Below are 115343 nucleotides of genomic sequence, written 5' to 3' on the forward strand. Positions count from 1 at the left end.
CTGCGTAAGATGGTATCTCAGATCGGCGATCTGCTCCTTAAGGGCCTTATTCTCTTCCCTTATGGCGATACCGTCAGTGATGGCTGACCAGAAATCGGACAACGTGTCACCTGCCGACTTTACAATGGACTGGGCAGGACTCGTCACAAGCTGGACCGGCTGGAGCAACTTTTTAACAGGGCTCCCCGGAACCAGACTCAGCACGGCAAAAGCCGTCAGCACGAGGATGACGAGAAGTGCTATGAACCATTTATTCTTAAACAGTTTTTTCAAGAGTATTCTCCTGATGCGTTAGTACGGGGCTTATTATCAACCCTTTTTGCCGCAGCAGTTCTTGTATTTCTTGCCGGAACCGCAGGGGCACGGATCGTTACGTCCGATCTTATCGGAATGTGCGATGTTTGCATCGCGGTATTCCTTCGTGATCTCCTGTCTCTTCTCGTCAGTAAGGATAGACTTCCATGCGGTGATGTTATAGAGCCAGTCAGCCTTTGCATCACGCATGTTGTAGTAGAGCTTCTCGTAATCGATCACGAGCTTGATCTCATAATCGTCATCGATAGCTTCGAGGTCGATGTCATCACCGTTAACAAGGCTGGACTTGATGCCGTCGATGAATCCTACGAATACATCCATTGCATCCTTGGGGAAGTCCAGTTTCTTAGCCAGCTCGGAAGCCTTGCCGCTGAGATATTCCTCATTGTCGGGATAAGCTCCCAGGATCTTCTCGTAAGCTGCCTTCTCGAGTGCATAGTAACGGTTGATATATTCAACATATTCCTGTCTGTTGGATGCATCCTCGGATCTGTCCATCCAGGTCTTGTAATAACTCATTTTCATAATCCTCCGAAATATTCTTTATTAAAGCTTGATTAAAGCTTGGCAGCTACAGCCCTGAGGAACTCCTCGGTAGTAACCGTCTTCTTGTTGTCGTTGTCAAGGAGATTATTGAGATCTCCGGTGATCGTGCCTTCCTCAATGGTCTCGATGGAAGCCTTCTCGATCCTGTCTGCGAAATCCTCAAGATCCTTAAGACCGTCGAGCTGAGCTCTCTTTCTGAGCGCACCGGACCAGGCGAAAAGTGTAGCCATAGGGTTAGTAGATGTCTGCTCACCCTTGAGGTGTCTGTAGTAGTGTCTTGTAACAGTACCGTGAGCTGCCTCATACTCGTAAACGCCCTTGGGTGAAACGAGAACGGATGTCATCATTGCAAGTGAACCGCATGCGGAAGCGAGCATGTCGCTCATGACGTCGCCGTCATAGTTCTTGAGCGCCCAGACAAATCCGCCTGAAGAGCGCATGACTCTTGCGACAGCATCATCAATGAGCGTATAGAAATATGTGATGCCGGCTGCTTCGAACTTTTCCTTGTACTGTGTGTCATAGATATTCTGGAAGATCTCCTTGAATCGTCCGTCGTACTTCTTGGAGATGGTATCCTTTGTTGCGAACCAGAGATCCTGCTTTGTATCCAATGCATACTCGAAGCAGGAAGTCGCAAATGCGGAAATGGACTTGTCAGTGTTGTACAGACCCTGGACAACACCTGCATCCTTATATTCAAAGATCGTCTGGCTCTCCTGTCTTCCGTCGGGATAAGTGAGAACAAGATCAGCTCTGCAAGGTCCGTCTACAAGGAACTCGGTGTCTCTGTATACATCGCCGTATGCGTGTCTTGCGATCGTGATAGGCTTTTCCCAGCATGATACGAAAGGTCTTATTCCCTTTACGAGGATCGGTGCCCTGAATACCGTTCCGTCAAGGATGGCCCTGATCGTGCCGTTAGGGCTCTTCCACATAGTGTGGAGATTATACTCTGTCATTCTCTGGGCATTGGGCGTGATCGTCGCGCACTTTACCGCAACGCCGAGCTCGTTTGTCCTGTTGGCGGCATCGATGGTTACCTGGTCTGCCGTCTCGTCCCTGTGCTTTAATCCGAGATCGAAATATTCGGTCTTCAGGTCAACATTGGGCTCGATAATGATCTCCTTTATCTGTTTCCAGATAATCCTTGTCATCTCATCCCCGTCCATCTCAACAAGCGGGGTCTTCATCTGAATCTTAGCCATAAGATCTCCCTCATATAAATAATACTAGAAGATTTTAAGGCATTAACCCTTTAACGTCAAATCAAAAAATGGGGAAAAACCTCATGAAAACGAGCCTGGATTACCGTCGGTCTTTGCAGCTGCCTTTACAAGGACTATCTCCAGGGAATATCTCTCATCGATAAGGCCGTGCCTGAAGTCGCTGTCCAGGTCTGCCGCAGTCAGATAGAGCTTTATGAGCGAATTCATGCTGAAATTATTTGCCTGCTGGCAGATCTTCTTTGCCCTGAACTCCTTCATGCCGGTCCTTTTTATCAGAACGTTCGGATTTCCGGCTTCCTTGGCCATTATCAGGGCCTTGATGTGGCTCATGATGGACGCCCTTATCATTACCATAGGCTCTTTATTGATTATCAGTTTATCAAGAGTCCCAAGCGCGGAAGCCGCATTTCCGCTTCCGCAGGAATCCATGATATCGAAGATCCTTCCGCTCAGGTCAGCCGGACAGCACAGTTCGACTATCTCGGGTGTTACCACAGTATAATTCTTGCTCTGACAGTAAAGAGCCACCTTATTGACCTCATTTACGAGCTCCATCATGTTGCCCGAACACCTTGAAGCCATTGAAGTTGCGGCATCATAGTTAACCTTCAGGCCTTCCTTGCCGAATCTGTTGCCGATCCAGTTCAGGAGTTCATCCTCTTCAAAGCCGGCCATGGAAGCAACCGTGCCGTACTGCACGAAAGCCTTAAACGCTTTCTTGCGGCTGTCTACGTTTTCCTCAAAGAAGACGACCACGGTAGACGACGGGATGTTTTTCAGCACATTCAGGTCCTTATCTGACAGTTCCCTTCCCGGAAGTCCGGACTGTCTGACAACAATAAGCCTTTTCGGCGACATCCACGGGGGCATGGAGATCAGTTCCTCGAGCTTGCCCATGTCGAACTTCTCGCCCGTCCTCGTGTCGATCGAAGCAAAATCCATATCTTCGGCTCCGGGACCCAGGCATACCTTCTTGAGCATGTTTACCGCTCCGTCGATCATGTATGTCTCTGTGCCATACAAAAGCACAAGACCCAAAGAATCGGATTCTTTGTTGATCTTGTTCAGCATCTGCTTGGAATTCAGAACTCCCTGAGGAAGAGCCTTCGGCTTTGCCATCTGTTACTGACCTCCGAACACTTCGGGATATCTGCTCTTAAAGAGAATATCCGTATCAACGTCTTCCGAACAGCCGTCGATCCTGCCTATGGATCCGGTCTGCCACATGGTGTAATCACCCTCATATGTTGTCTGTTTTACATAATGTGCAAGCCATACATCATAACCGGCAGGCTCCCAGATGATCTCGAGATAATACTTGCTCGCATAAAGGATCGTGCCGTAACCGTTGGCTTCCATCAAGCCTGCAAATTCATAGAACAGGTTATTGATATCGACAATGCTCATCTTATACTTCTGGAAATGTGACCAGCTCTCCCAGTCGAATGCGACGGGAAGATCGAGTTCCTTGTCCGCAAGAACGTTCAGGAGCTCTGCGGTGTGCTCCCTGAGCATCTCAATGGTGCTGTCGGTCGAATAGTAGTAAACGCCTATCTTGAGGCCCGCAGCCTTGGCGTCACGGTAATACTCCTCAAACTTGCGGTCTTCGCCCAGCTCGCCGTTGTTGTAGATCATGGCTCTGAGCATGACGAATTCGCATCCTGCCGCCTTTACTTTCTCGAAATCGATGTCTCCCTGATATCTGGAAACATCAATACCGTACGCTATGTCACTGTCAGGATACCTGGCCATGAAATCGCTGAACGCAAGAGTCGTATGCTCGTCGGAGCCGCCTCCTCCGCCACCGCCGCCCGAAGAGCTCGGCACATAGACCCTGATGGTCATCTCGCCGGACTTTGTATTACCCGCATCGTCGACCAACGTTACCGTAATGGGATATCTGCCCTCCTGGGATGTGTCGACCTCGCCGTCAATCCTTACTTCGACATCGCTGTCGCAATTATCTATAAAACCTATATGTCTGTTGATGTCAAACTCTGAACCCAGCTCAACACTTGCGCTCTCAGGCAGGTTGAGGAACATCGGGGCCTTTGTATCCTCTTCCGGCTGTTCCATGTGCGGTATGGCCGGTGTCGGCGAAGGCGTGGGTGTCGGAGTATTGCTCGGTGTGGGCGTAGGCGTATCTGTCGGCGTGGGGCTCGGCTGTATGTCATCGCCGTCTCTCATGCCTTCAGTATCGCGCGGATGCACATCCGCACCGCACCCTGCAAGCGGGGTGATCATCATGGCAGCCGCAAGAAGCACGGCAGCAGCCATCTTTATCTTTCTTAAACGTTTATTCAGCATATATCTCCATTCTTCAGCATCTGCTGATTCCTTTCCTAAGATCCCATATCATTTTTCGATTATAACAAACTTGGCTCCTTTTCTATCGCACTTTATGGGACAAAATAAGGCAAAGACCGACACAAGCCCGACTGATCCCGTGTTTTCGGCTGTTTTTATATGCTCATTTGAGGCTGCCTGCAAATGCCTGTACACGACAATTATTCAAGCAGATAATGCTTTATAACACTGTCCATGAGAAGCACATCCAGAGGCGTCTTGCTGGTCTCCCATGTCAATATGAGCTTTTCTCCCTTGAACAACCCGTTTTTCTCGTAAATGTTTATTCTGTTTACATTTTTATTTGCATAATCCTCATCATCCATCTTGCCCAGATGCTCCCAATAAAGAATTTTCCTTCGTCTAACGTTTAGCGCGGTAAAATCCGGATGTATGACGCCCAGTCCTTCCAAATATAGCGGACACTCGTATTTATATGGAACACCATGTTTTTTCAGAGCATTGGCGATCAGTATCTCTGACTTTGATCTGACACGTTCGTTCTTTTCCGTATAGTATTCAGCATCACCAACACCGAAACTACCGCCTTCGTACGGTTCTGACAGCCATTCTTCAACATATTGTTCATCCGTCTGCCTAATCGGTATGATCAGGTTCTGTCGGCCTTTGCAGAGCGTCCCATAATAGTCTTCGGCTGAAGTCTTGCCTAGCGTTTTTGATATTCTTTCGATATTCTCGATTTCCTTATCTATCAGTTTGACCATTTTGTTAAGATATTCGTAATTTGCAACCTGCTCAACAATTCTGAGTTCGCTTCCTCTTGCATATTTACCCTTTGCACTGAAATTGTCTTTTTTCAGATAGCATTGTCCTTTATTCGAATCAACGCAGATATGGTACTTTGGCGTTCCTTTGTACTTCAGTTTTTCCAGACGCTTAACGACAATCAATTTATATTTATCGAGTTCGTTTTTTCGCATTTGAAGCAAATCTCTTATGCTTTCCATCTTTGGTCCTCCTTTTATATATCAATTGCTGTTTACTGCTAATACAAGTTTCTATTTTTCTTGAATTGACCGCCATTATGGTCGATATAAGAAATCTGACGGTCACATCCAAACACATGCTCATTGCAAATACCGCCAAACCACTTAAATCAATACAATTGACGGTCTCTGCTGTTTCATAGAAATCCTTCCTTACCGCCACTTCACTTATTTCAATGCAAATGGCGGTTTCTATCGCTCCATGGAAATCATTCCTTACCGCCAATTCACTTATTTCAATGCATATGGCGGTTTCTATCGCTCCATGGAAATCATTCCTTACCGCCAATTCACTTATTTCAATGCATATGGCGGTTTCTATCGCTCCATGGAAATCATTCCTTACCGCCAATTCACTTGTTTCAATGCAGATGGCGGTTTATATTGCTCCATGGAAATTATTCTTTACCGCCAATTCACTTATTTCAATGCGAATGGCGGTTATATTCGAATTAAACTGTCGTAACTGCTGATAAACAATGCAGAATCAAATCCTCATTTATCAAAACGCCATCACTACCGCCCCCTCCCTGTCTGTCCTGAACACCTCACACCCGTAAGTTTCCAGCCGTTCGAGCGTTTCAGGCGCGGGATGCCCGTAGAAGTTGTGCTCACCGACGGATATGACGGCAACCGCGGGAGAACATGCTTCGATAAACTCACAGGAAGTCGAATATTTGGATCCGTGATGCGCAACCTTAAGTATGTCGCAGTCTATATCGGCATCCGAACCGATGAGAAGAGATTCACTCCTTGTTCCTATATCGCCTGTAAACAGGATCTTTGTCTCCTCCTTCCCTTCTATATCAAGCATTACGACAAGGCTTTCCTCATTTCCCCCGCCGATACCGGAAGAAGGATAAAGCACGTCTATATATACCGAATCAGACAGTCTGATTCGTTCTCCGGCCGTTATTTCAGCCAAACATGAAAGATAAGCTTCTTTTACCGGACTGATCTCAGCAGATCTGAAGAACTCATTCACGTCTTTATCGCTTTCACCGGCACACGGAACATATGACGTGAGGATCAGTCCTGTCCTGCCCTGAGAGCATAATGCGGCAAGCCCTCCTGCGTGATCGGTGTCCCAATGGCTCATTATGCAGACATCCGCCTTGCCGATACCGTAATAGTCGAGCAGATCACGGACTGTCCTGCCGCCTTCTTCATATGTTCCCCCATCTATAAGGCAGTTCAGTTCATGAGTCATTATCAGGCAACAGTCACCCTGTCCGACATCTGCAAACACCACGGTGCACAAGGGTTTATTAACGACTGAAACAGCTTCAAAGCCGACCAGGCACGCAAGGACAGCAGCAGAAATCTTCAGAAACAGCCTTCTGATAAGACAGGGCGGCATAAAAAGCAGAAAAACGGTAATCCCGGCCATAAACAGGAGCATGTTGCTAAGATGAACCGGTGCACCGCCGTTTCCGCTCATGACGCTTCCCGCGCTGACCAGTTTTTTCAGGCATTTCAGGCATAAAAAAAGCGGAGAAGACAGATATCCTGACCAGAAAGGAAGCAGTATGCACAGCAAAACGCACGGGATAAAGAATGTGCAGCAGGCTCCGGCCGCAAAAGAGCCGCCGATCTGGATCAGAAGGTGTTCCAGATCGGGTCTCATAGAGATATCAGACCAGAAAGGCATCATTCCGAGGGATGCAGATACGGTGACACTCAAAACAGACGATATCTTCTCGCCCAGCTGAAAGCGCATAAGAAGTTCTGTGATCTTTCCGCTGCAGGTCTTTATGGCCAGAACGGCGCAGAAACTCATCTGAAAACCGGAAGACATTGGACAGAAAGGGTCGGCAGTGACCATTACGACAGAAGCCAGACTTAAAGCTGACAGCCAGTCACGCGCAGCAAAAGCGCAGATGCTCATTACAGCGGCGCGCGTAACGGAACTGCCCCACCCCGTAAGACAACCCACGGTCACGCAGAACAGGACATAGGCAACCATCGCTTTTCTGCGTTTGATGCCCAACAGATCGAGCACAGAAGGAAGGCAAGCCAGAAAACCCGCAAAATGAGTGCCCGAGACAGCCAGAAGATGCGAACAGCAGGACATCTTGAAATCCCTTTGAACACTTTCTTCCAGAAGTGATCTGTCACCCGTGCACACGGCTGCAGTCAATGCTTTAAAAGAGTCATCAAAAGTATCTGAGACAGCACTGACTGCTTCCCTTCTGAATTCAAAGAAAAACTGCTGAAGATAACCCGCAATTCTGTATAAAACAAATGCATTCCCGTTTTTCACAAAACGGTCGCAGGAAAAGATGTACAGTATGCCTTTAGACCTCAGATATTCCCTGTAATCGAATTCGCCCGGATTGCCAGCTTTTTCAGGCTCTTTAAGGGTTCCGAAAAGTGTCAGGCAGTCACCGGGAAAAAGGCTTTCAAGATCGGACAGATCACCCCGGTACCTGATCTTTGCAAGAGCTCCGCCATCCAAGCATGCGGTAATGTCCGTATCACCCGAAAGTTTATATGTAACAGACGTTATCACGCACGGATATCCGCCGTTTTCGGACTGATAACAGGATGCATTGAGTCTTGAAACGATCTTATATCCGAGCAGTGTCACAACAACGGCCAGGATCAGGCCGCAGGACATCACCGCAAACCTGTTAGCGTATTCTAACCGATGCTGAAATGCTTGTTTCCTGAAGGTCTTTTCCTTACTGTTAGAACAGCAAAACACCGCATAAAAAAATACTATAAAAACACTCAGAAAAACGGGCGGTATCATGGATCCTGAACGGTAACTGATAAGGCAGTCAGCGGCCAAAACAACAGCAGGAAGAAGGCACGGACGCTTCGCGAAAGCATAAGACATCTGATCAAGCCAGCAAGGCAGCATCCTCAGACGCTGAAAGATACGTTCGGGCAGCGCCAAAAGCTCTTTATTTCCGTATGTTTTGCCATAGTAGTTCTTCATGTTAAAATTCTAGTGCGGCCGTTTGTCGGTTTCTGTCTCAATTTTGGCCCCAAAAACCGACAAAACCCGACAAAAACGACAAGTTGAACAGTTTGGACAGAGTTATCTACATGGCGATTAATTACGGAAAGATCAGATATCTAAAGACCTGCGCATCCGTCAGGGACCTTCCTGACGAGAAACTTCCCGAGGTTGTTTTGGCCGGAAGATCCAATGTCGGCAAGTCTTCCCTCGTAAATGCACTCGGCGGATCGAAGAAACTTGCCAGAGTTTCGCAGACGCCTGGCAAAACGCAGCAGATCATATACTTTGACATGGATTCACAGGCAATATTAGCAGATCTTCCGGGATACGGTTTCTCAAAGGCCTCAAAGCAGAAATCTGCAGGATTTTCGGAGCTTTGCGACAATTATTTCAAGGTCAGAAAAGGCATCGATCTGGTCCTTCTCCTTATCGACATAAGACATGAGCCGTCAAACGACGACATCGGCATGCTTAATTTCCTGAACAGCACCGGACTTCCCTATTTTCTGGTGTTTACCAAGTGCGACAAGATGTCAGCCCAGCAGGTCAGAAAACAACTGCAGATGATGTCAAACTGTCTTGATTTTGCTGAAGATGCAAGGGTTTTCGCGATCTCAAACAATGAGACAAACCCGCAAAAATCAGGAATACCTGATCTCAAGCAGGCAATCTCTGATGAGCTATTCAAATAATCAACAACAATTCACCAACTTTTCGTGCAAATTTTATGACGATAGCGCTTTGATTTGTTTTGCTACTCCGATATTATTTAATTAGTTCTTTTATGGGGGATCAGTGCAGCCATGAGCGACTTATATGTCAATGCGGGCTATCAGGACGGTAATCTGACACCTTTCGGTCCGATCGGCATCATTGCACATACATCCAACAGAGATTTCGTAAAAAGGGTTTCCGACGTCCTTTCGTCCAAAAGAAAGATACGCGCTGCAAGCCCTGACAATAAATTCGAGGAAAATCCCGGCTACGCACGCGAAGATTATCTTATCGACACTTCCCTTACCAGATTCCAGACAGGAGAAGGCAAGTTCTCGCTGGGTGAGAGTGTCAGAGGACACGATATCTTCATCATCACGGACGTTCTTTCGCGCAATATCGAATATGACCTCATCGTAGGCAGGCACGTCATCTCCCCCGATGACCAGTACAGAGACCTTTTGAGGATCATTTCGACAATTAAGGGTAAGGCAAAGAGGATCAACGTCATTATGCCCTTTGTCTATGAAGGCCGCCGCGAAAAGCTCGATTCACACCGTGAATCCTACGACTGCGCCGACATGCTCAAAAAACTCTATTCCCTGGGAGTAGCCAATCTCATCGTTTTCGATCCGCACGACGAGAGAATCGCGAATGCGGTACCGCTCATGTCAATTGAGATGCCGCGTTGCCAGTTCAAGATGACATCCACCCTGCTCAACCGTTTCGGCTCGATAAAGCTCGATGCGGAGAGCACGCTCGTAATAAGCCCTGACATCAACGGAGTCTCTCGTGCCAATTTCTACAGCACGAACCTGAGCCTCCCTCTGGGCTTCTGCTACCGATATAAGTCAACGATGCCGGGCAACGGCGGAAGATCCTATCACTACTTGGGCGACAGCGTTGAAGGCAAAGATATCCTGCTGATAGATGACATGATCAATTCCGGATCCACCGTCATCAATACGGCACGTCTCCTCAAGGAGGACCGCGGAGCAAAGGATGTTTACTGTCTCGTTCCCTTCGGCCTTTTCACCGACGGGCTCGAAGAACTGGACAAAGCATACGAGAGGGGCATCTTCAAGTGCATCTGCACCACCAATCTGATCTATGCACCTGAGGAACTCAGATCACGCGAATGGTACCTGGCCGCTGACATGGTGCCTTACGTCGCAAAGATCATAGACTCTTTAAACCTTGATGAATCTATCTACGACCTTATCAATTCGACTTCGAGATTAAGAGATCTCAAGAGTCAGATAAGGATCGGAGAGATCATAGATGAATTTGAAGAATAAGAAATCAAAAAAGGCATGAAAGGCAGGCTGCAATTATGACATCAGCATCTGACGAAAGAGCTTATTCCCGCTACGACCAATACGGCGACAACCCCATGGCGCCCGTAGGACCCATCGGTCTCATCGCTCTCAGGGGAAGTGAGGATTTCACCGAAAAGGTAAACTTCTACCTCAACAAGAGACGTTCCGAGTATCAGCAGGAACAGATCGTTAATACCTATCCGGGCTTCTTCAGAGAGGATTATACGATCCCCGTTGAGAACGCAAGGTTCTCATCAGGCGAAGGCAAAGCGGTAGTCAAGAATACGGTCAGAGGCCATGACCTGTATCTCATCAGCGACATCATGAACTGCTCCTGCACCTACAAGATGTTCGGCACGGACAACAGGATGAGCCCTGACGACCACTATCAGGACCTCAAGCGTGTCATCCTCGCCTGCTCCGGCAAATCAAGAAGGATCAACGTCATCATGCCTTTCCTTTACGAGAGCCGTCAGCACAAGAGAAACGCCAGAGAATCCCTCGATTGCGCTTTCGCACTCGAAGAGCTCTACGAATTGGGCGTTGCAAACATCATCACTTTCGACGCACACGACGAGAGAGTCGCAAATGCGATCCCTCTTGCAGGCTTTGAGAGCCTTCCCACCACATATCAGATCATCAAGGAGATGTACCGTCAGGTCCCCGACCTCTGCTTCTCCAACGGCAAGTTCATGATCATATCACCTGATGAAGGCGGTATCGGCAGAGCTATGTACTACGCCTCCATCCTCGGTGTCCCTCTCGGAACATTCTATAAGAGAAGAGATTACACAAGAGTCGTAGACGGCAAGAACCCCATCGTAGCTCACGAGTTCCTCGGCGAATCCGTTGAAGGCATGGACATCCTCATCGTTGACGACATGATCTCCTCCGGCGATTCCATGATCGATATCGCCCGCGAGATGAAAGAACGCGGAGCAAGAAAAGTATTCTGCGCCGTTACTTTCGGTCTCTTCACGGAAGGTATCGACAACTTCAACAAGGCATACGAAGAAGGCATTATCAACAAGGTATTTGCAACAAACCTCATCTACAGAAGACCTGAGCTCCTCGAAGCTCCCTGGTATGCGGATGTTAACCTCTGCAAGTTCGTTGCTCTCCTCATCGATGCCATCAACCACGACGCTTCACTGTCCAATCTCATCAATCCTACCGAGAAGATCAAGAATCTCCTCGCAACGAAAGAGAAGATCGGCCTTAATCCTGAAGAGCTGAAACCCTGATAATGGCAAATACAGGCAGATCACGTTCGGCTGGCACTTCTTCAAGGAGCACGAAAAGCAGCTCCTCGGGCAGGTCTGCCCGCACGACGGGCCAGCGCAGTTCCTCACAGCGCACTTCTTCCAGGAGCAGCTCAGCACAGCGTTCCACTTCAAGGAGGACGTCTGCCCCTGCCCCGCAGGAATCGGGCGCAGAATCCCTCTTTAAGAAGTTCGCTTCATCAAGGGCTGCCATGCCGCTTATCTTCATAGGAGCGGTTCTTCTTATCGTCGGCATTGACCTTCTCGTCAGCTGGAACAAATATGAGGTCTTCTTTAAGATCCTCGGCGTGGAAATACTCATCGCTGTCGTTGTTTGGGGTGTTTTGACGCTAGTATTCTCAAGCAGGAAGAAGAACGGCACGGACGGAATGTCTGAAGACGAGGTATAGTGCCTTGACTTTGGACGGCATAACCTGTCAGCTTCTCGCAAACGAGCTGAATACCGAACTTGAAGGCAAGCGTGTAGACAAGATCTACATGCCCGACAGGCATACGGTAATACTTCACATAAGATTCACGGGCGGATACAGAAAACTCCTGATCTCGATAGATCCGGGGTCTCCTCGCATCTGCTTTTCCGAGAACACCATGGAAAACCCGTCCATACCGCCCTCATTCTGCATGCTGCTCCGCAAGTACCTGGCAGGATCAAGGATCGAAAAGGTCACCAATCCCGGATACGAGCGCATCATAGAGATCACGGTAAGCAACAACGACGAGTTAAGGGACAGAAAATTCTACACACTGACGGTCGAGCTCATGGGACGTTTTTCAAATCTCGTCCTCATAAACGAGAACGGCAGGATACTGGATTCGGCTATACATGTCGATTTCTCCGTTTCGCGCGTAAGGGAAGTCATGCCTGCCAGAGTCTATGTTTATCCGCCGGCACAGGAAAAGCTCGATGCCGCAACGGCTCTTGAGATGGCCGGGAACAAGGATCTGCCGATCCTCGAAACGGAACTCTCCCGCCCCATAGAAAAAGCACTCGTAGGCTCGATCAAGGGCCTTTCCCCTATTCTCGCGGCTTATATCGCAGACATGGCCGGGATCGACGGCAGAAAGACTCTTGCGATGCTGAAGGACGCTGACAGGAGCGCGCTGAATGATTCCGTCAAGGATTTTCTGAAGACCATCGTAAACGGCACATATTCCGCTCACGTCTTCTACGGAGATGACGGTGAGCCTGCTGACGCTTCCATCGCGGAACTAAAAGGCTATGCGAAGACCGTGAGCGCAAATTCGATATCCGAAGCCATAGACCTGTGCTATCAGGCAAGGGATTCAAGACTCGTACTCGATAAAGGCCGCGACAGATTAAACCAGATCATAGGCAGTGCACTCGCAAGAGTCATAAGAAAGCGCGAGATACACGAACAGGATCTCGAGGAAGGCCGAAAAGCAGATAAGCTCAAGCATTCCGGAGATCTCATACTCACATATAAGTACATGATCACCCAGGGCGCTTCGAGCGTTACGCTCACCGATTATGCTTCTGAGACACAGGCCGAGATCACCATTCCCTTAAATCCAACGCTCGACGCCTCAGGAAATGCCCAGGAATACTACAAGCGCTTCCACAAGGCCAAGAGAAAGATGGAGCTCGCAGAGCAGTATCTCAAAGAAGACGAACTTGCGGTCGAATATCTGAGGTCACTGAGCGCAGCCGTTAACGCCGCATCTTCTGCCGAAGACATTGATGCGATAAACGAGGAGATAAGACTTGAGATAAGCGGAGATACAGGTTTCCGCAAATGTCCTTCCGCCCCAAAAAACACCAACGAGAACAAGGGCGACCCCAACAAGATGGTCGGTGTCGCCAAATCCGGCAAAGCATCTTCCAGAGCCCTCAGGGAAGCCGCAAAAAGAGCCAACATGGGCAAAGGCAATAAAGACAAGCACAAGGATAAGGCTCTCCCCTGCCGCAGATACATGACATCCGACGGCTACGAGCTTCTCGCCGGAAGGAACAATATCCAGAACGACCAGCTCACGTTCCACACAGCTTCAAGACGCGACTGGTGGTTCCATGTCAAAGGCCTTCCCGGAACACACGTCATCCTGAAGACCAAGCCGAACGAGGAAATGCCTTCTGATAACGCTGTCCTCGAGGCCGCCAGCCTCGCGGCATTCTTTTCGAAAGCGATAATACTGGAAGAGCATATGACTTCCGGCGATTCAAAGCCGGGAATGCTCAAGGCCGAAGTCGACTACTGCCCCGTCTCACATGTAAAAAAGATACCGGGAGCAAAGCCCGGCATGGTCATTTACGAAGGTTATTATTCGGTATTGGTCGAGGCTAAAGAACCTCACTCAAAGGACTTGTAGATCTTGTCCCTGAATTTGGATTCCTCCAAAGAGAATATGCAGCCGCAGTATTTCTGCCTGTAAAGACCTATCTCCCTGGCCATGTCCTGACCCTGTCTGAAGCCGGGACGGAAATCCATGTAATCGAACTTTACCCCATATTTCGATGCCTTGGCGCCGCTTATCTCAGCGATCTTGTCGTGCTGCTGATAAGGACTTACCAAAAGCGTCGTGCAAAAAGACTCATAACCGTTCTCTGACGCAAACTTCGCGACATGATCCATCCTTATGTCGTAGCACATCTCGCATCTGGAGGCGAATTCATTAAGGTATTCCTTTGAAAGCCAGTAGTCCTGCATGCATTCCGAACCTTCGGAGATAAGCCTGACATTATAGTGATCACAGGCTTTCTGAAGGTTTTCGTGACGGCGGTCGAACTCAAACTGCGGCTGGATGTTGGGGTTGTACCAGAAGCAGTCGATATCCCTTCCCTCTGTCAGGAGCAGGTCAACGGGATACATCGCGCACGGACCGCAGCAGCAATGAAGAAGCATCTTCCCCATCAGTTGTCCTCACCGTCCTTATTCGCTTTCTGCCAGTCCTCTATCGTTATGTTCTCGAATTTTGCGGGTATGGTATCGTTATTCTTCATGCCTGCGATGAATGAAGGCGGAGGAGTCATGCCGAGATGCTCGAAAGCCCTTAAAGTCAGGACTCTTCCTCTGGGGGTCTTCGCAAGGAAACCGTTCTGCAGCAGGAAAGGCTCGTAAACGTCTTCTATCGTCACGGGATCTTCACCCGTGCAGGCTGCAAGGGTCTCGAGTCCCACAGGACCGCCCTTGAATATATCTGCGATAGCAGTAAGAACCCTTCTGTCAACGTTATCAAGACCGAGTTCATCTATCTCGAGAGCCTTGAGTCCGAAATCGGATACCTCCTTGTCGATCGTATCCTTTTCCATGTAAGAAGCGTAATCTCTCATACGCTTAAGAAGCCTTATGGCAATTCTCGGAGTGCCTCTCGACCTTGAAGCGATATTGCGTAGTCCCTCGTCGTTAATGGCGATGCCCAAAAGGCCTGCGTCACGCTTTAATATCTGCATGAGGTCTTCGGTCTCATAGAGTTCAAGACGGTTTATCATGCCGAAACGGTCTCTCAAAGGCGCAGAGAGCATGCCTGCCCTGGTCGTGGCACCAACAAGCGTGAAATGCGGAAGATCGAGCCTGACGGATCTCGCGGCGGGACCTTTACCGATCATGAGATCGAGGCAGTAATCCTCCATTGCGGGATAAAGTACTTCCTCAACGCTCTTATTGAGCCTGTGGATCTCGTCGATAAAAAGGACCTCATTCTCATTGAGGTTGGTAAGGAGCGCTGCCAGATCGCCTGCCTTCTCGATGGAAGGACCTGTGGTGATGTGCATCGCAACACCCATCTCTGACGCTATTATGCCCGCCAAAGTGGTCTTTCCAAGACCCGGAGGGCCGTATAAGAGAACATGGTCCAAAGCTTCACCGCGCTTTTTGGCGGCGTCGATGAAGATCTTTAAATTGGTCTTTACCTTGGTCTGACCTGAATACTCATCAAAGGTCACCGGCCTTAAGGCCTTCTCCTCTGCATCACCGGGCTGTCTGAGCCTGCCCAGGACGCGCTCTTCCTCATTATCCTGTTCGTTAAAATTCATCATCTGTATATCCTGTCCCTTATGAGAACTTCTTTCCCGCTGCAAGCTTTAAAGCCTTGCGGATAAGATCTTCGAGACCTATGCCTTCTTCATAAGCAGCGCTGACGGCTTCAGCAGCTTCCTGATCTTTATATCCTAACACAACGAGAGCTCCGACAGCATCCTGCATGACGACCGTATCGCCCTTGCCCGAAGCCGCTGCGGCAACAGGAGTAACGCTTACGCTTGCTGCTGTCCCTAACTGCGTCTTGAGCTTATCCTTGAGTTCCACGATGATCTTCTCCGCGCTCTTCTTGCCAAGACCCTTTACGCTCGTAAGAAGCGCTATATTGCCGCTCATTACGGCTGCAGCGATCTGCTCGGCGGAAAGCGTCGCACAGATCGAATGGGCAACCTTGGGACCGATGCCGCTTACCGTGATGAGCTTTAAGAACATCTCCTTCTGGTCTCTTGAGATAAAGCCGTAGAGCGATATGTCGTCTTCCTTGACGCTCTGATAGAGATATACCGTAACGTTATCGCCTATCCCCCCGATCTCTGCAGATATCCCCAGCGGGCAGTTTATGAGATATCCGATGCCGCTGTTCTCGACAACTATCTGCTGATCGTTTCTTTCTGTCATCATTCCCTTGATATATGCGTACATTAAATCTCTCCTGTAATTGTTTATCCGTTTATTCTAACAAAGATCAGACGAATCCTTCGTTGCGTTTCGAATATCCGTATCTTCCGTACTGATAACCCGATACCGCCTTTCCGGAGAACGCGGTGCCGGTGTTTGCCAGTGTGATCGCGAGAGCCAGCGCGTCGGCCGCATCGTCAGGCTTCGGGATCTCCTTGAGACCCAAGATGTTCTTGGTCATGAGCTGCACCTGCTTCTTCTCGGCTTTGCCGTATCCCGTAATGGCAAGCTTTACCTGACCCGGAGTGAATTCGTAACACTCCACACCCGCTCTTGCGGCTTCGACAAGGACAGCGCCTCTTGCCTGCGCCGTACCGATAACCGTCGTGTGGTTATGCCCCATGAAGAGCTCCTCGATGGACATAAAGTCGGGTTTATGCTGCTCTAAAAGGAATCTGATCTTGTCGTTTATGGCAAGGAGCCTTAACGGGAAATCGACTCCGGCCTTCGTCTCTATAACGCCGTAATCAATAACCTCAAACTTGTTTCCGACCTTGTCGATGATGCCGTATCCCGTGATGGCATAACCCGGGTCGATACCGATGATCCTCTTCTTAACGGGCTCTTTGACCATAGTACTCCTCTGCATGTATAAACATTTGTTCTGATTATACAATAAGAAAAGAACAAATCAAGATATCACGTCCAATATGGCAGGCTTCGTCTCAGGCTTTTCAGGTCCTATCTCATAGGCTTCAAGTATCAGGTCCATGGCGTCGAAAAGCCTTTCTTCAGGCAACGTGCTGTTCTCTCCCTGATAGAGCGCGCAAAGTGAATCGCCGCGTTCGACCTTATCGCCGATCTTTGCGAAGAACCCTATTCCCGCACCGTAGTCGATGCTGTCCGTTTTCGCAAGGCGGCCTGCTCCTAACAGAACCGAAGCCTGTCCTATCAGATCAGCGCGCATACCCGTGACGTATCCTGCTTCAGGAGAGTTAACATGCATGCAGTCGAAAGGCTTATCCACATAAACGGGACCGGTCATATCATTCCATTCGCCGCCCTGTGACTTGATGAGTTCTTTGTATTTCTCATAACACGTTCCGTCAGAAAGTCTTGCGCGGATCTCATTTCTTAATACCTCATCACTCATGCCTGCATCTTTTCCAGCCAGTTTGATGAGCTGGAACGCAAGCTCGGTAACGACTGCGATGACATCCTCTTCGCCCTTGCCCGTTACCGTGTTGTAGACTTCCTGCATCTCAAGGATGTTTCCGCAGAACCTTCCCAAAGGCTGGTCCATATCCGTAATGACCGCCACCGTCTTCCTCTCTGCGAGCTTTCCGATCCTGATCATGGCCTCGGCAAGCTCTTTGGCCATACCGTAATCCTTCATGAATGCTCCAGAACCGCATGTGACATCAAGAGCAATTGCCGAAGCGCCTCCTGCTATCTTCTTGCTCATTATGCTCGATGCAATGAGCGGAATGGAATCGACTGTTCCCGTCACATCCCTTAATGCATAAAGGATCTTGTCTGCGGGAGCAAGATCCGGCGTCTGTCCGGAGATGACCATTCCTGTCTGGATGACATACATATGGAAATCCTTGGGACTGACCTCTATGTTAAAACCCTTTATTGATTCGAACTTATCAACAGTACCGCCCGTAAACCCGAGTCCCCTTCCGCTTAGCTTTACAGTCTCCACGCCGAACGTGGCGATAAGAGGAATGAGGATGGGAGTGATCTTATCTCCTACTCCGCCCGTGCTGTGCTTATCAACGGGTACGCCTTCAAGATACGGGAACTTCATCTGGTTTCCCGATGCAGCCATCTCCAGTGTCAGCGTGGTCATCTCACGGTCATCCATGCCGTTTAAGACGATCGCCATAAGGAGCGCCGATGTCTGATAGTCAGGAATGGTACCGTCCGTAACACCCTTTACGAAGAACTTTATCTGTTCGTCTGTAAGGCTGTGCTTATCTCTCTTGGCGATGATTATGTCACGCATGTTCATGGAAGATAACCTCCGGAAAATGTATTCATCTATTGATTAATTATAGCCTAAACAAAGCTTTATGTGGCTCTGCCGAAAACACTGTCATCCTCTTGTCAGATACAGTAAGACGCCGCCTTTGCGATCTGAGGGTCTATATAAATGATTTTGTGCTAAACTATTCAAATAAAATCTTACTGGAGGCTATAAATGGCCGGGAATACAACAGCATCCGCTTCTGCTCCGTTATCCGTGATAATCATCGGATGCGGGAGAGTCGCCGAGAAACACTTAAAAGCTATCTCAAAGCTGAAGAACCTTGAACTTAAAGCCGTAGTCGACGTCAATCCGGACTCCGCAAAAAGACTCTTAGGTTCCGTCAAAGGTTTTGCCGGCACAAAGTTCTATAACGACTACAAGACCGCGATCGACGAGGTAAAACCATCCATCGTATCCGTTACGGTCCCTTCAGGCCTTCATTTCCAGATAGCTAAATATGCCATGGAACACGGATGCAATCTCCTTCTCGAGAAACCCATGACCATGTCAGTCTCAGAAGCCCGTGAGATCTTTGAGCTTTCACAAAAGACAGGACTAAAGCTCGCCATGGGTCACATCTACCGGTATCTCCCCATCGTGGGACTGGTAAGAGAGGACATCGCAGCAGGCAAATACGGCAAGGTCACACACGGCACCATCTATGTCCGCTGGGGACACGGCGAGGATTACTACAAGAGCGCGGCATGGCGCGGAACATGGAAGAGCGATGGCGGAGCATTGATGAACCAGACGATCCACGCCATAGACCTTCTCGTTTGGCTCATGGGTTCCGAACCTGAAGAAGCTTCCGCCATGATCGCACAGCGCGTAAGGAACATCGAAGCCGAAGATCTCGGTATGGCAGTACTCCGCCTCGAGAACGGTGCCCTTGCCCAGATCGAAGGCACAACAGCCACGGTTCCTTCCAAACACACTGCAGAGTTCTCGGTCTTCTGCGAGAACGGTCAGCTCTCGATGGGACTCGACTCAGGAAAACCCCATCTCAACATCTTCTCCGTCAAACCTGACGGAAAGCTCAAAAAACTCAACGGTTATTACATCCGAAGGCAGTTTAAGGAAGGCGGACTTTTCTCTTACAAATGCGCTCTGAATCCACACCTCGGTATATACAAAGACCTGAGCGATTCCATCATCGAAAACAAGGCACCCATAGCAGACGCATACTCAGGTTTCTCATCCGTCGACACGCTCCTCGGCATCTACAGATCTGCCAAGGAAGGCCGCCCTGTCCAGCTTCCTCTGACAGACGATTTCAACTCGGTCGACATGACAGGTTTCTTTGATTAATAGAAAATACGAAAATCGCGAAAAATAACTGTTGACTTGTAAATACCTAATAGCTATAATAACTGACGTTGCTTGACGCACCTCTAGCTCAGATGGTAGAGCAACTGACTCTTAATCAGTGGGCCCAGGGTTCGAGTCCCTGGAGGTGCACCAACATGAAGGCTGTCTCAGATGAGACAGCCTTTATTTGCTTATGCCTGCTTTTCTTCTAATTATTTGAGGCGTCCCGATCATCATCGAAACGCCTCATTATAGTTATCATTATTGCCGCAATAATGCACTTACTGGTCTTCGTCGTCGAGGAATTCCTTGAAGTCGGCAAATGTCTCTTCGGCGGAAACGATCTTCGCGCGCTTTGATGGCTGCTCTTCTTCCTTCCTCTCCCATATAGGTTTAACGGGTTCGGGTCTCTCGGGTCTTCTGCCCTGAGGTGCAGGCTTTGCTTCGGAAGCAGCAGCTTCAGGTGCCTTAGGCTGAACACCGGCATCAGCAGCATTCTTCGCCTCGGCAGCTTCTGCAGGCTTGTTCTCCGCAACAGGAGTCTCAGTCTTGGCAGCCTCAACCTTAGTCTCAGCAGGGGCCTCTGTCTTGGCAGCTTCAGCTTTCTTAACGTCTTCAACCTTTGCTTTGGTAAATGTAACGCCGGAATGAACGGGGCCGGTGAACTCAAATCTCGGTGCCGGTGCCTTCTCTTCTTCCGGTTTCTTCTCAACAGGCTTCTCGACAGGCTTTTCCACAGGAGCAGCGAGTTTTTCCGCCATTTCCATGGCTGCTCTTCTCATCTCTTCGTCCTCCCGCTCGGCTGCTTCCTTTTCGGAGAGCTCCTGCGCGGCCTTCTCCTGAGCAGCACGTTCTTCGGCTGCCGCCTTTTCCTGTGCTGCACGTGCTCTTGATTCTTCGATCATCTTCTGCTGGAGCTGACGGCGTTCTTCGCGTGCCTTGTTCTTGGCATCTTCCTCCGCCTTCTGCTTCTGCTCTTCGCGCATTTGTTCTTCGACCTGCTTGCGCTTCTCGTCGTTAAGCTGAGCTATATGAGAAGCCTTAAGATCACCGATGGATTCAGGAGCCTGTACGGCCTTTGTCATTATCTTATCCATCTTTGCACGGCTCTCAGCCTTGGAACGTTCCTCGTCCTCAGCGACCTTGACACCGAGCTGCTGGAGTCTCGCGAGCTCTTCCGGAGATACCGCAGGAGTCGTTGCTGCTTCAACAGGTTTTACGGTTATTGTCTTGATCTCAACATCTCCTACTTCGGAAACGCTGAAATCTGACGCAGCTTCCTGGATCTTCTTGATATCGGGGATCTCTACGCCGGGCAAAACCTGATATTTCTTCTCATCTCTCATATAACATCATCCTTTAACGGAAAGTACTAATTCTATTGCGCCTACTATACAGAGGATAGCACCGATGATAAGCAATACAATAGAGATCTTGCTTATCCTCGAAGGACTCTTCTCTTCCTGCTTTTCCGGTTCTGCAGAAGTTTCTGCTGCAACCTGAGAGGCGGCCTCCGGCACATTCTCCGGCTCCGCTGCGGCAACATGTGTTTCAGTTTCCTCGCCTGCACACTTCTTTATGATCTCATGCGCGTTTATAAGCTCCGGCTTTATTGCCATGGACAGATCCTTGAATGTCTCGGCAGAAGAAGCGAATTTCTCAGCTGAACTCTCAAGAGTATCAGGATCCGGAGCTTTTGTACCCTCGAAGAGCATTACTCCGAAGCTTGCGTCATCACTGACATTGCTGGAACCGACGATAAACTTCTGTACTGTCTCCAAAACAGACTTCTCGCCTTCTTCCCTGCCTTCTGCAAATGTCTCGGCCATCTTGGCAACCACGGGCTTAACGAGACCTGCTTCCTCATTGTAGACACTGTCCTGGACACCGTCGGTCATAAGGGCGATGGCATGAACATCGTCTACAGTGGTCTTTATGAAACGCAGATAGTTGTCTGCATGGGCGGCGGTGACAAAATATGTCTTGCCGTCTTTATCGTTCTGGGGCATCGAGATGGGGCTGACACCGGAAGGTGAGATCCTTACGATGAGACCGTCTCCGATATGACCGATCATCATACGTCTGTCCTTTACGGCAACAAAGAGGAGCGTGCATGACAGCCTGTCGATGACATCTATTGTGCGCTCTTCCATAATGCCTGCAAAAGCGACGCGGAGCTTGGCCATAAGATAACCTCTTACTGCCGCTTCCCTGTTCTCAGCATAAAGCGCATCGAAATGATCGCAGAGCGTGTCAGTGATGACATGTACTGCGCAGTCAGAACCGAATCTTGCATCGGTATACTGCTTGCCGCCGGCTCCGTCAGCTATACAGACCACTGAAACGCCGTTCTTTGTGGTCGCATAGGAAGCGTCCTCACAGGGAGTTCCGCGGTTTACATGCTTATTGCCGATGGTCGTAATCGCTCCGACCGTAATTCCCTTATACATTACTCGTCCTCGTTAATGAATTTCATAAAGTCATCAAGCTCGACAGCTTTGCCCTGCGGCGTGGTGTCGATATTATAAAGAGCATCATCGCTCATACCGGAAGATACGATCGAAGATGAAGAGGATCCGAGGAATTCAAAAAGCTTTCCGAAGTCTGCGGAGTTTACCGAGATGGGCTCTGCGCGCTTGAGGGAAAGTCTCTTCAATATATCGAAATCAACACCGGAACCTACGCCGATGTTAAAGACAACAAGCTTATCCTGACTCTCGAGTTCATTGCAGGCCTTGATTGCAAGCTCCATGTTCTGCATAGCGTTGGGTCCCTGCGGAGCGCCGTCCGTAATGACTACGAGCCATGGCTGGAAATACTTGATACCCATTTCCTTGTAGCCTTCTTTTCGAGCATTGAGAAGCTCTAAGGCAGTAAGAACGCCCTCACCGATAGGTGTAAGTGTCGTCGATGCCTTAATCTCGGGAAGTCCCTTCTCTTTGGAGATCTTACCGAAAGGCATTACGATATCGACCTTGGAACCGAATGTAATGATCGCTATATCCGTTGAAGACCTTGTGTCGTCATTGGCCTTGATCGAAGCTACGAAGTTCTGAAGACCCATGTTAAGCTGCTTAATGGGGTTTCCCATCATTGAACCCGATGTATCAAGTGCAAAACAAATTGGAAGTCTTCGTCTGGTGCTCGTACCGAAATCGGAACTCGAAAAACTGTTCGCCATAATAATCCTCCGACTCATCGTGAGTTAAAAATATACTCTTATGAGATTATAACAAAAATAGTGTCAGAACAGACCGAAGAATTTCTTCTTCTTTGCAGGTTCTGCAGGGGCTGCAGGAGCAGCATTACCCGTCGTACCGGCGGGAACAAACGGAGAGTTGCTCTTCTGCGGCGTGTCGGCAGGCTTGTCATCATCAAATCTGACAGGTCTGAAACTGCTGCTCGTACCGACGCTCGAAGATACGAATCTGCCCGTAGGCGCATTCGCGAAACTCTTCTTCTCTGCTGCAGGCTTAGGCTCGACAGCCTTATTGCCCTTTGCTTTCCTGGCTTCAAGCTGTGCTCTGACATCGTTTACGTCGATGCTTGCCTGATTATAGTCCTCACAAGGGAAAAGCTTGTAAGCTTCAGGATCGTCATAGACACAATTCTCAAGTTCATTCATATAGACCTGAACGGCATCTCTCCAGCAGACTGCCTCATAGGATTTGCCTTCGCGGAATGTCTTGTAGAGCATGACGCGGAGTCTTTCCGGGAGATATTCCCAGATGTGATCATAACCTCCAACGGGAATATGTTCCGTATCAGAGTTATCGAGAGTATACGGGAAGTTCTTGTTGATTATCTCTTCCCTCAATGTCTCGGCACCGTTCCTGGTCGCATAAGGATGCAGGCCGCAGAACAGGATCGAGAATACGAGCATAGCGATCGAATAATCCTCATCCTCAAGGCTTCTTACAAAACCGGAGAAATCCTTTCCCCAGAGTTTCGGATCGGTAAACTCCTCAGTACCTACAGGACAGGGAAGATTGCTTATCTGAACACTGTCCATGTCGATAAGATACTGAACAGCCGAAGTATAGATAAGTGCATTCTTGAGCTGAATGTCGCCTGCGACAACATCATGCATATGAAGATAAAGATATTTGCTGATAAGCGACAGGAGCGTCTCGCACACATCGAGTCTCGTCCAGTAAGGGAACTGCTCGATCATTGCATCAGGTCCGTCGAAGACATTGCTGAGAGTCGTACCCTTGCCCAAAGGCATCGTATAACCGACGGGCATACCACGGAAATAAAGAAGATGTCTCGGAACACAGAATTCGGGTGACGTGATACCCAATGCCTGAAGCTTCTTGAGCTTGGCCCATCTTAAAGGCGTGATGACGCCGCTGTGATAGATCTTGGCAACGTATCTGGAATTGTCGGTCGTAAAGACCATTCCCTCAGCACCGCCGCTCAATCTCTTGACGAGCGTAAACTTGTCGCCTTCAGTGGATAAGACAACATCATCGATGTTTGCCCTGGCATCGGAATCAAGGAATGTATCATTCTGAGCCAGTCCGCTGACTGAAGGGAGCGGATTATCCTCTATCGCCTCCGCAAGTGTCGGATAGATCCTGAAACCTTTAGGCGAAAGGATAGCGACATCCTTGTTATATTCGATCTTCTTCTCGCAAAGTCTCTTAAAGAAGATGCTTCTGCTGGTGGTAAGCAGACAGGACTCGTTAAGTTCATTAACCTGCTCGATGAAATGCTCAGTGTTGCAGGTGTTGACTAAATGGAGCCTGTTCGTGGTAAGAAGAGTCTGCATGAGATTGCGCATGGATGTTTGGACATATTTGTCCTTGGGATCCTGCTGTGCGACAACACACTTATGAAGGATCTTAAAGGTATCATTGACATAACATTCAATGCCGTAATCATTGAACAGATTTATGAGTTCATCAAAACATACTCCGTTGGAATACTCCAAGACAACAGAGTAATCAAGTACGATCGACAGATACTTACTCAGTCCTTCGAACATAACCTTACTTATAACCTTCTCTCTCCCCCGATTATGATTTTATACAATGGATATTTATAAATCAAGAAACGCTAACAATAATTTTGATATTTTTACCATGAATCAAACACAAAGAAAAAAATATGTCGATACACACAAAGTATCAGCCGATGCCGACCAGTTTCATTAGATATTTAGCATTAGATTGCCTGCTGATACCCGAAGTGAGCTTATAATCAAATGTTATACCGGTATCCGTGTAGTTCTCCGAGAAGTGATAATACCTGATATTGTCGAAGCCTTCAGTCGTTTTATCGATCATGGCATAGTCATGTGTCGTCATCATGCCGCATATATAAGGCTTCGAAAGTTTCTTTAATACCGTAAGCGCGCCTTCGGTCCTGTCGTCGGAATTGGTGCCGCGGAATATCTCGTCTATCAGGAACAGAAGAGCTTTCTCCTCTCCTGCCGCCTTAACGATACCGGATATCCTTATGAGTTCTGCCTTGAAAGTACTCATATTCTCCTCAAGGCTGTCGACAATCCTCATCGAACTCATTACCCTCATCCTTCCGAGCGTAAGCCTGGATGCAGGTACAAGACCGCCTGTCATGGCAAGGATCGTGCAGACGCCGACCGTTCTGATCATCGTGGTCTTACCGGACATGTTGGATCCGGTGATTATCGCTATATCATTCTTTACGGTAACGGAATTGCTTACCGCAGTATCGTGTGCAAGAAGCGGATGCGTAAGGTTCTCCCCTTCGAAATAAGCATTCGCGGAAGCTTCATCCGACTCAACGAATTCCGGGAAAGCGCTCTCTTTAAAGACAAGTCCTGTCTGTGCCGCACACATCATGGCCTCGAGTTCAGAAAGGCTGTCGATGTATGCCGGCAGGCTCTTTCCGTGCTTTACGGCCCAGTTACCCAAAAGATAAGCGATAAGATAATCAAGCGGTGCGATCAGGTTAAGTATAAGAGCGAAAAGCGGCTGGCTCCTTAAGCCTGCCACACGCAGCGCGCGGTCCAGTTCCTTAAGTGAATCAAATGCGCTCTCAGACTTGTCATCACCTTTAATCAGCGACTTGATGAGAGCATTATCAAAACCGGCTCTCTCGAGAATGGAATAGAGTTTCAATATCGTTCTGACCTGCGTAGGCATTCCTTCGCAGGCCTTGATGTATGTGTCGTTAAATCTGTGTCCCGCAACCCATATGATCAGGTTGATGATAAAACATGCAGGGATCGAAGAAGCAGCATACTCTGGGAAAAGGATATAAGCAGCAGGAACAAAGAGCCAGACAACACAGCCAAAGATGCCAAGAACATTTGCCGCGGTCTTTGTTTTCGTGCCTGTGCCAGCAAAGTCCATAAGGACCTTGGGATCTTTTGTCATCTTTCCGCATCTGGCAGTAGCCTGGTATTCGAGAAGTATCTCAGGCTTGGAGCAAAGCTCGCTGACGGCAGCCTGCCTGGCCTTGAGTTCATCCCTTGTAATACCTGATTCGTGTTCGTAAAGGAGCGTATCGGCAAATCTTCTTCTTCCGAAAGAAGTCTCGGATACGTTCAGGAGCGAAAACAGTGATTTCTTGCCGAACAGATCAAGATCAGCGCAGTAATCATGATCAGGCACGTCAAAATCCTTGCCGTAAAGCCTGCTCTTCGCAGAGCCGATGTCTTCCGCCCTCTTGAGTCCTTTTACGGCAATGTTCCGGAGTTCATTGAAGTCACCGTTGATCCTGGCTATATAAGACAAATTGACCTTACTTAGCTCGGTGAGATATTCCACCTTTTCGGTAATGCCGCTGTGTATGAAACAAAGAACTACGAACAGGGCAAGAAAAAACGCGCCTGCAAAAAAGAGTACGGGAACCTGGCTTACGATACCCCAAACGATCAGTGAAGCCGCGCCCAGAAAAGATATTAGTCTAAAAAAAGATAAAAAGCCGCTCTGCCTTCCGTATCGGGCAAGATCGGCATTTATAACCTTTTGTTTGTCTTCGTAGAAATTAAGATCAGCTTTCATCCTTCTTCGCCTTTGAAGATGAGGCTTTCTTTGAAGCGGTCGTACCGGAAGCCTTCTTTGCAGGTGCTTTCTTCGCTGTCTCAGCCTTCGGCTCCTTCTTAGCATCTGCCTTTGAAGCAGACTTTGAAGCAGACTTTGAAGCTGTCTTGGAAGCAGCGGACTTGGCTGTGGTCTTCGCAGAAGTCTTCTTAGCCGTTGTCTTCTTTGCAGTTGTCTTGGAAGCGGTATTCTTTCTGGATACTCTCTTTGGAACGACCTTGTCTAAGACTTCGCCTACGTTATCGTGGATTGTAAGCAGTGCCTTAAGATCCATATATGTGGAACTCTTGTTGATGATGACTATCCTGTCATGCTTTAAGAACTGGGCGAAAGTTGCTGCGGGATAAACCGTAAGCGATGTTCCCGCAATGATCATGAGATCGCATTTCTTTACTGCCTTGATGGCATTGTCAACATTCTCATGCTCGAGATTTTCCTCATAGAGAACGATGTCAGGTCTTACTATGCCGCCGCACTTGTCACAGTGGGGAACGCCTTCCTGTGCAGCTATGTATTCGATATTGAACTTCTTTCCGCAGTTCATGCAGTAATTCCTGAATACGGAACCGTGAAGTTCGATAACGCACTTGGAACCTGCCTCCTGATGGAGATTGTCGATGTTCTGAGTGATTATTGCCTTGAGCTTGCCCTGTCTCTCGAGCCTTACAAGGGCCTTGTGGGCCTTATTCGGTCTTGCGTCAGGATATATGAGCTTACGTTTATAGAAATCATAGAAATCTTCAGGATGCTCGATAAAGAAATCATGGGCGATAATGTCGATCGGTCTGTACTTGGTACCGCTCTCAGTGTTATAGATACCGGCTCCGCTTCTGAAGTCGGGAATGCCGCTCTCAGTCGAGACACCTGCACCGCCAAGGAAAACGATGTACTTGGACTCTTCGATCAACTCCTTGAGCTGCTTTATCTTGTCATCACGGACGCTTCCGAATCTGTCAATCCTCGTCTCCACAAACAATAACCTCTATCAATGAATATCGATTATGCCGTCACCGTCGAGATCCACGCCTTCAAGATCACCATGATCGTGGAACATTCCGGCAGCACCGAACATCTCTTTACCTGTAACACGCTTCTCATCGCGTCTCTGTTCAACCAGTGTGCTCAAAGCCTTCCTGACTCTGTCAGGTGTCTTGATATTCTTGATCTCAAGGACAGGAGCCGTCTTATCGGCCGTGGTAAGGATTACCGAACCGACGCCGAAGATCTTCTGCCAGATCGACTGCTTGAACGTAAGATCCAGGACTCTGTATAAAAGGATCTCCTCAGAGCTTATGTTGAAGATACCCTTTTTGAGGTAGAACTTGTTCTTGCTGAAACTGTAGATGGTAAATGACAGCGGCAGACCCAGATATCTCTTCCTGTCCTGCCAGAGGATCTCTTCCTTCTCTGTCAGATTTGTAAGTTTGTCTATTCTACCCATAAGTAAAGCTCCCTTCGGGAAAGCAACATAAAGCTCTTCACAACTTACATTATATAAAAAAACTGATTTTTTGTGCAAACAAATCGAAAATGAAACGTAATATTAATATTAGCCTTCACCGTTCTCACTGTTCTGTTCCCTCGCAGGGTCGATTATCTCGGTATAGTCAAACAGTTCCGTATATGCCTTTCTGGACAGCGTGTTATAGCTCATCATGGCACGGTCAAGATAGAGATAATTGTCTCCGTAGGTATAATACGGCTTTGCTCCGCCGCCGAAAAAGATCCTGAATCCGTTGTTCTTGAGATAGACGGCTCTCTCGTCCGTACCGTAGATATAATTGCCGTTCGGATAAACGAGCATGTGAACATCTCCGAAAAGACTCCCTATCTGGTCGAGCCACTTGATCGTGTCAAGTTCGATATCAGCCTTTTCCGTATTCCTGCAGTCGGCAATATAAGAATAAGTGCAGGAAGCGAATTTCCATCCGTTGTCCAAGAGGACACTTGCGATATCCATTACCCTGTTCCTGCTGAAATCAATATCATCATTGGTGGGATTTATCTGCGGAAGATTGGCAGCCGAGAGAGCGCTGTTGCGGTCGTCGATCTCGTCGGCAGCAACAACATATCCGAAGCATGCTTCATAGCCGCTTACGGAGATGATGCCCTTCGCGCCATCATATGTGAAATCAGGATGCTTCTCAACAAAAACATCGAGCATTCCGATGGCCTCGGCAGTCCTGCTCACTATGGTCTCGCCCGCAGAATTCACATATTCCCCGCATACCTGGTTCTCATCGTTAAGGACCAGTCTCCTGCAGGTGCCGCAGCTGTATGCGGAACAGTTGTACTGCAGATTCTCGATGACAACGACAAGCGGTTTCTTTCCCTTCGGCACAACGAGATTTCTTTCGAGAAGGAATGTAGGATCGCTCGCCTCAATGAGGTTCTCGGGATCAACGAGCACATAGTCTCTGGCGTAAAGATTTTCGAGGATCTTCTCAAATTCGTATGTCGTCAGATAAAGTCCCGTATCTCCGGAACGAAAACGTCCGGCAAACGCAGTATCCGTATCCACAATAAGTGACCTGACGCAAATTACTTCGATGGCACCCCTGTATTCCTTTACCTCGCTCGTGTGTGATGTTGCCGTCAGCAGATTGCTCTTTATCATCTCGTCTTCCGGGAAGATAACCGCAAGATCCGAGAACAGTTGCTCGGCGGAATAGAACTTGAAGGTCTGGAGCATATGCTCGCCTTCCTCCATCATGGGAACATACATCGTCTGCTTTATGGCCGCGATACGCTTGTCGCAGTAATCGCCCACAAAGCCGTCATAACCGTCATTGACCTGTGTGTATTTCTGAACCGCAGCAACATAATCGCCGTTGCTGAGCGATTCCTCCGCCGTCTGCACGTCACCTGTGGCAGTCTCGATGAAATCAAGTTCCCTGAGCAGAGGATTGGCAGTCGCGGAAAAGTTTCCTATAGGCTGGAGCTGCTCGAAAAAATACATTACGACAGGCTTTTCGGTCTTGCCCAGAAGGAACTCCTCACAGATGCCGTACATTCTCTCGGAGACAACGGAACTCGTGAGCTCTCTCATGGAATCAAGGAAATTGATGTCGCTGTAAGTGAGAACATATCTGCTCGCGATTATGTGGTCGCAAAGCGAGTCTACACGGACCCTTACGATACTCTCCATCTCATCGAGCATCTGCACTCTTACAGCATTCGATGCCTGGTTCTCCGGAGAAGCTTTGAGCACTTCATCCTGGATGCCTCTGTAGATATCAAGCGCATCGGTATAGCGTCCTTCGTCGATCGCCTTCTCGAAATTAGGAACGGTGTCCATCTCATAAGCAGTCTTTCTTCCGATAAACAGCGTCACGATGCCCAGAGCTATCAGGGCAACGGCGCAGAGGACTGCAGCGACGGTATATCCGATGCCGCCCTTGCGCTCGTCTTCTCCGACGCGATACTCGGAAGAAAATACCGTCACTTCAGATCATCAAAGCTAACCTGCTTTGCCTCCAGAGAATTTTCTTTAATGTAGTAGCCGATAGCCGGCACCTTGCGGATCCTGTAGTATTCGGGATCCTGTACCTCGATCTCAGCAAGACGCGCCAGCGTCTTCAGCACTGAACCCTTCTTCGATACGAGAAGCTGAACACCCTGTGTAGTTCTCGTGGTCTTGAGAGGAATCAGAGATGCTTTGAATACGGCTGCCTTGTCGAGGCTGTTGGTAACGATGAGATCGGGATCCTCCGTCTCGTCAAGGAGGATAAATCCTATCGCTTTGCTGCCGTCGAAATATGCGTTTACGAGTTTCTTTCTGTTCTGCTTTGTCTCATATGCCGCGATCGGGAATCTGGCAGCCTTGCCGTTCTCGAAAGCGATAAAGAGTATTCCCTTATAGTCTGTCGTCGATATCATGAACATCGGCTTCTCGCCGTCTTCCATCTCGAGTTCACTGTTAAGGAAATGTCCGAGCTCACCAGGTTTGGTATCAGTAAAGTCGTATACGTGAGTCTTATAGAGATTGCACTTGTCGGTGAAGATCAAAAGGTCCGATCTGTTCTCACACTCAAAACCCATGAAGATCTCATCGTCGTCTTTTGTCTTGAGTTCGCCGGCACTCTGAAGCGATTTCATCGTATGCTTCTTGAGGTAACCGTGACGCGTGAGCATGAGATGCAGCCTGTAATCGGGAATGACCGCCGACTCAACGAAAGTCTCGGTCTCTTCCATGCCGACCAGTTCAGATCTCCTGGGCTGTCCGTACTTCTCTGCGACTTCCCTTAAAGTCTTGACGATAAGTCCGTTGATCCTTCTGGGGCTGTTCAACAAGTCTTCGGTATCGGCAATGTCAGCCTTGAGCTTATCCCTGTCGGCGATCCTGTTAAGGATATACTGCTTGTTGATGTTGCGGAGCTTGATCTCAGCGACATATTCAGCCTGTTCCTCGTCAATAGAGAAGCCCTTCATGAGGTTTGGAACAACGTCTGCCTCGAGTTCCGTTTCCCTTATGATCTTGATCGCCTTGTCGATGTCGAGAAGGATCTCCGCAAGACCGTTGAGGAGATGGAGTTTCTTCTTCATCTTGCCAAGGTTGAAAGCCAGTTCTCTGCATACGCAGACTCTTCTCCACTTGAGCCATTCGTCGAGTATCTTCGCAACGCCCATGACCTTCGGCGAACCGTCGATCAGGATGTTAAAATTGCACGAGAATGTATCTTCGAGCTTTGTGAACCTGAAGAGCTTCGTCATGAGCTGCTCATGGTCGGTGCCTCTCTTGCAGTCGATCGTGATCTTGAGACCGTCAAGGTCTGTCTCGTCACGGATATCTGCGATCTCTCTTGCCTTTCCGCTCTTTACGAGATCGGCGATGTTGTCGATTATAGCCTCAACGCTTGTGGAATAAGGGATCTCCGTGATCTCTATGAGGTTATTCGACTTATCCACCCTGTATTTGGCTCTTACGGAGAAAGTACCCTTTCCCGTATCGTAGATGGACTTCATCTGTTCACGGCTGTATAAGATCTTTCCGCCGCCCGAGAAATCAGGCGCAGGCATAACTTCGAGCAGATCGCAGTTCGGATCCTTCATGTAAGCTTCCGTGGCAGCGCACACTTCAGCAAGATTGAACGAACAGATATTGGATGCCATACCAACGGCGATACCCTGGTTTGCATTAACGAGCACAGCCGGGAAAGTAGTCGGAAGGAGCGTGGGTTCCTTAAGAGTACCGTCGTAGTTGTCGACCATGTCGACCGCATCTTTGTCGATACCCTTGAAGATCTCTTCACAAATCTTTTCGAGCCTTACCTCCGTATATCTCGGCGCCGCGCACTGCATGTCGCGCGAATACTGCTTACCGAAGTTACCCTTCGAATCAACAAAAGGATGCAAGAGCGAACCGTTGCCCCTGGTAAGTCTTACCATCGTGTCGTAGATGGCCTGGTCGCCGTGCGGATTGAGCTTCATGGTCTGTCCGACAACGTTCGCGGACTTGGTCCTGTTGCCGCCCAAAAGGCCCATCTTGTACATCGTGTAAAGGAGCTTTCTGTGTGAAGGCTTAAAACCGTCTATCTCGGGGATCGCACGCGATACGATGACGCTCATCGCATACGGCATGTAGTTGATCTCGAGCATGTCCGTTATCGGCTGATCTATAGCCGGCATATCCTTGGCATTACTGTCGGTAAGCCTTGCCTTCAGGGAATCGGAATTATTATCGTCTTTTTTCTTACGTGCCATTTAAATCACCCCAGATCAAGCATATCGAGATACTTTTTGCCGTCCAGCTCGATATGAGTTTTTCTTCCTGCAAGGTTATCTCCGAGGAGAAGATCAAATACTTCAGCTGTCTTCTGAGCATCTTCGGGACAAGCCTTGATAAGACGTCTGGACTTAGGATTCATCGTCGTCTGCCACATCATCTCAGGCTCGTTCTCACCCAAACCTTTGGATCTCTGGATCGTGCAGAGCTTGGGATCGACCTTTGCCAGGATCTCGGCCTTCTCCTTCTCGTTGAATGCGAAATAAGTCTCTTCCTTCGCATTCTTGCCCTTAGGCCTGTATGTGATCTCGAAAAGAGGCGACTCCGCAATGTATACGTAGCCCTTCTCGATAAGCGTCGGAGTAAGCCTGTAGAGCATCGCAAGTATCAGCGTTCTGATCTGGAATCCGTCGACGTCGGCATCGGTACAGATTATGATCTTGTTCCATCTTAAATCATCAAGATTAAAAGCGCTCATATCCTTGGTGTGCTTGTTCTTGATCTCAACACCGCAGCCGAGCACCTTGAGAAGATCCGTGATGATCTCACTCTTGAAGATCGTCGCGTAATCAGCCTTGAGACAGTTCAATATCTTACCTCTGACAGGCATGACAGCCTGGAATTCGGCGTCTCTTCCGAGCTTAACGGAACCCAAAGCTGAATCACCCTCTACGATATAGAGCTCACGCTTTGCAACATCCTTGGATCTGCAGTCAACGAACTTCTTGATCCTGTTATTGATGTCGACCTTGCCCATGAGAGTCTTCTTGATATTGACCTTTGCCTTCTCGGCATTCTCTCTGGCACGCTTGTTTATGAGGATCTGATCTATGGTCTTTGCAGCAAAATCCTTATTCTCTATGAACCAGATCTCAAGGTTATCTCTGATGAGCTGGGTAAGGAAATCCTGAACAAACTTATTGTTTATGGCCTTCTTGGTCTGGTTCTCATAAGAAGTCTGTGTTGAGAACGTGTTGGTCACGAGGATCAGCGAATCGGCAACATCCTGGAAAGTGATCTTTGACTCATTTGCCTTGTACTTGTCACGCTGCTTGATCTGCTTGTCGATCTCGGCAACAAATGCATTCCTTACGGCCTTATCAGGTGAACCGCCGTGTTCGAGGAAGCTTGAGTTATGGAAGTATTCGAGGACATTGACCTCGTTATTGAAGCAGAAGGCTACCTCTGCCCTGACTTTATACTCGTCACGGTCTTCCTTGTCCCTGCCCTTGCCTTCACCTGAGAAGGAGTATGTATCGGTAAAGCCCTTCATGGCATTGAGCTCATCAACATATCCCTTGATACCTTCGGGATAGATGAACGAGAATTCTTCTCCGGACTCTGCATCTTTAAGAATAAACTCGATACCGCTGTTGATAACCGACTGACGCTTGATGATCTCCTTGAATGTATCAAGAGGGATCAGTATCTCGGTGAAGACTCCCGTATCGGGCTTCCAGCGCTGGATCGTACCTGTTCTGTTAAATCTGTAAGGAGACTGGATGAGCTCGGTTACAGGCTCACCCTTCTTAAAGGACATCTCGAACTTAGTGTGATCCCTGAAAACGGTTACTTCGAAAAACTCGGAAGCATACTGTGTGGCGCACGCACCGAGACCGTTGAGTCCCAAAGAGAACTCATAATCACCTGATGAGTTATTGTTGTACTTACCGCCGGCATAAAGCTCGCAGTAGACCAGTTCCCAGTTGAACCTTCCCTCTTTGGCATTGTAATCCATGGGGATACCGCGGCCGAAGTCTTCAACTTCGATGGCACCGTCGGCAAATCTCGTTATTATGATCTTATTGCCGTGGCCTTCCCTGGCCTCGTCGATAGAATTGGACAGGATCTCGAAAAAGGAATGAATGCATCCCTCGAGATTGTCTGAACCGAAAATAACAGCCGGACGGAGTCTTACTCTGTCCGCGCCCTTGAGCATCGAGATACTCTCATTGCCGTAATCTTTCTTACCCGGCATAACTTACCCAACTCCTTAAAATAAATAATATATATGCGTTTGACTTTTCGATTATAACACAAAGATTTCGATATCCTTCAAGCCTAAAGGGGTGCAAAAACAAGGTTGTCCCAAAAACGGACAACCTTGTCACAATATACTAAAATACATTTGATTAAATGTTAGGAATCTCCTCCGGGTTGCACTGTTTCAGCTCAACCCCGTTCGAAGCCCTGTATCTGTATATGATATTCATTTTGAATGCCAGACTGTTGCTCTGAGGTCCGACAACTATCTGGAACTGATTGCTGGTGACGGAAGAATACGGCCAATTCGGCTTGGTTACCGCGCCGATGATATGTGTTCCGTTACTGAGCAGGATCCTGACGGATTCGGTATTGGTGATCTCCCCGTATACAACACCGTCTATCGTAATATCAACATGAAGGAGGCCGCAGCTGGGCATTCCCATTCCGCATCTGTAGAGCAGGACCTGACCGCCATATGCATAAGCCTTTCCGCATGAACGGCATGGGAAACCCGGAGTCTGATCACGCTTGAGGTCTTCACTGACCGAATGGCAATCGGGACAAACGATCCTGTATTTTCTCCCAAACGGAATAATTATGTTGCCGTCCTGCATGGCCGGAGGCGCATAAGGAAGCGTTTGCGAAGCCGCAAGTGGTGCCTGCTGCTGAACAGGTGCGGGTGCCGGTGCAGTGCCTGCCACAGGCGCAGAAGCCTGAGGCTGTACCTGTGCTCCGACAGGTGTTCCGCAGATCATGCAGAAATTGTTTCCATCTGCTATTAAAGAGCCGCACTTAACACAATTCATAGTAATCTACCCCCTGAATTCAGATCAAACCGATTATATCATTGATCAAGATTATTTAATTTGCCGTGACAGAGCATGACTGCTTCATAAAGATCCTTTGCCTCGCCGTTTTCGATACAGGCTCTCAGCATCTTCACATGGAAAGAACTCCTCATAGCTGGCGGAATACAACTGTTATACTGATCGAGCTCACGTTCCAGTACATTCCGCTTACGCATCAGTTCGCCGAGGCGTCTTTCGATCTTACGCTTCTTTTCCACAACATCGTTTTCGGCATTGATCAGCACAAGATTCTTCGCGTATCTTTTTTTTGTGGCATAGACACCGCCGGTGATCAGTGTGGCGCCCGCTGCCAGGAAAGCAAATAAATACAGGTAAAACCTGATGGTATCTAATTCCACATCTGCAAAGCCGTTGGAAAAAGCAATGATGAGAAAAATAATACCGACAAAGACCTCAGCTACCTGAGCATAAATAAGAAACGGCCAGAAGAACCTGAAAGCGGAATACCTGGGCCGCTTATCCGGAACCTGATAAAGCGGAAGTTCTCCTTCGAGCTGCTCGATCTCGTTATTAAGGTTAACCCACTCATCGTATTTGTTCCCGATATTATTAAGCAGCGATATGCTCTCATCTGCAGAAATTCTTTCAAAAGCTTCGACCTTAGTTCCGCATTTCCGGCAGAAATCATCATCATCAGCTAACGGGGCAAAACAATTAATACAATATTTCATGATCCTATTCTCCTTTATCCTGATAAAGTTTACCAAACACTGTAACGGCGGACAATGAGAAACTGATATCGTCAAAGTAAAACACGAATGGAGCTTTTTATGCAAAATACTCAAATAAACCAAAAGCGCTCCGATCACTCGAAGCGCTTTTTGATGGTGAGCCATGGGGGACTCGAACCTCCGGCCCACAGCTTAGAAGGCTGTTGCTCTATCCAGCTGAGCTAATGACCCTGGAGCGAGTGATGGGAATCGAACCCACGTGGTCAGCTTGGAAGGCTGAAGTTCTACCATTGAACTACACTCGCGTGTCGGCACTTTTGTTAAGTGCCTATGTATATTACACTAAGGTTTAAAATTTTTCAACAGAAAAAAATCAGTTCGGCGGAGTTGCTACAAGATAGTTCTCTGATACATAGAATCCGTCAACTGTCTTATACCAGCCTCCGGACGTTGCAACAACCTTAATGGCCTGTCCTCTCGTAAGAGTGCCGACCTTCTCATAAGTCGTAGCGGGACCTTTCCTTACATTAAGGAACTCACCCTTGGTAACATTGGCATATAAAGTCTTTTCCTCGATGGGGGTTTCAGTCCAGGAGACCTCAACATCATTGGTAAGAGGGCCTGTATACTCGGTAAGTGTCGTTGTCGGGACGGTGGTTGTTGTGGTGGTTGTTAGTTCAGAAGTCTCAATCGAAGTCTCTGTGGGCTCCGTCTTTTTGCAGGCAACTGCTCCGAGTCCTATCGCACTGACCATCATCATTGCAATAAGCGCAGTTGTAAATCTCTTTCTGTTCACAATTATCACCTCCGCATAATCGTATACCATATTATTACATACTTTGCCTGTAAAATTATGGAAATTTTGTTACAAGTTAAGGCAAATTGAGTTTTCTGACCTGAAACTTCACGCTGCACAGGTGTCACATGTCATCTTCGAGCAGATAAAAAGCCTCGTGGTCCTTATATTTCCCGTTGATGTGCATATAGGATTTCCTCTGCCCTTCGTAATGAAACCCCACATTCCTGATGAGCTTTAACGACGGTTCGTTTTCGGGAAGGATGAAAGCTTCGATGCGGTGCATCTTGTATTCGTCGAAGACAAAAGCGAGCGAACCTTTGAGAGCCTCGGTCATGTAACCATGCCCCGTGTGATCCTTATCGAGATGATAGCCGCATGCGCAAGACATCATGCCGCCGTACGCGAAATTAAAATACGACACCCTTCCGATCAGTCTGCCGCCTTCCTTCAGTGATATCCACAAAGGCACGAGACTTCCGTCCAGAAAGGATTCACAGTCATAAACCAGATACTTCTTCTGCGTGGACAGCGTGAAATAATCGTCGGTATGCGTCTGCGAAAACCTCTTATGAAACTCCCTGTTGCGCGAAAAATATTCCAGAGCCCTGGGCGCTTCGCTCTTTCTCAGGACCGAAAGCCTTAACCTTTCAGTCTCCAGAGCAAGCATCTCACACCTGTATCTGGATCTTGATACGCTGTAACCGGGACGCGACATAAGCACTTATGAAAACCTACTCTTCAGTGGTCTCGGAAGTCTCTTCCGTCACGGGTTCCACATAGAGGAACTGGTCTCTTGCAAAGTGTCCGGAATCGGAAATGAGACCGTCCGGCCAGTGACCTGAATACTTCTGCTCGTCAGTATAGTTTTCGGCATCAAGAAGCAGCGCATTTGCTGATTCTTCGGCATTGCTTCCGATGGCGTAATTGCACCAGGAGATCTCATACTCGTTCATGAACTTCATCCATGTCGTGCTCATCAGCTCGTTGATGCCGTCTGTGCTGTTCTCTGTACCGAGTCCGAACTGCGTTGCGATAACGCACGCACCGTTATCCATCGCAGTCTTCGCCTTCTCCCTGAGAAGATATCCCTGCGATCCGGAATAAAAACGGAATGCGTATGCGATGTTATCGTAATCGAGCATATCTTCAGAAGCGACATCGATATCGATTCCCTTGTTGGGAGCGCCTACTATGATTATGCTGTCGGGACTGTTCTCTCTTGTAACTTCGATGATATCTGATACGAAGGGCACGATTATGTCATTCCATTCATCGGCATCTTCATCTTCCTCATCGTCCAACAGCGGATCATTTGCAACTTCATATATAACGTTCGGAGAATCAGCATATATAGTTGAAAGCCTCGTAAAGAAATCAACTGCGGCTTCTTTGGTCTCATCCTCCTCTTCGACAAAACAGACATTCCAGTCGACTATGACGTATATGCCCTGCACTATACACATGTCGCACATCTTGCAGACCAGATCGAAATACTTCTCGGGATCTTTCAGATATCCTTCGCTGTTCTCATCACCGGTAACAGCGATCCTCAGAACATCCACACCCCAGTCTTCCGCAAGTGTCTTAACGATCTCAGGCGTGAAAAAGTTCTCGCAGTCCTGAATACCGTATGAGCTTATTCCCTTGAGTATGACAGACTCTCCTTCACTGTCCGTTATCTTCGTTCCGTCGATCTGAAGGCGTCCGTATTTTTCAACGATGCTTTCAGTAACGACAGCGGTGCTTGAAGGTTCCGTTTCTTCCGGTAAATGGGTCTCTTCCGTCTCGGTGGGTTCCGTTTCGGTAGGCTCTGTTGCAGGAGTTGTTGAAGGTAATGTCTCAGGTCCCAGATTAGCTGAACAGGAACTGAATAAAACAGCTAAAGATATGACCGAAGCGGCAATGCCGCAAGTAGTTTTTTTCATCCAAATTATCCTCTCGTTACTTTCGATCAAAACAACCGTAAAGTGCAAAAAATCATTTCATTTTTTTTGACTTTGATTGTATAATCAAAGGTATTATAGAGCAAAGTATACCAAAAACTATTAATATTTCAGGATATTTTGGTGAACCTAATGTTTTTTTCACGATTTTACTCTATAATAATCTTGAGTAATTAGATTTATCGGGAGCCTTAATATGGGACGTACTGACGCTTTGAAAGATAAAATCCAGAAACTCGGATCGAAGCAGAAGCTTGGTGCACTTCTTAAATATGCCGATAATTCCGAAGATGACGTCCGCATGGCAGTTGCAATGGCCATGGGCATGATCCCCACTTATGAATCCGGCATGGCTCTCATTCCTCTTCTCCGTGACTCTTCACCGATGGTAAGAGCAGCAGCAGCTACGGCAGCAGCAGACATTCACGCAAAGCATTGCGAAGAATACGTAAAGAAGCTCGCTTTCGCCGATTCCGATCCTAACGTCAGACAGGTCGCAAAGGCCGCATTCGACAAACTCAAGGACAGCGTAGTCTGATCCGGTTAACAACTTAAACGATCTGGGGCTGCTTCACTATTGGAGCAGTCCTTTTGTTTTAATGTAATACGACAAATAAAACTGCCTCAAAAGCGATTACCGCATCCTGAGGCAGCCTGTTTTAAAGTCTTTACTGTGATTTATTCCTCGATTGGAACGATCTCGTCCTTATCCTTGAAGATATGCTTTTCGGGGATTACGCCTCTTACTCTTGAGAGAGGATATACACGGCATCCTCTGCCGATAACTGTACCCGGATTAAGAACGCTCTGGCATCCTACTTCAACGTTGTCTCCGACGATGGCAGCAAACTTCTTAAGACCTGTCTCGATTACCTCATCACCGTTCTTAACGCAAACGAGAGTCTTGTCGGACTTAACGTTTGATGTGATCGCTCCGGCGCCGAGATGGGACTTGTATCCGAGAATGGAATCTCCGACGTAGTTATAGTGGGGAACCTGAACGTTATCGCTGATGATGACATTCTTGAGCTCTGTGGAGTTTCCGATAACGCACTTGCTTCCGATGAGTGCACTTCCTCTTATAAATGCGCACTGACGGACCTCAGTCTCGGGTCCGATGATGCAGGGGCCGGCGATGTACGCGGAATCAAATACCTTCGCACTCTTTGCGATCCAGATGCCCTCGCCTTTTTCCTCGTATACTTCGGGATCGAGCGTGGGACCGAGCTTAAGGATGAACTCCTTGATGAGCGGCAAAGCCTCCCAGGGATACTTCTTGTCTTCCAGGATGGGAGCCGCAAGAGTATGTGTCAAATCGATAAGGTCTTTTGTCTCTAACATGTTTTATATCCTTTCTTCCTGCACCTTGTAAATGCGGGCAATAAAATACTCAGTTGGCCGAATAAACGGTTACGGATACCTTTTCCGGGAGCTTGCTGTCGACACGGAAATATACTCCGTCATCGTGCATGATCTCAACAGGGAGCTCCACTACTCCGGTATATCCCGGTTCAAGGCTCTGATAGTCTACCGCGGCGATGATGTCATCTGCCGTCAGCGTATTCAGCGTGCCTGCACGTCCGACTACGACAAGATCAACACTCTTGATGGAATAGGAAACTTCCGCATTCTCAGGGACATTGATATCCTGTGTGATCGGAACCGTTATCGACTTCGTGACTACAGGGTTCGTGATTATCTGGATATACATCCAGAGGAACAGCGACAGGAAGAGGGATACGATAAAGAATATGATCCTTGTGGCAGTTCCCACGCGCTTGGAATTCGGGAGCTGGTCTGCCGCTCTGGTGCTGATGGAAATGGGAACGGCTGTCTCTCCGGCGATCTCGACCTGCGTGGTTGCAGTAACGGGATTGGAAACACCGCTGTTCTTGCTCTTCCCTGCTTTTGCGACTTCCTCCTGGCTCAATACATCCTGGTCGTCGGCTTTTTTGCCGCGGAGTTTGTCAAAGAACCTTCCGATGACCGTCTTCTGCTCTCCGCCGTATTCCTTAAGACCGAGAAGATAGGACAGATTTGCTTCGAGTTCTTTTGTCGATCTCATCTCGAAAAGTCTGCCGTTAACGGCGATGGAGGTCTTTCCTCTCTCTTCGGAAACGACTACTGCAACCGTATCGCCCATCTCACTCGCGCCGACTGCGGCTCTGTGCCTTGTTCCGGAGCGCTCGAGAGAATGCATCGTGACCGAGAGAGGGACGTGGCATCTTGCCGCGATGATCCTGCCGTCCCTGATAAGCAGGCCGCCGTCATGCATCGGAGATCCCTTATAGAAGATGCTCTGGAGTACCGAGCTGGTAACTTCAGAATCGAAAGTGACTACGTTTTCCTGTGAAAGGAGCTCATCGAGCCTCGTATGTCTCTCTATGAGGATAAGAGCACCCGTATATGTCCTGGACATTTCTTTGCACGCGGAGCTTATCTCCTTGATGAACGATGTAAGTTCTTCCTTCGTCATTACGGACTCGCTGTGCCTGAAAGGGTTTGCGGCATTCGAAGTCCTGAGTCCGACCGTCTCGAGAGCTCTTCTGAGCTCGGGCTGGAACAATACGACGAAGAGAATCGCGATGATATAGAGAAGGCGGTTAAACAGGAACCCGACCATGTCGAGTCCGATAAGACCGCAGAAAGCTACAAATACAAGGATCAGAACGATACCTTTGATAAGCTGCCATGCCCTTGTCTGCCTGATGAACATCAGGAGCGTGTAGAAAAGGAATGTTACGAGGATGATGTCTATCGCATATCTGACAAAGTCCCACGGAGAGCCAAAGAAGAGCTTGCCTTCGTCAAGGCTTTTAAAAAGCTCCAATAAGAACTCGTATATCTGGCTGATGATAGATGTATCGGACATCAACGGGACCTTCTTCCCTATGCTTATCTTATTTAGTATAACATAAGGACGCGAAAATCAATTTGGTAAATATGTGTGAAGGAGCCGCTCTTTTGCGGCCTGTTTTATGTGGTCTCGGACGAACCGTAAGTCTGTCTGGTGGACTCGATCATGTAGGCTTCATACTGAGCCGGCGTCATGCCCTTGTCCGAACCCTTAAGGAGCGATTCGATCACGATGAATGCAACGCAGTTTATCCTTATCTGGAGCCTGTCGCCCGTGCAGTCGATCTCTCCGTCGCCGTTACGGTCGTAATCTTCCTCAACGAGGACCGAATCCAGGAAGAACGAACAGTCCGCAGGGGTTCCCCTTATGATTCCGCCGTAATCCTGAAGGCTAAGGTTCTTTGTCTCCTTCATCTGGTCCATGGAAGTGAAATTGTATTCATAACTCTCGAAATAAACTATCGGGATCATCCTGTCGTCGAAGACCTTATAGTCCGATATCGTTTTCGGCAATTCATTGAAGATATCCCTGATGCCGTCGTCATTTACATCGGACTTAACGCCGGATTCATTGTAGTAGAGATCGAATCCGTAATTCGTATAAAGAGTATTCGAAAAGCATACGTCATAAGCCTGATACAGCTTTCTTCTCATCTCGTATTTCCTGCTGGAGATAAGGGATTTGAAGCCAGAAGATGCATACACCTTGTCGCCGGCATAAAGGCTGTCGACATCGTACATTACGTCGATCGAGTTCTTCTCGTCGTAACTGAGCGACTGATAAAAGGCTTCCGCGCCCGTGAAGTTGTCGGTACCGGCGCCGAAGAAGACAAAGCATACGTCGTATGCGATGTTCTTATAATCCTTGAAAGCCCTGAGGGCCGTAAGGATGCAGGCAGTTCCCGATGCATTGTCGGAGATGCCGTCAAAGACGAACTTTGCAGGCTCGGTAGACTCTGTCTCCTCGCCCTCTTCTTCATCCTCGTCTTCTTCCTCTTCCTCATCTTCCTCTCCGGGTTCATCAAGATAATCAGGAAGGAGTGATGCATCGTAGTGAGTGCCGATTATGGCAGTTCTGTGCTCGAGTTCAAAAGAGCCGTCGTCCTGTGCGACATAGAAGCCCGTTCCCTCGACCTTTACTATGTAGTTATTCGATATCCCGCCGTCAGCGCCCTGAAATGTCTGCACTTCAGGCGTATACCCCAGTTCCTTTATCTTCTCTTCGATATATTCGCCGGTCTTTTTCTCATCGGAAGAATATGCTTTTCTTCCGGGGAAATTCGTTGCAATCTCACGCGCTATATCGGCACCGTAAGTACCGTAATCAGCGGGCTTATTCGAGGATTTATCCTTTTTCTTGCATGCTGTTAAAGCCATCGGCTCTGCAAGGACCAATAAGCATGTGACGGCAGCTATAATCTTTTTCCCAAGATCTCTTTTCATAACCCGCTAATTATACCTTAAGACTCGCCGTTTTTTGAGGCAATCGCAGAAGAGCTTGAAGCAATGTGTCCGAGCCTTTCCTCCAGGATCGCAAGAGCCTCTTCCCTGGAAGGATCTTTTATCGCCCAGGAACCCTTGCCGCCCACTTCCTCATAACAAACGAGGGGTTTTCCGGCGGAATGGCCTTTGCCGTATGTATCCTTAAGGGAATTCATTATCGAATTGAAGCTTACGTCCTTCAGTTCGGTGGGAAGATTAAGCTTCGTGTAGATTGCGGTAAGCGCGGTCCTGGCCTTGTCGGGGACCGTGGCGAAAAGGCTTAAGGCAAGGGCCTCGCCTTCCGAATAGTTCATAAACCTGAAGTATCCCTCTATAGCCTCCGACAGTTCGTTGCCGAGCGTCAGGAGAACGGGATTCTTCCTGTCGATAGCGGCTCTCGCGGCATAGACCCTGTTAAGGAAAACCCTGATATCGGAAGGGCTCGAACCCGCTATGTTGAGCAGATCCGTAAGCAGACCGAAATCAGCGAGCAGCGCATATCTGATTATCTGGGCATATCCGTTGGGGATATACTTTTTCGGTATCGTCGAAAGGAAGACCGGATCGATGAACACAGCGCTCTGGGAAACCTTAACGGAAGCCGTATTCTTGCGGCTTCCTGAATTTGTATAAACCTTATCGGCGCAGCATGTCTCCGCCATTGACGAGAGTGTCGTAGGGACAGCGATAAAACGGGAACCTCCCGAATAGAGCGCAGAAGCAAATCCAGCGATGTCTATTACGGAACCGCCGCCGAACGCGATCACCCAGTCGTTGCTGCCGAGACCGAACTCCGTGAACTCCTTGATAACATTATAGACCTGTGAGAGATTTTTGTTCTGCTCACCCTCTTCAACAGTGATAAGGCATGTCTTGACATTTCTTATGACGAACTGTTTCTCAAAAGCGTTATAATAGTAGCCGCTGACCTGTCTGTCGGATATTATCGCAGCCTTGATCTCCTGGTCTCCGAGATCTTTGTTGCCATATTGCTCGAGAATAAAACCTGCCACGAATTCGTCTGCGATACCGCTTCCGGTAAAGCAGTCGTAGCTCCGGTTGCAATCAAGTCTGTCCAAAGGTTTTAAGGCTCCTTTCGCTGCAAAAGTCAATTTGTATATTACCACAAAAGTGATAAAATAAACGCTCAGGAAATTTATTAATAGAGGTTACGTATGAAAATAAGAACGAGATTCGCACCCAGTCCAACGGGTTTTATGCATGTCGGAAATCTCCGCACCGCGCTTTATGAATACCTTACCGCAAAGCACGAAGGCGGCACTTTTGTATTGAGGATCGAAGATACCGACCGTGAACGTTATGTGGAGGGCGCAACTCAGGTAATATACGACACGATGAAGCTCGCCGGCCTTGAGCACGACGAAGGTCCGGATATCGGCGGAGAGTTCGGACCATATGTCCAGAGCGAGCGACTTTCTATGTATAAGCCTTACGCCGAGCAGCTCGTGGAACAGGGCAAGGCTTACAGATGCTTCTGCACCAAGGAGCGCCTTGAGGCTCTTAAGGAGAATGCACCTGAGGGTACAGGTTACGACCGTCACTGCAGAGACTTATCTCCTGAAGAGATCCAGAAGAACCTGGACGCAGGCATGCCCTATGTCATCCGTCAGAAAATGCCCCTTACAGGCTCTACTTCTTACCATGACCTGGTTTACGGAGACATCACATTCCCCAACGAGGATCTTGACGATCAGGTATTGATCAAGACTGACGGCTTCCCTACTTATAACTTCGCCAACGTTATCGATGACCACACAATGGGAATTACACACGTTGTAAGAGGATCCGAGTACTTATCTTCAACACCTAAGTACAACCTCCTCTATGAGGCATTCGGCTGGGAGATCCCCACATACATCCACCTGCCGCTCATCATGGGCAAGTCGGTTGACGAGGAAGGCAACGAAGTGATCTCCAAGCTTTCAAAGCGTCACGGCTCCACAGGTTTCATGGATCTCGTTAACGAAGGTTACCTCCCTGAGGCGATCATCAACTATATCGCACTCTTAGGCTGGGCACCCAAGGATACAAGGGAGATCTTCTCCCTGCCCGAGCTCATCGAAGCATTTGATATCAACGGCATTTCCAAGTCACCTGCCGTATTCGACTACGACAAGCTCTCATGGGTAAACCAGGAACACATCAAGGCCATGTCCGACGAGGAGTTCTTGGAGCACGCAAAGCCCTTCTACGATGAGGCAGGCGTTGATCCTTCATGCTACGCTCTGCTCGCAGAGCTCCTGAAGCCCAGGATCGCAAAGTTCACTGAGATCACCGAGAAGCTTTCCTTCATCAAGGAATACGGCGATTTCGAGCTCGGGCTTTTCGAGCACAAGAAGAGCAAGTCAACACTGGAGTCTTCAAAGCAGATGCTCGAAAAGGCTATCCCCGTTTTAGAAGATCTGGACTGGGACAGAGATGCCATCACAGAAGCTATGAAGACGCTGGCAGAGAGCCTTGAAGTCAAGAACTCTGTCGTTATGTGGCCTGTAAGGATCGCTGCCGCAGGAGTTGCGGTCACCCCCGGCGGATGCGCTGAGGTCATGCTCCTTCTGGGCAAGGAAGAATCTCTTAAGAGAATTAAATACGCTTATTCAAGACTTTGATCGGGAGAATACTAGAAATGGCTGACAGCAAGAATTTTATCGAGCAAATCATTGACGAGGAACTTAAAGAAGGCGGAAGAGTCTACGGCAAGAAGATCCATACGAGATTCCCGCCCGAACCGAACGGCTACCTTCACATAGGTCACGCAAAGGCATTGGAGATCGACTTCGGTACAGCTGAAGCATACAACGGCCTGTGCAACCTCAGAATGGACGACACGAACCCCACCAAAGAGGATGAGGAATACGTTGAGGCCATCAAGGAGGATATCCACTGGTTAGGTCACGACTGGGATGACCGGTTCTTCTATGCTTCCGAGTATTTCGAGAAGATGTATGAATTCGCCATCGAACTCATCAACAAGGGCCTGGCTTACGTTTGCGAACTTACGCCCGACCAGATGAGAGACATGAGAGGCGACACAAAGACTCCCGCTGTCTCCCCTTATCGTGACAGACCCATCGAGGAGAGCCTTGACCTTTTTAAGAGAATGAGAGCCGGCGAATTCGAAGACGGAAAGATGACTCTCCGTGCCAAGATCGACCTCGCTTCCGGCAACTTCAACATGAGAGATCCCGTTATCTACAGGATCAATCATCTCCCACATCACAGAACAGGCACAGAGTGGTGCATCTACCCCATGTACGACTTCGCTCATCCTATCGAAGACGCTTTGGAAGGCATCACACACTCCCTCTGCTCATTGGAGTTCGAAGCTCACAGACCTCTTTATGACTGGGTGGTAAACAACATTTCCGTTGAGTGCAAGCCCCGTCAGATCGAGTTCGCAAGACTCGGCATCACACACACGGTCCTTTCCAAGAGAAAGCTCCGTGCCATGATCGAAGCAGGCATCGTATCAGGATGGGATGACCCCAGAATGCCTACACTCTGCGGTCTCAGAAGAAGGGGTTATACTCCCGCTTCCATCCATAACTTCAGCGCTAGAAACGGCGTCGCAAAGGTCAACTCCGTTGTCGACTTCGCTTTCCTCGAATACTGCCTCCGCGAAGATCTTAACGATCACGCTCAGAGAGCAATGGCTGTTTTAAAGCCCATCAAGCTCATAATCGACAACTATCCTGAGGGACAGACCGAAGAGTTCGATGTCGAGAATAATCCCAAGGACGAGAACGCAGGCACACGTAAGGTATCCTTCTCCAGAGAGCTCTGGATCGAAGAAGAAGACTTCATGGAAGTTCCCGCTCCCAAGTATTTCAGATTATTCCCCGGCAACGAGGTACGCCTTAAGTCCGCTTATGTCGTTAAATGCGTATCCTGCGATCACGATGCAGAAGGCAATGTAACCGCAGTCCACTGCACATACGATCCGGATTCAAGAGGCGGCAACACTTTGGACGGCAGAAAGATCAAGTCCACCATTCACTGGGTTGACGCAAAGACAGCCGTTGACGGCGAGATCAGACTCTACGACAGGCTCTTTACGACAGAGCAGCCCGACCTTGCTGACTGCAACTATCTCGATTTCATCAATCCCAATTCCCTGGAGATCATCAAGGGCGCCAAATTAGAAGCTTTCCTTGCTGACACGAAGCCCTCTGACAGATTCCAGTTCTTAAGGACCGGTTACTTCTGTGCCGACTCCAAGGATTCAACACATGATCATCTGGTATTCAACAGAGCAGTATCTTTGAAGGATTCTTATAAGCCGGAGTAATTCTCTAAAAATATTGCAGATTAAAAAGCCCCTGTCATCTGACAGGGGTTTATTTATCACTTGGAGTTTTTCTCGTAGGTCGGCTGCTCGTGCAATGTCTTTCCCAGAAGCGTCATAGCCTGCTTCGGACAATGATCTATGCATCTGTAGCACATCGTGCATTTTGAAGAAGCAATCGCTTTGCCGTCTTCTATCCTGATGTTTTGCGTAGGGCAGTTCTTCGCGCAGATTCCGCACCCGATACACTTTGACGGATCGATCTTAACCTTATCGGTATAGCCTGTCGTCTTATTGTAGAACCAGAGTCTCTGTCCGAATAATCCGGCAAGGTGCGCTGCAAATGACAGCCCCTCTTTGGGATAGCTGCCTTCCCTCATCTGTTTGGCTGCTTCGGCAACGCGTTTGTCGGCCTTTTCTATTATCGATTTGTTCTGTTCTTTGGACTTCTTAAGAGCCTTGCAGTCACCGATGGAATCAGGCATCACTATCTGAAGGCCGCCCGTGATCTCCGCACCGTACTTTTTGAGAAGCCTGGCAGCACACCCGGTTCCGTCACCAGAAAACAGTCCCATGGTCGTTATCAGGAATATCTTCTTCCCTTTCCATAATGCTTCATGAGTGTTTATGAAGTCTCTTACAAGATACGGAATGTTCGAAAACATCGTCGGATAAGCCAGGATGATCTCATCGCCTTCCAAAGCTTTCATTGCATCTTCTGACTCGATAGGCACCGCAATCCCGTTTCCGCCAAGCTCATCCAGAAGCAGAGTCACTATATGCTTTGTATTGCCGGAACCGCTTAAGTAGACCGCATTCATAAAGCACCGTCCAAAAGCATCTTGAATGCTTTCTTCAGATACTCTTCCTTAGTCATTTTGAATCTGAGCTTAATGTACTCTTCCTTGTCGTTTGCCATCGAGATTATCCCCGATATCGACGACCACATCATTATGACCGCAGGATATATGTCGATCTCTTTTCTGACAATGCCCTCTTCTATGCCGCTTCTGATAAACTTTGCAATCTCCTCATTGGTCTGTTCGCCGATATCGTAGATCTTCTTATAAAGCTCTTTATCTGTGTCTACAGAGATCTTTCCCAATGTACCCTTGCAGAACAACGGGTGCTTTTCGAACTTATCTGCAATGTCAAAACAGAGCTTGTAGTACCTTTCCTCAAAACTGCCGTCGCTTTCTGCAGCTTTCTTCGCATCGTCCAGGATCTGCTCCATATACCTGCATACGATGGAATCCCAGATCGTCTGCTTGCTATCGAAATAAACATAGAGTGTGGATCTGCTGATCCCCGTGCATCTTGCTATGTCATCTATCGAAGTCGACTCATATCCATTTGCTTCGAAAAGCTTTTCCGATGCATTCAAAACGGCTTCATTATAGATCTCGACCGCCAAGTCTTTACGCATATCTTCCTCCCCAAATACATATACTTGATCCCCTATTTTCGTACTGCTAATTCGATTTTCGAACTATCAGTACGATTATCGTACTACCAGTTCGATTTCATGTCAAGAATACCCTGCCGGGTAAAACACGAAAGTTTAAACCCGGCGAAAATAAGTATTTGTAAGAGCTGAAAAAGTATCAGTAACCGGCCAGGAAAGCTTTGGTTCTTTCCTGCTGGGGATTTGTAACGAGATCGTACGCGTTGCCTTCCTCAACGATCACTCCGCCGCTCATGAATATGATGCGGTCGGCAACGTCTCTGGCAAAGCTCATCTCGTGGGTTACGATAACCATCGTCATCTTTTCTTTTGCGAGTTCTTTGATAACGGTCAGAACGCCTTTGGTGAGCTCGGGATCCAAAGCGGATGTGGGCTCATCGAAGAAGATGATCTCAGGATTTGTGGCCAGGGCCCTCGCGATGGAAACTCTCTGTTGCTGGCCGCCCGAGAGATTGCAGGGATAAGCGTCAGCCTTTTCGACGAGGTCCATCTTCTTTAAGAGTCCGTCGCAGATCACGTCGGCTTCTCCCCTGCTCATCTTGTGTACATGTATGAGGGCTTCCGTTATGTTCCTGCGGACGGAAAAATGCGGGAAGAGATTGAAGTTCTGGAATACGAGACCGAATTTGGAACGGATCTCTTTTTCGAGCTTTTTGTCGCAGTATTTTCCTTCATCACACAAAACGTCGCCGCCTATCACGATCCTGCCGGAATCGACGGTCTCGAGTGTCGTGGCGCATCTGAGCAATGTGGATTTGCCGCCGCCTGAAGGACCGATAACGGCCACTACCTCACCGCGCTTTACTTCCATCGAAATGCCTTTTAAGACCTCAAGGTCACCGAAGGATTTCTTTATGTTCTTCATCTCCAGAACGATGTCGTTTTTTACGTCTGCCATCGGGATAACCTCATTAAGAATAGTAGGACATGGATTTTTCCACGCGGTTCAGTATCGTCTCGACGATCAGGTTCATAGCGTAATAGAAAGCGCCCGCAACTATGAACGGCATTACCGATACCTGTGCGGATGCGGCAGCTGATGCCTTGGTGAACATCTCGGTAACCGAGAGGACCTGGGCAAGCGAAGTATCCTTTACGAGCGTGATTACCTCATTCGAAACAGAAGGCAGCACTCGCTTGATGACCTGCGGAAGTATTATCTTGAAATACGTCTGCATCTTCGTAAATCCGAGGACCGTCGCAGCTTCGTACTGGCCCTTGGACATAGACTGAATGCCGCCTCTGAATATCTCGGCGAAATATGCCGCATAGTTCAGCGAGAATGCGATTATCGTTGCGATAAATCTGTAGTTGAAAGGACCGATCTGTATGCTTCCGAGGTTTACTCCGAAGATATAGTAAGGTCCGAAATACACCAGCAGGAGCTGGAGCATGAGAGGCGTGCCTCTTAATATCGAGATGTAGAGCTGGAAAACAAGAGAAACGATCTTGATCTTGGACATCCTGCCCTTTGAAACGAGGAGTCCCAACGGGATCGAAAATATCAGCGTAAAGAAGAAGATCCCGAATGTAAATCCTAAGCCCTGCCACAGCTGGATCAATGTCGACTGAAGATTACCCATATCAATACCCCGGCATGGTCCATAAAGATTCTATCTCGGAATCGCCCTTGATGTGCCAGGTCACCTCATGCGCGGAGGAATCAACGCTGAACTTGTCGATAAAGCCTCCATCAACACCGCCGTAACTGTATGTCTTCAGGACTCCTCCTAAACCGTTCAGAGCATCTATGCGCTCTTTATCGGTCATGTTCTTATAGTAATCACTCTTTCCGAACTGCTCGAAAACCGTCACCGTGAATTTCATGGCGAATTCGTCTCTGCTCATGTTCCCGTACTTGCTTGCCGGCATTAAGATCCTGCATTCGTCGACAAAATCGGGGGCGGAAAAAGCCTTGTTCTCATCCTTCTCTGCAGGAGAACAACCGGCAAAAAGAACAAGAGACATAACGGTTATCAGAATGTATGAAATTACTCTTTTGAACATAGCACCTATTTTAGCATAAACAAAATATCATCGAGGTCATTTTCGCAAGACTACTTAAAACAAAACTAAAAAAGACTGCCGCAAAGCGCGGCAGTCTTTCCGAATAAGCTTATCCGATCTTAAGCTTTATTTGCCGAGGATGGTAACATCGGCACCGAACCACTTATTGGAGATCTGTGCCATCGTTCCGTCAGCAGCCATGTCATCCATGGCTTTCTGAACTTCATCACGGAGAGCGGTATTTCCCTTGAGGAAACCTACGCCGTACTCTTCGGATGCGACTGCCTCGTCAAGGACCTTGAAAGCCTTGCCTGATGTCTGGATCTCATAACGCGCAACGATCTCGTCCATTACGATGGCATCAACGCTGCCCATCTCAAGTTCCATCATGGCATTGAGATAGGAATCCATCTCGATGAGGTCACCGAATGAATCCTTGAGAGCCGCATTGTCTTCGAGAGCTGCAAGACCTGAAGAATCCTTCTGTACAGCTACAGTCTTGCCTGCAAGATCTGCCAGTGAAGCGATAGCAGAATCGTTCTTTACTACAACTACCTGGTCATTGCTCATGTAAGCCTTTGTCCATGTGTATCCGTCTTCTCTGCCGCTGATGGTAAAACCGTTCCAGATGCAGTCGATGTTGCCTGTAGCGAGTTCCTGATCCTTGGAATCCCATGCGATGGGCTGTGCCACGAACTCACGTCCCATACGCTTTGCTGCTTCCTTTGCGAGATCAAGATCGAATCCTACATATGAACCGTCGTCTGCGACGAAGCCCATAGGCGGGAATTCCTGGTCGAAACCTACGACAAACTTCTTGTCATCCTTCTTTCCGCAGCCTGCAAAAGCAAGTGCCAGTGTGGCAACCGCCATAACAGATGCCACGATCTTCTTCATAACCATAAACACTTTTCCTCCGTTTGTTTTGGCTTAATTATTTGGTGCCGAAAATACGGTCACCCGCATCTCCCAGACCGGGGAGAATATACGCGTTTTCATTGAGTTCCCTGTCTACGTTTCCGACATAGATATCGATATCGGGATGAGCCTTTGCAAGTCTCTCGATACCGACGGGAGCAGCGATGATGCACATGAACTTGATGTGCTTTCCGCCGTGCGCCTTGATGGAATTGATGGCGTCGACTGCAGAACCGCCCGTAGCGAGCATAGGGTCGACGACAACGATGAGACGCTGATCGATGGGATCAGGGAGCTTGCAGTAATAATCGTGAGGCTCGTGTGTCTCAGGATCCCTGTAAAGACCGATGTGACCGACTTTTGCAAGAGGAGCCAGAGCCTGAACGCCGGGTACCATACCGAGTCCTGCACGCAGGATCGGAACGATGGCGAGCTTCTTGCCGTCGATCATGGGAGTCATGCACTTCTCAAGAGGAGTCTGGATCTCCACATCCTTTAACGGAAGGTCTCTCAATGCCTCATAGCCTTCAAGCGTGGCGATTTCCTCAACGAGCTGTCTGAACTCATAAGTGCCGGTGTTAACGTTTCTTAAGAGTGAGATCTTATGCTTGATGAGAGGGTGATCCATTACCTGAACATTCGTAAAATCTTTGTACTGCATAGCAATCTCCTTTTCGCATCAAAAATGCCTGAAAGAATAATCTCCTGATTATTTTAGTTGAATGATTTTTTAAGTCAATAAAGCTCACGCGCTACTTGTAAATATTACAGACAAATGTCATTTTGATTGCTTGAATTTTACGCATTAGTGCTATGATAGATTAAATTCCATAACAACGGAGGGCTTGTCTATGAGTAAATCCAACCTTCAGGATGGAGCGGTCTACGACGCGAAAACTCTGGGTGCCGGTCGTATCGTCGTACTCGGTTTCCAACACATGTTCGCCATGTTCGGATCAACTATCCTGGTTCCTGCTCTCACCGGACTGTCGGTGTCAGCCACACTTCTTTTCGCAGGTCTCGGAACACTTCTCTTCCACCTTATCTCAAAGAGAAAAGTACCTGCATTCCTCGGTTCATCTTTTGCATTCCTTGCCGGTTACTTCGCCATTGCACCGAACGGCGAACGTGAACTGCTTCCCTACGCCTGCTTCGGCGTTGCGTGCGCAGGTCTCATGTACCTCATCCTGGCAGGACTCATCAAGGGATTCGGCGTAAACCGTGTACTTAAGTTCTTCCCGCCTATCGTAACAGGCCCTATCATCATCGCGATCGGTCTCTGCCTTTCAGGCACCGCCATCAACAGCTGCTCCACCAACTGGATCGTCGCTGTCGTAGCAATCATCATCATCGTCATCTGCAACATCTGGGGAAAGGGAATGGTCAAGATCACCCCTATCCTCCTCGGTGTCATCGGCTCATGCGTACTCTGCATCATTCTCATGCTTGCCACAGGCCGTCCTGACGGAAACGGCTACTATGCAATCATGGGTAATCCCGACTTCCAGTTATTCTCGGAAGCCAGCATAGAGAACATCAAGAACGCCGCATGGCTCGGACTTCCTTTCAAGTATCAGGATACAGTTCCCGCCATCTTCACCGGCGGTAATCTCGACAAAGGTCTCCTTGTAACCGCAATCGCAACCATCGTTCCGATCTCCCTCGCGACCATCGTTGAGCACATCGGCGACATCTCCGCCATCTCCTCGACAGTCGGACGCAACTTCATTCAGGATCCCGGACTTCACAGAACACTCATCGGTGACGGTCTTGCAACAACAGTCGCTTCCATCTTCGGCGCTCCCGCCAACACAACATACGGTGAGAACACGGGCGTTCTTACTCTCTCCAAGGTATTCGATCCTATGGTAGTAAGACTTGCGGCTCTCTTTGCGATCCTCTTCTCTTTCTCACCCAAGCTCGCTGCATGCATCTCCGCTATCCCGACTCCTGTTATCGGCGGTATCTCGCTCGTACTCTACGGCATGATCTCCGCTGTCGGTGTAAGAAACGTAGTTGAGAACAAGATCGACTTCTCCAAGACGAGAAACGTCATCATCGCAGCTCTCATCCTCGTTCTTTCCATCGGCGTCACATACAGTTCCGCCGGTGCGATAAACATCCCCTGCGGTGCTTTCGTGATCTCCCTTTCCGGTCTCGCAGTAGGTTCTCTCGTAGGCATCATCTTCAACGCCGCACTTCCCGGCAAGGACTATGTTTTCGAGGACAACCGCGAAGCTTCCGAAGCCAAGTTCTCCAACATCAAGCCTGAGCCTGCCGGCAAGTTCCTTGTACTGGACAAAGACAAGGAAAAGGATAAGAGCAAGGGAAAAAACAAGAAGTAATTCCTTAAACAGTTCAGATAATTTTCGGGGCTGACTCATAAACGGATGAGTCAGCCTCTTTCTTTTGATCTGCAAAGATCAGCTTTGCGTCGGATTGCATGATCCTGATATTACGAAAGCAAAGTACTGGCCAGATTCAGAGTAATGCCAAGAGAGCGATCCCCGCTGTCTCAAGCACTATGACGATTGCTAAAAGAAGCACGTACATCTTGAGCTTTGCGACATCCGTGACTGAAACGGAAGCTGTCTGCCGGGGAGCTGCGGAATCAGTCTCGACGCCGCTGAACGCGTCAGCTATGTAATCAGATGAAGCCGCCTTATCCTCTTCGGCGATAAAAAACGGCTGTTCGGGTTCCTTAACAGGCTGCTTTATCTTTGCCCTGACTTCCTCAGTATCTATCTCAGGAACGAATATCCTGCTCTCCACCTTTGCAGCGCCCGTCTTGATACCTGTCGCCCTGGGCTTTATTTCACCCTTAAGGAGAGCCGTATCCTCAAACGGATTCATGGCATTGGCGGACTGCTCGGTAAACTCGGGAGTGTCCGAATCTCTTACGAAAGCCATCTGCTCGGCATCGTAATGGATATTAACATCCACCCTGTCGAGCCTGGTAATGGGAACATGACGGTCGGGATCAAGTCTCCCCGGCCGTTCGTAAAGCGGTGTCTGTTCCGCATTTCTATTGATAAAACCGTTGCTTTCGTTTTCCATGTCGGTGATTATACCACAATTCCGCAAAGGACATTTTCCCTGGTCCTTCTTATCAGTTTTCCAAAAACCTGATACCCGTCATTCGCCCTTCACGAACAGATCGTCATCCATTACCAGCAGTTCCTGACGGATGCAGTAATCGACAGCCCTCTTGCCGAGCATGTAGTTATCGGAATCCTCCGGAGCTCTCGAAAAGCCTAAAGCCTTGCAGGTCTCGACAATAAGGCTCGCATAAGGCATGCCGTACTGTGACCTCGCCAGATAGTTGGCTGCGCACGCAGCTTCCTGAACAGGGATATCAGCGGCTTTACGGGGCTTCGTTCCTTCGGCAGGCGTCCTGTAGAAGTCCATGACCTTACCGATCTCGGTACCATCCTTCCAAAGGAAGATGACTTCCGAATCATCATCTTCAGATGCCAGGTCGAGCTTCTGCGTCGTGTAATGTAGCTTCACGTTCTTCTCTATGCTCTTTACGAGATAGGAACAGCGGTCGCGCAGCTTCTGCGTCATCTTTGCAATGCCTGCAAGAGTGATGAGTTCTTTTGCAAGGACATCGGCACTGACAGGAGATTCCTGCTCCACGATAGCCATTACGCATTCCTGCAGATACTTGGTGTTAAGAGCATCGCAGAACTCCGCCGAAGTCATGGACCTCGGCTTAAGATCTGCAGGCTTATATGTTATTGAAGGACATCCGTTTGAGGTTATGTCTGCGTCAGCCGTTTTTTTTTTGCGTCTGATCTTCAGCGCTGTCTGTTGAGGCCTGTTCTCCAGCTCCGTCTTCAGGCTCATCCTGACCGTATATCACTACTGTCGGACCGTTGCCGTCCTCTTCGGGAGATACAGCATCAGCGCTGTCTGAAGGTGCATCAGCAGAAGCATCCGCATCTGCTGCCAGAGTTTCTTCATCAGACTTGCTTTCCGCCTCACAGGCTTTCTTCGCGTCTTCTATCAGAGCCACCAGTTTTTCAAATACGCTGTCGGGATTCTCCCACCACTCGAGAGACCATATCCTTACAACGTTCCAGCCGAAGCCCTTGAGCATCGACATCTGGGACACCTCTCTGGATGTGGTGGTACCGGATGCCGCATAAACGGGGCCGTCCAGAAGTATACCGAGACAATATGAACCGTTCTTATCGGGTGATACGACACCGATGTCGATCTTGAAACCAGACTTTCCGACACCCTTATCAGTGTCATAGCCGATGGCTTTGAACCTCGCGCATATATCATCTGCTATGCCTGTGAAGGCAGCGCTGCGGTCGATAAGAGGCGTATTCGAATTATCAGACGAATTGCCAGTAGCGGCGATATCCTGATCCCAGACAGTGCTGCCTGCAGCATACTGCAGGAATCTCTTAAACGCTTTAACGCCTTCAGAAGATGTATCGTTGATGCGGATCTCTTCGGGCGAGATCGACGAGAACACTTTCATCTCGATCCTTGATCTGGTTACGGCAACATTAAGTCTTCTCCATCCGCCGTCCCTGTTCAGAGGACCGAAGTTCATTATCAGTCTTCCGGTCTCGTCCTTGCCGTAGCCTACCGAGAACAAAATGACGTCGCGCTCGTCACCCTGTACGTTTTCGAGATTCTTGATAAAGACGGGTTCCTCGCTGCCGAATGCCCACTTCTCGAGAACGGGATCCTTGCTCGCAGCCTCATCAAGAAGGTCTTCAATGAGCGACTGCTGCTGGATGTTGAACGTAACTACACCGACGCTGTATCTTGAGAGCACGGGATCGTGAGCACGGTTTACGAGCTCATCGATAACGGCCTGCGCTTCAGTCCGGTTGGTCCTGGTCTTTCCGGAATCGAACGATCCTCCGCAGTCGACCATGGTAACCTTTGATTCCCTGTCGTCAGGCGACGGGAACGTAAAGAGCCTTCCTTCGTAGAAAGACTTATTAGAGAAAGTAATGAGGCTTTCATGACGGCTCCTGTAGTGCCATGCCAGGAACATCTGCGGCATGCTTATCGCAAGGCAGTCGTCCAGGATGCTCTCAAGGTCGTCAGTCTCAAAATCCTCTTCCTCACTGACCTGTTCCGTAAAGAATGACGTAGGCGGCATCTGCTTCGGGTCGCCGACGATAACGGCTTCCTTGCCTCTTGCTATAACGCCTATGGCTTTGCATGTCGGCAGCTGGCTCGCTTCGTCGAATACAACGATATCGAACATTCCGCTCTTATCCGGATCGAGATACTGTGCGCATGAAAGAGGGCTCATGAGGACACAGGGACAGAGCTTTAGGATAAGGTCGCCGATCTGCGAGAAAAGGGTTCTTATCGACACGCCCCTGCCGCCTGACTTGATCGCATGCTGCAGGATGCCGAGTGCCGACGATACGTTCGCGTCCTTGCTGAGGTCAGGCAGATTCTTTGCTATCCTCAGGTAGATCTCCTGTCTCGTAAGCTTTTCGAACTCATCGTTGACCTTTGAAAGCTCATCTATCTTCTTCTCGAAAACAAGGCCCGAGAATGATCTTAAGACTTCACTGTTATCGATTATCCCGGATATGAGCAGGCTGCTGTACGCCTTGCGAAACGAGCTTATCATGCCGTCTCCGGCAACAGCACCGCTGTCGTAGCCGTTTACGAGATTTGTGACCTTATATTCTCCGCATCTGGATGCCATGAGATTAAACTGCATCCTGTCTCTTAAGTATTCGCTGTCGCTGATGAGAGTCTGAGCCATCTGCTTCTTACTCTCGAAAAGCTCATCGCCGGGCTCAAAGCTTCCGTATGCAAAACCGCATACGGCATTGAGTTTTTCGTATGCATCCTTATAAGCTGCTGCCTTGCGGTTAAAATCGTTGACTGCGGTCACAGCCGTGACATCGCCGCTGCCAATTAACTTTCTTAAAGTACCGGTAGGATCGACCGGGGCAAACTCAGCAAATGCAGCATGAGCACTCTCATTGAGCGCTTCAATTGCAGCAACATCAAAGCCCGGGAAACCAGCACCAGGATTATAGAGTTCTCCAAGATATCCTCTTGCGGATGTTATGAACGCCATCGCATTCTGGACTGAATTCCTGTAGTCGGAGAGCGCTTTGAAATCCTGCTCAAGTACATCCTTCCTGTTGCCCTTAAGGTCGTATGCCTTAACTTTCTTGTATACGTTGCCCTCTGCCATTCCGCGCATAAGAGCGTTCTTTGCTTTGGCAGTCATGAGCTCGCTGAGCAGCGCAGCTCCGTCGAGATCAAGGAACCCGGGCTGCCATACCGCGAGGAGTGCATCTCTTCTGGCAAGAGCGTCCTTGCAGCTTACGATCATGTCTCTTAATGCAAGATAAGCACTCTCGGTATCGTCGGCACAAATGAGTCCCTTCGGTATGTTAAGGTTCTTGAGTTTCAGGATAGAGATTCCGCAATAGCTAAGGCCCGAGATCCTCTTAATAGTTCCGACATCACCTGCTGCCCTGCAGTTATATCCTGCCAGGAGCTTTTCGAATTCGCCGATACTTAAAGCAAACTCATCGTAAGCGGTGATCAAAGCCTCTGCAAGCGGCACGAGCTGATTCTTTGCTTCCTGTGAATAATCGCATGATCTTACAAACGGGAGCTTTCCTTCAAGCTTTCCTGAAGATGCGACGAGTTCGCCTAATGCAGTCTCCGTCTCTTTCAATCTGTCGGGAGAAAGCTGATCTATAAAGCCGTCGTCAAAAGCTCCGCAGTCTGCAGCGTTCTGGTTAGCCGCATAAACATTAATTAGCTCATACAGAGAAAGTCCGCATCCGGGATCGACCTGATGGAGCTCGTTTACGTATTTATCGAGTTCCCTTCTCTTGTTTGCGATATCTTCAAGTGACTTCTCATAATCGCCGTCGACCTTTATGTTGGATCTGACTTCACTTGCGACTTTCAGCTGATCGAGCACATAACTCTTTCTGACTTTGTTGGAATGAAGTTCGAGGCAGAAAGGCGCTATGCCAATCTTTTCGAGCCTCTTGTAAACTACGTCGAGCGCAGCCTTCTTTTCGGCAGCGAACAAGACCTTCTTACCGCTTGCAAGACAGTTGGCGATTATCGAAGTGATGGTCTGTGACTTGCCCGTTCCCGGAGGACCGTGGAGCACGAAGCTGCATCCTTCACCGGCGCGCTTTATCGCAGCAAGCTGGGAAGCATCTGCAACGATCGGCAGGAATACATCTTCCTCGTTTACCTTGCCGCCGGCTTCATTCTCCTCTTCTCTCCACTTTATCTGCTGTTCGATAAAGCTCTGATCAAGATCTCCGTTGATAAGACTGCTTACGATCTTGTTTTTCGAAATGGAGTCCCTGTGGCTGTGCATGTCATTCCACATGACGAACTGGGAGAATGAGAACAATCCCAGAACGCATGCTTCGATAACGTCCCATCCCTTGAGAGAGCTTACGACAGACTTTACCTGCTCAAAGACTTTCTTTACATCAACGCCGTTTCCGTCAGCCGGAAGCGCCTTGCTGAACTCATCGAATTCGATCTTGAAATCCTGTCTTAACTTCTCTGATACGGTGATGTTGAACTGGACATCCTCGTCCCTTCTTCTCATCGTGTACTTGATGCCGAACTTCTTGACGAGCTCAACCGGGATCAGGAGCAAAGGAGCATAACAGGGCTCTTTCCTGTCCTTTTCGTACCACTTTAAGAAACCGCAAGCGAGGAACAGCGTATTGGCGCCGTTCTCTTCCATTGAAGTCCTCGCGCCTCTGTAGAGCGTCTTGATATTCTTATCGAGAACGGCATCAGTGACCGATGAAACGAGCACGCCCTTCTCATATTTCTTTTCGATGAATTCCCTGAATTCTTCAATATTAACCAGATCTTCTATGGAGTAATCCTTTGCAGGAACACCTTTAATCTTCTTTGCCTTCTTTGCAGGAGCGGAAGCTGATACTTCAGGTATAGCTTCCTTTACGGGAGCATCATTTGCTTCGGCTGATGCATCTGCTGCTGACACTTCTGTTGCCGGCAATGTTTCAGCTGCTGGCTCAGCAACCGCTGTTGCCTCAGCTGCAGCGTCTGATGTTTCTGTTGCTTCTGCAGTTTCCGATGCTGCTTCAGGTTCTTTGGTCTCTTGGGCAGCGCCGTCAGCTGCTTTTCCTGCTTCTGTCTCTTCGGCAGTCTCTGCAGTTTCAACTTCCTCCTTTGTTCCGGACTCTTCTTCAGTTTCTTCCTCAGGCTCTTCTTCAGCGCCGCGGGAAATTATCGAGAAACTCTTATCCTGGGCTATCAGGTCTTCGATATTTGCGCATTCAGGCACAAAGAGAGGCACCGAAGATCCCTTTATCCTAAGGTTAAGAAGTGAATTGCGTGTACTTAGATCAAGAAGTTTGCGTTCCCAAAGATCGAACTTTATTACGCTTCTGCTTTTTTCTTCCGGAACGTTCTGCTGCCCGTCCATGGTGTTTTCAAGATTGACTTCACTCATTAGTGACCCCTCCTGATCAAGCTTTATCAAATAATTATAACTTATTTACGGACAAGTTGCTTGAAGTATTTCAGACGGGTAAAAACCTGAAGACAGAGTTATTTAAGCGTTTTGGGGACGCCGGATCACCTGCAGGTCACTTGTTGTTCAGTTTCTTCCTCAAAGCCTTGTAGTCAGGCACATATTCGCCGACAATGGCCCAGAACCGGCTGGAATGATTAGGCTCTATGAAATGCGCAAACTCATGGATGACAACGTATCTTATGATCTCCCTGTCCTTCTCAAAGAGCCTGTAGCTGAACTTGAGCTCTCCCCTTTTTGAGAAACACTCGCCCCAGAATGACTTGTATTCACCCAGAGTTATCTTTTTCGGCGGCGCCACGCCCTTTTGGGCAAACAGCGGATACACCTCGCCGCACAGATCGACGATCACGCTCCTGATGCAGTTCCTTCTCCATTTCTCGAAGGTCATGTATTTCGAGCGGTAATCTGACACATCCTTAACGGTCAGCGTGATGATGCCGTTCTCCGCGCCGCACGTGTTTTTCGCGCCGCTTTCGACCTTGAGGATAAAGGGCTTTCCGAAAACATCGAAGATCTCGCCATCAACAAACTGCCTTGCCCTGACCCTGGTACGGTCTTCGTGCACGGTGTCATCGATCGCCTTGAGGAGATAGTCCTGCTTTGAGATTATGAATCTCATGGCTTCATTGATGTCGACGCCGTACGGGATCGAGCAGTATAAGGTGCCGTCGCGCCTTACGCGTACGTTGATGTTTCTTATGCGTTTGCGTTCAAACTCGACACCGATAACACGACTGCCGAGGGTTAGTTTTCTGATTTCCGACATAGGACCTGTCAGCGGTTCGCTTTGATGAGCTTATCGAAGTTCTTGCCGTTTACGTCATACATGGTGTGACCCAGCTCGGCAAGGCGTGATTCGATGTGTTCCTGCTCCTTGGGACGCTTGATCTTAAGCGTCGTCGTCTTGATCATCTCTTCTTCGGAGAATACGTAGTTGCGTACGATCTTGTACTGGGGCATCGTGTGGTTTGCGTCGTGTACCTTATCGTTCAGATATGCCTCGACCTGACCGTCATCAGCTTCGGTGGCAAGACCAAGCTCGGCGCCGATAACCTTACGGTTGATAAGAAGCTTGGCGCAGATGTCGATGGCCTCACGGTCGTTCTTGTTGCCCCAGACGAAAGCCTCGGTAACACCCTTGATCTCTGTAAGGACTGCCTCGATCTCCTCGGGGAAAGCCTTCTTGCCGTTTGTAAGAACGATCATGGACTTAACACGGCCGGTGATGTGGATGGAACCTGTCTTATCGATGTATCCCATGTCGCCCGTATGGAACCACCCGTTCTCATCGATGGCTTCCTTTGTGGCTTCCTCATTCTCATAGTAACCGAGCATGACGCACTCGGACTTGGTAAGGATCTCGCCTACTGCCTTTGGGCCAGTGCCCTCGGCGTCTATCGCGACAGTGATGCCTGCCATAGGACGTCCGACGGAGCCGTGAACGTCGCAGACTTCAGTATTGACCGAGATAACGGGCGAAGTCTCGGTAAGACCGTAACCCATATAGAACTGGAGACCGAAATCCGTAAAAGCGTCAACATACTTCTTGTCGATGCCGGCGCCGCCGATAACGACCATACGGAAATTGCCTCCGAGCTTATCAAGGATGTCCTTAAAGACATTGCGTCTTATGTCGATGCCGCACATTTTAAGGAACCTTGTAACGGGTCTTGCGACCGCAATTATCCTCTCTTTGCCCGAAGCCTTGATGCCGTCTTCGATTTTCTCGTAGATGTTCTCGAAAAGCAGAGGCACGGAGATACAGACATCCGGCTTCCACTCTTCCATGTTCTTTACGATATATCTCAGGCCGTCGCACATGCAGACGCACGCACCGCATGAGAGGATGAAGAAATCGCACGTGTTCTCGAAAGTGTGATGCAGAGGCAGGATCGAAAAAGCCCTGTCGCCTCTTCTTACGTCGAGAGTCTGTGCTATGGCATAAACATTTGAGACTATGTTGTTGTGAGAGAGCAGAACGCCCTTGCTCATCGAAGTCGTGCCCGAAGTAAAGAGGATTATCTTTGCCGCATTGGGATCGATCGGCGTATCCATGAACTTGTTGTCGCCGGCCTCAATGAAGACATTGCCTTCCTTTATGAGATCGTAGATGTCGGCAAAGCGGCTGTCGTCTTCAGGCCATGTATCGTCCTTGTTCTTTCCCGAAAGACCGTCCTTATAGAAGATAACGAACTTGTCGAGCGGGATATCGAGCTCGCCGGACTTGATCTTTGCGGCGATCGAAAGCATCATCTTGTGGTGCTTGTGATGGTAAAAGATAACGCGGCTCCTCGACCTGATCAGAAGCTGGATCAGCTCGTCTTCGGGAAGCGCCCTGTCCAAAGGGACTCCGACAGAACCAGATGAAAGGATTGCATTATAAGAAACGAACCACTCGTAAGCATTCTCGCCTACGACGGCAAATCTCTCTCCTGCATACTGACTGTTAAGAATATAGGTCGCAAGACCTTTGATATCGTTGCCGTACTCGTAAAAACTCCTGTGGACCTCGGAAAGCTTCGGCGAACGTCTGAAGATAAACGCATCAAGTTCAGAATACTTGGAACAGGTACGGACAACGAGATCCCTTAAGTCCGTAAATCTCTCAGCTGTAAATACAGGCGTACCCTGAACAGGATTCATACATTACCTCCATCGGCCCCGCCTCCCCTTTTACGGGGAAACAGCGCAACTAAAAAAATATATCATATTTGAGAATGAAATGGCAATAAGTCGCTAAATTCACATTTTGTGTTATATTAGTTGCGGATTATAGTCAGAAACCTTTCAGGAGCATATATGTCTGAAGAAGAAAAAGCAATAAATAAAGAAGAAAGTACATCCAAAGACACAGAGTCCAAGATGTCCCGTGCGGATCACCATAAGCATCTGGACGAGAAATACCCCACGAAACGCGGTTTCTGGGACGTTGTAGCTAAGGACGGCTTCCTGCTCCTGACTCACATCCTCTGCGACATGAAATGCATAGGCAAAGAGAACTTCCCTAAGAGCAATCCATACGTCGTCGCTTCCAACCATCAGAGTTATCCTGACGGCGTTCTTATAATCGATTATCTGCCCAAGGGCCACTTCAAGTGGATGTGCTGCCTCGCAGCTTCCGACCTTGAGACCAATCACGGCAAACTCGGCCGTCTCATAATGAGAGTAGGCAGAGGCATCGCGGTTGACCGTTACGGCAACCCCGTCAGAGGTCTCATCAAGGCCAAAAAGGAAGTCGAGAAAGGCAATATCTGCTTCGTCTTCCCCGAAGGCACGAGATCCCACACGGGCAAGCTCGCCGAGATGAAGGACGGAGCCGCTTACCTTGCGATCAAGGCCGGCGTTCCCATGGTCCCCGTCTATATCGCCGGCGCATACCAGATCTGGCCCAGAACATCCAAGAAGCCCCACCCGCTCAACGGCTTTCACCGCCGTAAGATAAGGATCTACGTCGGCGAGCCCATGCATGGCGAGGATTATGACAATGATGCGCACAAGATGACCGAAGCTTTGTCAGCCTGGATGCACAAACACGAAGATCTCTACTGGGATCCCGAGACAAATTTCGAAGCAAAGTAAGATCGAACAGGGATTGTATCAAGCTGATCGCTAACAAAAGATTGTATTCCGAAGAAACTTTCATTCTTTCTGAAGCTTCGTTTTTTAGCTTTCCTGTTCCCTCTAAAGGTCTGAATCCTGCAATCAACAACAACTGCTGCAATTGCAAAAACAGTTAGGGGCTATCTCTTTTCACTTTGAGACAACCCCTTACAATTTATTAAGTTATTAGATAGAACAGTTACTTATAGAGCCCTCCGAGGAACTCGGTCGCAAACTGTATCTTGGTCGGACTGAACACTTCCCTGCTCTCCTCGGTCGGATAGATGAAGAACGTGTCATCATAGGTAGACAGCGTGACACACGGTCCGAACTTTCCCCTGTAATCGTATTCGGTGTGGAGTGACACCATGGACTTCGCCGGGAACTTCAGTGTCTCATACTTTTCGGTCCTGTAGTTATTGAACGACAATGCAAATCCGTCTTTATCATGAACGAGCCTTCCCTCACCGCAGTCTATGAAGTTTACGGCATTGGGCAGAGCCTCGACCCTTACGGGTATGTCGAGCTTATAAGTGCCGTTTCTGATCTCGTCATGGACAAAACCTCTCTGCCACTCGTACCAGTCGGGAATGTGGATCTTTTCACCCGCAGGAGAATGAAGGACGCCAAGCTCATCCATCTCGTATGAATCGCCGCAGCATGAACAGAATATCCTGCTGCCTTCAGACCTCATCGCGAAATCAGTTCCGCACTTCCTGCATCTGTACAGCGGATAGTGCAGACCTTCGGCTCTCCATTCGTCATCGATGACGATCTTGTTTTCGAGCTGATACTTATACTCATCGTAAGTGAGTTCTTTGGAAATGCGGGACAGGATCTCGTCCACGGAAAGCTTACCGATCTCATCCTGAGTAACGACGCATTTTAGCTCGGCGTGGAGACGCGCACCCTTTCTCTCCTTGAGATTCCATATCGGCTGCTGGAGATAGTTGCCCTGCATGTTCAATGTGACGACGGGAACCTTCAGCATCTTGGCGAGCTTTGCTATGGACGGCGTAAGGTGTGAATTCGTACCGACATTCGCATAGCGGGCCTCAGGATAGATGACCATGATGTCGCCGCGTTTTATGACGCGCGCTATGTTCCTTATGAGCGACTGGTCGTTAATGAACTTGCGCGTTCCGAGGCATCCTGCCTGACGGTATATCCACTCGCCGAAATTCTCGAATCCTTCGAGCTCTGAGATGTAGTTCGCGCGGTAAGGCTTAAGCGCCAGCGGAGTTACGTAGAAATCCATGAAGGAATTGTGAGAGCCGTATACCAGGAACGGAGGCTTGATGCCTTCCATGTTCTTCTTCTCGATCTTGAGCTTATAAGGAGATACGGCAAGCTTGCAGAGCAGCCACATCATCGGCAGGAAGATAATGTTCTGCCTCGGCGGAACCTTCGCTCTGTCAAAAGGCTTCTTATCCGGGCTTGCATAAGTGTCTCTTCTTACATAGCGGCGGATACCCGGGATCTTGCAGAGAAGATAGTACAGTATCGCCGTAAAGAACAGTGACGCGCCCGTGGGAGTCAGCATGAAGAGTATCTTGTTGTGAACGACGCTCTTGATCGGGTCGTAGATGATAAGCGAGAACGCGAAGCCCAGCGCGAGGCAGACTGCGCCTACGATATTGAATCCCTTGGAATATACATATGCGTTGTGGCCTTCCTCTTCATAAGCGCTCTTAAGGTCGATCTTCTGTTTTCTTACGAAAAAGAAGTCAACGAAGAGCAGCGCGGCAAGAGGAGCATAAACGCATGCACTTATCGTAAGGAAGCTTCCGAAATATTCTTCGATCTTCCCCCATACGCAAAGGATGCCTACATAAAGACCAAGTACGAGTACGAGCACTTTATAGGAAGATTTCTTGAATGTTGATTTGAGCATTACGCCATAGATATATGAACCTACAGCCTGTGTACCGATGTTCGCGAAAGCTACCAGAAGAAGCGACGCAAGCGCAAGGATCGGAGTTGATAAAGTAGCCAGCATGAGCGTAGGGTCCTCAACCATCTGCCCTGTTACATACTGCATCGCGATAGCCATAACTGCACCGACAACCACGAAGAAGGATCCTGCGGCGCCCTGTCCGAGAACGCCCGCGTAATAACCTGATCTCTCTGACTTGCAGAGTCTCGGAACCTCGGCCATGCCTCCGACAAGCGTTATAACGAAAGCGAAATTCGCTTCGATATTGAGCACATAATTAACCGTCTTGTCAGCGTCTCCGGCGAGCTCCGGCTGGTAATTCCAGATGACATCCATGGGCACGGAAGTAAAGCCGACAACAACGACTGCAACACCTACGAGAAGGAGGAGCGGCACAAGGATCCTCGTGGTCCATGTGATCGTTCCAACACCCCTTAACGCGATGACCGTTCCGATTATCACGCAGGACAGACTGAGCACTAAATGCGCTCCGTTAAAAAGATGCACGCCGAACAGCGCAAGCAGGTTTTCCATCGAGCTCGCGAAAAGTTCACAGCACACCGCATACCAAGGGAAATTAACGATAATGATAATGACCGTTACGATCTTAACACCCTTTGTTCCGAACACGCTTCGAAGCCATATCCATATGTCTATTCCATATCTGACTGACATGATTACCGGAAGCTGGTAGATCATGAGCATGAATATCGCTGCGAGGAATGCACCGATCAAAAGCTGCTTAAATCCGACGAGTGTAGCAAGGTAGGAACCCTGCGTGTAACTCCATGTTGCGATGCAGTATCCCGAAAGCACCAGGAGAGCATCGATAAATCCGTATTTGCGTTCTTTCGGAAGAACCGGCAAGGTCCCGCAATAGACCTCATTCTCAATTTCTTTGTTTACGTCATGCTTACGGCTCACAGGAAGAAACCTCCTATTATCCCCAACAGGGAGATGAGCGTAATGACCGCCGCGATTATGTAATCTTTTTTGGTCATGCGGGGAATGATGTTTTCCTTCTCCGCCTTAAGGACCGCCTCTATTCTTGAATCGAGTTCTTTATCCCCGTCCATACAATACTCCTCTTATCCTTAGTAAACTTTGTCACCGTTTGCCTCGATCGACGGAAAATAGACCTTCATCTCATCCCAGAAATCGCAATTGGTAACTTCTATGAATTTATCTCTGATACTGTTTTCGCTGTCATGGGGTTCATCGATAGGCGCTTTGTTGTGCTCTAACTGTGTTCCGTCATATCTCAGATATGTTCCGTCCTCAAGCTCCATCTCGATGCCGAAATGATCAGCCCACCAGTAGTTCTTGAATTCGAGCGTCTGAAGCTCCATCGAATCGAGCTTGTCCAGGAATCCGTCAAGTTCATCCGGATCAAGTTCCTCGAAATGATATACCGGCTCATCCTCGTCTCTCGAGCCCTCATAATAATCACTGTAATACCTTACTGACACTACGGGACTGTCTGTCAGATAAGTCGTAAGTTTCTTTTTTGTCTTCTGTGGCTCGAAAAGGAAACAGCCGCTCAATGCAACCGCCATGACCAGTGTCAGGCTCAAGGAAATCAAACGTTTAAACATAAAAGATACCCCCGGACAAAAAGCATAATTTTTTGATATCTAAACGATAACACAAAGGACCGTTATCTCAATGCACTTACCCGGTAATATCAGGGGCTGCCTTTTTTGAATCAAGGCAGCCCCTCCTCTATCCCGATATCCCTTAAACGATCAATCTCCTAAATCCTGAACCTGTTCGGTCATCTGACTGAAAGCACCCTTCCAGTCGTATTCGACGGCCTTGCCGCCCAGTTTTATTCCATAAAGCGCGAGCGTGATTATTCCCAGAAAACAAGCCAGGAAAAGAGCTACTGCACCGGTAATCAAGAGTTTAATATCACCTTTACTCATATCAGTCCTCCCCCAAGCCGTAGTTCCATACGTGCTTGTTCCATCTTATGTATGACTTCAGACCCTTTGCGTAGTACTTGACGCCGAGGATGACCAGCGCGACAAGGAATATTGCGACACATACAAGTGTAAGTACGAGGAAGATGCAGGGAACCAAAAACTCCGTGATCTTGCCCATGATCATTGATGCGACCAATACTCCGATAATACCAAGATCTGCCGCAAGGAACATGAATGCCGCAATGACTGCCGCCAGAAGGACGAGCCAGCATTCGATACCAACAAATGCGTTAAATACGATAACAAAGATCCTGCCTCTTCCGTCAGGCCCCTTGAATGAATCAGCCATTCTCTTGCGCTTCTTCATTATCTGATTGAACTTGGCGCCGTCCTTGAATTCGTTCGCAAGTTCCTTGGGATCGCCAAGGCTTGCCGCGATCTCTTCTTCGCTTCTGCCTTCTCCCAAACCTTCGTCAAAATGCTCTTCTATCGATTGGATGATATCCTTGACATCACCGTAAGGCATGTGCCCCAATTCATCGCTGAGCCTTTTAAGATATTCAGTCTTATTCATCGGCTTTTCCTCCAGTCTCCTCGCTGATAATTCCATTTACTTCCCCGCAGAACTTTATCCACTCTTCACGTTCCGCATTCAACTTTTTACGTCCTGCATCAGTGAGATGATAGTATTTGCGCGGCGGCCCGTTTTGTGATTCTTGCAGGTACGTCGAAACGATACCTTCAGAAGCGAGCTTACGCAGTATCGGATAAACAGTACCGTCTGCTACTTCGACTTTACGTGCCAGGCTACCTGCGAGGTCGTAGCCGTAACTGTCGCCCTTCTCCAATAAGGCCAGCACGCACAGATCGAGAATGCCCTTCTTGATTTGGCTGTTCATTGGCAAATCCCCTTTCATTCCGATTTGACGGGCCGGAAGCGCCCTTATTCCCAAGCGCCCCGCCGTCAGTATCAGTTATAGCACACTACTGTTTATTGTTCAATACTAAATCTTGAGCAATTCCGAAATCGATATGCACGGCGTACCGTGTGCCGGATCCTCACACGGATCGGCCTCTCAATGTGAGAGATTTTGGCACAGGAGATTTGTTATGAAACAGTTTCTTTGTCCAAAATACAAAGAATGATATTATCAGTATCGGAGGTCACCATGCCAGAAGACAATCTCGCACAATTTAAGCAGATAATAGCGAAGCTCCCCGAAGATAAAAGGAAGCTTTTATATAAGCGTCTTCACGACATGCCGACTTCAGAGAGAGAAGCCTTCATCGGAGAATTCGTAAAGAAATACAACACAACTGCAAAGAAACCCGCTCCTCAGGGCGGTTCATCCGCAGTCAAGTCCGGTAAAAAGCCTTCTTCTCAAGGTTCATCATCCGCAGCCACTTCAGGCAGGAAACCTTCTGCGCAGGGTTCTGCAGCGCCGGTCTCCAAAAAGACCCAACAGCAGTCAAAGAACGTTCCATCAAAATCAGAACATTCATCCGAACACAGACAGGAAAAGGCTCAGGAACACAAACCGGAGCAAAAGCAGGAAAGCAAAAAGCACCCGGCTGAACACATACCTGAGCACCGACCCGAGCCTGAGCAGGCACCGGAGTCCGAACCCAAAAAGGCATCGTCTTCTCAGAGCATCATACTCGGCATCATCGTCGCGGTATTCCTGGTAGGGGCTTTATATTTCGTATATCTTTTCAACAAACAGAATATCGACAACAAGTTCAACGAGGCATTCGGAATGCCGGCTTCCGAGACAACGGAAACAACCGAAGAGTCAGACGGCATAATGGGACCCGAACCCCGCCACTTCCCTACCAACACACCGACTCCCATACCGGCCACGCCCACACCCGCACCTGTCGTTCTCAAGGATGACCATCCCGATCTGTCAGGTCTCGTAATAGTCTTGGATCCCGGTCATCAGGCCGAATACGATCACGAACTCGAGGAATCCATCCCCGGCACCACCGCCGAGAAAGAACGTGCCACAACAGGAGCAACCGGCATCGACAGCGGCGCAAAGGAATATGAGATCACTCTGAGATATGCTCTGATAATGAAGGAATACCTTGAAGGATGCGGTGCCGAAGTCATTCTCACAAGAGAAGAAAATGATGTAAACATCTCCAACATCGAGAGAGCAAACATCGCGGTGGAAAACAACGCTGATTACTTCATAAGGATCCACGCGGACAGCGCACCCGACAGTGAAATAAGCGGTGTAAAAGTATATGTTCCTTCCACAGGAAAGTATTCTTCCAGTGCAGTTTCAGACGGTAAGGATCTTGCGGAAAAAGTTGCCGAAGCCATCGGTTCGACTTCACTCGGTGTTGTACAGTCGAACATGTATACCGGACTTAATCATGCGGATTCCATAAAGTCTTATCAGCTGGTCGTAGGTTATCTGTCGAACAGCGACGACGATGCGCTTCTCGGAAAGGAAGAAACCGCCTATAACACCGCAGTTGCAGTTTCCGAGTTTTTGGCTGAATAACAGTCTCAATTATTTCGCAATGAAAATTGCGAAATGTTTGTTATAGTAAATGCATGGATACAAATAAAGAATTTGGAGGTAGATAATTATGGCGGACATCGATCCTATGACACTCAAGAGTATGGCTAAGCTCAAGAATGCAAATGAAGCTGACGAGCTTATACGCGGCATGAAGGAACCCGGAAACGAGAGCGATATCAAGGGCGAATACCAGGCGCTCAAGGAAGTTGAAGAATTGACGAAGCTCGTCGAAAAGCAGACTTATCTGCTCCACGCTTTCTGGATCATGCTCAAAGAAAAGGGCGCTACGAACGAAGAGCTCGACAAGGCTCTCAATGAGGCAATCCTCTTCTCAAAAAGGAAGGATTACAAGACAGCAAGCGTCTGCCCCAGCTGCAACAAGCCGCTTCAGACTATGGAGAACAAACCCTTCACATCGAAGTGCTACTATTGCGGAACTGAGATCCTCGAGAATCCTTACAGGAAATTCGATGGGATCGATCCTTATCAGACAGGCTATCCCCAGAATGAATCTACTGCACCGGAAGGACCTTATGTTTCGGATTCGGAAGCAGACGAGCAGGAGTTCAAATCAGCTCAGGACGTTATCAGCCAGAGTTTTGAACCTTACGATGTAACGAAGGATCTTCATTTCGACGACGAGGAGACTTGAATTTCTCCCGATTGATTGTATAATCACGCATAAGCTTTATTGCTTCGGTCACATGTTGTCGTGACCGGAGCAATATTTTTCAGATCTGGGGATGTACCGGTTTCGACGGGGCTTCTGAGGTCGGGAAAGCGGGTGGAGGATCCTCGTTGTGCCTCCTTAAAAAACGGGGAATTGCAAGTAATTGCAGACAACACAGAGCTCGTAGCAGCCTAAGGCTACCGTCCTTCCGCCTATCTTCTCGCGGGAGTGTACGCACACCGAAGACCTCGCCTGAGAGAGGTTAAGCAGGCAGTCCTACCGGTTAAGCTTTGCACCGGCCAGCGACTTTAATCTTATGAAGCTACTGGAACCGCAATCTGTCAGCAGATGACGCGGGAATAGGAATAATTCAAATACTGACTGCACCCGGAGATTGTCCCGGAGGAAGAGGTTTCGGACAGGAGTTCGATTCTCCTCATCTCCACCATGAAGAGGGTGTCTCAAAAGTGACAGGGGTTGCTTTTGAGATACCCTTTTCTTTTGTTATGCGCACCCGGACCCGGCAGCAGCACTGCTTTGCCTAAGGTAACTTTATTTTTTGCGGGAAAAGTTATAGTAAAACCTCAACTATTTCGAGAAAAACTATGAATCCTTCAGGTATAAAAAGGCGGGTGGTGCTTTTCGCCTACTAAATATTGTCTGCACATATGGCACCTTAATCTATCCGGAGATCGAAAGCAAAAAAAATAAAAACGATTTGATAAAGTGTTCGGCAGGAATAAGGCACTAGCCGCATTATTGCCGAATAAAAAAGGCATAATTGACTAATAATCCGGCAAAAGATTCGGCACTACCGCATTATTGCCGAATCTTTTTTGAGACAACTCCTTTTATTATGAAGAGAACCCCTGAAGTTTGACTTGCTTCGGGGGTTCTCTTCTTTTCAAGCCTTTTGTTTTTTACCGGCTCAGTTACCTGTTTTGGTAACGAAATCAGGCGCCTGCTCACCTGCACCGAGCAAGATAACCACATCTCCGTCATCCGCAGTAATAACTGTACCGGGAGCAGGATCAATACGGGTGATCTTGGCATTCATTTCAGGATCATAGTTGTATTGATCCCAATAGTAAGTGACATGTACATTTTTCAGACCGGATGCATCAATTTCAGCTTGGACACAGTCTACGGCCGTACTGAAATACAAGCCTCTTACATCAGGCACAGTAAAAGTTCCCGGGTTGGAAACCACTTCCGATGTTTCCTCAGTAGTTCCGTTACCGTGTAACGGCGGAAGGAACTGAGAGCACCTTGCCAACGTTAATGTTGACAGCATTGAGATTGCAATTAAAACAGCTGCGACTTTCATATATTATCCCCCCTTGATAAAAATATAAATATATTTTACACCTTATGGGCATTAAATAAACCTTCTCATTCTCCCCTTACATGCAGCCGGGTGTTAATGACCAATGTATAGTTTGTGAATTTACTTTGACTATCAAACTATTGCCTCATGTTTGCCTAAATCACTTCTACTGCAAAATAAATAAAGACGATATTATGACGGCAGATGAACCGGTATCACAAGTCAGACGTAAACGCCGGCAACATCTGCTCATAAAACGAGGTGCATACTATGAATTACAAGATATATAACAACAATTCGAAGGAATGGGTCTTACTGATCCACGGATTGGGCGGAAGCATAAACACATGGAAATACCAGATCGAGGACCTGAACGAATATAACGTACTGGCAGTAGATCTTGAGGGACACGGCGGTTCCGCTTTCGAGAAGCGCAGACGTCTTCTTACAAGATCTGCTTCAGAGATCAACGAGATACTCGAGAGCGAGCACATCGAAAAAGTCCATGTCATCGCACTTTCGCTCGGCACACTGGTCGCAATGGAATTCGCTTATCTCTATAAAGAAAAGGTAAAGTCCATATTACTCGCTGGATTCGTACTCAACATGGGCATAGGATACAAGTCTCTTCTGGCAATCCTCGAAGGCATCAAGTACTTCGTTCCCAAGAAGGTCTTCTACCCCGTATTTGCCAACCTCATGATGCCGCGCAAGAACCACAAGAAGTCAAGGGACATCTTCATCAGGGAATCCGTAAAGATGAAGTCAGTCGCTTTCAGGATGTGGCTCAGCGAATTGTTCAGGACTCAGTTCAAGCTGAACGAATACCTGATATCCATCGAAGAGAGCAAACTTCCGGTCATGTTCATTTCGGGCAAGCAGGATTATTTCTTCGTCAACAGTGTAAAGAGAACCCAGAAGAAGATAAACGACGCTTCACTGTACTTCATCGAAAAATGCGGACACGTCTGCAGCATCGAAAAGCACAACGAGTTCAATTGCCTCATGATCGATTTCCTGCATGAAATAAGCAAGCGCGAATACTATCCTTCAGCAGCCTGAAGACTAAAGACATAAGAAGCCTTATCAGGATTCAGAGGAAGTCTTCCCTTTAGAAAGTTTATAGAGCTCTTCGGCGGCAAGTCTCGTCTTGGCAACGATGTCCCCTTCCTTCGGGAAGCAGAAATACAGGCAGTCGTTGGTACCGATGGAGACTATGTCGCCGATCTCATACCAGTAGTAATCCGAATTGACGCTGTAGGATGCGCCCGGAGACTGCTCGTAATGAAGCTTCCCGTCACAGCCGTCGAGAACAAAGCCGTTTACATCATGATGGAGTTTTCCGCTCCCCACCATGTACAGAGCTTTGGAGTCCTTTAATATCGCTATGTCGCAGTTTACATCGAGCTTGTAAGTTCCGTCCTCTATCTCTTTCTTGATCTGTTCCCTTTCCCAGGCGAACCAGTCAGGAATATGCGTGAACTTAGGCTCAACATTGATGCCATTGAGCCTGCCTAATGTATCGAGTTCATACTCGGCCCCACATTCCTCACACTTAAGGAGGATCCCCTTGCCTATGGTCTTCCCTTCCGTCATGCAGTGAGGACATTTATAGAGGATCCTGTTAAGGCCGTCAGCCCTGAAAGGCTCGTCTATCTCTATCTTGTTGTCCTGCTGCCACTTGAAATAATCGAGCGTGAATTCCCTGTCAAGGATCTCGTCTATCTGCCTTACTTTGGTATTTGCAAGTTCTTCCGGAGTAAACAGACACTTCATCACACAGGATACCTTCACGTCGCGCTTTTGCAGATTGTTATAGAGCGGATCTCTCGAAAAGGCACCGTAAGTGGTGATCATGACTACAGGGTGCTTGAGTTTTTTCAGGAGAACACCGAGTCTTCTCGGGATCCTGGTCCCCGTTCCGTCAAGCGAATAGCCGGCTTCAGGATACATAAGGACACTTGCTTTATTGACGTTTAAGGCATGGTCCATATCCGAAATAAGAGTCATGTCCGAAACGAATTTTCTCGTCGGAATGCATCCTAAGGATCTCATCAGTCCCTCTTTTCCGACAAGCGCGTCGGATGTGCAGACGATGCTGAACGGACGTCCCTTAAGGACTTCAAATGCAATTGAAAGATCGGTAAAGCTGCAGTGGTTCATGAGGATCATCCACGGACCGTCACCCGCTCTTTCCATATCCTTTTTCTCGCACGTGAAACCAGTTTTCTTAAGTTCGCCTCCGAGCGCGATCCTTGCGATCCCCGCAAGAAGTCCGGAAGGCTTTTTCGGCTTCTTATGTTCCCACGAAGGAAGCTTCATGACTTCTTCGTAATCCATTGTCTTTGTCTTTATCTTCATTATGATTCCCCTGGATGATTTCTTTTCAGAGATTATGCGTTTTGCATTTCTTCATTGAGTCCCAGACGCTCCTGATATGCCTGATAGATAAAACCCAGTAATTCCTTTGTCTCTCCCTTTATCATCGGCTCCATCTTCTTAAGAGCCTCTAAAGCTTCCTGACGCTTTCCCAGATGAAGATCGAATTCGGCTTCGATGTAATATCTTGCGTAATAACTCTTTGCAGCCTCTGAATCAAATGACAGGACTTTATTCAGATATTCCTGAGCCAGCTCATAGTTTCCCAGCAGCATGTAGTAAGTGTAATAGATCGTATAAGCAGAGAGTGTAAGGACCTCATTTTTCAATTTGGAATCGAGCAGAGGCTTGGCACGTTCAATGAGCTTTATGGCATTCTCCCTGTCGTTCAGTCCCCTGTACGTTTCAATATAACAGCCGTAGTACATGAGAGCCGAAAAACCGTAGTCGGCAAAGCGCATGGTCTTGCTCATAAAATCACTTTCATTAAGGAGCACAAGGAGCGAAAGAGCCTTGTCATATTCTCCTTTCATGTTGTGATAATCGGCGGTAAAAAGGACAAAATCCTTAAGATAAACAACGTCGATCTTCTCTCCGTTCCTGTATGCGTCTATGGCCTTTCCCGCAAGCTCGAAATACTTATCCGTATAGCCGTGCGTAAATACCTCTTTTCTGAATTCACTGTAGACCTTGCCGAAGGGTTTATTCTTCTCCCTCACGAGCAATATCTTTAATGTTACGGCCGCGACAGGAACCGCTGCTGCCAGTATGATCAGCAGAACGATAAGAAGATTAAACTCTGCATACCTGTGCACCGTCAGCGCAAGACCGCCTGCGATCACGACAATGAGAATATACAGAAGTCCGCCGGTCTTTAGATATATTTTTTTATCCATCAGGAATCTGTCCTTTCAATCTTCGATGCGATGACCAGAAAGTGAGGGCTGATGCCCATCATGGTCTCCTCATGCTCTGTAGACCTGATGATCTCGAGAAGGCGGCTGCGCCTTCCTTCATCTTCCCACTTTGAAGCAATATCGGGCGTGATCCAGGAACAGCCTTCCACGGCAACGCTTTCCGTGACTTCAAATCCGGCTTCCGTTACCTCATTCCTCAATCCGTCTATCGTGTGAAAATATGCATCAGAGATGATATACGGATATTCCTTCGGTTTGATATGCTCTCCCGTCGACATCTCACGCTTCAGCATGTTCATGTAGATGTCATCATCAATGAATTCATTGCCGTTACCGTATACGGACAGCGCCCATGTAGCAGAACTGAACTTCGATATTCCCGCAGCGACCAGAATGCCGCCTTCTTTAAGGACTCGGTTCGCTTCAGATAAAGTCTTCATCCGGTCTTCTCTTGTCAGCAGATGATACAGAGGTCCCATGAGAAGCACCATGTCGGCGCTGTTGTCCGGAAGCTCCAAAGAACGTGCGTCGCCTGTTTCAGCCTTATAGGGAACGGTCATATGCTCTTTCGCGTAATCCACGGCAACGGGCGCAAGCTCCACCAGAGTTACATCATGTCCCTTTTCTGCAAGCCATCCGGCATACTTGCCTATACCTCCGCCTATATCATAGATGTTAAGTTTTCCGTGAAGATATCTTTCTATTATCTCTTTTGATCTGTAGAACTCAACTACTCCGAGTCCGCGCTCAAGCCGTCCTATTTCGGCACCGCCGTTATAAAATTCATATACGTTATCAATGCTTTCCATGGTCATCCCCCTTTCGGACAATTATACCATTAAGGTACGGCCGTTCTCGATCTCATCAGACACGGCAAAAGAATAGGCACAACACCGCCGGTCCATGCCCTGTCGTATTGTTTGTTTTTCTTGCCGTTTCAGGACCAAAAACAGTCAATGCCTTTATTTTAGGGAATGATTTGACTAAAATACGCACATGCAAACAGGAAATGACACATCTTTCAGAAAGAAGCTCCTCTCACTGATACTCCCGATGACGCTGCAGAACTTCGTGTTCGCGCTCGTTCCGGTATCAGATGCCATCATGCTTCTTTTTCTGTCCCAGGAATCGATGGCAGCAGTATCTTTGGCAACCCAGGTTGTCCTCGTACTGACGCTATTTGTCATGTCCATAACCGCTGGCGGTTCAATGCTCGCTGCACAGTACTGGGGCAAGGGCGATACAGGCTCCATCGAGAAGGTCTTCGGCTACATGTTCACCCTGTCTCTGCCTGTAATGATCGTCTTCTTCGGATGCGCCATGTTCATGCCCGAAGGCGTAATGAGAGTATTCACCGATGTTCCGGAACTGATAGAGAACGGCGTGCCATACATCAGGATTGCTTCTTTCTCATATGTTTTCATGACTCTGGCATCCGTATTCGAGACACTCCTCAAGAACGTCGGTTTCGTCAAGCAGTGCACCATCGCGAGCGTGGTCATAGTCTTCCTTAACATAGTGCTCAACGCGGTATTTATCTTCGGTCTTCTCGGCGCTCCCGAGATGGGCATCGCCGGAGCCGCGCTCGCCACTGCTATAGCAAACGGAACGGGCTTTATCCTTTGTCTTATCTTCAACCTCAAGCTGACAAAGTTCAGGCTGAGAATAAAGAACATCTTTCACGTAGACAAGGACCTCCGCCAGAGGTTCTCCAAATACACCCTCCCCTACCTCCTGAACCAGCTCCTCTGGGGCTTCGGCTTCACCATGATCACGGTCATCATGGGACACCTCGGAACTGATGCGGCTACGGCAAACGGCATAGCTGCCATAGTAAAAGATCTCGTATCCTGTCTCTGCTTTGCCATAGCCGGCGGAAGCGTCATCGTCATAGGAAACGAACTCGGCGCAGGAAGGCTCGACACGGCAAAAGAATACGGAGACAAGCTCCTAAAGATAACAATAATCTCAGGAATAATACTGGGGGTCGTCGCGGCAGCTTCGGCTCCTGTGATACTGTATTTCGTGCATCTTACCGAGACAGCGGAACACTATCTGCTGATAATGCTCCTCATGTGCAGTTATTACATTCTGGGAAGATCCATCAACTCCACTCTGATAGGCGGCATCTTCTCCGCGGGCGGAGATACAAGATTCGGATTTATCTGCGACACACTGACGATGTGGGCATTCATCGTACCTTTCGGGTACCTCTCGGCATTCGTATTCAACTGGCCGGTAATGGTGGTCTACTTTATCCTGAACCTTGATGAGATCGTAAAGATCCCGGTAGTCATGCTTCACTACCGCAAATACAAATGGGTAAAGAACATCATCAACGAAGAGATGAAATAAACTCCGCGGATTACTTTACGGGAACGCTGAAATCGGAACGTTCCTTATTGCGGCCGTACTCCGTCTTCTCAAATGACTCGTAGAGCTGGATAATCTGGGGCTTGAGCGAGATAAAGATGCGTCCGAGGTGCGGATCGAAATGGTGACCCAGTTCCTGTCTGATTATCTCGAAAGCCTCATCGTAGGACATCGGTTCCTTGTAGTATCTGCGGCTGGCAAGAGCATCGAAAACGTCTGCCAAAGCCATTATCCTTGCCTCGAACGGGATGTTCTCGCCTCTTAACTTATCGGGATAACCCGTGCCGTTATACTTCTCGTGGTGATAGTGTGCGACATTTGCAGCTACCTTGACGAATTCCTTGTCATCAACATCGGCGAGGACCTTATTCATGATCTGGGCGCCGTATTCGGCATGTGTCTTCATCTTCTCATATTCATCATCGGTAAGTCCTGTCGGCTTCCTCAGGATGGCATCATCAACGGAGATCTTTCCGAGATCGTGGAGAGGTGCCGCGTAGATCACTGAATCCCAGTAATTCTCGCTCATGTTGTAATCGTCCAGCGTTCTCAGGTGTTCAACGAAAAGAGCCACACACTCTGATGTCCTGTTGATGTGACCGCCGGTGGAATTGTCGCGGGATTCGATCATGGCCGCCATTCCGAGGATGGTCGACATCTGCATCGACTTGGCCCTCTTTGTCTGTCTCTCGACCTCACGCTTTAAGGACTCGCCCCTGAAACTCATGGACTCGATCATGTTATGCTGGTCCGTATCGTCGATGATCTCAACGAGGTAGCCTGATACGTGATTCTCAAGACCGAAATGGATAAAGCTCATCTCACACTCGAGGAAACGCCTGTCGCTCGGGCTCCTGTCGTTGATGGTGATAGACTTCTTATAATTTCCCGTCGTCTTCTTTGCTTCAGAAGCTTCGGTAGCATTCTTTGTAACCCACTTCAGGAGATCCTTAAGCGCATAGTCCTTGGCGATGATCTTCGAATCGATCCTGGCTTCCTTTATCTCCGGGAAGAACTTCTCTGCCATGGGGTTGCTTCCGACATATCTGAACTTTCTGTCAAAAACAAGATAACCGTATGAGCTGAGCTCATCTATCTTTTCCTGAACACTCAGATTGACGTTATAGATCGTCGTTCTGGTAACGACATAATCGAGGACCAGGGAGTATACGAGGAACAGGAAAGGTATCATATCGTATTTGAGTTCGAAGAAACTCTTGCAGATGTAGATAACAACCGCACCGATCATAGAACCGGCATAAATCATCATCACTCTGAACGAAGCATTACGCTTGCCGAGATATGTAAGAATGGTGAAGAACCCTACCAGGCCCAGCTCGACCGCCAGTACGATAAACCTGATGTAGTAGATCGGACCGGGTTCCATTACGATCTCGGCCGGAGGGCCGCTGACCAAACGGGCCGTGGCATAATACATGGGAACCCTGTCTGTAACGATGACCGACAGGAATATGAATATATTCAGCGCCAGGATTATCGAAGAAAACCAGAAAGGAACCTTTGAACCCGAATAGTCAACAAGTATGTAAACAACCAGAAGAGGAAGAAATATGCCGCCTACATAGGCCAGTGCATTTGCAAGAAGCGCTTCATGGATATTGCGCGAACATGAAAGGACATAATATCCCACATTGCTCATCATTATGCAGACCGAGACGAGAATCTCAAGCGTGTTAGCGCCTCGCCTCGATAAGAGTACGAGCGCAAATGTAGAGATCATACTTGCCAGCATAACAACAGCCAGCACTATAGAATATGTACTCATGGTCACCCTGATCCAAGATATAATAAAGCACTTTACCATCAATATTTTACCGCATTTCGGTGCAAAGTGATATTATTTTTGTTAACTATAAAAAATAAACGGTTAACCGCAGGTAAAGAAACTGGAAAGGACCTAAATGCTTAAAGACGACGTTCTGAAGCTTATCTCAAGGGAGAGGAATTACATCTCCGGCGAGTCCATAAGCCGTACTCTCGGCGTATCACGCGCCGCAGTAAACACAGCCGTTAAATCACTGAGAGAAGACGGCTTCGATATTGTCTCATCCACCAACAAAGGTTATCTCCTCAAGAACAGACCGGACATCCTCGCCTGGGGAACCGTGGCAGCCGTCCTTCCCGACAGCCGGAGCACTGACATCCATGTTTTCGATTCTGTCGATTCGACAAACAATGTATTGAAAGACCTGGCTTCAAAGGGAGCCCCGTCAGGTACGGTTGTTATCGCCGACCAACAGACCGGAGGCAAAGGAAGGCGCGGAAGGAGCTTTGCATCTCCTTCAGGAGCAGGCATATACTTCTCCTACCTGCTTAGACCCGAAGCGGGTTTCGAAAAGATATCGGATCTTACGAGCTGGACGGCGGTCGCCGTTGCGGACGCGATCCGGAACACATACAGGATGGACGTAAGGATCAAGTGGGTAAACGATCTGATAATGAACAAAAAGAAGATCTGCGGGATCCTGACCGAGGTTTCCGGAGAGGGCGAGAGCGGCCTTATCGACACCTGCATTATCGGTATCGGCATCAACGTTAACGATGAACCGTCGGACTTTCCGCCCGAGATAGCGGACATAGCTACTTCGATCTCGATGGAGAACGGCGGTAAAAAGTTCCTGCGCCATGTTCTCGCAGCAGAACTTATCTATTCCATGGACAAACTCGCAGCAGAGTGGCCGTCATCCCCCTACTATCTCGAACGTTACCGCGAGCTCAATATCACCGCCGGAAGCAGGATCACGGCTTTCCCCCGCATGCTCGAAGACGGCGAAGGCCGCACCGGTAATGCCGTTGCCATAAACGATGACTTCTCACTGAAGGTGGAATTTGACGACGGTTCGGTTCAGGACTTAAGGAGCGGTGAAGTCAGCGTCAGGGGCCTTTACGGCTATACGTAACCTATACGCAGATATAGTCTTTTATCCTGTTGTATTTTGAGTCGCCTATCCCCGACACGTTCCTGATATCCTCTATCGTTTTGAACGGATTATTCTTCCGGTAATCCACGATCGCCTGCGCCGTCACGTCGCCTATACCCGGCAGGCTCTTCAGTTCTTCTGCTGTCGCCGTATTGATGTTGACCATCAGGGTATTCCCTTCTGATCCTGAAGAACCCTGACCGCCATCAGCACCCTGCGACGTCCCCCAGACATAAACTCCGTCCTGCCTTATGATGTCACCGCCTGTAAATCCATCCCTGATCTCATCCGCGGACGGGATATAGATCGACATGTTGCATTCGATCTGATAGACGAGATTGATGTAATCGGCTGACGCATTATCCGTAAGTCCTCCTGCATCCTCTATTATGCTGTTGAGCATGACTCCTTTAGGAGCTTCGTATATTCCGGGTCGGTTTATCTCGCCGCAGATATATACGCTTACTTTCTGTATGGTTACCGCAGTTTCATCAGCCGTCTCCAAAGCGCTCTCATACGCTGTCTCAGAGCCGACCGCTATCTCTGAAGCATATTTCTCATCCGTGCTTTCAGAAGCGAGCATGGCTGTTTTACCGCTCTTAAAGGCCGTAACGGGGACATCAGCGTTTCCTTTGAACACAAGCTTATATACGGCACTCAGGATAACTATCAGGATGAATGCCGCAGGATATATCATCTTTTTTATCTTGGCTGTAGTGCTCTTCTTCAACATAGTGAAAGCATAGCACCCCTGTTTGTCGGTTTTTACCGACAAAATACGACAAAACCGACAAGGATCAACCCTGCCGGTTTCGAACATTACTTTTAAATAAATTACTAGAACCCGCTCATCCGCGGATCAGTGATCATTCTTCCTTTTTCTTGGTCTCCCAGAACTTTTCGATGTTATAGTTCTCTCTTTCTTCCCTGCCCATGACATGTACTACGACATCCTTGTAGTCGAGAAGGATCCACTTGTCGCCGGAACGGCCCTCAATGTGATCGGGAACTATATCGAAGTCCTTTTTGAGCACAAACTCGACCTCGTCTGCAAGAGACTTGATCTGAGTCGTGGAATTACCGCTTGCGAGAACAAAATAATCTGCAAGAACGGTCTTTCCCGTCAGATCTATTGTCTCAATATCGATACCCTTCTTCGAATCGAGTATCTCGGTGATCTTAGCGGCTAATTCTTTGCTGTCCATGTATTTCTCCTTTTGTTTAGTGATATTTCAAGTATAGCATAATAAATGGCAACAGCGCTTGAGTTCACACTTATTTAGCATTCACGGCACTGTGCATTCTCTTCAGGTTACTTACATTCCCAGATCTTTCATCATCAGCTGAGTCAGAGGATGGATATCCCGGCCCTGCGAAACAAACTTGTCCCTTACTGCCGCTGCGGTCATGCGCATGGCACTGTCGAGGTCCTTTTCGGCGGCTGCCCTTATCGGTGAGAGATCGGTATAATTGCGTGCCGGCTCGATCTTATCGGCAAGATATACGATCTTCTCGAGCGTAGACATTCCGCCCTTTCCCGTTGTGTGGTAACAGATCGCGTCAAGTATCTCTTTATCCTTTATGCCAAACTGTTCGGAAGCGAACGTGGCGCCCGCGGGTGAATGAAGGAGCTTCTTCTCGGTGAAAAGGTCACCTGAATATTTCCTTGCAAGCGCAGACTGTTCTTCCAAAGGCAGTTCCTTTGCACAGTCGTGAAGTGCTCCGGCTATAAGTGCTTTATTCTTGTCACAACCGAACACGTCAGCCAGATGTGCCGAAAGATAACCGACATTGAGTGTATGCAGTAGGCGCTTTGCTCCGAGATAGTGATACATCCAGACGGCACTCTCATAGAACTGTTTCAAAGCATCTTCGGACACGCCTTCGAGTTTTGTGTTTTCAGTATATAGTGCGTGGAGCTTTATAAAGTCACGGGCTGGTTCCGGAACCATCGAAAAATCGCCTGAAGCCGTTATTCCTGAAGATGAGCAGTCAACACCGTCGAGCCTGAATATCTCAACCCTTCCTCCGAGATTCTTCCTGATGGAATCAGCGGCCTTATCGACATCGGTATCGTCACCGGGCCTTACCGCGGCAAGGAGCGAAGCGTAATTCAGGATCTCACCCGGCTTATACCATGTCTCGAAAGTCCCGAGCGTGTCAGAACCCATTATCCAAAAGAATTCATGATGCTCTTCGGCCTTCTTGCGCTTTACGCCGTTGGCTGTAAGGAAGCCCTGAATGTATTCATCGGAAGTGAGCTTTGCCAGGACGACTGCGGTGTAGCTTACGCCTTCGATGCCGTATTCCACATCACTTACGAAAACATTCTTGAGTTCCAGACCTTCCACGGTCTCCTTCATCATGTAGAGACGGTACGGGGGCGGAAGCTTGTTGGCATAGAGCTTAAAGGAATTGCGGACCGAAGGTATAACTATCACGCAATCGATAAATCCGCTCTTTAAAGCGGATTTGATCATTGCTATGTGGCCGTTATGCACTGGGTCGAAAGACCCGCCGTAAACGCCGATCCTCATTTATTATCCGAGTGTCCTTCCTATGTCGTGACGGAAGTGCATATCTTTGAAGCTGATCTTTGCAACGCCTTCGTATGCGCCGTCGATGGCCTCATCAAGCGTATCTGCTTCATCGTAAACACAGAGAACGCGTCCGCCGCTCGTAACAAGCTTGCCGTCCTTAAGAGCGGTGCCTGCCTGGAATACGATCTTGCCGCAGGTATCGATGCCTGTGATCTCGTAACCCTTTGCATAGCTCTGCGGATATCCGCCCGAAGCCATGACAACAACGCAGGAACACTTATTCTTCCACTTGAATTCGACCTGATCGAGAGTTCCGTCGATGCATGCATCAACTATATCGAGAAGACTGTTCTCGAGGAGCGGCAAAACAGCCTGTGCCTCAGGATCACCGAAACGTGCATTATACTCAACAACCTTCGGTCCTTCAGGTGTAAGCATAAGGCCGAAGTAGATAACACCCTTGAACGGTCTTCCCTCTTTTTTGAGTGCTTCGACAGTAGGTGTGATGATCTCATTCTGAATGCGTGCCTTAAGCTCATCAGTCATGTCAGCACCGGGAGTAACCGCGCCCATACCTCCTGTGTTAAGGCCTTCGTCGTGATCGTATGCTCTCTTATGGTCTCTTGAAGATACCATGGGAATGCAGGTGTTGCCGTCAGAGAAAGCAAGTACAGTAAGCTCGGGACCTGTCATGCATTCCTCGATGACGATCGTGGAGCCTGCATTGCCGAACTTCTTATCTTCCATCATGTCCTTAACGGCCTGCTTAGCCTCATCGAGGTTCTGTGCAATGATAACGCCCTTACCTAATGCAAGGCCGTCGCACTTGATAACGATAGGCATAGGCTGTGTCTCAAGGTAATCGAGAGCTTTCTGCTCATCTTCAAAGATCTCATACTTCGCAGTAGGGATCGAATACTTCTTCATGAGCTGCTTGGAGAAAGCCTTTGAGCCTTCGATTATCGCAGCGTTTGCCTTGGGGCCGAAGGCTCTGAGACCTGCTTCTTCCATCCTGTCGACCATACCGAGTGCGAGCGGATCGTCGGGAGCAACGAATACAAGATCAAACTGCTCTTTCTTCGCATACTCGACCATGGAATCCAGATCTGTAGCCTTTATATCAACGCATGTGGCGATAGAAGCAATGCCGCCGTTACCCGGAGCGCAGTAAAGATCAGTTACTCTGGGATCCTGCTTGAGCTTCCAGCAGATAACATGCTCTCTTCCACCGCCGCCAACTACTAAAACCTTCATATGTTATCCTCCGAATCTTTTCGACCTGATCACTTAAGATAGTGCATCCAGGAAGACGCCTCACTTGCACTTACGAGTGCGGCGATATCCTTGTGCTTTATTCCCTTGACGAGGATAGCCTCATCGGAAAGGACTTCACACTCATAACCTTCTGCCGCGCCGAGCACTTTGGCAGGAACATCAGCCCTGACAACGATGTCGGCAGAGATCTCGTCATAAGGTGTGATCTCAGCACGTTCTTCAGTCCATACGCGGTTCTCTGCGGGATTGCCGAGAGCTGCCTCGATGATATCTCCGCAGACTGCGGATGCCGTAGGCATCGTGCCTGCGCCCTGACCGTAGAACATAGCCTGTCCAAGGCTGTTGCCGTCTACCATTACAGCGTTGAACACGCCGTTGACGTTATAGAGCAGATTGCTCTTATCGACCAATGCCGGTGCAACATAAACGACAGGCTTGTCCTCTCCGCACTCATAAAGAGCGATGAGCTTGATATCACAGCCGATGGAAGAAGCAAACTTCATGTCGTCCACGGTGATCTTTGAGATGCCCTCAGCATTGATCGAATCAGGTGCGATATATTCACCGTCAGAAGCGATCGTTGAGAGTATGGATATCTTTCTCTGAGCGTCGATACCGTCGATGTCAGCTGAAGGATTTGCTTCCGCAAAGCCGTTGTCCTTAGCCTGCTGCAGTGCCGTATCGAAATCAATGCCCTCATCCTTCATCTGTGAGAGGATGTAGTTTGTGGTACCGTTTACGATGCCTGCGATCCTCGTAATCTTGTTTGCCGCAAGACACTTGTACAAAGGTCTGATTATCGGTATACCGCCGCCGACAGCTGCTTCGAACAGATAGCAGCAGTTATTCTCCTGAGCGATCTTAATAAGCTCGGGACCATGAGTCGATACGAGTTCCTTGTTTGAAGTAACAACGCTGATGCCCAGTGACAGAGCGCGCTTCGTGTATTCATAAGCTATCCTTGCGCCGCCTATTGTCTCTACCGCGATAAGAATGTCGCTTTCGAAAACCTCGTCAGCGTTATGTGTTACGAGAGAAGCGAACCTGCTCTCGGGGAAATCCCTGATATCAAGGATATACTTGACGTTGATCTCTTCGCCAACGCGCTTCGTGATCGCATCCTTATTGATGTCCAGCGTCTCGGCCACGCCTGATCCGACAGTACCGAAACCCATGATCGCAACATTGATTGCCATTTTACCTGTCCTAACCTTTCTTATTCCCTGCTCAGTATCATGCACTTGCGCACACCTGCGAGCTTAGAGATGTCGTTTATTATATCGTCAACGGTTCCGTACATTGACACTGTCTCAATGGAGATCGAGATGTCTGCAAGGCCGTTGATCGGGATATTCTGATTGATGGTCAGAATATTCGCGCGTGATTCCGCGATAGTTCGTATGATCTCTGACAGGATACCCTGGAAGTTCTCTACGGACAGAAGGAGCGTAACCTTCTTGCCGCTTGCTGCCTCATAGAACGGCAGGACGGAATCCTTGTACTTATAGTAAGCACTCCTTGAAAGCCCGGTCTTTCTGACCGCCTCGTTTACCGAAGTGGACTCTCCCGTGTTAAGACGCTGCTTTACCTCCATGACCTTGATGAAGACTTCAGGCAGTACTCTCTTGTCGACGAGGAAATATTCGGGGTTATCCTGGGGCATAAAGTCAAGACCTTTCATACAAGTTTAGCGCTGTCACTATACTTCCTGTGACGGACATTTGTACGCGCCTGACAATATTATCACGATTAAGAGGGCATTTCAACGAAAAAGGGGCTTAAATAAAGCATCGCACAGAAACCTTCGCGAAAACCGCGCAATAACGGCATGAACAAAGCAAAAAGCACTTGCACTTTTCCGTCACAAAACACACCGATTCCGTGACATCTTCATGCAATGCACAGTAAAGAGGCCGCCTCACATGAGTGAGACAGCCCCGTATGATACGATCAATTGATCCGCCGTAAACTTATGGATTCAGGCAGACACCGTTCGAATCGAAGATATAGATCTTGCTGCCTATCGTCTTCGTGCCGGTTACCATTGCGCCGGAGGAAGGATCAAGGTAATACCAACTGCTGCCAATTTGCAGCCACCCGGTGTGCATGATACCGTTATTTTTGAAATAATACCATTTACCACTGATCTTCTGCCATCCCGTTACCATTTTTCCGTCAGGAGCAAAGTAGTACCAGATGCCACCCATATCTTTCCAACCGGTAGTCATTACGCCTGAAGAGTCCATGAAATACTTCGCTCCGTTATACATGATCCAACCGACCTGCATAACGCCTTTATAATTGAAGCAATACCATTTGCCATTTTCTTCAAGCCAGCCGGTAAGCATGATTCCGTTATTTTGGAAATAATACCAATCACCATTGATCTTCTGCCATCCCGTTACCATCTTTCCGGAAGGATCGAAGTAGTACCAGATGCCACCCATATCTTTCCAACCGGTAGTCATTACGCCTGAGGAGTCCATGAAATACTTCGCTCCGTTATACATGATCCAACCGACCTGCATAACGCCTTTATAATTGAAGCAATACCATTTGCCATTTTCTTCAAGCCAACCGGTAAGCATGATGCCGTTTTTTTGGAAATAATACCAATCACCATTGATCTTCTGCCATCCCGTTACCATTTTTCCGTTAGTACCGAAGTAGTACCAGATGCCGCCCATATCTTTCCAACCGGTAACCATCTGACCTGAAGAGTTCAGGAAATACTTCGCGCCATTATCCATGATCCAACCGACAAGCATTTCACCTTTATCATTGAAGCAATACCATTTGCCATTTACATTAAGCCAACCGGTAACCAGATCATTGTTTAAGACATAGTACCAATTTCCCTGAATCATATTCCAACCTTCAGAAACGACAAGCAGAGAGCGGTCAATAGCCAACTGGTTCGAATTCGCATCCCGATAGTAAGCAGCAGTAGCAGGCAGCGCTGCCCATCCGGAATTTTCCCCTGATTCATAAGCAGATACCAGACTGGGACTATTATAGATATTTATCAACTTAAGGGGATTGGAATAACAAAGCAAACCATTTAGTTTTGTATTCTTACTGATATCCAAAGTGTCAAGCGAATTATTATTACAAACCAGGAATTTAAGATCTGCACACGCACTGATCAAAAGATTATCAATCTTGTTATCAGAGCAATTGATCTCGTATATATCCGTACAGTTACTGAAATCCAGGCTTGATAAGAGATTACTATTGCAGTAAAGATTGTACAGCGACTTTAACTTACTGATATCAAGATCTTTTATCTGATTATTGCTGCAGTCAAGGTATGTCAGATCAGTACACATACTGACATCGATTTCTGTCAGCTGGTTGCCGGCGCACCTGAGAGAATTCAGTGAAAGATTTTTGCTCACGTCGATGCTCGTAAGCTGGTTGTTGCTGACACGTAATTCTTTAAGAGCATCATTAGCTTTAATGTCGATGCTTGTAAAAAGATTGTTTTCGCACCATAAATATTGAAGCTCAGAATTTTTGCTTACATCGATATCATTAAGCTGGTTTCCGTTGAAACTGAGTTCAAACAGATCTTTACAATTGCCGACATCAAGACTTGTAAGCTGGTTGCTGTCACACATAATTATTGTCAATGCAGTATTATTGCTGACATTAAGGCTGGTCAGTTTGTTCTTACTGCAAGAAAGCTCTGTCAGGGCAGTACAGTCACCGATATCAAGACTTGTCAGCTGATTACCTTGGCATGAAAGCTTTGTCAGGGCAGTACAGTTGCTGACATTAAGGCTTGTCAGTTTGTTGTTGTAGCAAGCCAGGGATTGCAACGAAGTATTCTTGCTCACATCAAGACTTGTTAACTGATTGTTGTGACATTCCAGATAAACAAGAGATGGAAAATACTCAATACCCGTTAAGTCTGATATCACTTTGTCCGGTTTTGAAAAATAATTTGAAACATCAAGGCGTTTTACGCCGCTTACTTCCTTCTGAGCCAGAAAACCGTCTTTATCTTTGTCATAACCTTGAACAATGGTTCTGAAATTGTCATCAGGGAAATTGGTATCATCGATCTCTACGACAAAATCGGCATTAACAGCCTTTACTGCCCAAGGCAGATTGGATAATACCGAAAAGCCTACTGCAGCAGCAAACGCGCCCAGCATTATCTTGCCTGCGATCTGTTTAATTCTTCCGTTCGCCATTCTTTTACCTCTTTTTCCTTTCTTAAATTGCATATTTATGAATCCGTACTATGATAACATTTTCCGATCATCTGTCTTAACGTTTTTCTGAAGCCTGAATATCTTATCAAATTTCAGATCTCAGTATCTCTGCCATTGCTCTTGAAGCCTTGCCTCTGTGGCTGATGGAATTCTTCTGTTCCTTTGTCATCTGTGCGGTGGTCATGCCGAATTCGGGAACATAGAAGATAGGATCGTAACCAAAGCCGCCGTCACCTGCAGGTTTCTCATGGAGAACGCCGCAGACCTCTCCCCTGACCGTGAATTCGGATCCGTCGGGACGTACTACTGCGATGCTGCAAACGAACTTTGCGGTGCGCTCTTCTTCGGGAACGTCTTTAAGCATCTCGAAGATCTTTTTGAACTTCTCGGGATATGTGGAATCCTCGCCGCAGAATCTGGCGGAATAGATGCCGGGAGCGCCGTCAAGCGCATCGATGCAGAGGCCTGAATCGTCTGCCATGACATATGCGCCTTCGGTAAGTGCATGCACCGCTCTGGCCTTGATGAGAGCGTTTTCTTCAAACGTCTTGCCGTCTTCAACGATGTCCGGATCAAGACCTTCCTCGCGCATGGATACAACCTTGAAAGGCGTACCGTCCAATATCTCGCCGATCTCTCTTACCTTGTCCTTGTTAGAAGTGGCGAGGATAAGTTTCATTTCTTTGCTCATATAAGCCTCCATGCTTTTGGATACATATTTTTTGCTGTTGTTCCGTTGATCTTTGCAAAACCGAGCGGATAACTGCCAATTCCGGCAATTATCAGACCCGAATTCTTGATGCCGTCTTCCTGCGAAACAGATATCGTCTCGCCTCTTAAGTACTTAAGGAGCCTGTCATCGTCTCTTGAAAGAGCAAGATAAGAATCATCTCTTATGTCGTCTCTGCATAATGAGAGCGCGATGCTGTTTGACGGTTCGAAGACCGTCTTTCCCGACTTGAGCGGCTTGATGTCGCCTACGTAAAGGCCTGTCTTTACGACCTTAAGGCCTTTGAATATCCTCTCGTCAAATGTCATCTGGAATATGCCCGTTCCGTGTGTCACGAACCTGCCCTTTAAGAGTGATTCCTTTCCTTTGGCGGATAAGACTTCATCGAGAACGTTCATCGCAGCTTCGATGTTTCTGTCCCTGCGCTTTTCGTCACCGTCAGTAATAATATCTTTTGCAGATTTCAATTCCTGTTCCGCACCTTTGACGAGATGCACGCAGAAGTGTCCGTCACCTTTTGAGAGATGAGGCCATATCCTCATGGAACCGGGAAGCACGGAACCTTCCCCGCCGTGTGTAACCCCCTGTATCTCAGGATGCGGCTTCACATGGTATTCGGGATGTCTTTCGATGAAGCGTGCTATCTGATTCTCGTCTTCTTCCACGCAGAAAGTGCATGTGGAATAAACGATCGAGCCGCCGTCTTTTAAGCATTTGTGAGCAGCTTCCAGAATGGATTCCTGCAAAGGAACGCATACCTTGGGACCGTAGTTCATGTAGCTTTTGACCGCACCGCTGTCCCTTCTGAACATGCCTTCACCGGAGCACGGCGCATCGATGAGGATCTTGTCAAAGAAAAGCGGAAGTCTTTCAGCGATGTTTTCGGGCGTCTCGTTAAGGATGACAAGGCCCTTTATTCCTGAACGCTCGATGTTGCGGAGCAATGCCTTGGAGCGCTCGAAACTTATCTCGTTTGCGACCAGGAGGCCTTCACCTTTCATGTCTTCGCCCAGTCTGCATGCCTTGCCGCCTGGAGCCGCGCAGAGATCAAGTACGATCTCGCCTGGCTTTGCGGACATAACCTGTGCCGGGAGCATGGCGGAAGGCTCCTGCGGATAGTAGACTCCCGCATGATAAAGGGCTTCCCTGCCGCCCGATTCGTTCTTTGTATAGTAACCGCCGCTGCACCACGAAACGGGATCTGCGGTTTCTCCCAATTCTTCTAAAAGTATTCTTTCCTCTTCAACAGAAGATATCTTCGATCTCGAGAACCTGATACCTTTTAACGGCTCCTTGTCAAAGCTCTCATAGAAACCTTCCTCAGGCACAGAAGTCTGCTGAGAGAAGAATGAATCCATCTCGTTGATAAAGTCTTCGGGAAGATTCATCTTATCCTCACAGATTAAGGAATTCAGAGCACCTGTATGCCAGGGTCTTCATTACGTCGACTTTGAACGGGGATTCAAGTCCGGAGCGCTTGATGAGATTTAAGAAGGTGTCACTTCCGCCAAGCTGGCAGAGCGTGTTGTACTTCTCAAGTGCGACCTTGAGGTCAGTTCTGGATTCATCCCAGAGTTCCAGTGCGCAGATCTGGGAAAGACAATAATCGATGTAATAGAAAGGTGTCGTGAAGATGTGATCCTTCTTCATCCAGGCACCGCCCATCGCGTGGAAAGGCGTGTCTTCCTCATCGTATTTGATGAAGGGCTGATATGTCTCTTCAAGTTTCTTCCAGGCCTGATGGCGCTCTTCGGGCGTCATGTCAGGATTGTCGTAAACGATATGCTGGAACTCGTCGACCATACAGCCGTAAGGCAGGAACAAAAGCCCGTCTGTCATGTGAAGCTCGCAGTACTGCTCAGCGCGCTTGCCGTAGAAGATATCCATGAAAGGATATGACATGTATTCCATCGATGTGGAGTGGATCTCGCACGTCTCGAGCGTTGGAGACAGGCACTCAACGAAGGGTGAGGACTCTGCGCCGGCAAGCGCGGCATAAGCGTGTCCGCCCTCATGTATGACAGTCGCTACATCGTCAAAAGTGCCGTTGCCGTTCATGAAGATGAACGGTATGCAGTAATCCTCAAGATACATGCAGTAACCGCCCGTGGACTTGTTCTGGCGTGACAGGAGATCCGTATATCCGTGGTCGGTCAGGACATCGAAGAAGCTCGGCGTCGCACCGAACATAGTCCTGAAGAACTTGCCTGCCGCATCCTTATATGTTTCCTTGCTTACGACGGGGGCAGGATTGCCGTCGGCAAAAAGGCACGGAAGGTCGTGGAACATGAGTTCGTCGACCTTTAATCTTTCCTGCTGCAGTTTTCTTATCTGCGTTGTGAGCGGAACGATATATCTTTTGATGTTCTCTCTGAAGGAAGCAACGTCTTCCCTGTTGTAGTCGTAGCGCTCCATGCGCTTATAGCCGAGCTCGGTAAAACTGCTGTATCCGAGCTTCTTTGCAGCCGTCGTCCTGACCTTTACGAGGTCGTCGTAGATCTTGTCGTAAGTTTCTTTTCGCGACATGTAGTAGGAATCGAGAGCCGCATGAGCGCTGCGTCTGACGTTCCTGTCCGTCGATTCGAGATAAGGCTGGATGAGACTTAAGTTCAGAGTCTTCTTTCCGAGCGTGATCTCTGCTTCCGACTGCTTTTGAGCGTATTCGTTTTCGAGCCTGGATTCCTCTGTAAGGTCGTCTATAACCTCGCTCGAGATGATCTCACGCTGGTTCTTTGCCTTGCGGAAGATCATGGAGCCGTACTTGACCTTCAGTGAATCCGCACAGGGACACGTGAGAAGGCCCGAGAGGACAGCGGATGAGAGTTCCTGGACTCTGGCTCCCGCCTCGTCGAAGAACTCCATCTCCTTGTTGTAAAAATCGTTCGATGTGTCCAGGTCATGAAGTATCTGGCAGAGGGCGTACTGCGTATCGAAGGAACTGATGGCGATCTCATACTCGCCGAGGGCTTCATCTGCCGCCTCGAGAGTCTTGGCGGTCATGAGCCTGAGTCTTACGTTCCTTACGGTCTCCGTGAACTTGTCAATATCAGGTCTCGTGTAGTTAAGGTCCTTGAAATCCGGTACCGAACTGTTCGCTGTGTTATCCATGCCTTTACCTTTCTTGCTGTTTACATCTTCTCGACTACGCCGATGCCGAGCATATCAAGACCGGACTTAAGACAATAGCTTACGGCCTTGCAGAGCATGAGGCGTGCCTCCCTGCTCTCCTGCGTATCGGCGTTGATGATCCTCGAGTTATTGTAGAAACGGTTGAAGTTCCTTGCGATAAGGGAGATCTGGCGTGAGATCATGAAAGGCTCATAGCTCTCAGCTGCCTTCACGACCGCATCCTTGAAGTCAGCAAGGCTCCTGATGACCGCATATTCGTCTTCTGCGGTAAGCTTGGAAACCGCATCAACGGAAGCGTTAAAGCCCTGCTCTTCTGCCTTTCTCAGGATCGACTTGATCCTTGCATATGTGTAGATCAGGTAAGGCGCAGTATCGCCTTCGAAATCGAGCATGTCATCCCAGTCAAAGAGGATGTCCTTCTCTCTTCCGGCCTTAAGATATGTGTATGAGACTGCGCCGAGGCCGACTATCTCTGATACCTTGGCGATCTGCTCGTCCGTCATGTCACCGCCCCTGAGCTCACTGTTCTTTCTGATGATCTCAGCGGTCTTCTCAGTCGTCTTGTCAAGGAAATCGTCAAGCTTGATGATGTTGCCGGCACGGGTTGAGAAAGCCTCGACCACCTCATTGCCGTTCTCGTCCTTCTTGGGCTTGAACTTCAAAAGTCCGAAGCCAACGTGTACACAGTCATCGGCAAAGTCGTAGCCGGCCTTCTTAAGGACAGCGAAAACCTGCTTGAAGTGAAGCTGCTGCGGAAGTCCAACGACATAGATATTCTTGTAGAAATTGAATTCCTCATGTCTGTAGAGAACGGCGGCAAGGTCTCTGGAAGCATAGATCGTCGTACCGTCGCTCTTTACAACGAGGCACGGAGGAAGGCCCTCTTCATCGAGCTTTACTACCTTTGCGCCTTCGCTCTCTTCAAGGAGTCCCTTATCTTCGAGCATCTTAACAACACCCGGGATCATTGATGAATAGAAGGATTCGCCGTTATAGTTGTCGAACTTGATGCCCATTCTCTCATACGTCTTCTCGAAAACCTGGAGTGACAGATCCCTGAAGCGCTGCCAGAGAGCTACTTCCTCAGGTTCACCCTCTTCGAGCTTCCTGAAATTATCTCTTGCTGTGTCTTCGAGCTCCTTTTCGCGCTCTGAAGAGACCTTGCACTCGTCGTGGAACTTAACGTAGATCCTTGTAAGCTCGTCAATGGGGTTCTCCTGCATTGCTGCTTCGTCTCCCCAGAGCCTGTAAGCCGTGATGAGCTTGCCGAACTGTGTGCCGTAATCGCCCAGATGGTTGAACCTGATTACGTTATAGCCGAGCCTCGAATATATATTGGCAAGTGAATTACCTAAGATCGTCGTGAAAGCGTGGCCTACATGGAAAGGCTTGGCAATATTCGGGGATGAGAACTCGATGATTACATTCTTGCCCTCTCCGATGTTCCTGTTGCCGTACTGGTCACCCTGTTCAATGATCTCTGATACGACATTCCCGGCAAGGACACCCCTGTCGATCCTGAAATTGATGTAAGGACCGGCAGCATCGACCGTGACCGCACCGTCAAAACCCTTTACGAGGTCTTCTGAAGCCTTGAGCTCATTGGCGATCATGGGCGGAGCCTTATGAAGCGTCTTTGCGAGCACGAAGCACGGGAATGCATAGTCACCCATCTCGAGCTTCGGCGGTATTTCTATGAGGCCCAGTATCTGTTCTTTATCAAGGCCTGTGCATTCATGCAGATTGGAAGCGATCAAATCTTTGTAGTCCATAGTATTTTCTCCTTATAACAAGAGATTATGTTAACACATTTGGCCAACAGTGACGAGTAAATCGGCTCCATTTATTGAACTATTTCACATTTTTATTAGATTTATCCATAAGGTATAATGCAGATGTCGATCTAAACCTTATGAGCGAGGTTAATTTAATGTATTTTATCATCAAGATGGCTGTCGGACTGGTTGCCGGTTTTGCCATTACGCTTATACTTCTCAAGTTCCTTCCCGGCGAAAACATCCTTATGGGACATGACCGCGGACGCAAGTTCGCGCAGGGCGCCGAAGTAAATATCGGAAAACCTACCGGAGTAGGGTTCTATTTCACTCTGGTCTTCCTCATCCTGTCGGCCATACTCTGCTTCTTCATAAACCCCGTCACTTCCGGCAAGGGATTCTTTGAGAGCGGAAATGTCGTTACGGGCCTTGGCCTTGGCTTGTTTTGCATCTTTGCCGAGATGGTCACCGGCTGGCTTGATGACCGTTCGAAAAAGCCGTGGAACGAATATATCAAAGGCGCCCTCGACGTAGTGATCTCACTTATCGCTGCTTTCTTCTGCCTTCACTTCTTCGGCACGAGAGTCTATATCGCGATAACGGGCGCTTACATCGATATCCACCCCGTTCTCTTCTATATACTCTGCGTGATCCTCTTCATCGTATCCATCAATGCAACCAACGCTACGGACGGTATTGACGGTCTTTCCGGCACACTCTCCATACTCGCGGTATTCACGACATTCCTCATGGGCTTTATGGCAGAGTCTCTCTTTGACAGGAACTCGATAATACTTACCATCGTATTTATCGCTTCGCTCCTGGCTTATCTCATGTTCAACTTCAACCCTTCAAAGATGCTCATGGGCGACGCGGGTTCCAGATCGCTCGGACTCTTTATCGCCTTCTTCCTGGTCTACTGCAGGATACCGTTCCTTTACTTCATAGTAGGACTTCCGTTCCTCTGCGACGGCGGCATCTCGATCCTTAAGATCACCGTGGGAAGACTTACAAAGAAGAAGATCATTCTGTTCAAGAACATCATCACGCCTCTGCACGACGAGCTCAGGAAGAACAGAAAGTTCAGCGTCAAGCGCGTCTGGCTCGTTCTCGTGCTCGCCGCAGGCATGATCGACTTCTTATACGTCTTTGTATCCACTCTGCTGAGAGTTTCCGGAAAGGTCTGATCCGCTCACGGCTCTCCTTAAATATCGGATGAGGTTACATCTCCCTGATATATTTGGTCGTCCTGTCATTCAGATATCTGACAACATCGTCCAAAGACCGGTCGCCGGCATAATACGGAGCGACTTCTTCCATAACAAACCTAGTGATCTTCGGATCACCGTAATAGTATGTGGAGACCGTTGACATGCTGCTCAGGAAACTCCCTCGCATATCATCCGTTGCATATTTATCACCATATGCCCTTTCAACGCTCGGAGGCACCCTTATCATGCCGCTCTCCTTTGAACCAAGATACAGCTCAAATGCCTCGTTGTTGCGCAGCGTAAGGGTTTCGATGTTTCTGTTCATGATATCCCTGTTAGTTACGAGATTCCTGAATTCGCATACATCGTGATCGTAAGCGCTGCCCGAAAACAGATAATTAATAAACTTCCTGCAGCCGTCCTTCACATCGGTGGCCGCCGACACTGAAACAGTCTCAAGAGCAGTAAATCTGGGACCTGATGCATCAACCGAAGGTGTTCCGATAATGGCATAGTGTCCGTCCTGATCGTTGAGGATATGTACAAACTCCAGATAATCGGTGATCTTTAAATAACAGCATTCTCCTTTATGTCTGGAGTCAGAATCATATAAATACTCAACAGGCACACTATCGTCATCGTCATAAACGAAGTTTTCATTCGCATATTCCACTGCGGAACGGAACTGCTCTGTTCCGAAATCAACATCCTCACCTTCGATCGCACTCTTCGTATCTATGCATGAAAGGATAAAAGAGAGTTTGTCGCAATACAGCGAGTCAGGATAGTCATACGGTGAAAAGCCGTTAAGCTCCTCTTTTACCATCCTGTCGAAGTCTTCAAACGTTATTCCTTCCGCACCGTCTTTGAGCAGTTCTGTATTTATAACAAGCCCCTCCAGTTCCAGAGTTACCGGCAGGAAATAAAGTTTACCGTTGTACCTTCCGGCCTCGATGATATTGGCATATTGTTTATCCATGACCTCAGGATCAAGGAAATCAGTCAGATCCATAAAGACATCATCGCGCATCGCATAATTCTGCTGGATACCGATGACAAGGTCCGGAGCCTCGTCACCTTTCAAGTCCTGGATCATCTCATACATTTCCGTCTCTTTTTCGTCAGCATTCGGGACCATTCTTCCCAATGTGAATCCGCTCTTGTACTTATCCCATACCCTTATGAGATACCGGTCATCCGTCTTATTGAATTCATATACGGCTTTTGCCAGATAATCCGAGATTCCTTCAGAATAGACCGGCACAGCAATTTCTATGATCTCTTTTCCCGCATGAGGATTCTTTTCTGCCTTTTCGAGAACGGTAACATATTCATAGGTGTTCTGATCATCAATTCCGTAAGATACATTTACCTGGTCAAGTATGACTGTCCTTGTCTCGGTACAGCTCAGGATATAGGAATTGGTCAAAAGATAACTTGACCGCGTAGGATGGAAGAACGGCGTATACCAGTTAGTGTCGACCATTGTCACGGGAGTCATTGTTTCGGCATCTATCTTCATGACATTGCCGAGCGAATCGAGTTTGCACAGATTGCCTCTGTCCGTTGCCGTATATTCCGACAAGTCAACCGTCTTATCATCCGACTCGCCGGGACTTTTCTTGCTCTTGAGCTTTCCGCTATTGATATCGAATGCCAGGATGACGATATCGCCGTATTCATAGCCTGTGACATACAAAGAATCCGATGAAAGATCCAATGAAAAACCTTCAAAGAAATAATTGATGTTTACTGTCGAGGTATCAAGTTCACCGACAAGTTCCGAATCTTTGAACAATAAAAGCGAAAAAGAAACTTCCGCAGTTCCGGTACTGTTATTTAATGTCACAACGGCATAGTTGCCGATAATGTCTATAGCATAAACATCATTGTAGAAGGTGTTTCCCTTATTCAATATGTTCTTTATGTTCGATACCGTTCCTGTCTCAGTATCGATATCGATAAAGGCCTGGAACTGTTTTCCGGAAGAATTGAGGTAAACAGCTGCTTTTACGGTCTTTCCGTCAGGATCCGCACTTACAGAATAAATACTCTGAACACGGAAATCGTCAGGACAGGAGAGTTCCTTCCGCCCGAGCAGGTTTCCTTCAAGATCATAAGTATCAAGAACCGTTCTGCACGAACCCCAATGATCCTTTGACAAAGGATAGACGGAAAACACCCGGTCGCTGCCCGTACAGATCCCCGTATTCCCCAATTGTTCATATTGCCGTATGTCTTTTTCGATCTTGAACTTGGTCGAATCATACCACGGATCATCTTCTTTGACCGTATTGTTTCCTGTCTTTTCCGGGGAACAGGAAGCAAGCACCGGCAACAGCATAAAGACAGCCGTGGCAAATGCAATTAATCTTGTTTTCTTCATGATATTATCCCCACATTAAACTTCAACTCCAAATATAAGAGTTGCTTAAGAGTGTTCAGTTCCCGCTGAGTTCACATCTCTCCCAGGTATTTTTCCGTCCTGTCATTCAGGAACCTGACGGCATCGTCAAGCGAACGGTCACCGACATAATAAGGTGAGATCTCTTCAAACACGAATTTTACGATCTGCTTATCTTCATAATAGTAAGTGGAGATCGTCGACATACTGTAAAGGAAACTGTCGCACATTTCGTCAGTTGATTCCTTATCACCCGTTGCACGCTCGTAAGCCGGATTCGGAATTATCGCTGCGCTTTTCTTGGCGGCCTGATACAGTTCAAATGCTTCGTTGTTATTCTTTGAAAGAGTTGTTACGTTCTTTTCCATGATCTCCCTGTTTGTAACTATCTCCATGAAGTCACATTCTCCGGAGCTTACTGCCGCGCCCGAGAAAAGATAGTTTATGAATCTCCTGCAGCCTTCGGTCACATCTGTGGTTGCAGATACGGATATCGTCTCAACAGCCCTGAATCTCGGTCCTGACGCATCAACGGAAGGTGTTCCGATAATTACATATTGTCCTTTGGACGAATAGCACGCATGCACATAATCAAGATAATCGTTGATCCTTTCGTAATAGCATTCCGTTCTTTCCCTGTGGTCAATATCGTTAATATATTCCTGAGGAGTGCTGTTCAGATCGTCATACGCGATATTCTCATTTGCATATTCGACTGCTGTACGGAACTGCTCCGTTCCGAAATCAACCTCCTCACCCTCGATAACACTTTTCGTGTCTATGCATGACAAGATAAAATCACGTTTGTTATAGACCTTTGAGTACTGATGATCATAAGGCGAAAAGCCGTCCAGATCCTCTTTTATCATCTTGTCAAATTCTTCGAATGTTATCCCTTCAGCACCGTCTTTCAAAAGATCGGAATTCGTGACAAGTCCTTCTATTTCCAAAGTTACCGGGAGAAAATACAGCTTTCCGTCGATCTTTCCTGCCTCAAAGATATTAGTGTATTGCTTCTCCGCGACATCAGGATCGATAAATCCCGTCAGATCCATAAAGACATCATCACGCATTGCATAATCCTTCTGAATGCCTATGGCGATATCAGGTGCACCGTCATCTTTAAGATCCTGTATCATCTCAAATAATTTAGTCTCGTTCTCATCGGCATTGGGAACCATCATTCCCAAAGTTGTTCCGTTCTTATACTTATCCCACACACGCAGGATGTATTCACTGTCTGATCTGTTAAATTCATATATAGCGCTCGCAAGATAATACGAGACGCCGGAATTAACCGGCAGAGCCAGTTCGATTATCTGTTTGCCGGAATGAGGGTTTTTATCAGCCTTTTTCAACACACGGATGTACTCGGTGAACTTGTGATCGTTATCACCGTAAGATCTCGACTCACATTCGATGATAATGGTCCTGTCCTCGTTGCAGCTCACGACACCTGCACTAAAGCCGATCCTGTCATCACTTAAGACACCTACCGACGCAGGAAAAAACGGAGTATACCAGTTGGTATCGACAATGGTCTGAGGAGTCATGCTGTTTACGTCGAGCTTTACGATATTCCCGAATGAATCTATCTTGCACATATCACCGTCTGACGTTGTGGTATATTCCGCCAGATCATCCGTCGCGCCTTCTGCTCCCTGTATGTTGATCTTATCTTTCAGTTGTCCGTTGTTAATATCAAACACCATGGAAATTATGCCGTTAGTTTCAAGACCTGTCGCGTGTAAGGTGTTTGTAGATTCATCAATAGATAAACCACCCAGAAAATAAAACAGATTAAGTGTCGACATATCAAAATCGGTTACAAATTCACGGTCCTTGAACAGCATCAGTTCCCACTGCGAACTCCTGCCGCCGTTATAATCTCCGATCAGCTCAACGACTGCGTAATCCCCGATAAATGAAACATTGGATAATGAACCGCTTGTACCTGTCGCGGCTTTTACTTTTTTGCTTATGACTTCCTTTATGTTTGATATCACTCCGGTCTCCACATCTATATCCGCAAATGAAAAACTTCCCCTTCCGCTATAATTAAGGTAAAACACGGCACTTAAAGTCTTTCCTTCGGGATCGGAACCTACAGCATAAATATCCTGAACACGGGCCCCGTCAGGGCTGGTAACTTCAGTATGCTTGATGCGTTTTCCGTCAAGATCGTATGTATCGAGGATCATCTGGGATGTTCCCCATCTGTCCGGACTCTTGGAATAGATCGAAAAGATCAAGTCCCCGCTGGTACATTCCACGGATCTGCCAAGTTCATCGTATGGCTTCAAATTTTTCTCAAGCTCAAACCTTGTCGATTCGTACCAGGGATCATCTTCTTTGACAACATTTGTCTTTTTCTTGGCCGGTGAACAGGACATGAGCATCGGCGTAAGCATAACGACAGCCATGAAAATAACTACAGGTTTAAGTTTTCCCATATTATTACCCCGCTTTATTCTTATTATCCCGATAACATTATACATCTGACTTAAGGATATGAATAAAGAAATATCAGCTGCCGGTTTGTGCAATCTGCAACCGTGTTTCCTGTCAGAAAGGCTCCGCGTTCTTAACAGTCCTGTTTCCTGCAAGAGCAACGCACAGGACTTTTGATGCACCTGCTTTGTACAAGGCTTTGGCAGTCTCATGAAGAGTCGCGCCCGTCGTCGACACGTCATCAACGACCATTACGGTAAGGCCTGTCACATCCCATTTGTCGCTTACCGCAAACGCGTCCTTTATATTGTCCGCCCTTCTGAAACTGTCCTTCATATCGGTCTGACGTCCGGTGTCCCTCGTTCTGATCAGGCAATCTTCGACAAACGGTATCCCGCAAAGCTTGGCAACCGGATAAGCAATTTCAGAGGCCTGATTAAATCCTCTTTCCTCAAGTCTTTCCGCGGACAGCGGAACCGGAACGACAATATCAGCTTTTATATCCTCACCGCAAAGAGATGAGCCCAAAAGACAACCGAAGAATCTTGCAAGTTCTGTCTTTTTCGAGAATTTTATCTTGGGAATGCATTTCCCGACCGTACCCTGATACGGAAATGGCATATAGAGTGCGAGACCCGGGCAGGGATCGTTCTCGACCGGGTTCGAAAGGCACAGAAACCATCTTCTTGTCTGATCCTGTAAACCGATATGCGAGAGGCATTTGCCGCAGATATGAAGACCTGACTCGCCGCCGTATAAAGAGCGGTACAGTTCATCGTATCCTCCGAACCTGTCCTCCGTATCGGAGACGCTGCCGCAGACAGCGCACTTGTAAGGAAGGATAAGATCCACGGCCCCTTTTAACGCTTCTCTTATCTCTCCCGGTACAACAGTGCAGTGAAATCTGCAGCGGGAAATACCCATTACTTTTTTCTTCTGTGATCGACCGTCTTAAGAAGGTCTCTTAAGCTGGTCTCCCTCGTCTCGCTCTTGGGCGCTCTTAAGAACCTTCCGAGAGTGCCGTCGTATTCGATTATGGTAACGTTCATCTTGCCTCTCGTGACGGCCGTATAGAGCAGATTGCGCTTATAAAGGAGCGCATTCATCTTTCCCAGTGCGATTATTACCCTGTCGAATTCGCAGCCCTGTGATTTATGCACGGTGACCGCATAGGCCAGGTCGATGTTTTCGAGGAGCTTGCCCTTGTATTCGGCGGTCTTTCCTTCATCAAAGGTTATGGTAACGGTGCCTTTCAAGGGGTCTATGTCGGTCACCGTACCGAGTTCGCCGTTGAATATGCCCTGCACCGTTTCACCTGTCAAAGGATCGGTGCATTCTGTGGAGTAGTCATTCCTGTTCTGCATTATCTTATCGCCGATGTGAAGAACAAGGCTCTGGCCTCTTCTGATTATCTTCTCATCGTCTTCCTTCACAAGGAGCGACTGTATCATCTTGTTGAGCTGCACGGTACCGAGAGCCACGTTCTCGTTCTTGGTGGGAGTAAGACATATCATGTCCTCGTCCTTATGCTCCATTACGAGTCTCGCGATGATCTCCTGGGCTTCCTCCTCGGTCTTGCAGCTGATGACCTCAAAATCCTCGCCCTCGCATTTAGGCTCCTGTCCTTCAAGGATAAGTCTTGCGTTGGCAGCTATCGTACCGTTGTCGTCCTGTCTGTGAAGGGCATCTAGCGTAACCTTCGGGATGGATCCGCAGGATATGAGATCGCTTAAGATATTTCCGCATCCGACTGACGGGAGCTGATCGGGGTCGCCTACCAGTATTATCGAAGTGCCTTTATCGACGGCATCGAGAAGATGCCTGAACAGCATAGTGTCGACCATCGACATCTCGTCTATCACGATAACGCGCGCACTTAGAGGATTATCCTTTCCGTGTACGAAAAGAAGGCTGTTGTACTGTCCTGCCCGGTCAGGCGGGAGCTGGTCTTCCTCGTTCGGATCCATGGTCATCTTCACGCCCAAAAGTCTGTGAATGGTCGATGCCTCGCTCCCGCAGGCCTCCGACAGTTTCTTCGCAGCCCTGCCGGTCGGTGCCGCATAAAGGCACTTTATGTTATTTCTCTTAAAGTATTCGCCCAAAATGCCCATGATGGTGGTCTTGCCCGTTCCCGGGCCTCCCGTGATGACGCTTATCGGACTGTACATGCAAAGATATAGAGCCTCTAACTGCGACCTGTCGGGAATGATGCCCATATCGGATGCTACTTCATTCATTATCCTGTCGCTCTCGTCTTTATGCGGAGGCATAAGCTTGGAGTTAAGCATCCTGTTGACGCGTCTTTCTATCTCGAGTTCAGACGCGAAATAACTCATCGTGGCAAATCTCGCCTGCTCATCCTCAACATCACATACCGCACATTTTCCGGAATCGTATTTATATACTGCTATCTTCTTTTCTTCGATCGCAAGAGAAACACCCGCCCTGAAAACGGCGGAAAACTGATCTGATGTGAGCTTGGGCTCGTTGCGGTTTACGTATTCCAACGCCTTGCATCTGACATCCACGGGTTTCAGCGCAGTTGACTTTGTATCTTCATGAAGATTTATGCAAGCCTGGTAAAGAGCTGCGGCTATCCTCTCCGTTGCAACAGTAGATAAACCCTCACCCATGGCTATCCGGTCCAGAAGTTCAAAACCCACGATACCGTGACCCATAAGGGAATAAGGTTCCTTCCTGATCTTCTCCAAGTCAAGTAATCCGAGATTATTTAAAAGCTTTATCTGAAGCTGGGAAAACCCCATGAGCTTGGCCTCGAGTCCGCGCGTATAGAAATCATAGTCCTCGGTAAGCTGATCGCAAATTGCGACCGCTCTTTCAGAAGATAAGCCCTTGATTCCCGAAGCTGCCTGCTCAGGCGTCTCGGTCAGAACCTTCAGAACATCCGCGCCGAATTTCTCCGCAAGGGCATCAGCAGTTACCTTTCCCAAACCGTCTATGTTGTCGGCAAGGAAAGAAGCTATAAGCGGCGTAACTCCCGCATCCTCGTCTTCCCTTATCTTCTTTAACGTGATCTGAGGCCTGTTGTTCCATTCCGTGACTTTGCCGGAGATGAAATAAGTTCCACCCTCCACGATGTCCACCTTTGACTTGCCGGCAACGGTAAACCTGCCATCGCAGAGAAAAGATACAAAACCGTTATCTTTCCTCGGGCAGAACACCTTTATGCAGGTGACCTTAGCGTCTTCTATCTCTTTGCCTACATCAGCCGTCGTCAGTGTCAGAGGCTTGTCTTTGGGTTCTTTTTTCATGCATATTCTTCCGTGTAAAGACTTTTTCAAATGCTAGCAGAGATATTTCCCGAAAACAACACGCCCGGTTAAAGTTGAGACTGAAACCGGGCGTTATGAATTATATTGTCCTATGAACGGAAGTTATCTGATGCCTGCGAGCTTCTTAATCTCCTCGGCCTTGTCGGTCTTTTCCCAGGGCAGGTCGATATCAGTCCTGCCGAAGTGACCGTAGCTTGCAGTCTTCGCATAGATGGGTCTTCTGAGATCCAGATCCCTGATGATGGCTGCAGGTCTTAAATCGAATACCTTATTGACGATCTCAGTGATCTTCTCATCGTCGATCCTTCCCGTTCCGAACGTATCGACCATTACGGATACCGGCTTTGCAACACCGATAGCATAAGCAACCTGTACTTCACACTCCGATGCGACTCCTGCCGCAACGATGTTCTTTGCGATATAACGCATCATGTAGCATGCGGAACGGTCGACCTTCGTGGGGTCCTTTCCGGAGAAGCATCCGCCGCCGTGACGCGCAAAACCGCCGTATGTATCGACGATGATCTTCCTTCCGGTAAGTCCGGAGTCGCCCTGAGGTCCGCCAACCACGAATCTTCCCGTAGGATTGATGTAGATCCTCGTGTTCTCATCGATGAGCTCCGCAGGGATAACGGGCTTGATGACGTTCTCTTTGATGTAATCCACAAGGTATTCGAGAGTCACGTCTGCGCTGTGCTGAGTAGAGATAACTACCGCGTCGATCCTCTTCACCTTGTCGTTCTCATACTCAACGGTTACCTGTGACTTACCGTCAGGCCTTAAGAAATCCGCACCGTTCTTGCGAACTTCGGTAAGGCGGATCGTAAGCTTGTGTGCAAGAGATATCGGCATCGGCATAAGCTCAGGTGTGTCATCGTTTGCGTAACCGAACATCATGCCCTGGTCGCCTGCTCCTGTATCGAGTTCCTTTTCGCCGCCGTGACGAGCCTCATATGACTCGTTGACGCCCATTGCGATGTCGGGGGACTGCTCATCGATCGATGTGAGCACTGCGCATGAATTGCTGTCGAAACCCATATCGCTGGAGTTGTATCCGATCTCTTTGATCTTGTTCCTTACTATCGAGGGAATATCGACATAAGCCGATGTTGAGATCTCGCCCATGACGAGTACCATACCCGTAGTCGTGCAAGTCTCGCATGCGACTCTTGCCGTGCTGTCCTGCTCAAGTATCGCATCGAGCACGCTGTCAGAGATCTGGTCGCAGATCTTGTCGGGATGTCCCTCCGTAACGGATTCAGAAGTGAACAGCCAATTTCCTTTTTTATTTCTCATTGTCTTTCCTTTCCGTTCAATGCCTTTGTTAAAGAAAAAACCTTCCCCCGAAAGGAGAAGGCCAACGTCTTTTTATAAACGATCCTCATCTTTCAGGTTTCCCTGCCGGAATTGGCACCGCTGCTTTCCGCGGTTGCCGGGTTCTTAACGGGCCGGTCCCTAGAACCTCTCTTGATAAGCAATGAACTTGTTTTTTATTGTGAGATGATTTTACTTATCCTCACCCCCTTTGTCAATTGTCCCGGTGCATATGACGGCAAGGTTTGAAAAATTCTTTTCGAAAACAGTTACGGAATGCCGAAACGTTAATAATATTAATTAATTTATTACCCTGCGAAAACCGTGTTTCATGGCATCTTCCGTTGTCGTTTTTGTCGTATTTTGTCGCTTTTATCAAAGGCTTGCCGGCCTTACAATCCGGCTTATCAACCAATGACGCAAGGAGGAACAGAATATGGCTTTCACGATAAAGATCTACGAGAAGAACGGATATATCTATACGCTTCTCAAAAAGCGCCTGAGCAGTTTCTTCCCTGACGCCTATATCGTCGATCCCTACCTTGAACCAGATGATCTGGACGACCGTTTCAGCAGCTATACCAAGGTCATATACGATCCTGCTGACATGAATGAAGAACAAGCTTTTTCACATACAACCTCTCCAATAAGGCTTACGGAAGACGGCGGGGCGATAGACTGTGCCAGACTCATACACCTGTTACGCACACCTATGGAAACACCCACAATACCCGGCCCGGTCAAAGGAACTCTCTCCGCCGTCATTCCGTTCGTCTACACAGACGTAAGGGACAGATTCATATGCGAACTGTCTGACAGTTTCAGAGGTGCCGACATCAACATCAGACTCGATTTCACGAGCAAACTGAGAGCATTATGGAAAGGATCTTCGGGATGCAACATGACTTCGCTTCTCGAAGCCTGCAGATCAAAAAGATTCACACCCGAAGATATTCTCAAGTACTGCAATATGGATGACCTCGGTTTTCTCACTCCGGGAAGCTGTACAAATTACGACGATGTCTACGATCTCGGAGCAGGACGCTCTGTCACACTCATGAACCTCGCGGCGGAACTCGTGCATTCAAAGACAAGATCGGTCAACGTTCTGGCCGTCATTGAAGGCTTCAGGACAAAGGATCTTCCCGAACTGCTCTGCGGATGCGACATGGTATACATACTCCTGCCGTCTAAGACCGCTAGCGAAGATCCCGGAGCACAGGATCTCATATCAATGCTTAAAAAGATCCTGGGACCGGAGAGGATCACGGTTTATTACGCAGCCGGTCCCAATGAGACCGGCGATGAAGAGAACATCGGTCAGAGGGAAATTGCCGTATGACGCCTTCAAGGACCGGTACTGTCGACATAAAAGAGCAGATAACATATTGCGTCCTTAATACCATCTCGGGCGAGACAGATCCTTCTGACGAGAAACTCCGCGAGATAATCTCAGATGTGATATCAGAAAACACTTCCTGCAGGATGAGCCTGGACGAAAAGCGCGAGATGGCTCAGTCTGTCTTCAATTCTCTCAGGAGACTGGATGTGATCGAACCACTGATGGAGGATCCGACGATCACGGAAATAATGGTAAACGGACCATATAAGATCTTCTACGAAAGAAACGGAAAACTATACAGATCAGACTTAGCTTTCCGTGACGAGGAATCACTCAAGACCTGCATCTCCTGCTTCTTTGCAAACCAGAACAGACCGTTGAACGAAGCATATCCGATAGCGGACTTAAGGCTGCCTGACGGCTCGAGAGCAAATGCCGTGCTGCCGCCCATCACGAGGGAGACAACCGTAACGATAAGAAAGTTCACGGGTATCACCCATGACATCGTATCACTCATAAGGCAGGGTTTCATAAGCGAGGAAGCTGCAAGGTTTCTTGCAGAATGTGTCAGGAACAAGAGAACGATATTCATCTGCGGCGGTACAGGTTCGGGAAAGACAACGTTCCTGAACTGCCTTTCGGGGTTCATCCCAAAGACAGAAAGGATCGTCACTATAGAGGATTCAGCCGAGCTCAATCTCCAGGGTATAGATAATCTCGTAAAGATGGAAGCAAGGCTCCCGGGGCCAGACGGAACAGGCGAAGTTAATATCGGAATGATGATAAGGGCATCACTCAGGATGAGGCCTGACCGGATCATTGTCGGCGAGGTCAGAGGAAAGGAAAGCGCAGATCTTCTGTCGTGCCTTACGAGCGGTCATCCGGGCTCCATGAGCACCGGTCACAGCAACTCCTGCCTCGAGATGATGGAACGTCTTACCGCCATGATAATGTCAGGTTCGAATCTTCCCTACGACGCCATCCTTTCCCAGGCATCCATGGGGATAAACATCGTGCTCCACATAATGAGGAGCCGCGAAGGAAAAAGATATATAGATGAGATCTGCGAGGTATTGCCTCCGCAGGATCACGGATACAGATTAAAAACACTTTTCAGGAACAAAGGAGGTGACGGACTTGAGCGTATCGCAGACATTGAAGATATCAGGAAAGCAAAAGCATACCGCGCTTAAGAAGTGTCATTCATTCCCTGTTTTCCTTGCAAAGACGGTATGGGTATACCCCGTATTCGTTGCCGCCGTTTATTTCGCATCCGGACTGTTCATCGGTTCTGAAATGATCAGGCTCATACTCGCCGTCATCCTAAGCATACTGCCCTGGAAAGAAGCGATGAAGAAGATCTACTCGAACAACTACAGGCACATGAGGACACAGCTCCTCGTTCTGCTTCAGGTGCTCTGCACGAGCGTATCGAGCGGTTATTCGATAGAGAAATCACTTCTTCTGATAAGACCGGTAATCGAGAAGACATTCGGCAAACGCTCGATGCTCTTAAAACCTCTCATCAATCTGGAGAACAACTTAAAACTGCATGTCAGTCTCGAGGAATCACTGAACATATTCGCACAGCAGATCGACTTTCCCGAGACGGTACCGGTTTTCCATGCCTTGGCGATATCGGGCGAGGTCGGCAACAACAGCCTGTCGATATTGAGAAGTTCATGTCAGATGCTCTCGGAACTTAATGCGGTACAGGGCGAGATAGCTGCTTCAAATGCAGGCAAGAATGCCGAAGCCGCCATACTCTGCGCCATGCCTTTCGGTGTGACGTTTGCACTCAATTACATGAGCCCTGAATATCTTGATCTTGCCAGAAGCACAAGGACGGGGTCCATACTTCTCGCAGCAGCGTTCGGTGTCTGCACAGTTGCCTGCGCAATGCTCCTGAGGTTCATGTCTCACGAGCAAGGAAGGAAAGCATATAAGTCCGAACTTGCAAGCGCGGTTACGGCATCCGGAAAGAAAGGAACGCCTCTGACAAAACTTGTGAAAAAGGTCTTCCCTGCCGGTTTCATTACGGCACGGCACGAACTGTTCAACGAGCTTTCGGTCAACCCCGACTACACATATGAGCAGTACCTGAAAAAACAGCTGATCACAGGCTTCGTATCTCTGGTACTCGGAGCAGCTATCCTAATGAGCCTCGGTAAGAATCCGGCCTTCGCACTTTTATTCGCGGCGGCGGTAGTAATACTCGGCAGCTGTGAGATACGTTCTGACGTTGAACGCAAAAGAGAAGAACTCATGAGCGACATCCCGTTGTTCATGTGTCTGATCTCAACACTTCTCGAATCGGGAATGCAGCTCCCGAAAGCCATATCGATATGCTCGAAAGCATTTGGTGAGAATAAGAGTCTTTCACTCGAGATAAAGAACCTGAGGGCGATGATCCTGAGCGGTATACCCGCATCGGACGCAGTGGAAAAATTCTCATTAAGGATACAGATTCCCGAGGCCCAGGCGGCTCTCCTTCTCATCGCAAGATACGGAAGGCTCGGCACATCAGAAGTGTTGAACATGTTAGATCTTCAGGCCCAGTCCTGCTGGAACTTATGCAGGAACGCCTCCCGCAAAAGACAGGAGCGTGAGGCACTAGGAATGATACTGCCTATGACGCTGGATTTCATAAGCGTGCTTATGGTAGCAATGACTCCCGCAATTATCTCTCTCGGCATATAAACAAAGGAGGAACGACAATGAGAAAGACAAAGAAACGGATGAATAGAAGAGGAATGGGAACCGTTGAGATAGTTATCATCATCGCGGTCCTCGTTGCCCTTGCACTGCTCTTCAGAGCAGGTCTGTCAGAGTACGGACAGAAGGTTATGGATTATTGTTTTGACGATTCAAAGATAACATCCGCGTTCTGACATTTATGCACCAATGTAAGTTTTTGACCGACCAAAAGTAAGGAACAAAATATGCAGATCAAAAAAGGTCCCTTCGGATACTACGCAATGGAAAAGTTTGACAGCCCGGATAGATTATGCAGCTACGCCGAAGAGGTAATTGCCGGCAACAGGTCAGACTTCTATCTCCCTCCCACGACCGAATACATCGGTTCCGGAATATTGTGTTGTTTTGAGTTTTCAGGTTATGTGCAGGTGACTGACCCTGAGTTTTCCGTGTTTTCCTCCGGGAAGAAGTTCACCTCACGCAAAAAGGAAGCTAAGTTTCTGAATATGAGGCGCAGGGCCGCAGGTGACCTTTTTACTTCTTTCATAAAGCTCTTGGACAGTCTTATCTCCCCTTCCTGCATCGTTCTCGATCCCGACATGATCTTTACCGATACGGAAGGTATCGCAATTAAGCTCTGCTGTCTGCCGCTGAAAATCTCACCTGACGACTTATGTCTTTTGTCACTCGGCGCATCCAGACTCGAGAAACTCTTAAACTGCGATTTCTTCAAGAGCATCCTTACAGAAGACGAGATAAACGCATTGGTGTTCAGCGTAAAAGAAAACGACGAGGATATGTTCCTGAAAATAGCGGGAATAATAAAGGGCACCGATGAAGAAAGCGATGCTCTCCCTTCAGGTAATCCCAAAGAACAGGAGAACACATCATCATCTAAAAAACTATCGAAGACTGAAAAAGATCTTCTCGTCTCAGTCTTATCGGCAGGTTTCGCCTTCGTCCTGCTTATACGGCAGATGGATCTTCCGTGCCTCCTGTTCTTCTTTCTTTCCGCACTGATACTCGTGGTATCCCTTCTCGGAAAGAAGAAACACAAAGAGAACATAGAACACGAAAGATCACAGGAGATATCAAGACAGCGGAGCTCTGTCCTTTTCTCGGATAACGCACTTTTGTCAGAGACTGAAAGACATGACACAGACAATCTGAACACGGATCCGCAATACGGAACCGTCGAACAGCCGCAGCAGTTAAATCCTCTCTTAGCGGGCAGATTATCTCTGATATCGGACATCCGCGGCATCGAACCGCAATACTCCGTTTATCTTGATGAGACCTATATCGGTTCGGACTGTTTCCTTTCGGACATAGTCCTGGATGATCCGCAGGTCTCACCTCTTCACGCGGTAATTAAACAGGAGAACGACTCTTTTTATCTTATGCCTTCAAACGGAAAAGGAAAGACTTATATCGAAGACTCTCCTCTCGAGAACGGCAGAACATATGAAATAAAATCAGGCCAAAAGATAACAATAGGAGACATAGAATTCAGGTTCGGGACTGAAAAAGTGAACAAGACAGAATACTAATAAAACATGGGTGATATAATAGGGATGGCTTATGTATAAAGTAGTGGAAACTGAAAAAGCATTAGCTGATATCGAAAAGTTAAAAGCAGAAAAACTATATGACAAGTATCTTAAGATAAGAAATCAATTACAAGAAAACCCAACCAACCCTAAAGGCCATGCTAAAAAGCACTTTGGAAAGATAAAGGGAAAACATAAAGGCGATAAAGATATCTGGCATATAGACATAAACAGTAAGAGGCGAATCTTTTATTCAATTAACAAAATAAGCGGAGAATTAATTATTGAGGGTATAGAATACTCCGGAATAATAAATATCATTTCTGCATTCGAACACGATTTACGGAGGAAATAAAAGTGTTGCGTTTTAAGTTGGAAAAGACATTTTTACTATTTAAAAAAACATATAAAAACCTATCAACAGTGACTTATGACGATATAGTTGAGTTTTCTGAAGAAAACGGTTTATCTTATGGAATTGCAAGATTCGATGAAATAAAAGATACTCTGTATATTAAAACAAATGAAGATGAATGCTTCATTGCTTCAAATGGAGAACCTGAAAAGTGTACCGGCAAATATATTTATTTGGCGTCCACAGAAGACTATGAGGGGATAAATCAGGCTCTCAATGACGATTTAAAAGACATCATTTGTGGCAACAGGGATATAGTTTGTGTTAACAACCCGATTTTACTTGAGGAATAAAACAATGAAAACCAAAGACGATAATCATATAAACGAATATTTTGATCCTTCAGATAGATATGAGTTCTTCACTCCACCCCTTTTGGATCTGATAGGGTATAAAAAAATCTCAAAAAGCGAATTTGAAAACAATTATCCTTTCGGGTTTGATGATCTCGACATATTAAGATAATTGTCTTATCAGAGTTCAGGAAGCTCCCACTCCCCGGTTTCTCCTGCAGATGTGTCAGAAGTATTCTCAGATGATTGTTCAGAAGAACTCTCACTTACTTTTTCTGAAATGTTTGAAGAACTTCCTGAATTATTATCAGGATTCGTATTACCTGTTCCTGATGAACTGACCTCGGATTTTGTTGAAGCAGTTTCAGAATAAGATGCATCCTGATCCACCTCAGACAAAGAAACAACAGAGACATCAGCAGAATTGCCGACCGTCTCTGTTGTTCTGTTACTTCTGTTTAACGCACTGATAACTATGAAAGCGCCGATTACTGTTATTGCAAGAATCAAAACGATTGTAATGGCAACTCTTTTACCGTTTTTCATGCGTCGTTCTAACTAATCCCTATGATCAAGGAACGTCCGGGGTTTCCCAAGGGGATTGTGCCAAAATATCGTCTGAATTGAAAACGATTATTTCCAACACAAGACACTCATATATTTCTTTTTCCATTCTTATCTCCTTTTCATCTCAATGATATTATCATTCTTTTTAATGCAATAATCATTGACAAGAGCACACGAAATATAAACGTAATACTTAATTATGCTTAATCCTTTTCAGTATATGATAAATAACATGCTACATCAGATACCAAAATAGTCCACTGCGGCCTCGTTATATTTATATAAACACTGCATTAAAGCAATAATACAGAATTTATCATAACTACTTAGTCCTAATGCTTCAGGATTAGATAATACAGTATATGCATAACTCAACGCACTGTAATTCTCTATTGAAATAACAACATTATCCTCACTATCTTTTACAACGACAGAATGGCTTTCGTTAAGCTTTGCAGCAACGATTCCCTTTATACTCAATACATATTTTCCGGAGTTTTCATCATAACGGAGAACTACATTTCCCTTTGATTGTGTTGTTATCAGATTATCATCCACATAAAACTTGTAATCTTCAATGCTCTTACCGGCATCCAAAACAAACTTATGATTGATCTCGGTTGCCGTCTTTAAAGAAAGCGAAGAACCAGTTCTAGAGATGCCGGAACCCGTTTCTTGATTAATGACTGCTTTAAAACCTTCAAGATCAGAAGCCTTAACAGAATCAAAGTCTTCGTGCCCGGTAAAAGAAACCCATCCATCATTATATTTAAAATACAGTTGAGCAAATTTACCGTAAGTCGACATTTGGTCCAAAAGTTCTATAAGTTTCTCATTGTTTTCCAAGCCGGAACCAGCTTCCTTAGCCTCATTAATATATGCAGCTACACTGTAAGTAAATCCCGTGCCTGTAACATCAACGCCGTCTTTATCAAGCAGAGGATACTCACAACCATCACCGTTGTACAATTTCAGCACTAACTCATCCCTCATTTGAGCTGCTGCAACACTATACTCAATCGGATACCTTCCATCCGAATCCTTAGTTCCAATCTTACAAACATGTCCATTCACTTCGGCTCTGGCACCATTATCTGAAATGAACTCATCAGGCAGGTACATATAATACTTAACGCCAATCTTATCCTTAAGCAAGAGGCTGGTAGACTTCACCTGTGCGGGAGTTCCTATTACCACAGGCACGGGTGTAGGTGTACTTGTAGGCGTGCTTGTAGGTGTATTGGTGGGCGTACTTGTAGGTGTATTGGTAGGTGTACTTGTAGGTGTATTAGTAGGTGTATTAGTAGGTGTATTTGATACCGTAGGTTCGGGAATACTAGTACTGTTATAATGAATAGTTGCATTAGTAAGATAATCATTGCCAGATGCAATAGTTATCGCATTCCATTCATTCTCCGTTCCTTCGTAATAAACATCTTTCAGTTTTTCACAACCCCAAAAAGCACTCTGGCCAATGTTTGTTATCGTTTTAGGAATTGCTACGTTTTCTATTCCAAGACAGTCATAAAGCGGATCTTCCATAAAATTCTTGCTAATGGAAGTAACAGTCTTGCCATCGATTGCTTCAGGAAATGAAATACTGGTCTCAGTATCTTTCTTGAATTCGGCGTCATATGAATAGACTTCAATAGTTCTGTTATCTGAATTCATACGGTAACTGAAAAGCGATGATCTTTCTCTTATCTCGTATCTTCGCGGCGTCGTATATGATTCAAAGCCGGCTTCGACTTCATACCACTTGCCGTTGACAGTATCTTCAACCATTGCATTCTCATGCATACTGCCTGCACCGGCATCTTTACGGCCATTACGTCTCCATGCGTTATAACCATATCTCTTTGCAATAGTTATTACCATGTCAGAACTTGCCCAACAATCACCTTCATTTCTGATAATCATTTCATCAGCATGACTTGTACCAATACCATATATAAAAGAAGCGGCAAACTGAGCACCAAGAACAGCAGCATCCCATGCATTTTGAGGATTCTTACCTTCTAAGAATTCTTGTGTCTTTTCTTCAACGTAGATTGCTCCATAGTCGATATTATGGATATGTACATACCGGCTTTCTGAACCGATAATTATCCACATAACCACATCACCGACTTCCGAACGCACTTCTTTAGAAACATATTCCGCCGGCTCAATGCTCGTACCATTTCCATCAGGTTTCCAATAAAGTGTCCAGGTAGCGGGGGTAATCAGACCATCTTCAGATATATTTACAGCATCGTCGTTATATCCATCATAATAACTAACTGTATAACCCAAATGATTTGAGGCATACGTTGGACTAAGAGGACGATATATGGGAGTTCCAGTTTCTGTAAAACCGAGACTTGCAAAATCCAACTGATATTCAGTCGGATATTCAGACGGAATACTTATGTATTTAGCATTTTTCTCAGACAAAGAATAAACACTTACATCTAGAACAATATCGGAATCAGCTTCAACTTGCGGTGACAGACTAAATCCAAAAGCAATTACAAATGCCAATACGAGTGAAACAAATCTCTTAAGACGATTGCTCATAAAGAGTCCTCCCTATATATAGACACACTAGGGATATTATATAGGTTTTTGCGGATTTTTTATCTATGAATTCTTAAGATATACAGAAAAAATTACGGAAGTCTCGGCATTCCGTCAGGGAACTCGGCCTTCTTGTAGCCTGCAAGTCTTTCCCTCTGCTGATCGGAACCGTAACGCTCGATGAAACGCATCCTTGCAAGAGCGCGTTTTCCTTTTGAGATACTGTCTTCATAGAAAACAGGTCTGCCGTTCTTATCGACATGGTCCTTGAGCTCATCAAGAGAAGCTTTATATGCAAGGACTATTCTCCTCATCCTCAGATCTTCAGGCCACTCGGCAGAATTGCATACGATGAGGGCGAGCATGCCGTTGATCTCGCAGTAACCTTCAGAGAGCATGCAATACCTTGTCTTGCCACAGGTCGTAAGAGCACATGCTCCGGGCTCAAGCGCAGCAACAAAAGGCGTATGCCCTGCCATGAATCCGAACTCTCCGTCAATCGTCGGGATCCTTACGGAATCGACCATTCCCTCGAAGAAATCCGCTTCGGGGGTAACGATGAGAAGGTTTATCTTGTGGGACTCGTGCTCTGCCATATCGGATAATTAAGGAGTGGTTTCCTTATATGCGCTGATGATGTCGTCAAGGCCGCCCTTCATGAAGAAGCACTGCTCGGG

The 115343-nt window shown here is 47.9% G+C and carries 100 protein-coding genes, 3 tRNA genes, 1 other RNA gene, 1 pseudogene and 1 riboswitch (1 of these 106 running past the window's edge); of the genes and pseudogenes, 28 read left to right on the plus strand and 77 right to left on the minus strand.

Features of this window, described 5'->3' with window-relative positions; genetic code table 11:
* The 6 genes from BO18_RS14185 to BO18_RS14210 form a co-directional block, all read right to left on the minus strand.
* Positions 1 to 273, minus strand: a 273-nt coding sequence (locus BO18_RS14185; RefSeq protein ID WP_034447421.1) for a hypothetical protein, incomplete at its 3' end; no start/stop codon positions are given.
* Positions 274 to 309: 36 nt separating this feature from the next.
* Complete coding sequence (locus BO18_RS14190; protein ID WP_034447422.1) at positions 310 to 834, minus strand: SEC-C metal-binding domain-containing protein; 525 nt, start codon at positions 832 to 834, stop codon at positions 310 to 312.
* Between the two features lie 38 nt (positions 835 to 872).
* Positions 873 to 2069 carry an NADP-dependent isocitrate dehydrogenase gene (locus tag BO18_RS14195; protein ID WP_034447423.1) on the minus strand — a complete coding sequence of 399 codons (1197 nt, stop codon included), beginning with the start codon at positions 2067 to 2069 and terminating at the stop codon, positions 873 to 875.
* Between the two features lie 81 nt (positions 2070 to 2150).
* On the minus strand, positions 2151 to 3209 hold the full coding sequence (gene holA, locus BO18_RS14200; protein ID WP_034447424.1) for a DNA polymerase III subunit delta: 1059 nt from the start codon (positions 3207 to 3209) through the stop codon (positions 2151 to 2153).
* Positions 3210 to 3212: 3 nt separating this feature from the next.
* On the minus strand, positions 3213 to 4397 hold the full coding sequence (locus tag BO18_RS14205) for a GH25 family lysozyme (RefSeq protein WP_051688774.1): 1185 nt from the start codon (positions 4395 to 4397) through the stop codon (positions 3213 to 3215).
* A 200-nt stretch (positions 4398 to 4597) separates the two neighbouring features.
* Entirely contained in the window at positions 4598 to 5404 is an 807-nt protein-coding gene (locus BO18_RS14210) for a hypothetical protein (protein ID WP_185752465.1), read from the minus strand.
* 241 nt (positions 5405 to 5645) lie between these two features.
* Here BO18_RS14210 and BO18_RS34905 point away from each other — a divergent pair, with 241 nt between their 5' ends.
* Complete coding sequence (locus BO18_RS34905; protein WP_185752466.1) at positions 5646 to 5909, plus strand: hypothetical protein; 264 nt, start codon at positions 5646 to 5648, stop codon at positions 5907 to 5909.
* Between the two features lie 36 nt (positions 5910 to 5945).
* Here BO18_RS34905 and BO18_RS14220 read toward each other — a convergent pair whose 3' ends face one another.
* Positions 5946 to 8387: a ComEC/Rec2 family competence protein gene (locus BO18_RS14220; RefSeq protein ID WP_034447427.1), complete on the minus strand. Its 2442-nt coding sequence runs from the start codon at positions 8385 to 8387 to the stop codon at positions 5946 to 5948.
* Between the two features lie 110 nt (positions 8388 to 8497).
* On the opposite strand from BO18_RS14220, the gene yihA reads away from it, so the two are divergent.
* The 3 genes from yihA (at position 8498) to BO18_RS14235 (ending at position 11688) form a co-directional block, all read left to right on the plus strand.
* Positions 8498 to 9103 (plus strand): ribosome biogenesis GTP-binding protein YihA/YsxC, encoded by a 606-nt coding sequence (gene yihA, locus BO18_RS14225; protein ID WP_034447429.1) that lies wholly within the window; start codon positions 8498 to 8500, stop codon positions 9101 to 9103.
* A 111-nt stretch (positions 9104 to 9214) separates the two neighbouring features.
* Complete coding sequence (gene prs / locus BO18_RS14230) at positions 9215 to 10423, plus strand: ribose-phosphate diphosphokinase (protein WP_034447430.1); 1209 nt, start codon at positions 9215 to 9217, stop codon at positions 10421 to 10423.
* Between the two features lie 95 nt (positions 10424 to 10518).
* Entirely contained in the window at positions 10519 to 11688 is a 1170-nt protein-coding gene (locus tag BO18_RS14235) for a ribose-phosphate pyrophosphokinase (RefSeq protein WP_185752496.1), read from the plus strand.
* On the opposite strand, the gene BO18_RS14240 is transcribed toward BO18_RS14235, so the two are convergent.
* On the minus strand, positions 11663 to 11935 hold the full coding sequence (locus tag BO18_RS14240; RefSeq protein ID WP_034447434.1) for a hypothetical protein: 273 nt from the start codon (positions 11933 to 11935) through the stop codon (positions 11663 to 11665). The genes BO18_RS14235 and BO18_RS14240 overlap by 26 nt on opposite strands.
* Here BO18_RS14240 and BO18_RS14245 point away from each other — a divergent pair.
* A complete protein-coding gene (locus tag BO18_RS14245) occupies positions 11919 to 12116 on the plus strand; it encodes a hypothetical protein (RefSeq protein ID WP_034447435.1) in 198 nt (65 codons plus the stop codon). The genes BO18_RS14240 and BO18_RS14245 overlap by 17 nt on opposite strands.
* A 4-nt stretch (positions 12117 to 12120) precedes the next feature.
* The gene (locus BO18_RS14250) at positions 12121 to 14055 is read left to right on the plus strand and encodes an Rqc2 family fibronectin-binding protein (RefSeq protein WP_034447436.1); all 1935 of its coding nucleotides are present in this window, start codon (positions 12121 to 12123) and stop codon (positions 14053 to 14055) included.
* On the opposite strand, the gene BO18_RS14255 is transcribed toward BO18_RS14250, so the two are convergent.
* The 5 genes from BO18_RS14255 to BO18_RS14275 are packed head-to-tail and all read right to left on the minus strand — an operon-like array spanning position 14037 to position 18357.
* Positions 14037 to 14597, minus strand: coding sequence for an epoxyqueuosine reductase QueH (locus BO18_RS14255; RefSeq protein WP_034447438.1), 561 nt, complete (start codon positions 14595 to 14597; stop codon positions 14037 to 14039). The genes BO18_RS14250 and BO18_RS14255 overlap by 19 nt on opposite strands.
* Positions 14597 to 15721 (minus strand): Holliday junction branch migration DNA helicase RuvB, encoded by a 1125-nt coding sequence (ruvB, locus tag BO18_RS14260; protein WP_330379532.1) that lies wholly within the window; start codon positions 15719 to 15721, stop codon positions 14597 to 14599. Before ruvB ends, BO18_RS14255 begins: the two co-directional genes overlap by 1 nt.
* A 16-nt stretch (positions 15722 to 15737) precedes the next feature.
* Positions 15738 to 16364 (minus strand): Holliday junction branch migration protein RuvA, encoded by a 627-nt coding sequence (gene ruvA / locus BO18_RS14265; RefSeq protein WP_034447439.1) that lies wholly within the window; start codon positions 16362 to 16364, stop codon positions 15738 to 15740.
* Positions 16365 to 16407: 43 nt separating this feature from the next.
* Positions 16408 to 16974: a crossover junction endodeoxyribonuclease RuvC gene (ruvC, locus tag BO18_RS14270; RefSeq protein WP_066738334.1), complete on the minus strand. Its 567-nt coding sequence runs from the start codon at positions 16972 to 16974 to the stop codon at positions 16408 to 16410.
* A 57-nt stretch (positions 16975 to 17031) separates the two neighbouring features.
* Positions 17032 to 18357, minus strand: a complete 1326-nt coding sequence (locus BO18_RS14275) for a thymidine phosphorylase (RefSeq protein ID WP_034447440.1) — start codon at positions 18355 to 18357, stop codon at positions 17032 to 17034.
* A gap of 189 nt (positions 18358 to 18546) precedes the next feature.
* Here BO18_RS14275 and BO18_RS14280 point away from each other — a divergent pair, with 189 nt between their 5' ends.
* Both BO18_RS14280 and BO18_RS14285 read left to right on the plus strand, forming a co-directional pair.
* Positions 18547 to 19683 carry a Gfo/Idh/MocA family protein gene (locus tag BO18_RS14280; protein WP_051688775.1) on the plus strand — a complete coding sequence of 379 codons (1137 nt, stop codon included), beginning with the start codon at positions 18547 to 18549 and terminating at the stop codon, positions 19681 to 19683.
* 77 nt (positions 19684 to 19760) lie between these two features.
* Positions 19761 to 19836, plus strand: a tRNA-Lys gene (locus tag BO18_RS14285).
* Positions 19837 to 19964: 128 nt separating this feature from the next.
* Here the strand turns inward: BO18_RS14285 and BO18_RS14290 are convergent.
* The 17 genes and pseudogenes from BO18_RS14290 to BO18_RS14370 all read right to left on the minus strand — a co-directional run bounded on the left by BO18_RS14290 (position 19965) and on the right by BO18_RS14370 (position 38692).
* Positions 19965 to 21029: a hypothetical protein gene (locus tag BO18_RS14290; RefSeq protein ID WP_034447442.1), complete on the minus strand. Its 1065-nt coding sequence runs from the start codon at positions 21027 to 21029 to the stop codon at positions 19965 to 19967.
* Positions 21030 to 21035: 6 nt separating this feature from the next.
* A complete protein-coding gene (locus BO18_RS14295; protein ID WP_034447443.1) occupies positions 21036 to 22133 on the minus strand; it encodes a PP2C family serine/threonine-protein phosphatase in 1098 nt (365 codons plus the stop codon).
* The gene (locus tag BO18_RS14300) at positions 22133 to 22864 is read right to left on the minus strand and encodes a vWA domain-containing protein (protein WP_051688776.1); all 732 of its coding nucleotides are present in this window, start codon (positions 22862 to 22864) and stop codon (positions 22133 to 22135) included. The genes BO18_RS14295 and BO18_RS14300 overlap by 1 nt, the downstream gene beginning before the upstream one ends.
* A 63-nt stretch (positions 22865 to 22927) precedes the next feature.
* Positions 22928 to 24673 (minus strand): hypothetical protein, encoded by a 1746-nt coding sequence (locus BO18_RS14305; protein ID WP_034447445.1) that lies wholly within the window; start codon positions 24671 to 24673, stop codon positions 22928 to 22930.
* 142 nt (positions 24674 to 24815) lie between these two features.
* Positions 24816 to 26678, minus strand: a complete 1863-nt coding sequence (locus BO18_RS14310) for a MutS-related protein (RefSeq protein WP_034447447.1) — start codon at positions 26676 to 26678, stop codon at positions 24816 to 24818.
* A 250-nt stretch (positions 26679 to 26928) separates the two neighbouring features.
* Positions 26929 to 27675 (minus strand): annotated as a pseudogene (locus BO18_RS14315) (NAD-dependent protein deacylase); the annotation flags it as partial.
* Between the two features lie 27 nt (positions 27676 to 27702).
* Positions 27703 to 28158, minus strand: coding sequence for a PH domain-containing protein (locus BO18_RS14320; RefSeq protein WP_066738340.1), 456 nt, complete (start codon positions 28156 to 28158; stop codon positions 27703 to 27705).
* Between the two features lie 108 nt (positions 28159 to 28266).
* On the minus strand, positions 28267 to 30162 hold the full coding sequence (locus tag BO18_RS14325; RefSeq protein ID WP_034447448.1) for a hypothetical protein: 1896 nt from the start codon (positions 30160 to 30162) through the stop codon (positions 28267 to 28269).
* Positions 30159 to 32420: a DNA gyrase subunit A gene (locus BO18_RS14330; protein ID WP_081861064.1), complete on the minus strand. Its 2262-nt coding sequence runs from the start codon at positions 32418 to 32420 to the stop codon at positions 30159 to 30161. Before BO18_RS14330 ends, BO18_RS14325 begins: the two co-directional genes overlap by 4 nt.
* A 5-nt stretch (positions 32421 to 32425) precedes the next feature.
* The gene (locus BO18_RS14335) at positions 32426 to 34420 is read right to left on the minus strand and encodes a DNA gyrase/topoisomerase IV subunit B (protein WP_034447449.1); all 1995 of its coding nucleotides are present in this window, start codon (positions 34418 to 34420) and stop codon (positions 32426 to 32428) included.
* 154 nt (positions 34421 to 34574) lie between these two features.
* On the minus strand, positions 34575 to 35234 hold the full coding sequence (locus BO18_RS14340) for a zinc-ribbon domain-containing protein (protein ID WP_034447450.1): 660 nt from the start codon (positions 35232 to 35234) through the stop codon (positions 34575 to 34577).
* 38 nt (positions 35235 to 35272) lie between these two features.
* Positions 35273 to 35968: a zinc ribbon domain-containing protein gene (locus BO18_RS14345; protein WP_034447451.1), complete on the minus strand. Its 696-nt coding sequence runs from the start codon at positions 35966 to 35968 to the stop codon at positions 35273 to 35275.
* A 154-nt stretch (positions 35969 to 36122) separates the two neighbouring features.
* Positions 36123 to 36199, minus strand: a tRNA-Arg gene (locus BO18_RS14350).
* A tRNA-Gly gene (locus BO18_RS14355) sits at positions 36200 to 36273 on the minus strand. It abuts the tRNA gene before it with no gap.
* 68 nt (positions 36274 to 36341) lie between these two features.
* A complete protein-coding gene (locus tag BO18_RS14360; RefSeq protein WP_034447453.1) occupies positions 36342 to 36764 on the minus strand; it encodes an SH3 domain-containing protein in 423 nt (140 codons plus the stop codon).
* A gap of 124 nt (positions 36765 to 36888) precedes the next feature.
* Positions 36889 to 37482, minus strand: a complete 594-nt coding sequence (locus BO18_RS14365; RefSeq protein WP_051688777.1) for a GNAT family N-acetyltransferase — start codon at positions 37480 to 37482, stop codon at positions 36889 to 36891.
* A 16-nt stretch (positions 37483 to 37498) separates the two neighbouring features.
* On the minus strand, positions 37499 to 38692 hold the full coding sequence (locus BO18_RS14370) for a glycoside hydrolase family 5 protein (protein ID WP_034447454.1): 1194 nt from the start codon (positions 38690 to 38692) through the stop codon (positions 37499 to 37501).
* A 214-nt stretch (positions 38693 to 38906) separates the two neighbouring features.
* Here BO18_RS14370 and BO18_RS14375 point away from each other — a divergent pair, with 214 nt between their 5' ends.
* On the plus strand, positions 38907 to 39248 hold the full coding sequence (locus BO18_RS14375) for a HEAT repeat domain-containing protein (protein ID WP_034447455.1): 342 nt from the start codon (positions 38907 to 38909) through the stop codon (positions 39246 to 39248).
* Between the two features lie 140 nt (positions 39249 to 39388).
* On the opposite strand, the gene BO18_RS14380 is transcribed toward BO18_RS14375, so the two are convergent.
* The 4 genes from BO18_RS14380 to BO18_RS14395 all read right to left on the minus strand — a co-directional run bounded on the left by BO18_RS14380 (position 39389) and on the right by BO18_RS14395 (position 44127).
* Positions 39389 to 40051, minus strand: a complete 663-nt coding sequence (locus tag BO18_RS14380; RefSeq protein WP_034447456.1) for an acyltransferase — start codon at positions 40049 to 40051, stop codon at positions 39389 to 39391.
* Between the two features lie 49 nt (positions 40052 to 40100).
* The gene (locus tag BO18_RS32820) at positions 40101 to 41582 is read right to left on the minus strand and encodes a diadenylate cyclase (RefSeq protein ID WP_051688778.1); all 1482 of its coding nucleotides are present in this window, start codon (positions 41580 to 41582) and stop codon (positions 40101 to 40103) included.
* 104 nt (positions 41583 to 41686) lie between these two features.
* Positions 41687 to 43009: a M28 family peptidase gene (locus tag BO18_RS14390; protein WP_034447458.1), complete on the minus strand. Its 1323-nt coding sequence runs from the start codon at positions 43007 to 43009 to the stop codon at positions 41687 to 41689.
* A gap of 17 nt (positions 43010 to 43026) precedes the next feature.
* Positions 43027 to 44127 carry an iron-containing alcohol dehydrogenase gene (locus BO18_RS14395; protein ID WP_034447460.1) on the minus strand — a complete coding sequence of 367 codons (1101 nt, stop codon included), beginning with the start codon at positions 44125 to 44127 and terminating at the stop codon, positions 43027 to 43029.
* A gap of 96 nt (positions 44128 to 44223) precedes the next feature.
* Here BO18_RS14395 and gltX point away from each other — a divergent pair, with 96 nt between their 5' ends.
* Entirely contained in the window at positions 44224 to 45675 is a 1452-nt protein-coding gene (gene gltX / locus BO18_RS14400; protein ID WP_034447461.1) for a glutamate--tRNA ligase, read from the plus strand.
* Between the two features lie 17 nt (positions 45676 to 45692).
* Positions 45693 to 47354, plus strand: a complete 1662-nt coding sequence (locus tag BO18_RS14405; RefSeq protein ID WP_034447464.1) for a glutamine--tRNA ligase/YqeY domain fusion protein — start codon at positions 45693 to 45695, stop codon at positions 47352 to 47354.
* Positions 47355 to 47410: 56 nt separating this feature from the next.
* On the opposite strand, the gene BO18_RS14410 is transcribed toward BO18_RS14405, so the two are convergent.
* The 7 genes from BO18_RS14410 to upp all read right to left on the minus strand — a co-directional run bounded on the left by BO18_RS14410 (position 47411) and on the right by upp (position 52402).
* Complete coding sequence (locus tag BO18_RS14410) at positions 47411 to 48172, minus strand: EFR1 family ferrodoxin (protein ID WP_034447465.1); 762 nt, start codon at positions 48170 to 48172, stop codon at positions 47411 to 47413.
* Positions 48169 to 48777: a TetR/AcrR family transcriptional regulator gene (locus BO18_RS14415; RefSeq protein WP_034447466.1), complete on the minus strand. Its 609-nt coding sequence runs from the start codon at positions 48775 to 48777 to the stop codon at positions 48169 to 48171. Before BO18_RS14415 ends, BO18_RS14410 begins: the two co-directional genes overlap by 4 nt.
* A gap of 178 nt (positions 48778 to 48955) precedes the next feature.
* Positions 48956 to 49714, minus strand: a complete 759-nt coding sequence (locus BO18_RS14420) for an amino acid ABC transporter ATP-binding protein (protein WP_034447467.1) — start codon at positions 49712 to 49714, stop codon at positions 48956 to 48958.
* Between the two features lie 13 nt (positions 49715 to 49727).
* Complete coding sequence (locus BO18_RS14425; RefSeq protein ID WP_034447469.1) at positions 49728 to 50399, minus strand: amino acid ABC transporter permease; 672 nt, start codon at positions 50397 to 50399, stop codon at positions 49728 to 49730.
* A 1-nt stretch (position 50400) separates the two neighbouring features.
* Positions 50401 to 50823 (minus strand): hypothetical protein, encoded by a 423-nt coding sequence (locus BO18_RS14430; RefSeq protein ID WP_034447471.1) that lies wholly within the window; start codon positions 50821 to 50823, stop codon positions 50401 to 50403.
* A gap of 126 nt (positions 50824 to 50949) precedes the next feature.
* Positions 50950 to 51720, minus strand: coding sequence for an amino acid ABC transporter substrate-binding protein (locus BO18_RS14435; RefSeq protein WP_034448517.1), 771 nt, complete (start codon positions 51718 to 51720; stop codon positions 50950 to 50952).
* Between the two features lie 37 nt (positions 51721 to 51757).
* Entirely contained in the window at positions 51758 to 52402 is a 645-nt protein-coding gene (gene upp / locus BO18_RS14440) for a uracil phosphoribosyltransferase (protein WP_034447473.1), read from the minus strand.
* 190 nt (positions 52403 to 52592) lie between these two features.
* Between upp and BO18_RS14445 the strand changes: the two genes are divergently transcribed.
* Entirely contained in the window at positions 52593 to 54086 is a 1494-nt protein-coding gene (locus tag BO18_RS14445; protein WP_066738342.1) for a uracil-xanthine permease family protein, read from the plus strand.
* A gap of 136 nt (positions 54087 to 54222) precedes the next feature.
* On the opposite strand, the gene BO18_RS14450 is transcribed toward BO18_RS14445, so the two are convergent.
* From BO18_RS14450 to BO18_RS14470, 5 genes are all read right to left on the minus strand, one after another.
* Entirely contained in the window at positions 54223 to 54825 is a 603-nt protein-coding gene (locus BO18_RS14450) for a hypothetical protein (RefSeq protein WP_185752468.1), read from the minus strand.
* Positions 54826 to 54876: 51 nt separating this feature from the next.
* Positions 54877 to 55590, minus strand: a complete 714-nt coding sequence (locus tag BO18_RS14455) for a DUF3320 domain-containing protein (protein ID WP_034447476.1) — start codon at positions 55588 to 55590, stop codon at positions 54877 to 54879.
* Complete coding sequence (locus tag BO18_RS14460; RefSeq protein ID WP_034447478.1) at positions 55514 to 60214, minus strand: DUF4011 domain-containing protein; 4701 nt, start codon at positions 60212 to 60214, stop codon at positions 55514 to 55516. The genes BO18_RS14455 and BO18_RS14460 overlap by 77 nt, the downstream gene beginning before the upstream one ends.
* A 136-nt stretch (positions 60215 to 60350) precedes the next feature.
* Positions 60351 to 61064: a M48 family metallopeptidase gene (locus tag BO18_RS32825; protein ID WP_051688779.1), complete on the minus strand. Its 714-nt coding sequence runs from the start codon at positions 61062 to 61064 to the stop codon at positions 60351 to 60353.
* 8 nt (positions 61065 to 61072) lie between these two features.
* Entirely contained in the window at positions 61073 to 62941 is a 1869-nt protein-coding gene (locus BO18_RS14470) for an AMP-binding protein (protein WP_051688780.1), read from the minus strand.
* 156 nt (positions 62942 to 63097) lie between these two features.
* Between BO18_RS14470 and BO18_RS14475 the strand changes: the two genes are divergently transcribed.
* Positions 63098 to 63877 carry a lysophospholipid acyltransferase family protein gene (locus BO18_RS14475; protein ID WP_034447480.1) on the plus strand — a complete coding sequence of 260 codons (780 nt, stop codon included), beginning with the start codon at positions 63098 to 63100 and terminating at the stop codon, positions 63875 to 63877.
* 220 nt (positions 63878 to 64097) lie between these two features.
* Here the strand turns inward: BO18_RS14475 and BO18_RS32830 are convergent, their stop codons facing one another.
* From BO18_RS32830 to BO18_RS14500, 6 genes are all read right to left on the minus strand, one after another.
* The gene (locus tag BO18_RS32830; protein ID WP_051688781.1) at positions 64098 to 66758 is read right to left on the minus strand and encodes a cytosine permease; all 2661 of its coding nucleotides are present in this window, start codon (positions 66756 to 66758) and stop codon (positions 64098 to 64100) included.
* Complete coding sequence (locus BO18_RS34910) at positions 66755 to 66910, minus strand: hypothetical protein (protein ID WP_155984317.1); 156 nt, start codon at positions 66908 to 66910, stop codon at positions 66755 to 66757. Before BO18_RS34910 ends, BO18_RS32830 begins: the two co-directional genes overlap by 4 nt.
* 18 nt (positions 66911 to 66928) lie before the next feature.
* Entirely contained in the window at positions 66929 to 67429 is a 501-nt protein-coding gene (locus BO18_RS14485; protein WP_028508557.1) for a hypothetical protein, read from the minus strand.
* A gap of 150 nt (positions 67430 to 67579) precedes the next feature.
* The gene (locus BO18_RS14490; protein WP_034447483.1) at positions 67580 to 67759 is read right to left on the minus strand and encodes a hypothetical protein; all 180 of its coding nucleotides are present in this window, start codon (positions 67757 to 67759) and stop codon (positions 67580 to 67582) included.
* A 1-nt stretch (position 67760) separates the two neighbouring features.
* A complete protein-coding gene (locus BO18_RS32835; RefSeq protein WP_051688782.1) occupies positions 67761 to 68333 on the minus strand; it encodes a DUF1700 domain-containing protein in 573 nt (190 codons plus the stop codon).
* Positions 68326 to 68658 (minus strand): PadR family transcriptional regulator, encoded by a 333-nt coding sequence (locus BO18_RS14500; protein WP_034447484.1) that lies wholly within the window; start codon positions 68656 to 68658, stop codon positions 68326 to 68328. The genes BO18_RS32835 and BO18_RS14500 overlap by 8 nt, the downstream gene beginning before the upstream one ends.
* Before the next feature lie 270 nt (positions 68659 to 68928).
* Between BO18_RS14500 and BO18_RS32840 the strand changes: the two genes are divergently transcribed.
* The 3 genes from BO18_RS32840 (at position 68929) to ssrA (ending at position 71411) form a co-directional block, all read left to right on the plus strand.
* Positions 68929 to 70272: an N-acetylmuramoyl-L-alanine amidase family protein gene (locus BO18_RS32840; RefSeq protein WP_051688783.1), complete on the plus strand. Its 1344-nt coding sequence runs from the start codon at positions 68929 to 68931 to the stop codon at positions 70270 to 70272.
* Positions 70273 to 70360: 88 nt separating this feature from the next.
* Complete coding sequence (locus tag BO18_RS14510) at positions 70361 to 70945, plus strand: hypothetical protein (RefSeq protein WP_034447485.1); 585 nt, start codon at positions 70361 to 70363, stop codon at positions 70943 to 70945.
* Between the two features lie 87 nt (positions 70946 to 71032).
* Positions 71033 to 71411, plus strand: a transfer-messenger RNA (tmRNA) gene (ssrA, locus tag BO18_RS33995).
* A gap of 480 nt (positions 71412 to 71891) precedes the next feature.
* On the opposite strand, the gene BO18_RS14515 is transcribed toward ssrA, so the two are convergent.
* Positions 71892 to 72290: a PASTA domain-containing protein gene (locus BO18_RS14515; protein ID WP_034447487.1), complete on the minus strand. Its 399-nt coding sequence runs from the start codon at positions 72288 to 72290 to the stop codon at positions 71892 to 71894.
* Between the two features lie 270 nt (positions 72291 to 72560).
* Here BO18_RS14515 and BO18_RS14520 point away from each other — a divergent pair, with 270 nt between their 5' ends.
* Complete coding sequence (locus BO18_RS14520; RefSeq protein ID WP_034447488.1) at positions 72561 to 73352, plus strand: alpha/beta fold hydrolase; 792 nt, start codon at positions 72561 to 72563, stop codon at positions 73350 to 73352.
* A 24-nt stretch (positions 73353 to 73376) separates the two neighbouring features.
* On the opposite strand, the gene BO18_RS14525 is transcribed toward BO18_RS14520, so the two are convergent.
* From BO18_RS14525 to BO18_RS14535, 3 genes are read right to left on the minus strand one after another with little or no spacing between them, the layout of a single operon-like run.
* On the minus strand, positions 73377 to 74651 hold the full coding sequence (locus BO18_RS14525; RefSeq protein WP_034447489.1) for a hypothetical protein: 1275 nt from the start codon (positions 74649 to 74651) through the stop codon (positions 73377 to 73379).
* Between the two features lie 32 nt (positions 74652 to 74683).
* Positions 74684 to 75565, minus strand: a complete 882-nt coding sequence (locus tag BO18_RS14530; protein ID WP_034447490.1) for a hypothetical protein — start codon at positions 75563 to 75565, stop codon at positions 74684 to 74686.
* On the minus strand, positions 75565 to 76395 hold the full coding sequence (locus BO18_RS14535; protein WP_051688784.1) for a class I SAM-dependent methyltransferase: 831 nt from the start codon (positions 76393 to 76395) through the stop codon (positions 75565 to 75567). The genes BO18_RS14530 and BO18_RS14535 overlap by 1 nt, the downstream gene beginning before the upstream one ends.
* A gap of 187 nt (positions 76396 to 76582) precedes the next feature.
* Here BO18_RS14535 and BO18_RS14540 point away from each other — a divergent pair, with 187 nt between their 5' ends.
* Positions 76583 to 77941, plus strand: a complete 1359-nt coding sequence (locus BO18_RS14540) for an MATE family efflux transporter (RefSeq protein WP_034447494.1) — start codon at positions 76583 to 76585, stop codon at positions 77939 to 77941.
* A 10-nt stretch (positions 77942 to 77951) separates the two neighbouring features.
* On the opposite strand, the gene BO18_RS32845 is transcribed toward BO18_RS14540, so the two are convergent.
* Complete coding sequence (locus BO18_RS32845) at positions 77952 to 79745, minus strand: HD domain-containing phosphohydrolase (RefSeq protein WP_185752469.1); 1794 nt, start codon at positions 79743 to 79745, stop codon at positions 77952 to 77954.
* Between the two features lie 136 nt (positions 79746 to 79881).
* Here BO18_RS32845 and BO18_RS14550 point away from each other — a divergent pair, with 136 nt between their 5' ends.
* Positions 79882 to 80880 (plus strand): biotin--[acetyl-CoA-carboxylase] ligase, encoded by a 999-nt coding sequence (locus BO18_RS14550; protein WP_034447497.1) that lies wholly within the window; start codon positions 79882 to 79884, stop codon positions 80878 to 80880.
* Between the two features lies 1 nt (position 80881).
* Here the strand turns inward: BO18_RS14550 and BO18_RS32850 are convergent, their stop codons facing one another.
* The 11 genes from BO18_RS32850 to argS all read right to left on the minus strand — a co-directional run bounded on the left by BO18_RS32850 (position 80882) and on the right by argS (position 94567).
* Positions 80882 to 81634: a ComEA family DNA-binding protein gene (locus tag BO18_RS32850; RefSeq protein WP_051688786.1), complete on the minus strand. Its 753-nt coding sequence runs from the start codon at positions 81632 to 81634 to the stop codon at positions 80882 to 80884.
* Positions 81635 to 81767: 133 nt separating this feature from the next.
* Positions 81768 to 82106: a ribosome silencing factor gene (rsfS, locus tag BO18_RS14560; protein WP_034447499.1), complete on the minus strand. Its 339-nt coding sequence runs from the start codon at positions 82104 to 82106 to the stop codon at positions 81768 to 81770.
* A gap of 111 nt (positions 82107 to 82217) precedes the next feature.
* Complete coding sequence (gene yqeK, locus BO18_RS32855) at positions 82218 to 83438, minus strand: bis(5'-nucleosyl)-tetraphosphatase (symmetrical) YqeK (protein ID WP_051688787.1); 1221 nt, start codon at positions 83436 to 83438, stop codon at positions 82218 to 82220.
* Between the two features lie 3 nt (positions 83439 to 83441).
* A complete protein-coding gene (gene purD, locus BO18_RS14570; RefSeq protein ID WP_034447501.1) occupies positions 83442 to 84695 on the minus strand; it encodes a phosphoribosylamine--glycine ligase in 1254 nt (417 codons plus the stop codon).
* Positions 84696 to 84724: 29 nt separating this feature from the next.
* The gene (locus BO18_RS14575) at positions 84725 to 85912 is read right to left on the minus strand and encodes a homoserine dehydrogenase (protein ID WP_081861122.1); all 1188 of its coding nucleotides are present in this window, start codon (positions 85910 to 85912) and stop codon (positions 84725 to 84727) included.
* A gap of 20 nt (positions 85913 to 85932) precedes the next feature.
* Positions 85933 to 86379, minus strand: coding sequence for an ACT domain-containing protein (locus tag BO18_RS14580; protein ID WP_028507358.1), 447 nt, complete (start codon positions 86377 to 86379; stop codon positions 85933 to 85935).
* A 307-nt stretch (positions 86380 to 86686) separates the two neighbouring features.
* Complete coding sequence (locus BO18_RS32860) at positions 86687 to 88915, minus strand: leucine-rich repeat domain-containing protein (RefSeq protein WP_051688789.1); 2229 nt, start codon at positions 88913 to 88915, stop codon at positions 86687 to 86689.
* Between the two features lie 106 nt (positions 88916 to 89021).
* On the minus strand, positions 89022 to 89627 hold the full coding sequence (locus BO18_RS14590) for an XTP/dITP diphosphatase (protein WP_034447503.1): 606 nt from the start codon (positions 89625 to 89627) through the stop codon (positions 89022 to 89024).
* On the minus strand, positions 89624 to 91054 hold the full coding sequence (locus tag BO18_RS14595; RefSeq protein ID WP_034447505.1) for an RsmF rRNA methyltransferase first C-terminal domain-containing protein: 1431 nt from the start codon (positions 91052 to 91054) through the stop codon (positions 89624 to 89626). Before BO18_RS14595 ends, BO18_RS14590 begins: the two co-directional genes overlap by 4 nt.
* Positions 91055 to 91061: 7 nt before the next feature.
* The gene (locus BO18_RS14600) at positions 91062 to 92774 is read right to left on the minus strand and encodes a M3 family oligoendopeptidase (RefSeq protein WP_051688790.1); all 1713 of its coding nucleotides are present in this window, start codon (positions 92772 to 92774) and stop codon (positions 91062 to 91064) included.
* A 20-nt stretch (positions 92775 to 92794) separates the two neighbouring features.
* Positions 92795 to 94567: an arginine--tRNA ligase gene (gene argS / locus BO18_RS14605; protein ID WP_034447508.1), complete on the minus strand. Its 1773-nt coding sequence runs from the start codon at positions 94565 to 94567 to the stop codon at positions 92795 to 92797.
* 158 nt (positions 94568 to 94725) lie between these two features.
* Between argS and BO18_RS14610 the strand changes: the two genes are divergently transcribed.
* A complete protein-coding gene (locus BO18_RS14610) occupies positions 94726 to 95757 on the plus strand; it encodes a hypothetical protein (RefSeq protein WP_051688791.1) in 1032 nt (343 codons plus the stop codon).
* 34 nt (positions 95758 to 95791) lie between these two features.
* Here BO18_RS14610 and BO18_RS14615 read toward each other — a convergent pair whose 3' ends face one another.
* The 5 genes from BO18_RS14615 to metK all read right to left on the minus strand — a co-directional run bounded on the left by BO18_RS14615 (position 95792) and on the right by metK (position 105225).
* Complete coding sequence (locus tag BO18_RS14615) at positions 95792 to 98167, minus strand: extracellular solute-binding protein (protein WP_034447510.1); 2376 nt, start codon at positions 98165 to 98167, stop codon at positions 95792 to 95794.
* Between the two features lie 71 nt (positions 98168 to 98238).
* Positions 98239 to 100638, minus strand: coding sequence for a hypothetical protein (locus BO18_RS14620; RefSeq protein WP_034447511.1), 2400 nt, complete (start codon positions 100636 to 100638; stop codon positions 98239 to 98241).
* Between the two features lie 112 nt (positions 100639 to 100750).
* Positions 100751 to 101560: a ComF family protein gene (locus BO18_RS32865; RefSeq protein WP_051688792.1), complete on the minus strand. Its 810-nt coding sequence runs from the start codon at positions 101558 to 101560 to the stop codon at positions 100751 to 100753.
* Entirely contained in the window at positions 101560 to 103908 is a 2349-nt protein-coding gene (locus BO18_RS32870) for an AAA family ATPase (RefSeq protein WP_051688793.1), read from the minus strand. Before BO18_RS32870 ends, BO18_RS32865 begins: the two co-directional genes overlap by 1 nt.
* A gap of 123 nt (positions 103909 to 104031) precedes the next feature.
* Positions 104032 to 105225, minus strand: coding sequence for a methionine adenosyltransferase (metK, locus tag BO18_RS14635; protein WP_034447513.1), 1194 nt, complete (start codon positions 105223 to 105225; stop codon positions 104032 to 104034).
* Between the two features lie 82 nt (positions 105226 to 105307).
* Positions 105308 to 105406, minus strand: a riboswitch (SAM riboswitch).
* Positions 105407 to 105679: 273 nt separating this feature from the next.
* Here metK and BO18_RS14640 point away from each other — a divergent pair.
* The 8 genes from BO18_RS14640 to BO18_RS34915 are packed head-to-tail and all read left to right on the plus strand — an operon-like array spanning position 105680 to position 111712.
* The gene (locus tag BO18_RS14640) at positions 105680 to 106585 is read left to right on the plus strand and encodes a hypothetical protein (protein WP_034447515.1); all 906 of its coding nucleotides are present in this window, start codon (positions 105680 to 105682) and stop codon (positions 106583 to 106585) included.
* On the plus strand, positions 106582 to 107778 hold the full coding sequence (locus tag BO18_RS14645) for a CpaF family protein (protein WP_034447517.1): 1197 nt from the start codon (positions 106582 to 106584) through the stop codon (positions 107776 to 107778). Before BO18_RS14640 ends, BO18_RS14645 begins: the two co-directional genes overlap by 4 nt.
* Complete coding sequence (locus BO18_RS14650) at positions 107723 to 109285, plus strand: type II secretion system F family protein (protein ID WP_185752470.1); 1563 nt, start codon at positions 107723 to 107725, stop codon at positions 109283 to 109285. The genes BO18_RS14645 and BO18_RS14650 overlap by 56 nt, the downstream gene beginning before the upstream one ends.
* Before the next feature lie 17 nt (positions 109286 to 109302).
* On the plus strand, positions 109303 to 109476 hold the full coding sequence (locus tag BO18_RS34360; RefSeq protein WP_081861072.1) for a Flp1 family type IVb pilin: 174 nt from the start codon (positions 109303 to 109305) through the stop codon (positions 109474 to 109476).
* Positions 109477 to 109527: 51 nt separating this feature from the next.
* On the plus strand, positions 109528 to 110832 hold the full coding sequence (locus tag BO18_RS14655) for an FHA domain-containing protein (RefSeq protein WP_034447521.1): 1305 nt from the start codon (positions 109528 to 109530) through the stop codon (positions 110830 to 110832).
* 31 nt (positions 110833 to 110863) lie between these two features.
* On the plus strand, positions 110864 to 111187 hold the full coding sequence (locus BO18_RS14660; RefSeq protein WP_034447522.1) for a hypothetical protein: 324 nt from the start codon (positions 110864 to 110866) through the stop codon (positions 111185 to 111187).
* Positions 111188 to 111189: 2 nt separating this feature from the next.
* Positions 111190 to 111540, plus strand: coding sequence for a hypothetical protein (locus BO18_RS14665; protein ID WP_034447524.1), 351 nt, complete (start codon positions 111190 to 111192; stop codon positions 111538 to 111540).
* 4 nt (positions 111541 to 111544) lie between these two features.
* Complete coding sequence (locus tag BO18_RS34915; RefSeq protein WP_185752471.1) at positions 111545 to 111712, plus strand: hypothetical protein; 168 nt, start codon at positions 111545 to 111547, stop codon at positions 111710 to 111712.
* Positions 111713 to 111720: 8 nt separating this feature from the next.
* Here the strand turns inward: BO18_RS34915 and BO18_RS14670 are convergent, their stop codons facing one another.
* The 4 genes from BO18_RS14670 to atpD form a co-directional block, all read right to left on the minus strand.
* Positions 111721 to 112086 (minus strand): hypothetical protein, encoded by a 366-nt coding sequence (locus BO18_RS14670; protein ID WP_034447526.1) that lies wholly within the window; start codon positions 112084 to 112086, stop codon positions 111721 to 111723.
* Between the two features lie 261 nt (positions 112087 to 112347).
* Positions 112348 to 114666, minus strand: a complete 2319-nt coding sequence (locus BO18_RS14675) for a hypothetical protein (RefSeq protein ID WP_034447527.1) — start codon at positions 114664 to 114666, stop codon at positions 112348 to 112350.
* Between the two features lie 92 nt (positions 114667 to 114758).
* A complete protein-coding gene (locus BO18_RS14680) occupies positions 114759 to 115262 on the minus strand; it encodes a F0F1 ATP synthase subunit epsilon (RefSeq protein WP_034447530.1) in 504 nt (167 codons plus the stop codon).
* Positions 115263 to 115271: 9 nt separating this feature from the next.
* A protein-coding gene (gene atpD / locus BO18_RS14685) for a F0F1 ATP synthase subunit beta (protein WP_034447532.1) crosses the window boundary here: on the minus strand, positions 115272 to 115343 show its 3' end. It continues 1380 nt past the right edge of the window; 72 of the gene's 1452 nt are visible here — the last part of the coding sequence; its start codon lies beyond the right edge, outside the window; the stop codon is at positions 115272 to 115274.

Source organism: Butyrivibrio sp. AE2032 (assembly GCF_000702965.1).

Excerpts from the sequence above, each read along its gene's own strand:
- BO18_RS14190 (WP_034447422.1), bottom strand. The coding sequence starts at position 834 with ATGAGTTATTACAAGACCTGGATGGACAGATCCGAGGATGCATCCAAC.
- BO18_RS14195 (WP_034447423.1), bottom strand. The coding sequence starts at position 2,069 with ATGGCTAAGATTCAGATGAAGACCCCGCTTGTTGAGATGGACGGGGAT.
- holA (WP_034447424.1), bottom strand. The coding sequence starts at position 3,209 with ATGGCAAAGCCGAAGGCTCTTCCTCAGGGAGTTCTGAATTCCAAGCAG.
- BO18_RS14205 (WP_051688774.1), bottom strand. The coding sequence starts at position 4,397 with ATGCTGAATAAACGTTTAAGAAAGATAAAGATGGCTGCTGCCGTGCTT.
- BO18_RS14210 (WP_185752465.1), bottom strand. The coding sequence starts at position 5,404 with ATGGAAAGCATAAGAGATTTGCTTCAAATGCGAAAAAACGAACTCGAT.
- BO18_RS34905 (WP_185752466.1), top strand. The coding sequence starts at position 5,646 with ATGGAAATCATTCCTTACCGCCAATTCACTTATTTCAATGCATATGGC.
- BO18_RS14220 (WP_034447427.1), bottom strand. The coding sequence starts at position 8,387 with ATGAAGAACTACTATGGCAAAACATACGGAAATAAAGAGCTTTTGGCG.
- yihA (WP_034447429.1), top strand. The coding sequence starts at position 8,498 with ATGGCGATTAATTACGGAAAGATCAGATATCTAAAGACCTGCGCATCC.
- prs (WP_034447430.1), top strand. The coding sequence starts at position 9,215 with ATGAGCGACTTATATGTCAATGCGGGCTATCAGGACGGTAATCTGACA.
- BO18_RS14235 (WP_185752496.1), top strand. The coding sequence starts at position 10,519 with ATGGCGCCCGTAGGACCCATCGGTCTCATCGCTCTCAGGGGAAGTGAG.
- BO18_RS14245 (WP_034447435.1), top strand. The coding sequence starts at position 11,919 with ATGCCGCTTATCTTCATAGGAGCGGTTCTTCTTATCGTCGGCATTGAC.
- BO18_RS14240 (WP_034447434.1), bottom strand. The coding sequence starts at position 11,935 with ATGAAGATAAGCGGCATGGCAGCCCTTGATGAAGCGAACTTCTTAAAG.
- BO18_RS14255 (WP_034447438.1), bottom strand. The coding sequence starts at position 14,597 with ATGGGGAAGATGCTTCTTCATTGCTGCTGCGGTCCGTGCGCGATGTAT.
- ruvB (WP_330379532.1), bottom strand. The coding sequence starts at position 15,721 with ATGATGAATTTTAACGAACAGGATAATGAGGAAGAGCGCGTCCTGGGC.
- ruvA (WP_034447439.1), bottom strand. The coding sequence starts at position 16,364 with ATGTACGCATATATCAAGGGAATGATGACAGAAAGAAACGATCAGCAG.
- ruvC (WP_066738334.1), bottom strand. The coding sequence starts at position 16,974 with ATGGTCAAAGAGCCCGTTAAGAAGAGGATCATCGGTATCGACCCGGGT.
- BO18_RS14275 (WP_034447440.1), bottom strand. The coding sequence starts at position 18,357 with ATGAACATGCGTGACATAATCATCGCCAAGAGAGATAAGCACAGCCTT.
- BO18_RS14280 (WP_051688775.1), top strand. The coding sequence starts at position 18,547 with ATGGCCGGGAATACAACAGCATCCGCTTCTGCTCCGTTATCCGTGATA.
- BO18_RS14290 (WP_034447442.1), bottom strand. The coding sequence starts at position 21,029 with ATGAGAGATGAGAAGAAATATCAGGTTTTGCCCGGCGTAGAGATCCCC.
- BO18_RS14295 (WP_034447443.1), bottom strand. The coding sequence starts at position 22,133 with ATGTATAAGGGAATTACGGTCGGAGCGATTACGACCATCGGCAATAAG.
- BO18_RS14300 (WP_051688776.1), bottom strand. The coding sequence starts at position 22,864 with ATGGCGAACAGTTTTTCGAGTTCCGATTTCGGTACGAGCACCAGACGA.
- BO18_RS14305 (WP_034447445.1), bottom strand. The coding sequence starts at position 24,673 with ATGTTCGAAGGACTGAGTAAGTATCTGTCGATCGTACTTGATTACTCT.
- BO18_RS14310 (WP_034447447.1), bottom strand. The coding sequence starts at position 26,678 with ATGAAAGCTGATCTTAATTTCTACGAAGACAAACAAAAGGTTATAAAT.
- BO18_RS14320 (WP_066738340.1), bottom strand. The coding sequence starts at position 28,158 with ATGGGTAGAATAGACAAACTTACAAATCTGACAGAGAAGGAAGAGATC.
- BO18_RS14330 (WP_081861064.1), bottom strand. The coding sequence starts at position 32,420 with ATGGCACGTAAGAAAAAAGACGATAATAATTCCGATTCCCTGAAGGCA.
- BO18_RS14335 (WP_034447449.1), bottom strand. The coding sequence starts at position 34,420 with ATGCCGGGTAAGAAAGATTACGGCAATGAGAGTATCTCGATGCTCAAG.
- BO18_RS14340 (WP_034447450.1), bottom strand. The coding sequence starts at position 35,234 with ATGAATTGTGTTAAGTGCGGCTCTTTAATAGCAGATGGAAACAATTTC.
- BO18_RS14345 (WP_034447451.1), bottom strand. The coding sequence starts at position 35,968 with ATGAAATATTGTATTAATTGTTTTGCCCCGTTAGCTGATGATGATGAT.
- BO18_RS14365 (WP_051688777.1), bottom strand. The coding sequence starts at position 37,482 with ATGTCGCGTCCCGGTTACAGCGTATCAAGATCCAGATACAGGTGTGAG.
- BO18_RS14370 (WP_034447454.1), bottom strand. The coding sequence starts at position 38,692 with ATGAAAAAAACTACTTGCGGCATTGCCGCTTCGGTCATATCTTTAGCT.
- BO18_RS14375 (WP_034447455.1), top strand. The coding sequence starts at position 38,907 with ATGGGACGTACTGACGCTTTGAAAGATAAAATCCAGAAACTCGGATCG.
- BO18_RS14380 (WP_034447456.1), bottom strand. The coding sequence starts at position 40,051 with ATGTTAGAGACAAAAGACCTTATCGATTTGACACATACTCTTGCGGCT.
- BO18_RS32820 (WP_051688778.1), bottom strand. The coding sequence starts at position 41,582 with ATGTCCGATACATCTATCATCAGCCAGATATACGAGTTCTTATTGGAG.
- BO18_RS14390 (WP_034447458.1), bottom strand. The coding sequence starts at position 43,009 with ATGAAAAGAGATCTTGGGAAAAAGATTATAGCTGCCGTCACATGCTTA.
- gltX (WP_034447461.1), top strand. The coding sequence starts at position 44,224 with ATGAAAATAAGAACGAGATTCGCACCCAGTCCAACGGGTTTTATGCAT.
- BO18_RS14405 (WP_034447464.1), top strand. The coding sequence starts at position 45,693 with ATGGCTGACAGCAAGAATTTTATCGAGCAAATCATTGACGAGGAACTT.
- BO18_RS14410 (WP_034447465.1), bottom strand. The coding sequence starts at position 48,172 with ATGAATGCGGTCTACTTAAGCGGTTCCGGCAATACAAAGCATATAGTG.
- BO18_RS14415 (WP_034447466.1), bottom strand. The coding sequence starts at position 48,777 with ATGCGTAAAGACTTGGCGGTCGAGATCTATAATGAAGCCGTTTTGAAT.
- BO18_RS14420 (WP_034447467.1), bottom strand. The coding sequence starts at position 49,714 with ATGGCAGACGTAAAAAACGACATCGTTCTGGAGATGAAGAACATAAAG.
- BO18_RS14425 (WP_034447469.1), bottom strand. The coding sequence starts at position 50,399 with ATGGGTAATCTTCAGTCGACATTGATCCAGCTGTGGCAGGGCTTAGGA.
- BO18_RS14430 (WP_034447471.1), bottom strand. The coding sequence starts at position 50,823 with ATGTTCAAAAGAGTAATTTCATACATTCTGATAACCGTTATGTCTCTT.
- BO18_RS14435 (WP_034448517.1), bottom strand. The coding sequence starts at position 51,720 with ATGAAGAAGATCGTGGCATCTGTTATGGCGGTTGCCACACTGGCACTT.
- upp (WP_034447473.1), bottom strand. The coding sequence starts at position 52,402 with ATGCAGTACAAAGATTTTACGAATGTTCAGGTAATGGATCACCCTCTC.
- BO18_RS14445 (WP_066738342.1), top strand. The coding sequence starts at position 52,593 with ATGAGTAAATCCAACCTTCAGGATGGAGCGGTCTACGACGCGAAAACT.
- BO18_RS14455 (WP_034447476.1), bottom strand. The coding sequence starts at position 55,590 with ATGAGCCTGAAGACGGAGCTGGAGAACAGGCCTCAACAGACAGCGCTG.
- BO18_RS14460 (WP_034447478.1), bottom strand. The coding sequence starts at position 60,214 with ATGAGTGAAGTCAATCTTGAAAACACCATGGACGGGCAGCAGAACGTT.
- BO18_RS32825 (WP_051688779.1), bottom strand. The coding sequence starts at position 61,064 with ATGTCGGAAATCAGAAAACTAACCCTCGGCAGTCGTGTTATCGGTGTC.
- BO18_RS14470 (WP_051688780.1), bottom strand. The coding sequence starts at position 62,941 with ATGAATCCTGTTCAGGGTACGCCTGTATTTACAGCTGAGAGATTTACG.
- BO18_RS14475 (WP_034447480.1), top strand. The coding sequence starts at position 63,098 with ATGTCTGAAGAAGAAAAAGCAATAAATAAAGAAGAAAGTACATCCAAA.
- BO18_RS34910 (WP_155984317.1), bottom strand. The coding sequence starts at position 66,910 with ATGGACGGGGATAAAGAACTCGATTCAAGAATAGAGGCGGTCCTTAAG.
- BO18_RS14485 (WP_028508557.1), bottom strand. The coding sequence starts at position 67,429 with ATGTTTAAACGTTTGATTTCCTTGAGCCTGACACTGGTCATGGCGGTT.
- BO18_RS14490 (WP_034447483.1), bottom strand. The coding sequence starts at position 67,759 with ATGAGTAAAGGTGATATTAAACTCTTGATTACCGGTGCAGTAGCTCTT.
- BO18_RS32835 (WP_051688782.1), bottom strand. The coding sequence starts at position 68,333 with ATGAATAAGACTGAATATCTTAAAAGGCTCAGCGATGAATTGGGGCAC.
- BO18_RS14500 (WP_034447484.1), bottom strand. The coding sequence starts at position 68,658 with ATGAACAGCCAAATCAAGAAGGGCATTCTCGATCTGTGCGTGCTGGCC.
- BO18_RS32840 (WP_051688783.1), top strand. The coding sequence starts at position 68,929 with ATGCCAGAAGACAATCTCGCACAATTTAAGCAGATAATAGCGAAGCTC.
- BO18_RS14510 (WP_034447485.1), top strand. The coding sequence starts at position 70,361 with ATGGCGGACATCGATCCTATGACACTCAAGAGTATGGCTAAGCTCAAG.
- BO18_RS14515 (WP_034447487.1), bottom strand. The coding sequence starts at position 72,290 with ATGAAAGTCGCAGCTGTTTTAATTGCAATCTCAATGCTGTCAACATTA.
- BO18_RS14520 (WP_034447488.1), top strand. The coding sequence starts at position 72,561 with ATGAATTACAAGATATATAACAACAATTCGAAGGAATGGGTCTTACTG.
- BO18_RS14525 (WP_034447489.1), bottom strand. The coding sequence starts at position 74,651 with ATGAAGATAAAGACAAAGACAATGGATTACGAAGAAGTCATGAAGCTT.
- BO18_RS14530 (WP_034447490.1), bottom strand. The coding sequence starts at position 75,565 with ATGGATAAAAAAATATATCTAAAGACCGGCGGACTTCTGTATATTCTC.
- BO18_RS14535 (WP_051688784.1), bottom strand. The coding sequence starts at position 76,395 with ATGGAAAGCATTGATAACGTATATGAATTTTATAACGGCGGTGCCGAA.
- BO18_RS14540 (WP_034447494.1), top strand. The coding sequence starts at position 76,583 with ATGCAAACAGGAAATGACACATCTTTCAGAAAGAAGCTCCTCTCACTG.
- BO18_RS32845 (WP_185752469.1), bottom strand. The coding sequence starts at position 79,745 with ATGAGTACATATTCTATAGTGCTGGCTGTTGTTATGCTGGCAAGTATG.
- BO18_RS14550 (WP_034447497.1), top strand. The coding sequence starts at position 79,882 with ATGCTTAAAGACGACGTTCTGAAGCTTATCTCAAGGGAGAGGAATTAC.
- BO18_RS32850 (WP_051688786.1), bottom strand. The coding sequence starts at position 81,634 with ATGTTGAAGAAGAGCACTACAGCCAAGATAAAAAAGATGATATATCCT.
- rsfS (WP_034447499.1), bottom strand. The coding sequence starts at position 82,106 with ATGGACAGCAAAGAATTAGCCGCTAAGATCACCGAGATACTCGATTCG.
- yqeK (WP_051688787.1), bottom strand. The coding sequence starts at position 83,438 with ATGAGGATCGGCGTTTACGGCGGGTCTTTCGACCCAGTGCATAACGGC.
- purD (WP_034447501.1), bottom strand. The coding sequence starts at position 84,695 with ATGAAGGTTTTAGTAGTTGGCGGCGGTGGAAGAGAGCATGTTATCTGC.
- BO18_RS14575 (WP_081861122.1), bottom strand. The coding sequence starts at position 85,912 with ATGGCAATCAATGTTGCGATCATGGGTTTCGGTACTGTCGGATCAGGC.
- BO18_RS14580 (WP_028507358.1), bottom strand. The coding sequence starts at position 86,379 with ATGCCCCAGGATAACCCCGAATATTTCCTCGTCGACAAGAGAGTACTG.
- BO18_RS32860 (WP_051688789.1), bottom strand. The coding sequence starts at position 88,915 with ATGGCGAACGGAAGAATTAAACAGATCGCAGGCAAGATAATGCTGGGC.
- BO18_RS14590 (WP_034447503.1), bottom strand. The coding sequence starts at position 89,627 with ATGAGCAAAGAAATGAAACTTATCCTCGCCACTTCTAACAAGGACAAG.
- BO18_RS14595 (WP_034447505.1), bottom strand. The coding sequence starts at position 91,054 with ATGAATCTTCCCGAAGACTTTATCAACGAGATGGATTCATTCTTCTCT.
- BO18_RS14600 (WP_051688790.1), bottom strand. The coding sequence starts at position 92,774 with ATGGATAACACAGCGAACAGTTCGGTACCGGATTTCAAGGACCTTAAC.
- argS (WP_034447508.1), bottom strand. The coding sequence starts at position 94,567 with ATGGACTACAAAGATTTGATCGCTTCCAATCTGCATGAATGCACAGGC.
- BO18_RS14610 (WP_051688791.1), top strand. The coding sequence starts at position 94,726 with ATGTATTTTATCATCAAGATGGCTGTCGGACTGGTTGCCGGTTTTGCC.
- BO18_RS14615 (WP_034447510.1), bottom strand. The coding sequence starts at position 98,167 with ATGAAGAAAACAAGATTAATTGCATTTGCCACGGCTGTCTTTATGCTG.
- BO18_RS14620 (WP_034447511.1), bottom strand. The coding sequence starts at position 100,638 with ATGGGAAAACTTAAACCTGTAGTTATTTTCATGGCTGTCGTTATGCTT.
- BO18_RS32865 (WP_051688792.1), bottom strand. The coding sequence starts at position 101,560 with ATGGGTATTTCCCGCTGCAGATTTCACTGCACTGTTGTACCGGGAGAG.
- BO18_RS32870 (WP_051688793.1), bottom strand. The coding sequence starts at position 103,908 with ATGAAAAAAGAACCCAAAGACAAGCCTCTGACACTGACGACGGCTGAT.
- metK (WP_034447513.1), bottom strand. The coding sequence starts at position 105,225 with ATGAGAAATAAAAAAGGAAATTGGCTGTTCACTTCTGAATCCGTTACG.
- BO18_RS14640 (WP_034447515.1), top strand. The coding sequence starts at position 105,680 with ATGGCTTTCACGATAAAGATCTACGAGAAGAACGGATATATCTATACG.
- BO18_RS14645 (WP_034447517.1), top strand. The coding sequence starts at position 106,582 with ATGACGCCTTCAAGGACCGGTACTGTCGACATAAAAGAGCAGATAACA.
- BO18_RS34360 (WP_081861072.1), top strand. The coding sequence starts at position 109,303 with ATGAGAAAGACAAAGAAACGGATGAATAGAAGAGGAATGGGAACCGTT.
- BO18_RS14655 (WP_034447521.1), top strand. The coding sequence starts at position 109,528 with ATGCAGATCAAAAAAGGTCCCTTCGGATACTACGCAATGGAAAAGTTT.
- BO18_RS14660 (WP_034447522.1), top strand. The coding sequence starts at position 110,864 with ATGTATAAAGTAGTGGAAACTGAAAAAGCATTAGCTGATATCGAAAAG.
- BO18_RS34915 (WP_185752471.1), top strand. The coding sequence starts at position 111,545 with ATGAAAACCAAAGACGATAATCATATAAACGAATATTTTGATCCTTCA.
- BO18_RS14670 (WP_034447526.1), bottom strand. The coding sequence starts at position 112,086 with ATGAAAAACGGTAAAAGAGTTGCCATTACAATCGTTTTGATTCTTGCA.
- BO18_RS14675 (WP_034447527.1), bottom strand. The coding sequence starts at position 114,666 with ATGAGCAATCGTCTTAAGAGATTTGTTTCACTCGTATTGGCATTTGTA.
- BO18_RS14680 (WP_034447530.1), bottom strand. The coding sequence starts at position 115,262 with ATGGCAGAGCACGAGTCCCACAAGATAAACCTTCTCATCGTTACCCCC.